Origin of the sequence: Aquimarina amphilecti (assembly GCF_900109375.1) — a bacterium.
Taxonomy (GTDB): domain Bacteria; phylum Bacteroidota; class Bacteroidia; order Flavobacteriales; family Flavobacteriaceae; genus Aquimarina; species Aquimarina amphilecti.
In genome coordinates, this window is the sequence record NZ_FOAB01000002.1 from 346,029 (window position 1) to 461,371 (window position 115,343).

The 115,343-nt window shown below is 32.1% G+C and carries 98 protein-coding genes and 1 tRNA gene (2 of these 99 cut by a window edge); 72 read left to right on the forward strand and 27 right to left on the reverse strand.

The annotated features are described in order from the left end of the window. From BMY33_RS05845 to BMY33_RS05970, 26 genes are all read left to right on the forward strand, one after another. A protein-coding gene (locus BMY33_RS05845; protein ID WP_091406586.1) for a VPS10 domain-containing protein crosses the window boundary here: on the forward strand, positions 1 to 1,733 show its 3' portion. Its footprint begins 1,120 nt before the window's first position; the window shows 1,733 of its 2,853 coding nt (coding positions 1,121-2,853); its start codon lies beyond the left edge, outside the window; its stop codon occupies positions 1,731 to 1,733. A gap of 98 nt (positions 1,734 to 1,831) precedes the next feature. Next, on the forward strand, positions 1,832 to 2,941 hold the full coding sequence (locus BMY33_RS05850) for a helix-turn-helix domain-containing protein (protein ID WP_091406588.1): 1,110 nt from the start codon (positions 1,832 to 1,834) through the stop codon (positions 2,939 to 2,941). Positions 2,942 to 3,072: 131 nt separating this feature from the next. Beyond that, positions 3,073 to 6,951, forward strand: coding sequence for a hybrid sensor histidine kinase/response regulator transcription factor (locus tag BMY33_RS05855; RefSeq protein ID WP_091406589.1), 3,879 nt, complete (start codon positions 3,073 to 3,075; stop codon positions 6,949 to 6,951). A gap of 202 nt (positions 6,952 to 7,153) precedes the next feature. Further along, positions 7,154 to 8,404 carry a helix-turn-helix domain-containing protein gene (locus tag BMY33_RS05860; protein WP_091406591.1) on the forward strand — a complete coding sequence of 417 codons (1,251 nt, stop codon included), beginning with the start codon at positions 7,154 to 7,156 and terminating at the stop codon, positions 8,402 to 8,404. Positions 8,405 to 8,539: 135 nt separating this feature from the next. Beyond that, on the forward strand, positions 8,540 to 10,147 hold the full coding sequence (locus BMY33_RS05865) for a fibronectin type III domain-containing protein (RefSeq protein ID WP_139195597.1): 1,608 nt from the start codon (positions 8,540 to 8,542) through the stop codon (positions 10,145 to 10,147). A 121-nt stretch (positions 10,148 to 10,268) separates the two neighbouring features. After that, positions 10,269 to 11,582, forward strand: a complete 1,314-nt coding sequence (locus tag BMY33_RS05870; RefSeq protein WP_139195598.1) for a tetratricopeptide repeat protein — start codon at positions 10,269 to 10,271, stop codon at positions 11,580 to 11,582. A gap of 30 nt (positions 11,583 to 11,612) precedes the next feature. Then, the gene (locus BMY33_RS05875) at positions 11,613 to 12,116 is read left to right on the forward strand and encodes a hypothetical protein (RefSeq protein WP_091406596.1); all 504 of its coding nucleotides are present in this window, start codon (positions 11,613 to 11,615) and stop codon (positions 12,114 to 12,116) included. 121 nt (positions 12,117 to 12,237) lie between these two features. Beyond that, positions 12,238 to 12,735 carry a hypothetical protein gene (locus BMY33_RS05880; protein WP_091406598.1) on the forward strand — a complete coding sequence of 166 codons (498 nt, stop codon included), beginning with the start codon at positions 12,238 to 12,240 and terminating at the stop codon, positions 12,733 to 12,735. A gap of 173 nt (positions 12,736 to 12,908) precedes the next feature. Beyond that, positions 12,909 to 13,934, forward strand: coding sequence for a Kelch repeat-containing protein (locus tag BMY33_RS05885; RefSeq protein WP_091406601.1), 1,026 nt, complete (start codon positions 12,909 to 12,911; stop codon positions 13,932 to 13,934). After that, positions 13,919 to 14,500 carry a peptidoglycan DD-metalloendopeptidase family protein gene (locus BMY33_RS05890; protein ID WP_091406603.1) on the forward strand — a complete coding sequence of 194 codons (582 nt, stop codon included), beginning with the start codon at positions 13,919 to 13,921 and terminating at the stop codon, positions 14,498 to 14,500. Before BMY33_RS05885 ends, BMY33_RS05890 begins: the two co-directional genes overlap by 16 nt. A 64-nt stretch (positions 14,501 to 14,564) precedes the next feature. Next, positions 14,565 to 15,215, forward strand: a complete 651-nt coding sequence (locus BMY33_RS05895; RefSeq protein WP_091406606.1) for a hypothetical protein — start codon at positions 14,565 to 14,567, stop codon at positions 15,213 to 15,215. Between the two features lie 69 nt (positions 15,216 to 15,284). Then, a complete protein-coding gene (locus BMY33_RS05900) occupies positions 15,285 to 15,896 on the forward strand; it encodes an SIMPL domain-containing protein (protein ID WP_091406607.1) in 612 nt (203 codons plus the stop codon). A 20-nt stretch (positions 15,897 to 15,916) separates the two neighbouring features. After that, positions 15,917 to 16,531 carry a hypothetical protein gene (locus BMY33_RS05905; protein ID WP_139195599.1) on the forward strand — a complete coding sequence of 205 codons (615 nt, stop codon included), beginning with the start codon at positions 15,917 to 15,919 and terminating at the stop codon, positions 16,529 to 16,531. Positions 16,532 to 16,543: 12 nt separating this feature from the next. Then, positions 16,544 to 17,557, forward strand: coding sequence for an RNA ligase family protein (locus tag BMY33_RS05910; RefSeq protein ID WP_091406611.1), 1,014 nt, complete (start codon positions 16,544 to 16,546; stop codon positions 17,555 to 17,557). An 86-nt stretch (positions 17,558 to 17,643) separates the two neighbouring features. Beyond that, the gene (locus tag BMY33_RS05915; RefSeq protein WP_091406613.1) at positions 17,644 to 18,180 is read left to right on the forward strand and encodes a hypothetical protein; all 537 of its coding nucleotides are present in this window, start codon (positions 17,644 to 17,646) and stop codon (positions 18,178 to 18,180) included. Next, positions 18,177 to 18,650, forward strand: a complete 474-nt coding sequence (locus tag BMY33_RS05920) for a hypothetical protein (RefSeq protein ID WP_091406615.1) — start codon at positions 18,177 to 18,179, stop codon at positions 18,648 to 18,650. Before BMY33_RS05915 ends, BMY33_RS05920 begins: the two co-directional genes overlap by 4 nt. Positions 18,651 to 18,902: 252 nt before the next feature. Further along, a complete protein-coding gene (locus tag BMY33_RS23670; protein ID WP_139195600.1) occupies positions 18,903 to 19,481 on the forward strand; it encodes a hypothetical protein in 579 nt (192 codons plus the stop codon). 103 nt (positions 19,482 to 19,584) lie between these two features. After that, the gene (locus BMY33_RS05930) at positions 19,585 to 19,905 is read left to right on the forward strand and encodes a hypothetical protein (protein WP_091406620.1); all 321 of its coding nucleotides are present in this window, start codon (positions 19,585 to 19,587) and stop codon (positions 19,903 to 19,905) included. Between the two features lie 66 nt (positions 19,906 to 19,971). Then, the gene (locus BMY33_RS05935; RefSeq protein WP_091406622.1) at positions 19,972 to 20,307 is read left to right on the forward strand and encodes a zinc-ribbon domain-containing protein; all 336 of its coding nucleotides are present in this window, start codon (positions 19,972 to 19,974) and stop codon (positions 20,305 to 20,307) included. Between the two features lie 134 nt (positions 20,308 to 20,441). Then, the gene (locus BMY33_RS05940) at positions 20,442 to 20,996 is read left to right on the forward strand and encodes a hypothetical protein (RefSeq protein ID WP_091406624.1); all 555 of its coding nucleotides are present in this window, start codon (positions 20,442 to 20,444) and stop codon (positions 20,994 to 20,996) included. A gap of 61 nt (positions 20,997 to 21,057) precedes the next feature. Then, a complete protein-coding gene (locus BMY33_RS05945) occupies positions 21,058 to 21,798 on the forward strand; it encodes a hypothetical protein (protein WP_091406626.1) in 741 nt (246 codons plus the stop codon). A 131-nt stretch (positions 21,799 to 21,929) separates the two neighbouring features. Beyond that, entirely contained in the window at positions 21,930 to 22,640 is a 711-nt protein-coding gene (locus BMY33_RS05950) for a hypothetical protein (RefSeq protein WP_091406628.1), read from the forward strand. Then, a complete protein-coding gene (locus tag BMY33_RS05955) occupies positions 22,640 to 24,565 on the forward strand; it encodes a T9SS type A sorting domain-containing protein (RefSeq protein WP_091406630.1) in 1,926 nt (641 codons plus the stop codon). Before BMY33_RS05950 ends, BMY33_RS05955 begins: the two co-directional genes overlap by 1 nt. 29 nt (positions 24,566 to 24,594) lie before the next feature. Beyond that, positions 24,595 to 24,990 (forward strand): DUF2721 domain-containing protein, encoded by a 396-nt coding sequence (locus tag BMY33_RS05960; protein WP_091406632.1) that lies wholly within the window; start codon positions 24,595 to 24,597, stop codon positions 24,988 to 24,990. A gap of 44 nt (positions 24,991 to 25,034) precedes the next feature. Then, entirely contained in the window at positions 25,035 to 26,486 is a 1,452-nt protein-coding gene (locus BMY33_RS05965; RefSeq protein ID WP_091406633.1) for an ATP-binding protein, read from the forward strand. A gap of 20 nt (positions 26,487 to 26,506) precedes the next feature. Further along, complete coding sequence (locus BMY33_RS05970; RefSeq protein ID WP_091406634.1) at positions 26,507 to 26,914, forward strand: response regulator; 408 nt, start codon at positions 26,507 to 26,509, stop codon at positions 26,912 to 26,914. Between the two features lie 59 nt (positions 26,915 to 26,973). On the opposite strand, the gene pyk is transcribed toward BMY33_RS05970, so the two are convergent. From pyk to BMY33_RS05995, 5 genes are all read right to left on the reverse strand, one after another. Further along, on the reverse strand, positions 26,974 to 28,401 hold the full coding sequence (pyk, locus tag BMY33_RS05975; RefSeq protein ID WP_091406636.1) for a pyruvate kinase: 1,428 nt from the start codon (positions 28,399 to 28,401) through the stop codon (positions 26,974 to 26,976). Further along, the gene (locus BMY33_RS05980; RefSeq protein ID WP_091406638.1) at positions 28,401 to 28,895 is read right to left on the reverse strand and encodes an IPExxxVDY family protein; all 495 of its coding nucleotides are present in this window, start codon (positions 28,893 to 28,895) and stop codon (positions 28,401 to 28,403) included. The genes pyk and BMY33_RS05980 overlap by 1 nt, the downstream gene beginning before the upstream one ends. A gap of 198 nt (positions 28,896 to 29,093) precedes the next feature. Then, positions 29,094 to 29,831, reverse strand: coding sequence for a ribonuclease III (rnc, locus tag BMY33_RS05985; protein WP_091406639.1), 738 nt, complete (start codon positions 29,829 to 29,831; stop codon positions 29,094 to 29,096). A gap of 2 nt (positions 29,832 to 29,833) precedes the next feature. Beyond that, positions 29,834 to 31,087 carry a beta-ketoacyl-ACP synthase II gene (gene fabF / locus BMY33_RS05990; RefSeq protein WP_091406641.1) on the reverse strand — a complete coding sequence of 418 codons (1,254 nt, stop codon included), beginning with the start codon at positions 31,085 to 31,087 and terminating at the stop codon, positions 29,834 to 29,836. 17 nt (positions 31,088 to 31,104) lie between these two features. After that, the gene (locus tag BMY33_RS05995) at positions 31,105 to 31,338 is read right to left on the reverse strand and encodes an acyl carrier protein (protein WP_027394586.1); all 234 of its coding nucleotides are present in this window, start codon (positions 31,336 to 31,338) and stop codon (positions 31,105 to 31,107) included. Between the two features lie 178 nt (positions 31,339 to 31,516). Here BMY33_RS05995 and purN point away from each other — a divergent pair, with 178 nt between their 5' ends. Continuing rightward, positions 31,517 to 32,095: a phosphoribosylglycinamide formyltransferase gene (gene purN, locus BMY33_RS06000; RefSeq protein ID WP_091406643.1), complete on the forward strand. Its 579-nt coding sequence runs from the start codon at positions 31,517 to 31,519 to the stop codon at positions 32,093 to 32,095. 2 nt (positions 32,096 to 32,097) lie between these two features. Further along, a complete protein-coding gene (locus tag BMY33_RS06005) occupies positions 32,098 to 32,733 on the forward strand; it encodes a ribonuclease H1 domain-containing protein (RefSeq protein WP_091406645.1) in 636 nt (211 codons plus the stop codon). Between the two features lie 97 nt (positions 32,734 to 32,830). On the opposite strand, the gene BMY33_RS06010 is transcribed toward BMY33_RS06005, so the two are convergent. Further along, entirely contained in the window at positions 32,831 to 33,901 is a 1,071-nt protein-coding gene (locus BMY33_RS06010) for a matrixin family metalloprotease (protein WP_091406647.1), read from the reverse strand. A gap of 241 nt (positions 33,902 to 34,142) precedes the next feature. Beyond that, the gene (locus BMY33_RS06015; protein ID WP_091406649.1) at positions 34,143 to 35,219 is read right to left on the reverse strand and encodes a carbohydrate-binding protein; all 1,077 of its coding nucleotides are present in this window, start codon (positions 35,217 to 35,219) and stop codon (positions 34,143 to 34,145) included. Positions 35,220 to 35,502: 283 nt separating this feature from the next. On the opposite strand from BMY33_RS06015, the gene BMY33_RS06020 reads away from it, so the two are divergent. Together BMY33_RS06020 and BMY33_RS06025 are read left to right on the forward strand one after the other, a co-directional pair. Continuing rightward, positions 35,503 to 36,432, forward strand: a complete 930-nt coding sequence (locus tag BMY33_RS06020) for a PfkB family carbohydrate kinase (RefSeq protein ID WP_091406651.1) — start codon at positions 35,503 to 35,505, stop codon at positions 36,430 to 36,432. Positions 36,433 to 36,537: 105 nt separating this feature from the next. After that, positions 36,538 to 38,436, forward strand: a complete 1,899-nt coding sequence (locus BMY33_RS06025) for an amidophosphoribosyltransferase (RefSeq protein ID WP_091406653.1) — start codon at positions 36,538 to 36,540, stop codon at positions 38,434 to 38,436. Between the two features lie 267 nt (positions 38,437 to 38,703). Here BMY33_RS06025 and BMY33_RS06030 read toward each other — a convergent pair whose 3' ends face one another. Then, on the reverse strand, positions 38,704 to 39,312 hold the full coding sequence (locus BMY33_RS06030) for a superoxide dismutase (RefSeq protein ID WP_091406654.1): 609 nt from the start codon (positions 39,310 to 39,312) through the stop codon (positions 38,704 to 38,706). A 201-nt stretch (positions 39,313 to 39,513) separates the two neighbouring features. Between BMY33_RS06030 and BMY33_RS06035 the strand changes: the two genes are divergently transcribed. The 14 genes from BMY33_RS06035 to BMY33_RS06100 all read left to right on the forward strand — a co-directional run bounded on the left by BMY33_RS06035 (position 39,514) and on the right by BMY33_RS06100 (position 59,928). After that, a complete protein-coding gene (locus BMY33_RS06035; RefSeq protein ID WP_091406656.1) occupies positions 39,514 to 42,666 on the forward strand; it encodes a UvrD-helicase domain-containing protein in 3,153 nt (1,050 codons plus the stop codon). A 284-nt stretch (positions 42,667 to 42,950) separates the two neighbouring features. Further along, complete coding sequence (locus BMY33_RS06040) at positions 42,951 to 44,345, forward strand: OmpA family protein (RefSeq protein WP_091406669.1); 1,395 nt, start codon at positions 42,951 to 42,953, stop codon at positions 44,343 to 44,345. A gap of 73 nt (positions 44,346 to 44,418) precedes the next feature. Next, complete coding sequence (locus tag BMY33_RS06045) at positions 44,419 to 47,154, forward strand: PD-(D/E)XK nuclease family protein (RefSeq protein ID WP_091406671.1); 2,736 nt, start codon at positions 44,419 to 44,421, stop codon at positions 47,152 to 47,154. 2 nt (positions 47,155 to 47,156) lie between these two features. Beyond that, on the forward strand, positions 47,157 to 48,005 hold the full coding sequence (locus tag BMY33_RS06050; RefSeq protein WP_342028415.1) for an alpha/beta hydrolase family protein: 849 nt from the start codon (positions 47,157 to 47,159) through the stop codon (positions 48,003 to 48,005). Between the two features lie 57 nt (positions 48,006 to 48,062). Continuing rightward, positions 48,063 to 48,350, forward strand: a complete 288-nt coding sequence (locus BMY33_RS06055) for a hypothetical protein (protein ID WP_091406674.1) — start codon at positions 48,063 to 48,065, stop codon at positions 48,348 to 48,350. Between the two features lie 74 nt (positions 48,351 to 48,424). Next, a complete protein-coding gene (locus tag BMY33_RS06060; RefSeq protein ID WP_091406676.1) occupies positions 48,425 to 50,818 on the forward strand; it encodes a TonB-dependent receptor in 2,394 nt (797 codons plus the stop codon). An 11-nt stretch (positions 50,819 to 50,829) separates the two neighbouring features. Continuing rightward, positions 50,830 to 51,402: a type 1 periplasmic binding fold superfamily protein gene (locus BMY33_RS06065; protein ID WP_091406678.1), complete on the forward strand. Its 573-nt coding sequence runs from the start codon at positions 50,830 to 50,832 to the stop codon at positions 51,400 to 51,402. A gap of 836 nt (positions 51,403 to 52,238) precedes the next feature. Beyond that, positions 52,239 to 53,852 carry a helix-turn-helix domain-containing protein gene (locus BMY33_RS06070; protein ID WP_170837017.1) on the forward strand — a complete coding sequence of 538 codons (1,614 nt, stop codon included), beginning with the start codon at positions 52,239 to 52,241 and terminating at the stop codon, positions 53,850 to 53,852. A gap of 177 nt (positions 53,853 to 54,029) precedes the next feature. Beyond that, positions 54,030 to 54,761, forward strand: coding sequence for a hypothetical protein (locus tag BMY33_RS06075; RefSeq protein WP_091406682.1), 732 nt, complete (start codon positions 54,030 to 54,032; stop codon positions 54,759 to 54,761). Positions 54,762 to 54,800: 39 nt separating this feature from the next. Continuing rightward, positions 54,801 to 55,076 (forward strand): hypothetical protein, encoded by a 276-nt coding sequence (locus BMY33_RS06080; protein WP_091406683.1) that lies wholly within the window; start codon positions 54,801 to 54,803, stop codon positions 55,074 to 55,076. A gap of 159 nt (positions 55,077 to 55,235) precedes the next feature. Next, entirely contained in the window at positions 55,236 to 55,793 is a 558-nt protein-coding gene (locus BMY33_RS06085; RefSeq protein ID WP_091406685.1) for a DUF6985 domain-containing protein, read from the forward strand. 239 nt (positions 55,794 to 56,032) lie between these two features. Next, positions 56,033 to 57,526, forward strand: coding sequence for a xylulokinase (locus BMY33_RS06090; protein ID WP_091406687.1), 1,494 nt, complete (start codon positions 56,033 to 56,035; stop codon positions 57,524 to 57,526). Further along, entirely contained in the window at positions 57,523 to 58,848 is a 1,326-nt protein-coding gene (xylA, locus tag BMY33_RS06095) for a xylose isomerase (RefSeq protein WP_091406689.1), read from the forward strand. The genes BMY33_RS06090 and xylA overlap by 4 nt, the downstream gene beginning before the upstream one ends. 51 nt (positions 58,849 to 58,899) lie before the next feature. Next, the gene (locus BMY33_RS06100) at positions 58,900 to 59,928 is read left to right on the forward strand and encodes an aldose epimerase family protein (protein ID WP_091406691.1); all 1,029 of its coding nucleotides are present in this window, start codon (positions 58,900 to 58,902) and stop codon (positions 59,926 to 59,928) included. 24 nt (positions 59,929 to 59,952) lie between these two features. On the opposite strand, the gene BMY33_RS06105 is transcribed toward BMY33_RS06100, so the two are convergent. Beyond that, on the reverse strand, positions 59,953 to 60,981 hold the full coding sequence (locus BMY33_RS06105) for a LacI family DNA-binding transcriptional regulator (protein WP_091406693.1): 1,029 nt from the start codon (positions 60,979 to 60,981) through the stop codon (positions 59,953 to 59,955). A gap of 515 nt (positions 60,982 to 61,496) precedes the next feature. Between BMY33_RS06105 and BMY33_RS06110 the strand changes: the two genes are divergently transcribed. The 10 genes from BMY33_RS06110 (at position 61,497) to BMY33_RS06155 (ending at position 83,607) form a co-directional block, all read left to right on the forward strand. Next, entirely contained in the window at positions 61,497 to 62,219 is a 723-nt protein-coding gene (locus BMY33_RS06110; RefSeq protein WP_091406694.1) for a glycoside hydrolase family 11 protein, read from the forward strand. Between the two features lie 109 nt (positions 62,220 to 62,328). Further along, positions 62,329 to 63,174 (forward strand): formylglycine-generating enzyme family protein, encoded by an 846-nt coding sequence (locus BMY33_RS06115; RefSeq protein ID WP_280139526.1) that lies wholly within the window; start codon positions 62,329 to 62,331, stop codon positions 63,172 to 63,174. A gap of 355 nt (positions 63,175 to 63,529) precedes the next feature. Then, entirely contained in the window at positions 63,530 to 65,146 is a 1,617-nt protein-coding gene (locus tag BMY33_RS06120) for a sodium:solute symporter (RefSeq protein WP_091406696.1), read from the forward strand. A gap of 104 nt (positions 65,147 to 65,250) precedes the next feature. Beyond that, positions 65,251 to 69,405, forward strand: coding sequence for a hybrid sensor histidine kinase/response regulator transcription factor (locus BMY33_RS06125; protein ID WP_244542987.1), 4,155 nt, complete (start codon positions 65,251 to 65,253; stop codon positions 69,403 to 69,405). A 567-nt stretch (positions 69,406 to 69,972) separates the two neighbouring features. Then, positions 69,973 to 72,642 (forward strand): glycoside hydrolase family 3 protein, encoded by a 2,670-nt coding sequence (locus tag BMY33_RS06130; protein WP_091406699.1) that lies wholly within the window; start codon positions 69,973 to 69,975, stop codon positions 72,640 to 72,642. A gap of 133 nt (positions 72,643 to 72,775) precedes the next feature. Beyond that, a complete protein-coding gene (locus BMY33_RS06135) occupies positions 72,776 to 75,925 on the forward strand; it encodes a SusC/RagA family TonB-linked outer membrane protein (RefSeq protein WP_091406701.1) in 3,150 nt (1,049 codons plus the stop codon). 27 nt (positions 75,926 to 75,952) lie between these two features. Beyond that, positions 75,953 to 77,503 carry a RagB/SusD family nutrient uptake outer membrane protein gene (locus BMY33_RS06140; protein WP_170837018.1) on the forward strand — a complete coding sequence of 517 codons (1,551 nt, stop codon included), beginning with the start codon at positions 75,953 to 75,955 and terminating at the stop codon, positions 77,501 to 77,503. A gap of 13 nt (positions 77,504 to 77,516) precedes the next feature. Further along, positions 77,517 to 78,719, forward strand: a complete 1,203-nt coding sequence (locus BMY33_RS06145; protein ID WP_091406705.1) for a hypothetical protein — start codon at positions 77,517 to 77,519, stop codon at positions 78,717 to 78,719. 99 nt (positions 78,720 to 78,818) lie between these two features. Further along, a complete protein-coding gene (locus BMY33_RS06150; RefSeq protein ID WP_091406707.1) occupies positions 78,819 to 80,198 on the forward strand; it encodes an endo-1,4-beta-xylanase in 1,380 nt (459 codons plus the stop codon). Positions 80,199 to 80,541: 343 nt separating this feature from the next. Next, positions 80,542 to 83,607 carry a glycosyl hydrolase family 8 gene (locus BMY33_RS06155; protein ID WP_091406710.1) on the forward strand — a complete coding sequence of 1,022 codons (3,066 nt, stop codon included), beginning with the start codon at positions 80,542 to 80,544 and terminating at the stop codon, positions 83,605 to 83,607. A 111-nt stretch (positions 83,608 to 83,718) separates the two neighbouring features. Here the strand turns inward: BMY33_RS06155 and BMY33_RS06160 are convergent. Continuing rightward, positions 83,719 to 83,792 (reverse strand) — tRNA-Ala (locus BMY33_RS06160). A 60-nt stretch (positions 83,793 to 83,852) separates the two neighbouring features. Continuing rightward, entirely contained in the window at positions 83,853 to 84,656 is an 804-nt protein-coding gene (locus BMY33_RS06165) for a universal stress protein (RefSeq protein WP_091406712.1), read from the reverse strand. A 187-nt stretch (positions 84,657 to 84,843) separates the two neighbouring features. On the opposite strand from BMY33_RS06165, the gene BMY33_RS06170 reads away from it, so the two are divergent. From BMY33_RS06170 to BMY33_RS06180, 3 genes are all read left to right on the forward strand, one after another. Then, the gene (locus tag BMY33_RS06170; protein ID WP_091406714.1) at positions 84,844 to 85,347 is read left to right on the forward strand and encodes a GNAT family N-acetyltransferase; all 504 of its coding nucleotides are present in this window, start codon (positions 84,844 to 84,846) and stop codon (positions 85,345 to 85,347) included. Next, positions 85,344 to 86,675: an MATE family efflux transporter gene (locus BMY33_RS06175; RefSeq protein WP_091406716.1), complete on the forward strand. Its 1,332-nt coding sequence runs from the start codon at positions 85,344 to 85,346 to the stop codon at positions 86,673 to 86,675. The genes BMY33_RS06170 and BMY33_RS06175 overlap by 4 nt, the downstream gene beginning before the upstream one ends. A gap of 214 nt (positions 86,676 to 86,889) precedes the next feature. Then, the gene (locus tag BMY33_RS06180; protein ID WP_091406717.1) at positions 86,890 to 87,657 is read left to right on the forward strand and encodes an enoyl-CoA hydratase/isomerase family protein; all 768 of its coding nucleotides are present in this window, start codon (positions 86,890 to 86,892) and stop codon (positions 87,655 to 87,657) included. A 142-nt stretch (positions 87,658 to 87,799) separates the two neighbouring features. Here the strand turns inward: BMY33_RS06180 and BMY33_RS06185 are convergent, their stop codons facing one another. Then, a complete protein-coding gene (locus tag BMY33_RS06185; RefSeq protein WP_091406719.1) occupies positions 87,800 to 88,648 on the reverse strand; it encodes an NmrA family NAD(P)-binding protein in 849 nt (282 codons plus the stop codon). A gap of 124 nt (positions 88,649 to 88,772) precedes the next feature. On the opposite strand from BMY33_RS06185, the gene BMY33_RS06190 reads away from it, so the two are divergent. The 3 genes from BMY33_RS06190 to BMY33_RS06200 all read left to right on the forward strand — a co-directional run bounded on the left by BMY33_RS06190 (position 88,773) and on the right by BMY33_RS06200 (position 90,470). Beyond that, positions 88,773 to 89,120: a winged helix-turn-helix transcriptional regulator gene (locus BMY33_RS06190; RefSeq protein WP_091406721.1), complete on the forward strand. Its 348-nt coding sequence runs from the start codon at positions 88,773 to 88,775 to the stop codon at positions 89,118 to 89,120. Positions 89,121 to 89,198: 78 nt separating this feature from the next. After that, the gene (locus BMY33_RS06195) at positions 89,199 to 89,651 is read left to right on the forward strand and encodes a 6-pyruvoyl trahydropterin synthase family protein (protein WP_091406724.1); all 453 of its coding nucleotides are present in this window, start codon (positions 89,199 to 89,201) and stop codon (positions 89,649 to 89,651) included. A gap of 42 nt (positions 89,652 to 89,693) precedes the next feature. Next, a complete protein-coding gene (locus BMY33_RS06200; protein ID WP_425284220.1) occupies positions 89,694 to 90,470 on the forward strand; it encodes a UDP-2,3-diacylglucosamine diphosphatase in 777 nt (258 codons plus the stop codon). A 56-nt stretch (positions 90,471 to 90,526) separates the two neighbouring features. Here BMY33_RS06200 and BMY33_RS06205 read toward each other — a convergent pair whose 3' ends face one another. From BMY33_RS06205 to BMY33_RS06220, 4 genes are all read right to left on the reverse strand, one after another. Beyond that, positions 90,527 to 92,068 (reverse strand): Ig-like domain-containing protein, encoded by a 1,542-nt coding sequence (locus tag BMY33_RS06205; protein ID WP_091406726.1) that lies wholly within the window; start codon positions 92,066 to 92,068, stop codon positions 90,527 to 90,529. Between the two features lie 210 nt (positions 92,069 to 92,278). Then, positions 92,279 to 93,253, reverse strand: coding sequence for an ABC transporter ATP-binding protein (locus BMY33_RS06210; protein ID WP_091406728.1), 975 nt, complete (start codon positions 93,251 to 93,253; stop codon positions 92,279 to 92,281). A gap of 79 nt (positions 93,254 to 93,332) precedes the next feature. Then, positions 93,333 to 95,501, reverse strand: a complete 2,169-nt coding sequence (locus BMY33_RS06215) for a prolyl oligopeptidase family serine peptidase (protein ID WP_091406730.1) — start codon at positions 95,499 to 95,501, stop codon at positions 93,333 to 93,335. Positions 95,502 to 95,798: 297 nt separating this feature from the next. Then, positions 95,799 to 96,170 (reverse strand): DoxX family membrane protein, encoded by a 372-nt coding sequence (locus BMY33_RS06220; RefSeq protein WP_091406732.1) that lies wholly within the window; start codon positions 96,168 to 96,170, stop codon positions 95,799 to 95,801. Between the two features lie 143 nt (positions 96,171 to 96,313). Between BMY33_RS06220 and BMY33_RS06225 the strand changes: the two genes are divergently transcribed. Next, the gene (locus tag BMY33_RS06225) at positions 96,314 to 98,860 is read left to right on the forward strand and encodes a M14 metallopeptidase family protein (protein ID WP_091406734.1); all 2,547 of its coding nucleotides are present in this window, start codon (positions 96,314 to 96,316) and stop codon (positions 98,858 to 98,860) included. A gap of 74 nt (positions 98,861 to 98,934) precedes the next feature. Here the strand turns inward: BMY33_RS06225 and BMY33_RS06230 are convergent, their stop codons facing one another. The 4 genes from BMY33_RS06230 to BMY33_RS06245 form a co-directional block, all read right to left on the reverse strand. Further along, positions 98,935 to 99,927, reverse strand: coding sequence for an aspartate-semialdehyde dehydrogenase (locus tag BMY33_RS06230; protein WP_091406736.1), 993 nt, complete (start codon positions 99,925 to 99,927; stop codon positions 98,935 to 98,937). Between the two features lie 238 nt (positions 99,928 to 100,165). After that, entirely contained in the window at positions 100,166 to 100,573 is a 408-nt protein-coding gene (gene mscL / locus BMY33_RS06235; RefSeq protein WP_091406738.1) for a large conductance mechanosensitive channel protein MscL, read from the reverse strand. A 102-nt stretch (positions 100,574 to 100,675) separates the two neighbouring features. Further along, the gene (gene alr / locus BMY33_RS06240) at positions 100,676 to 101,788 is read right to left on the reverse strand and encodes an alanine racemase (RefSeq protein WP_091406740.1); all 1,113 of its coding nucleotides are present in this window, start codon (positions 101,786 to 101,788) and stop codon (positions 100,676 to 100,678) included. Next, positions 101,781 to 102,428 (reverse strand): thymidine kinase, encoded by a 648-nt coding sequence (locus BMY33_RS06245; RefSeq protein WP_027394669.1) that lies wholly within the window; start codon positions 102,426 to 102,428, stop codon positions 101,781 to 101,783. The genes alr and BMY33_RS06245 overlap by 8 nt, the downstream gene beginning before the upstream one ends. A gap of 173 nt (positions 102,429 to 102,601) precedes the next feature. Between BMY33_RS06245 and BMY33_RS06250 the strand changes: the two genes are divergently transcribed. The 4 genes from BMY33_RS06250 to BMY33_RS06265 are packed head-to-tail and all read left to right on the forward strand — an operon-like array spanning position 102,602 to position 104,835. Continuing rightward, on the forward strand, positions 102,602 to 103,405 hold the full coding sequence (locus tag BMY33_RS06250; protein ID WP_091406742.1) for a hypothetical protein: 804 nt from the start codon (positions 102,602 to 102,604) through the stop codon (positions 103,403 to 103,405). Positions 103,406 to 103,461: 56 nt separating this feature from the next. Next, complete coding sequence (locus BMY33_RS06255; protein ID WP_091406744.1) at positions 103,462 to 103,809, forward strand: DoxX family protein; 348 nt, start codon at positions 103,462 to 103,464, stop codon at positions 103,807 to 103,809. Between the two features lie 3 nt (positions 103,810 to 103,812). Beyond that, positions 103,813 to 104,484 carry a 16S rRNA (cytidine(1402)-2'-O)-methyltransferase gene (rsmI, locus tag BMY33_RS06260; RefSeq protein WP_091406747.1) on the forward strand — a complete coding sequence of 224 codons (672 nt, stop codon included), beginning with the start codon at positions 103,813 to 103,815 and terminating at the stop codon, positions 104,482 to 104,484. A gap of 3 nt (positions 104,485 to 104,487) precedes the next feature. After that, positions 104,488 to 104,835, forward strand: a complete 348-nt coding sequence (locus BMY33_RS06265; RefSeq protein WP_091406749.1) for a HopJ type III effector protein — start codon at positions 104,488 to 104,490, stop codon at positions 104,833 to 104,835. A gap of 6 nt (positions 104,836 to 104,841) precedes the next feature. On the opposite strand, the gene BMY33_RS06270 is transcribed toward BMY33_RS06265, so the two are convergent. Next, on the reverse strand, positions 104,842 to 105,159 hold the full coding sequence (locus tag BMY33_RS06270; RefSeq protein WP_091406752.1) for a hypothetical protein: 318 nt from the start codon (positions 105,157 to 105,159) through the stop codon (positions 104,842 to 104,844). A gap of 112 nt (positions 105,160 to 105,271) precedes the next feature. Here BMY33_RS06270 and BMY33_RS06275 point away from each other — a divergent pair, with 112 nt between their 5' ends. Beyond that, positions 105,272 to 105,937, forward strand: a complete 666-nt coding sequence (locus BMY33_RS06275) for a M50 family metallopeptidase (protein WP_244542988.1) — start codon at positions 105,272 to 105,274, stop codon at positions 105,935 to 105,937. 75 nt (positions 105,938 to 106,012) lie between these two features. On the opposite strand, the gene BMY33_RS06280 is transcribed toward BMY33_RS06275, so the two are convergent. Then, positions 106,013 to 106,345 (reverse strand): hypothetical protein, encoded by a 333-nt coding sequence (locus BMY33_RS06280; protein ID WP_091406755.1) that lies wholly within the window; start codon positions 106,343 to 106,345, stop codon positions 106,013 to 106,015. Positions 106,346 to 106,699: 354 nt separating this feature from the next. On the opposite strand from BMY33_RS06280, the gene BMY33_RS06285 reads away from it, so the two are divergent. From BMY33_RS06285 to BMY33_RS06300, 4 genes are read left to right on the forward strand one after another with little or no spacing between them, the layout of a single operon-like run. Beyond that, positions 106,700 to 107,497: a hypothetical protein gene (locus tag BMY33_RS06285; RefSeq protein WP_091406758.1), complete on the forward strand. Its 798-nt coding sequence runs from the start codon at positions 106,700 to 106,702 to the stop codon at positions 107,495 to 107,497. Positions 107,498 to 107,517: 20 nt separating this feature from the next. Continuing rightward, positions 107,518 to 108,168, forward strand: a complete 651-nt coding sequence (locus BMY33_RS06290; protein WP_091406760.1) for a hypothetical protein — start codon at positions 107,518 to 107,520, stop codon at positions 108,166 to 108,168. Next, on the forward strand, positions 108,144 to 108,923 hold the full coding sequence (locus BMY33_RS06295; protein WP_091406762.1) for a sensor histidine kinase: 780 nt from the start codon (positions 108,144 to 108,146) through the stop codon (positions 108,921 to 108,923). Before BMY33_RS06290 ends, BMY33_RS06295 begins: the two co-directional genes overlap by 25 nt. Positions 108,924 to 108,956: 33 nt before the next feature. Then, positions 108,957 to 109,610, forward strand: coding sequence for a response regulator transcription factor (locus tag BMY33_RS06300; protein WP_091406764.1), 654 nt, complete (start codon positions 108,957 to 108,959; stop codon positions 109,608 to 109,610). Positions 109,611 to 109,686: 76 nt separating this feature from the next. On the opposite strand, the gene BMY33_RS06305 is transcribed toward BMY33_RS06300, so the two are convergent. After that, complete coding sequence (locus BMY33_RS06305) at positions 109,687 to 110,277, reverse strand: carboxymuconolactone decarboxylase family protein (RefSeq protein WP_091406766.1); 591 nt, start codon at positions 110,275 to 110,277, stop codon at positions 109,687 to 109,689. 128 nt (positions 110,278 to 110,405) lie between these two features. Here BMY33_RS06305 and recJ point away from each other — a divergent pair, with 128 nt between their 5' ends. Then, positions 110,406 to 112,091: a single-stranded-DNA-specific exonuclease RecJ gene (gene recJ, locus BMY33_RS06310; RefSeq protein WP_091407210.1), complete on the forward strand. Its 1,686-nt coding sequence runs from the start codon at positions 110,406 to 110,408 to the stop codon at positions 112,089 to 112,091. Positions 112,092 to 112,151: 60 nt separating this feature from the next. Beyond that, positions 112,152 to 112,499: a hypothetical protein gene (locus BMY33_RS06315; protein WP_091406768.1), complete on the forward strand. Its 348-nt coding sequence runs from the start codon at positions 112,152 to 112,154 to the stop codon at positions 112,497 to 112,499. A gap of 10 nt (positions 112,500 to 112,509) precedes the next feature. Here the strand turns inward: BMY33_RS06315 and BMY33_RS06320 are convergent, their stop codons facing one another. The 4 genes from BMY33_RS06320 to BMY33_RS06335 form a co-directional block, all read right to left on the reverse strand. Next, positions 112,510 to 113,442, reverse strand: a complete 933-nt coding sequence (locus BMY33_RS06320; protein WP_170837019.1) for an alpha/beta fold hydrolase — start codon at positions 113,440 to 113,442, stop codon at positions 112,510 to 112,512. 114 nt (positions 113,443 to 113,556) lie between these two features. Then, the gene (locus BMY33_RS06325; RefSeq protein ID WP_091406770.1) at positions 113,557 to 114,195 is read right to left on the reverse strand and encodes a hypothetical protein; all 639 of its coding nucleotides are present in this window, start codon (positions 114,193 to 114,195) and stop codon (positions 113,557 to 113,559) included. Positions 114,196 to 114,243: 48 nt separating this feature from the next. Next, entirely contained in the window at positions 114,244 to 114,696 is a 453-nt protein-coding gene (locus BMY33_RS06330; RefSeq protein WP_244542989.1) for a 3-oxoacyl-ACP synthase, read from the reverse strand. Positions 114,697 to 114,821: 125 nt separating this feature from the next. Then, positions 114,822 to 115,343 carry the 3' portion of a dioxygenase family protein gene (locus tag BMY33_RS06335; protein WP_170837020.1) on the reverse strand. It continues 51 nt past the right edge of the window, so only the last 522 of its 573 coding nucleotides appear in the window; its start codon lies off the right edge, out of view; it ends in the stop codon at positions 114,822 to 114,824.

Here is a 115,343-nt window from a genome sequence, read left to right on the forward strand (position 1 = left end):
CGCCAGTGATTGGCGCAGAAGTTTATAGAAGTAATGATGGAGGAAAAACATGGAAAAAAACACATAAAGAATATCTAGATGATATTTTTTATAGTTATGGATATTATTTTGCTCAAATACAGGTTAACCCAACTAATAAAGATCATATTTATATCTCTGGAGTACCGATTTTAAAATCTAAGGATGGAGGAAAAACATATAAAAGTATTAGTGCAGCGAATGTTCATGCGGATCATCATTCGCTTTGGATAAATCCTAAGAACCCAAACCACCTTATTAATGGAAATGATGGAGGTGTTAACATTACGTATGATGATGGAGAGAATTGGATTAAAGCTAATCAACCAAGTGTAGGGCAGTTTTATGCTATTAATGTAGATAATGAGAAACCTTATAATGTATATGGAGGATTACAGGATAATGGAGTTTGGGTAGGTTCCGTTAATGCAAAAGAAAACGTTTCTTGGCATCAAAGCGGACATTATCCTTGGGAAAGTATTATGGGAGGCGATGGAATGCAAGTCCAAATTGACAATCGAAATAGTAATGTTGTATATACTGGTTTTCAGTTTGGAAATTATTTTAGACTAAATCGTGCTACAGATGAACAAACGTATATTCAGCCAAAGCACGAATTAGGAGAATCGCCATATCGATTTAATTGGCAAACACCTATCTTATTATCTCCGCATAATCAGGATATTTTGTATTTAGGAGGAAATAAGTTGATGCGATCTATGAACCAAGGAGATGAGTGGTCAGCTATTTCTGGGGATTTAACTAATGGAGGTAAAAAAGGAAATGTAGCATATGGAACATTGACTTCTGTTTCTGAATCTGTATTTCAGTTTGGATTAATATATACAGGAAGTGATGATGGTCTTGTATATGTTACTAAAAATGCTGGAGGAAATTGGAATAAAATTTCTAATAGCTTTCCAGCAGATTTATGGGTATCTAGAGTTGTAGCTTCTATGCACAAAAAAGAACGTGTTTATGTAAGTTTAAATGGATATAGATCGGATAATTTCAATGCATATGTATATATGAGTGATGATTATGGTCAAAGTTGGAAGAACATAGGAAAAGAATTGCCAATATCAGCTATTAATGTGATTACAGAAGATCCTAAAAACGAAAATATTTTATATATAGGATCCGATAATGGAGCTTATGTATCATTAGATAAAGGAAAAACTTGGCAAGTCTTTTCTAAAGGAATACCTAATGTTGCTGTTCACGATATAGTTGTACAATCAGAAGCTAATGATCTTTTATTAGGAACTCATGGTAGGAGTATTTATAAAACTAATATAGAGCCATTACAAAATCTTAATTCGGAAGTCTTAGATTCTGGATTACATTTATATACAATGAACTCGATAAAAGCCTCTCCTCGCTGGGGAAGCTCGTGGAGCAAATGGTTAGAAGCTTATGAGCCTTCTACTACTGTAAAATATTACGCAAAAACTTCAGGAACAGTTACGGTTAAAATTACTACAGAAAGTGAGAAAACGCTTCAAGAATTTTCTTCTAGTTCGGATAGAGGATTAAATTATGTGGAGTATGATCTTACCATTTCTGAAAAAGGAAGAAAAGCTTTATTAAAGGAGTTTCCAGATGAAGATATATCTAAAAAGAAAAACGGGAAATATTATATTCCTGTAGGAAAATATGAGATTACTATTTCTAATGGAAAGCAAATAGAAAAAGTACCTTTTGAAGTAAAATAAAGCATAAACTTGGATTTATTACGGATAGGATTTATATTCACATGTATAAAAGCAATTAACTTTTTATTGCTTTAGATAAAAGTTTATTAACCAACGTAATGAAAATTAACCTGTATAATGCGGCAATCTTTTTTGCATGCATGGCAATCGTTGCTATCGCATTATGGAGGTTTTATGCATATTGGAAAAAGGATAATCAATCCAAGTATTTCAATAAATTTTTAAGGTCCAAAGATCTTGGTAATACTTCAAAAGCTAAAGAATCTGAAGAAGAAGCTGTTCAAAAAGCAATTCAGAATTTTAGAATGTCTGGATTAAATCATATGTTTTCTGAAGAAGAGTTAGAACTGATTCATTATGATAAGCCTTCTCAGATTACTGGAATACTAAGTTATTTTTCTACATCTTTATTCGACAAAGATAAATTAGATGATGTATTATGGGATATTGTAGAGAATTGTATTGCTTATTTACAGTTAGAAGATTGTATCATATATATATTAGATGATTCGAAAAAAGCATTGATTCAAAAAGCAGCATTTGGGAATAAAAATCAAGGAGAACGCAGGATATTAAGTCCAATAGAAATTTCTTTAGGTCAAGGAATCGTGGGGCAGGTTGCACAATCTGGAGATTATGAATGTGTTTACAATGTTACATATGACGAAAGATATGTAGTAGATGATATTAGTCGTAGTTCGGAGTTAGCGGTTCCAATTATTATTGATGATAAAGTAGTAGGAGTTTTAGATTCGGAACATTCACAAGAAGGATTTTTTAATGAACATCATATTCTATTATTTCAACTAATTGCTAAACTTACAGCTAAGAAACTAGCACAGATTAATATTAAAAACACCACGAACATAACAGACGACAATTTGTATTTTAAGGAGCTTGATTTTTTAATGAAAGAAGCTAAAATTTATAGAGATTCTAGTTTAGGATTAGAAGGAATCTCCAAAATGCTGAAAATTAGCAGCAACTATTTATCTCAAATGCTTGCTGGTCTTAGAGGATCTAATTTTTCAGATTATGTAAATAGCTTTCGAGTTGAAGATGCTAAATCTAAACTTAAGAATCCTAAATTCGCAAACTATACCACACTAGCTATTGGTTTAGAATCTGGTTTTAATTCTAAGTCAACTTTTTATAACGCTTTTAAAAAGTATACAGGTGTATCTCCAAAAGAATATAGGCAATCCTAATAGTAGATTCAATGATTTAGAAATACTTACTAAATTTTTTAAGATAAGATATTGTAAAAAAAGTTGTTCTTTTACAGAAAGGGAAAGTAATTTTATATCTCAATTACACTGTGTTATACCTATAGTAACTAATGAAATGCATTTATAAATTAATAGCGCTTAATGTTTGCTTTCTGCTATCTTGCTTTAATATTTCAGGACAAGAAGATGTTACTTATAATGTTAAATCATATAATGTTTTTAACGGGTTGTCTAATAATTGGGTTTCTGATATATTCCAAGATGAAGATGGTTTTATGTGGTTTGCGACACAATATGGACTTAATAGATTTGATGGTCAGTCATATAAAAAGTATACATATACATCCAAAAAAAACAAAGGTCTAACAGCTAATTGGGTAAGGTCAATTCTACAGCTAAGCGATGGTAAAATTTATACAGGTACTTTAGGAGGAGGAATAGATATTTTGGATCCACATAGTGGAGTATTCGAAAATCTGGAGAAATTAGAGGGTAAGAAAGACATATTAATGGTCAATAATTTGATCAAATATGGAAAAGATAATTTATGGATATCTTCTACAAGTGGTGCTTATAAGTATATTCCCAAAAGACAAACATTAAAACGGATTTATAATAAGAGGTCATCAAATATTTCAGTACTTAATGATGGAAGTTCGTTAATTGCGAGTAAAGAAGGGTTATTTGAGGTAACGGATACTATTACTAAAAAATTAGAGCTCTTTAGTGGAAGAAGTATTTCTAATATTCTTACACTATCTAATAATAAGACATTAGTATATATTGCTAATGAGTTATATAGCATAGAGAAAAAAAATGATCAATGGATAGAGGAGAGAATAAATTTTGATAGCTCTTATATAAGCAATCCATCGGATAAATCGTTTCTTTTTCAAGATAATAGAGATTGGGTTTGGCTAGCAGCGGGAAAAAATATATGGAAATTTTCTCCAGATTTTGAAACACAAATTGTACTTGATGCGCAGGATTTATTGGGATATGATTTTTCAAAACGCTTAAGATTACTTTGCATTTTTCAGGATAGGGATGATAATTTTTGGATAGGGACCAATGCGGGTGCTTTTCAACTTATAGAGAATAAACCTTTTAAACATCCAATTCTAGGAGCAATTGGAAATGTTAGAGAGATTGTAGAATGTCAAGGCAAAATGTGGTTTACATTACCTGATGGATTGTATACTTGGGATAAGGCTAAAGGAACAGGATTAAAAAAGGTTGTTGATCATAAAATGACGTCCTTGGTATGTGCATCTAATGGTTCCGTTTATGGATTATTTAAAAATGAATCTATTGGAATTTTGAAAATAAATGCCAAAACAGATAATATAGTTGAGCAATTTTTTGAATCTAAGAGCATGCCAGATAATCCTTGGAGAATAATTGAAGATGCAAATAAGCGCTTGTGGATTATTCAATGGGATCATATTATGGTTTATGATATAACCGATGGTAGTAATTTTAGATTTAAGGTTACTAATAATAATATAGCTATTGTCGATATGCTTTTAGATAAAGATGATACTATATGGTTGGCTACTATAAGTGGAGGGTTACTAAAGTTTTCTGACGCTAGTAATATAACAAAATCTTCTGACCATAATTTTAAACGTTTTTTACATAATGAAAATGATCTTAATAGTATTAGTTCTAATTTAGTTATGTCTTTACACCAAACAAATGATGGAGTATTATGGATAGGAACTGATGGTGGCTTAAATCGAATGGATATTGAAGAAGAAAAGTTTACTCGATATATGAGGGATGATCAGATGCCAGATGATAAAATACTAAATATCACTAGTGATAAGAAAGGAGTGTTGTGGTTGAGTACAATAAGTCATGGGGTTACTTCATTTGATCCTGCAACTAATGAATTTAATACATATACAGTCGAGGATGGTTTGCATGATAACTCCATGTTATTGAGTTCTATTTACCAAGATGATGACGGATATGTTTGGATGGGAAGTGAAAGAGGTATGAACTATTTTCATCCAGAGGACGTAGAGGTTACCTCAGATTATAGACCTAATTTGGTTTGGTCATCCTATACAAAGCATCGCAAAGACACAGTGATTACAAGACATTTTCCAAATAAATTAAATGATGTTATTAAGGTAGGTCCCGAAGATCAAAATGTTAGTTTTCAATTTTTAGCTTTAACTTTTAAAGAACCTAAAAATGTTAGGTATCAATTTTGGTTAGATGGATTTCATAATGACTGGTTACCATTACAAGAGAAAGGGTTAATTACACTATCGTATTTGCCCAAAGGGAAATACAAATTGTATGTTAGAGCATCTAGTTCAGAAAATAAATGGGAAGTAGTACATGAACCAATATCTATTTTAGTATTGCCTCCTTGGTATAAAACTAATTTAGCGTATATACTATATGGTTTATCTTTATTACTGTTGATTTTTTCTTTTTATAAAATCCAATTAAGAAGAAAAATAGCTGAAACAGAGAAAGAGCATGTTTCTAGTTTGGCTGAGGTTAAAACACGATGGTTTAATCAGATTGCCCATGAGTTTAGAACACCTCTTACGGTTATTTTGGGAGCTGTAGATCAGATAAGAACTAGGTCCATAAAAGAAGGCTTAACAAAAGAAGACAGGCATTTACATCAAATCCAAAACCAGGCAAATCATTTGTCGAATCAGGTACATCAAATTTTGGAAATTGCACAGATGCAAGAAGATCAATTGGAAGTTGATGAACAAGCAGGAGATTTTATTTCTTTTCAGAAATATCTTTTGTATTCATTTAAATCTCTTGCTGAGGAAAAAGAAATTTCACTTACATTTTCTAGCAATCAAGAAGAATTATTAATTTATTATGACGACGATAAGTGGAGAAAAATCACTACTAACTTAGTTTCTAATGCTATTAAATATAATAAAATTGGAGGAGAAGTTTCTTTACAAATTAAATGTATTGAAGATGAAGAAAGTTCTATGATCAATGTTATTGTAAAAGATTCTGGGATTGGGATTTCTTCTGACTTTATAAAAATTCTATATGACCCTTTTACTAGATCTCAAACAGAAAATCAAAATGGTGTAGGGCTTGGATTAACATTAACCAAAGAACTAGTAGAGTTGATGAAAGGTATTATTAAAGTAGAAAGTAAAGAAGGGTTGGGGACTGTTTTTACTATTAGTGTGCCTGTAATTAATGCTCCAGAAGTTAAGAACCCTGAGGACTCTATTATTTCTGAAGAATCATCTTTGCCAATTATATTAGTAGCAGAAGATCATAAAGAAGTACAAGAATATATTCAATTTTGTTTGGCATCAAGTTATAAAGTTATTTTGGCAAGTAATGGACAAGAAGCTTGGGATTTATGCCAAAAACATCTTCCTGACCTGGTAATCTCTGATATTATGATGCCTAAATGGGATGGGATTAAATTAGGAACGATGATTAGAGAAGATATAGCTACCAATCATATCCCGCTTATTTTTTTAACAGCTAAGGCTAATCAAAATAGTCAAATCGAAGGTTTAAAAATTGGTGCCGATGCGTATTTAGCAAAACCGTTTGATAGAGAGGAATTGTTGATTAGAGTAAATCACCTCATAGAAACGAGAAAAACACTTAGAAAAAAATACAATCAAGAAGATGTAGGGAATGTATCCGAAAACCAGGTAATAGATAATTTTATACAATCGGTTATAAACAGTATTAAAAATCATATGGATAATGATGAGTTTAGTGTACCATTATTAGCAGAAGAATTACATATGAGTAGAGTTCATTTATTTAGAAAAATTAAAAATCTTACTGGTATGTCTCCTACTAAGTTTATTCGAAAAGTTAGGTTACAACATGCTCGTGATTTATTAAGAAATAATGAGTATACGATTGCAGAGATTGCGTATCAAACAGGGTTTAAAGATCCTGCTTATTTCAGTAGAGTTTATGTAGAGGAATTTGGAAAACCACCTTCAGAATCAAGAAAGTAAACCACAAAACTTCAGTGTTTACAGTAGATAATCCATTCATGTAACTGTAGTACAAGCATTCGTAACGACAGTACAACAGAACATTTAATTCTTGTTTTACCTTGCTTTTGTAATTGAAAGCAATCAATTCCTGTTTGAATAATATAGCCACTTTTTTTGTGACTTAATTCAAGCAGTTTTGGTAAGGACAAAAAAAATCAAAATGGACATTAAGAAAAAATTAGGCAATAGTACTGCCGAAGAAATCACTCGTAAGGTTATAATAATATGTATATCATTTGTTGTAATTGCTGTTATGATATCGATATTAGATCGTAATTCAATATCACTAAGTCGTCTATATACGGAATTAAACATTTGGTGTATTCTAATCACGTCCCTTCTTTTTTTATTTTTTGAGACTAAAGAAACATCAGAATTATTATTAAACGAACCTTTTACTATTTCTTTTGATAAGAATAGTGCTTTAAATCTTCAGAAAACTAAAAAGAAAGTATATTCTAAAAAAGAAAACAAACCAACACATAAAAGTACCAGTAGATTATCAATTCCTTATCTTGATGAGGTCTTCGATGAATTTGAAGATGATTATTTACAGAATGCGCCAATTCAAACAATTGCTATCCTAAGTTATTTTGCGACATCACTTTTTGAAAAAAATAATGTAAACGATGTACTCTGGGATATTGTAGAAAACTGTATTTCTCATCTTTATCTAGAAGACTGTGTTATTTATATGTTGGACAAAGAAAAAGAGTATTTGATTCAAAAAGCAGCTTTCGGAAATAAAAATAATGGAGAGAAGAAGATTGTTAGTCCGATAAAAATTAAGATAGGAGATGGTATCGTCGGAAATGTTGCAAAAAAACAACGTTATCAACGTATTAATGATGTAAGTAAAAACAAAGCTTATATTGTTGATGATGACTCTAGAATGTCCGAATTATCAGTGCCAATATGTATCGAAGGGAACATTATAGGTGTATTAGATTCTGAACATTCAGAAAAGAATTTTTTTACTAATGAACATGTATTCTTATTCCACTTAATAGCGAAACTAACCGAAAAAAAGTTAAAGCAAATCTGTGGTAACAATACTAGCTGTCATATAACAAATGATAATACATATTATAAGGAGCTTGAATTCTTAATGAAGGAAGCAAAAATATATAGAGACTCTAATTTAGGTTTAGACAGCGTAGCAAATAAATTAAAAATTAGCAGTAACTATTTGTCTCAATTAGTTAATAAATTAACCGGAAAAAATTTCGCAGATTATATAAATACGTTTAGAGTAGAAGATGCTAAATTAAAATTGAGGAATTCCAATTTTATAAATTATACTATCGTTGGTATTGCTTTAGAGTCTGGTTTTAACTCTAAATCAACATTTTATAGTTCGTTTAAAAAAATAACCGGGATTTCCCCTAGTATTTATAGAAAAACTGGTTGAAAATGTCCGGATTCTTTGAAATTCAAACTTTCCGGATACTTCTTGTATTAAACTGATCTACATTTATTGTCCAGAGTATGTTATAGTTCATTCTGATAAAGATGCTTTAAACACTTTTGGACAATAATTATGGATATGATGAGAAAAAATAACTTTTTACACCTATTTGTGGTAATCGCTTTAATAATCATTAGTTGTAAAAGCGATGATGAAACAATCATTTCACCGCAAAATCAAAACCCAGGTAATTTTTCAATAGAGGTTAGCCAAGTTGCCACAAATAGTTGGTTATTAAATTGGGATGATGCGATTGACCCAGATGGTGATACAGTTTCATATGCAATAACACTAAACGGAACTGAAATAAGCTCTGCAATTACGGATACTGAGTATTTATTAGAAGAACTTTCTCCTAGCACCAATTATAATGGAACTGTTATAGCTTCGGATGGCAATAATGGTACTACTCAAAACACTTTTACATTTACAACAACTGAAACAATAGGGACTATGGTAGGAATTGCCTGGGAGAAATCCTTTGGAGGTTCTGAAATTGATATTGCATATTCAATAGCACTTACCACTGATGGAGGATATGCAATAGCAGGAGGATCCAATTCTGATGATGGTGATGTAGGAGGGAATAATGATGCAGACGGTTTTTTAGGAGGGGATTTTTGGGTAATTAAATTAAATGGTTCAGGAGATTTATTATGGGAAACTAATATTGGAGGCTCTGCGAATGATGATGTTTATAGTATACAACAAACATCAGATGGAGGATATATTGCAACAGGATCTAGTAATTCTCAAACAAGTATTGATGGAAGTCCTTCTTTTTTCGATTTTTGGGTTATAAAATTAGATGCATCCGGAAACGTGATTTGGGAAAATAATTATGGAGGAAGTGGAAATGAGGGTGCGAACTCTATTAACGAAACATCAGATGGAGGATATATCGTTGCTGGTTTCGCTGGTTCATCAGATGGAAATGTAAGTGGTAATAATGGAATGGTAGATTTTTGGATCATAAAAATAGATAGTTTAGGAATTTTAGAATGGGAAAAAAACTTTGGGGGTAGTGAGTTTGATATCGCGAATTCAATAGAGCAAACTAACGATGGCGGATATATAGTAGGAGGATATACGGAATCTTTTGATGGTGATGTAAGTAATCATTATGGTGACAGAGATTACTGGATTATAAAATTAGATGCTTCTGGAAACCTTGTCTGGGAAAAATCTCTTGGAGGTACATTAGAGGATTTTGCTAATGATGTTCGTCAAACTATGGATAACGGGTATATCGTAGCAGGATTTTCTGAATCTTCTGATTTTGATGTAAGCAATAACAACGGAAAAAAAGATATGTGGATTGTTAAGTTAAATAGCTCAGGAGAAATAGTTTGGGAAACCAGTTTAGGAAGTTCAGAGAGTGATAGCGGTCAATCTATTCAGCAAACTACGGATCAAGGATATGTTGTCGCAGGTTACTCTGGAGCAAGTGATGGAGATGTAAGTACTAATAACGGTGGGTATCGAGACTATTGGATTGTTAAACTAAGTGATTTAGGAGAACTATCTTGGGAAATTAGTGTTGGAGGTCCAGAACCAGATTATGCCAACGCAATTCAGCAAACCAATGATGGTTATATTGTAACAGGACATGTTCAAGGGCCTGGAGGTGATATTAGTGGTTCTGGTAAAGGTAAATGGGATTATTGGGTAGTAAAGTTAGAATAAACAGTTAGACAAAATTATGTGATGATAGAGTTTTTTTGTCCAATTTGCTTTTCATTACTTGTGGGTCCTCATTATCTAACCTAACCGCAGTGATGAGGATCCTTTTTTTTAAATTTATGATATGAAACGATTTACATTATTTTTAGTATGTACCTTTTCTATGTGTTTTTTTGGATACTCTTGTTTTTGGGATTATGACACTATAGAAATGGAAAGAATGCAGTTTCCAGATGTAATTGAGTTAATAACAGGAAAATTTTTAAGACATTCACCTGAGTTTTATCAATGGCGAATACAAGATAGAGAAGAAAAACTACAAAAAACTCCCGATAACTTAGAACTATATGATGATCTTGCCGTTGCGTATTCAAAAATTAGTGATGATTCTAAAGCGATTCAGATTATTCTGAAAAAAGATAGTATTGCTCCTAATAACTATAAAACATATGCCAACCTCGGAACTTTCTACATTCATAATAATCAATTAGAAAAAGGAATAGAATATATTGACAAAGCAATTGAAATAAATCCAGATGCTCATTTCGGAAGAGAAATCTATCAACGACATCTAGTAGAATATGTACTAAGTAAAAGGAAAAATGGAAAAGTCGTTCTTCCATTATCATTTGGGTTTGATAATACTCGTGGAGGTTTTCCTATAAAGACATTTGATAATTTTTATACTTTTTTAAGTGATAAATACTATAGTAAGAAAGAAGATACTATAGAAAAGAAATCATTGCCAAAAGAAGAACTTCATAAAGCACTAAAAGGTGTCATGGGAATGATGAAGTTTGGTAATTATGACTCACCAATTTTATTAGAAGCCCTAGGGGATTTATTAATGGCAAATGGTTGGAAAAGTGGGGCAAGACAATTAGCTGCAAGAGCCTATTTTAAGGCTTCTTACCACAGCAAAGAAAAAGCTACAAAGGAGTTGTATGATCAGAAGATTGCGCTTACGCTCTATTACCAATATACAAAAAGAAGAGGTGATCGATTTACAATTGATGAGCTAGAAAAATCATTAAAAGAGGAAATTACAGAAGGAACAGCGTATTTTGAAAAAATACGTAAAGACGAGATTAGATGGATAGAACTTGGCAAAGATCCGGAGATTGAGTTTTCAAAAAAATATTATAAAAAACCTTCCACTGGAGTAAGATTACAGAAAACGAATACTGAAATTGACAAAGTTGAAAATCATTATGCTAAGTATAGAAAAGGCAAGTCTAGTGAATTAGAAAATTCACCAAAAGATACTGTTGTTTTAAAGGATACTTTGCAAAGCAAAACAGATATAACTCCAGTAAAAGAACAGGAGACAACAGATAAAAATCAAACGAATATACCTACCATAGTTTTCTTCATAATTCCTATTTCTATTATCATTCTTGTCTATATAATTAAAGTTCGGAGAATAAAGTTTTGTTAAAACTCTTTTGCAAAAGAAATCATATTTAAAATGAGGTATATAGTATTTTTTATTGCGTTAGTTAGTATTTCCGCATCTTATGCGCAACATTGCCCTTGGGATTTGTCGTCAATTGTAATAGTTGATGTTCGTGAATTTAAAATAGGGAAAACAATCAATGGTTTGAAAATTATTGTAACAGATTCTAAAGGAAATCCGTATGAAAATGAATCTTATGGAGAAAACGGAACAAATGAATTGGTGTTTACTCAAAATATAGACAAGATTATACAGAAACGCTCTAGTTTTAATCAATTCCCATTATGTAATGGTTGCTATATACTAATAGTCTCGGGAAAAGGGAAATTGTATGAGAAATTTATAATGATAAAAGATACCACGATCAAAAAAAAGCAACATTTTGAAACCAAAATTGTAAAAATTAAGCCGAAAAATACTCAAAGTCTTTGTAGAGAAAGTCCCATTTGGAGTAACAATGATTTTTTAAACAAAATGAAGATTAACGTACGATTAAAAAAGAAGAGTCTTCCATAATAAATATGACATCTTTAAAAGTCCTAATAATATCCGGATTCTTTGAAATTCAATTTTATAGGACATTCAAAAGTAGTGTTGTCAATAATTTTGTTCCCATAAATCTAAAATCATATTACACATGAAAAAACAAATCAAAAAATTAGCCGTATTAGTTTTTATGGGATTAATAGCATCTTGTACACAACCAGAACTCCAAATTACTGAAGAAAACGTATCAGAATCAAAAATTGAAATTATTCAGGATGGTAAAATGTGGGGATTTCTAGGAGATGGTGAATGGGGAAACCCAACACAGTTCGGTGTTTTTGGTCCCTCAAATGTGGATGCCTTAGTAAAAGCAACCTACAATTATGTAGCAGACCCAGTTGCATTAAAGCAGATACCGCCAGATCAAAGGGGGTTTAGGATAAGAATTTTAAGACAAGATGCTGTTTCTCCTACTGGTTGGGAAACTGCGTTAAATTTGCAAGAACTCTCCTCTAGCGTTGTTACATTAAAGTTCCCTTCTTATGGAGAATTGTCTACTACAAAATGGAAAATAGGAATATCAATGTATAACAAATCCAATAACACTTCTTTCCTTCGAGAGAAAGAGGTAACAGTAAACAATAAGTAGTTGTAAATAAGCTGCTTAAAATCACATAGTATTTGCCTGTAAATAAAATTTACAGGCATTTTTTGTTATTCGTAACTAAGAGTTGTCCTAATTCTTTGAAATTCAAACTTCTCGGACATTTAGAAAAATACCGCTGTTTACTTTTGATTTGGAAATAGTAAAAGAAGAATGATATGAAAAATAGATTTAGAATTGGATACATCTATAGATTATTAGTGGTTTTTTTGATTGTTTGTAGTTGTGAATTAAAAGAAGAAGATATACATGAGGAGGCTTCTCAGGTTTCTTCAGAAAAAATGCTCCCAGTAGGTGGAATTACGCTTCCAAATACTGTAGTAAATGAAGAAACTCCATATGGAGGAAGAGCAGCTCATACATCAACTGTATTTGATGATAAAATGTGGGTGATTGCGGGCATCCGAAACCAATTTACGTATAACGATGTTTGGAGTAGCAAAGATGGCAAAAACTGGGAAGAAATAAATCCTGATGCAGGGTTTAAAGCAAGATATGGACACGCTATGACAGTTGCTGAAAATAGCATGTGGATTGTTGGAGGTACTCAAGGAAACCAGTACTTTAATGATGTTTGGCGCAGTACTAATGGAAAGGATTGGATACAGACTGCAAAAAATGCTCCTTTTTCTGCACGTAGATGGCACACGCTGGCAAGCATAGAAAACAGAATGTTTTTGATTGGTGGGTTAAGTGATAATTTCGATGTAAAAGGAGATATATGGATAAGTAGTGATGGGATAAAATGGAATCTGGTGACTAATCTAGCTCCATTTGGTAGACGTTATGGGCACGCTTCGGTATTATATGATGATAAAATTTGGGTTATAGGAGGATATGATAATAATGGAAACTACCTTAATGATGTCTGGTGTTCTAAAAATGGATTTCAATGGAACTTAGTGACACCTAGCGCTCAGTTTTCCCCTAGAAGAAATCACGCAGTTACGGTTAATGAAAAAGGAATGTGGTTAACAGCTGGTATAGGACCTAAAAATGACTACTATAATGATATTTGGTTTAGTCAAGATGGAGTCACTTGGGAGCTTGTGAGTGTAAAGAAAAATTTTCCAGAAAGAGGATATCATACCTCTTTGCATTTTGATAATAGACTATGGGTTATTAATGGTTTTAGTCTTGAAAATGATGCGACTTATTTTCAAGACATATGGGGATACCAATAGTGCAGTATTCTGAAATTGTAGTTGATTCTTTCAATATGAAGTTAATTAAGGTTTTGATGATTTTTCTATTAGTTGCAAGTTGTAGTGATGATGATCTTTTGATAGATCAAACTCCACCATCTTTTACTGTTACACAAATACCAATGGATCGAGTTAGTTCATTTATAGCATTTGGTGAGTCGTTAACTCCAACTCAACAAAACCCAGCGATTGAATATTTCACCAACCAATCGGATATAGAGGTAAGAGCAGTTAGTGATGGTGTTGTAGAAGATATTAGAATGAATATAAATATTGAGGATTTCGAGGTATGGATAAAACCAAGTAATAATTCTAACTGGCTCATTATTTATGACCATGTATTGGATATAAATATTTCTGTTGGTGATCAAGTGGATGCAGGTCAGATTATTGGTGTTATTGGTATTGGAAACAGGACAGAACTTCAAGTAAATGATGATCAAAATATAGCGAGGTGTCCACTACAATTTGGAACAGAAAACTTTGTACAACAACACATTAACTTTTCTGAAGAATGGTGTACTGCAGAAACAGTTATTCCTTAGTAGGTCATCGATAAAATTTAATATGGGTTAAATAATTGATTTATAGATTGTTAATGGTGTGGGAATGAATTATAGTAAAAAATATAATTATCTTGATTTTAGAGAGTTTTTACAATATCCCTATTACCTGAGAGTAGGGCGTTTGAATAGTGCAAAAACACTACTTGAGTATCAACTTGAAATAATAGACACCTATTCAAAATATATTCCACTATATCCTTCGGTCAAATGCGAACGCTTAGAATTTTTATATCTCTGTTATAGAACTGTGCAGGCTATGGATGAAAAACTGTTTCAGGATTTTATCAATTTTAATTGGAGAGGAATAGTATGGGCTTGTTGGACAAGTTGCATAACGCCATATCCAAAATCATATATGATAGAACAGCTAGAAGAAATAGAAGATGATCTGCCTTATAATAAATGGTTAATAGAAACTGCTGTCAACATTTTATCCGGAAAAAGTAAGGATGATAAATTATATAATTACATATCTAAATTAAAATATTTCATAGGATTAATGCCAAGAGCAGAAATACCTTTACGGCCATTGCCTAGTGAAAAACAATTACGTAATCAGGAAATATTTAGAAATAGATTAAAAACAATCTATCAGACCAAAGGCACAAATGAAGCAATCATTTTTTTTCAAAAAAATAAGTCTTCAATTTATAATGTGAGCTATAAAGAATGGCTAAGAAATATATCCAAATAAAGTAAAAAAATGCTCTTTAAATTCGATTAACAAATTAATATTCATATAAATAATTTAAAAAAATACGTCATGAACTTGATAAAAAAAATACTCATAGTTTTCATACTATGTCAAGGCTTTTTAAACGCACAACAACAAAATTCGATTTCGGTTATTGGTGAAGCGAATAAAACAAATGAAATCAACACCTATATTGTAAATGTAGAATTTAGGGAAGTTATAGGTGATAATTATAGAAACATAAAAGGCAAAACAGTAAGCGAATTAGAAAAGGAATTCGCTGCTGCTTTAAGTAGAGTGAATATTGATTTTAGTCGTTTTGAAGAAGATATAATGTATCGTATTTCTTCATATGCGTATACGACTTCTTCTTTTTATTTTTATAAAACAACTTCGTTAGATGAAGTGAAAAAAATTATAAGTCATAAAATAGAAGGTGTAACCAATACAAAAGTAGATATCATTGCCAAAGAAATGACCAATGAAGAAATTGGAAAATTAAGTAAAGAAGCAGTAAATGATGCAAGAAAAACAGCTGATCAAATAGCTACTAATATCGGGAAAACAGTTGGAGACGTTATTCAAATTGAAAACCCAAATAACAAATACAAATATTATAATGTGGTGGCCTTAAAAGAGCCAACAAAATATTATGTTAAGGTTATTTTTTCACTAGAATAATTATGATTAAAATAGTTCAAATGAACTCGATAATAAAAAAGAATACCCTTGTATTAATATGCCTATTATGTTTCTTTGGTTTAAGTTGTAATAATAAATCAAAGAATTTAGAAAAGGTTTCTAGTATTGAAGCCAAAGTAAACGATACAATTACTATAGGATATACCTATTGGTGGCCACAAAATGGTCCTTTTATTGGCAATTGTGGCGAAAAATATAGTCTGGTTTTTCTAGGAACTATTGATGAAATTTATAAAAAAACCGAAAAAGAACAGTATGAATCTCAAAGGGGAATTGTAAGAATAGATGAGGTGCTTCTTTCAAAAAAACTTAAAAACAATAATTACCAAGAAGAAACATACATTTCTTCGGATTGTTTTGCTAATGTAGATGTTAAGAAAGGAGATAAAGTAATCATATTTTGTTATGAATATGAAGGTAGTAATAGTATTCCTGGTGGAAAATCAATACTAAAGATTAGCGACGGTAATGATCCAATTATAACATCAATAAAACGATATATTCAATCAGACCAAAATCCTCTGTCTATTGAAGATGATGTACACATTTGGGATGAAATAGAACTTGGATCAGAACTGAGGCAAATTATTTCTTGTAAAAAAACTATTCTCTAAAATTAAAACCCAATGATAGAAAGTTTTTCTGGATATGAAAAAATTGCTAAGAATTTAAAAGGTTTTGATGCTCATGATTTTAAATCTTTGGATAAGTTAGATTGGGTTGCGACAGAAAAAATACACGGTGCCAATTTTAGTTTTATCTATGAAAATAGAGAGCTTAAATTTGCTAAAAGAAAGGAATTACTGACCTGGAAAAGTGATTTTTTTGGTTTTCAACTAGTGGTAAAACAAATCGAAAGTAATATTCTTGAGCTTTTTGAAGAGTTAAGCTTACAATATAAAGCAACAAGATATATTATTTATGGAGAGCTTTTTGGAGGCATATATCCACATGAAAATGTTACTCCAGATAAAAGAGTACAGGCTATACAAACAGGTGTTTATTATGCCCCTTCTATAAACTTCTTCGCCTTCGACATAGCAATAATTTCCGATGCTAAGTACTATTTATCGTATAAAGAAAGTATAACATATTTTGAAAAATATAATATATCATTTGTCAAACCATTATTCGTTGGTAAATTATCAGAGGCTTTAAATTTTAATATATCAATAAATTCTAAAATACCACAAGAGTTAAACCTACCCAATATATCTGATAACTTAATCGAGGGAATAATAGTAAAACCATATGATTATACAACAAATGTAAATAAGAGACCAGTCGTTAAAATTAAGAACAATAAGTTCGAAGAAGAAAAGAAATTCCATCAAGCAAAAAAGTGGGTTTTTACTGAAAACACAAATTCTCATAGAGAAGAACTATCATTTTTAATGTCTGAAATACGGAATTATTTGACTAAAAATAGATTAGATAGTGCTATTTCTAAAATTGGGGCTATGGATCACAATAAGAAGCAAAGAATATCTGAATTAGAAAATGAATTTCTAGAAGATACTTTGCTGGATTTTAATTTGGATAATAATGGGATTTTAGAAGGTATGGATACAATAGAAAAGAAGTGGATCATAGATCGAATAAGAGCAGATATTAGGCAACTCATTTTCAGACTTTGGTAGAGAATAAAACTAATAAAAACTGAATTTATAGTTGTAGATAATATAGTATTCTAAACAAACTTTTCATCCTACATATGAGTAAAACAATGAGATTAATAACGTTATTATTATTTCATATAGCGAGTATACCTCTTCTTTTTGGACAACAAGATCATAATCTTTATGTAGAGAAAAGCATTAATATGAACCTTGCTGGTGGAGTGGCATATGGAATACAAGGTATAGCAATACCACCATATACTTTTAAGTTATCTGCAGGTATAGAGTATACTATTGGGAAGGGTTCAATATATGCATTACCCGGAATTTCTGCTGGAATTGCTCCAGTCATTTTTTTTCATTTCGAAACCGGAATTGGATATCGATTTATGACCATTGATTATAGCACGAATTCTTATGAGACTAAAGATGATGAGGTGATACGAAGATTTAGTAATGGAAATATTAATTTAGGAATTCGATTTAAATTAAACAGAAAGAAACAGCGTAATTTATTCTTATGGGTAAAAGCGGGTAAAAGTACTTCTGAAAAAGGATATGATGATGAGTTTCCACCAATATGGAATGGGTATAATGTAGAAGTAAGGATTGTATATAAAATTTTTAGATTATTTAAAAAATGATGAACGGGAGCAAGTTTTTAATTTCTATTCTGGTTTTGCTTTGTCAGCATCTTTGCTTTTCACAAAAAGAAAAAGGATTTGCAAATCGAGAAGAAATAAAAGCGGAATGTCAGCAAATAATGGATGATTTTTCACAAAATAATGTTGTCGACGGTCTTATAAAAACAGGTATGATGTGGGTTTTCATACGAGATGAATATAAATATATACAGCAGAGAGCAATGGACCACTTTCAAACATTTGAAGTCGAATATGGTGTTTCAATTGGGAATAAGTTGGTGAAGGAAGATGTAATCGAAGATTTGATGTATATGATAACGTATGTCTTAAAATATGAAAGGAGTGGTGTACTAATAAAGTTTACATTTTATAAAGGAAAAAATGATAAATGGTATCTGAATGACTTTAAGTGGGATAATGACATACTAAGTTTGTTTAAAGAAAGCAGGAAAGAATTCACAGAATATTGAGGAATTTTATGAACTAAGCGCAAGTACTAGACACTATCCATTCTGAATCAAAGTTTTTATATCCCCTAATTCTTCAAATCTAAAACCATAACTAATGGAGTGATAGATATGTTAGGCATCTTTCCTTAGAGACGGTATTAGTTATCTAAATACGTCCGAATTTATTGAAATTCAAACTTTTCGGATAGTGAAAAAACCACCCTTATTTAAGTTTGCTTCATTAACATTAAAAACTTTTATAAAATGAAAGCAATGAAAAATTTAATTGGATGTGTAATGGTGGCATTACTATCTATAGGTATTGTCTCTTGCGAAGGAGAAGATGGTGCGGTAGGACCGCAAGGTGAACAAGGTATTGAGGGAGATCAAGGTCCGCAAGGAGATCAGGGAGATCAAGGGGATCAGGGTGATACAGGAACAGCGAATGTTATTTCTTCTGAATGGTTCCCTGTAAACTTTTTAGTTCCTTCTGCTGCGGAGAATAACCTTATGGGAATAGAAGTATTTAATGCTTCAGAACTTAACCCTGAAACAGATGTTGTTTTAGTTTACGGGCGAAGAGACATTGAAAGTGATTTGGATGGAATTTATCAATTACCATACCTTTTTTCTTCACAAGATGAATATTATACATTTGGATTATTTGATGTTACAGGAGGAACAGGTTTACAAATAAGAGTTAACACTACTGATGGAGGGACAAATAATTTTACTTTCTTCCAAGATTTTCGATACGTAATAATCCCTAGAGGAGTAGCTGCAGGAAAATCAGCAGCAGATTATAAAAACCTGTCTTATAAAGAAGTTTCCGAACTTTTTAATATCCAATAATTATCCTAGAATAATAATTTAAAATTCCCCCGAGTCTTTATCTCGGGGTTTTTATAAATTTTTATGAGTATTAGAGATTCAGTTTAATGAGAAATAGTATTGTATGAGTGAACAAGTATCCTGGAGTAGAAATTCATTTTTCATTACCGAAGAAAAGAAATATAAATATTTGGGAGGGTATTTAACCATAGATGATTTTAAAATAAGAATACCATCCATAGGTTTAAAAAGAAAGTTCACTACTATAACGCTATTGAGCATATTTGAAATCAATGAAGTTTATATCAATGATAGTTATTTATTAATTCTTCATTTCGAAGGTGGAAAAAGAAATATTAGTAGCAACCTAATGTCTAAAAAGGATGAATATTTAGAAGTTAAAAAATTGATTTTGATTAAATCAAACAACAATAATATAAGTTAAAATTACCCTGAAAACAAGGAAGATTATAGGTGTAGTTTTAAGGAAAATTATAAAAATTAAAACACTATGATAATTTTTGGCAGCAGATCAGTTTATGTAACATCTAAACAATCTACTGGATCTATTTGTCCAAGTTGTGGTACTAAAGGTTCATTAAGGCTAATTGTGTTTAGAAGACATGTTCATGTTTTCTGGATTCCAATATTTCCTATAGGTAAAAAAGGAATGTCTCAGTGTCAACATTGCAAGCATGTTCTTAATATAAAGGAGATGCCGGAACCTATAAAACAAGAGTGTATTACTTTAAAAAATAAAACTAAAGGACCGATTTGGCAATTTGCAGGATTGGGAATACTTATAGTTATGATCCTTTGGGCTGCACTAATGACGAATATGAAATAAATAAAAGGCTTATTTATTATAAGGAATTTTTATCCACCCAAATACGTCCGGATTCTTTGAATATCAAATATATCGGACATGTAAAAAACAAGTAACATTTATGTTTGTCGTATAATTTTAAAATAATAAAAGCGATGAAAAATTTAGTAAAATGTTTGATAATAGTTACAATATCACTGTTCATATTTTCTTGTTCTGATGGAGAAGATGGTGCTGTTGGTCTTGCTGGTCAAGATGGGATTGATGGAGTTGATGGGGTCGATGGAGATACCGGAACGGCAAATGTTATTTATTCTGATTGGATTCCTAATGGTTTTTCTGATAGTAGTACCCTTAATAGTCAAAGTTTCCAAATTGCAACTGCTGATGAAATTACAAACATGGGAATAGATTTAAATACTAGTCATATTCAGGTTTTTGCTCGGGGACAAGTCATTCCTGATACTTCAGTTGAAGTGGTCGCTTTGCCATTTGAATATCGATTTGAAGAGCAGTTATACACATACGGAATCTCAAATAATTCTCTACGGGTTTTTGGATTAGTAAGAAATGATAACAGTACTGATTTTGACTTTTTTGAAGAGTATAGATACATTATAATTCCTGGAGGTGTAGCTGCAGGAAGATCAGCTGCTGATTATAAAAACATGTCTTACGAGGAAATAGTAGATCTCTTTAATATTAAATGATGACTCTTAAGAAATTGAAGATTTACTGCTTTATGTATAAATTACTAAAACTAAATAACAGATGAAAATAATTAAGTATATAGGAATATTACTGTTTTTGGTAATTATAAATGCTTGCACCAGTGATGATGATTCTAATAGTATAAGTATTGAGTATGAAGAAAATTTGATTGAGACTAGTTTTTTGGAAGAAGGAGAAACGATCCCTCCAACAATAAATATGTTAGAAGAAAATGGAACATTCTCTGCTACAACATTACCGTCATCAGAAGAAGTTGATCTGGTAGGAAATTCCATTTTTATTAATTCCGAAACCGGAGTACTTAGTTGGAATAATTCTTTGCCTCTTGGTGAAATTAATGTATTTGTTACAGCATCGAATGAATTTGGAACCGGCTCTGTAACGATAACAATTAATAATGTATTTACTGGGCGAAATAAGTTTATGACTGGAGGCTTCAATAATGATACTTCAGATAATCCCTTCTCATCTATTATTGAAGATAATCTCCTTTTACAATTACGAGATGATGGTGTGGTAACATTACTTTCTGAGTTCGATTCAACTGTAGTTGGTAGCGGAAATTGGAAAGCTGAAGGAAATATTATAAAGGTTTCATATACGCATATCGATTATCCAGGAGAAAATTTAGTAATGAAAGGTGTTTTATCTACAATATTACCCGATGATCCTGCAATTGATTCTGAAATAGTATTTTCTGGATTATGGGGAAAAGGACTGGATGATAATGATAATATCGAAGAGTTAATGGGAGCATTTAGTTTTAAAGATGATTTTTAAAAATTAAAGATTGTTTTATTCTATAATACATATTTGTGTAAGTCAGCCCTCACCCCTATTTAAAAGAACAGTAAGCTTTAAAATTTAGAAGCTTACTGTTCTATAATTATAACGCTTTAATTAAAGAACAGATGAAGAAAATAAAGTATATAGGAGCATTATTATTTTTTATTATTATAAATGCTTGTAATAATGATGATGACAACAATGGATTAAGAGTTGTATATGAAGAAAGTTTCATTGAGACCAGTTTTTTAGAAGCTGGAGAAACGTTACCACCAGCAGTGAATTGGTCAGAAGAGAGAGGAACATTTTCTGCTACAACATTGCCGAACACAGCACCGGATGATTTATTTTCAAGAGATAATTTGTCTATTGATGAAGAAACAGGTGTACTTTCCTGGGATAGATCCATCCCGTTGGGTGAGACAGAGGTTTTTATAACAGCATCCAATTCGATAGAAAGTACAACCGTAACAGTTACTATTAAAAACACCTTTATTGAAGGTTTGTTTTATGGGGGATTTAATAACGACGTAAATGATGATTTAAACGAGTCTTTTGGCTCCGGTAATTCTATAAACTTTACAAAAGAAGGAACAGCTGGATTATTAGGTATTAGTGATGGTGATATATTTTCTATGGAAGGAACTTGGACTATAGATGGATCAATTATGACAGTCAATTTTGATAATAACAATCGTTTATTGAAAGGTATTGTGAATGGTAGAAGAGGTGAACCAGCAGCTACGTTTAACGGAGAATGGGGAGAAGGGTTGGATCAAAATAATAATATCGAAAACATCAATGGGGCATTTAGGTTTTCACTAGAAGGAGAGTGATGAGAAATTTTCTCTACCTTTTATTATTTAGTAACTTTTCTGCAATTGGTCAAGTAACACTACAAATAGAAACAAGTCGAATTACAGGAGTAGCTCCATTATATGTCTTTTTTGATGCAACACAGTCTGCAGGTTTAGATGGAACTAATGATTTGACAAATTCTGATTTCTCTTGGAATTTTGACACTACCAATACAGATCCTGATGGTACTTGGGACATTTCTAAAGGAATGGTAGCGGGACATGTTTTTGAACAACCAGGAATATATACTGTACAATCCACGGTAACAGATCCTCAAGGGAATGTAGACGTGCAAACTATTACCATAACAGTAACTTCTTTTACAGGAATAACATATTACGTATCAGAAGATGGAAACAATGACTTCGATGGAACAAGTGTGGCGTTTCCTTGGAGAACTGCAGAGCATGCCTTACAACAATTGAATAGTAATGAGCAAATATTGTTTAGAAGAGGAGATACTTTTGATACTAATGGGGAAAATATCGAAGAACTACAAAATGGACCTATTATTATTGGCGCATATGGATCAGGAAACTCTCCAGTTTTAACTTCTAATACAGAAGAAGTTTTACAATTAATAAATTCTTCTGATATAAGGATTATGGATCTTCATTTAATACCGCAAGGTACTGGTCCATTTGGAGCAGGAGCAATTACAGTTTTAAACAACTCCGAGAATATTGTAGCACTTCGTTTGGAGATAGAACAAGCTACAGGAAGAGCAATTTACCAAGATGAATCGAATCTTTTTGGAGTTTTTGATTCTCAATTACATGATTTTGGAGTTATAGGTGTATTCTCTGGTGATAGTAATCGTTTTTCTTTTGTGGGAAATACAATAGATCAATTAATAGGTACCGCGCAACCCGAACATGGTATTAGGATTCAAGGAGGGGAAAAGCAGTTTTTAGCACATAATACATTAACAAACTTGGTAGATACCAAAACGGCTATCACTGTTAGAGGTGATGGACAAAGGCATGTTATGATTTATAGAAATAATATGGATAGAATATTAGGTGTCAATCCTCAAAATGCCCAAACTGTTGCTGCTATTTCTGATGTAACGATTGAAGGTAATTATATAGGTCAGAATTCGGATTATATGGGTCAATCCTTTGGACCAACGATAAATGGAATTAATATAGAAGCGACTAATGTCACTATCAGAAATAATGTTATTGATGGATATCGTAATGCGGTTTTTGTAGGTAATGATGGAAATGGTGTTTTATCTGGTGAAGTAGATGTATTTCATAATACAGTAAATTGGAGACCTGTAACTCCAGAAAGCGGAATATCTGGAAGAATTGTAAGAGTTAGAGATGCTTTTGAAGTAACTATCCAGAATAATGTCATTTCTGTTCCCACAGAAATAGAAGGAGAAGTTTTAAATCAAGATATTCTCAGCACGAATATCTTTACCAGTAATAATTTGGTTACGGAAAATCCAGATTATATTTCAGGAACTTTGCCTGAATCAGCTGCGGATCAAAACAATATTTCTAATTATATGTCAACCGAATATAGCCCAATGGTTGATCAAGGAAGTAACAGTACACCAGTTTATTTTGACATAATTAATAATCAAAGACCTTTTAATTCTAATAAAGACCTTGGAGCTTTTGAAGTTATCGATATTAGTTTATCAATAGAAGAAAATAAACAAAAAAAGATTTTTATCTACCCAAACCCAACAAATCATTATATACACGTATATAATAATGAAATATATGATGTTGTTATTACTGATATGAATGGAAAATTAGTGTTGAAGAAAAACAAATGTCAATTTCCGATAGATATAAGTAATCTCTTAGAAGGTTTTTATTTTTTATCGCTTGAGAATGAAAAAACTAGATTAACTTATAAAGTAATAAAACAAGCTATTCCAAATTAAACTAACTTAGTGTCATAAATATTGTGATTATGACACTTACTATGAGTATTCCAGCGTTGCTTTTTCCTGCAATTTCTCTTACAATGTTGGCATATAATGCTAGATATTTGGCTATAGCAGGATTGATAAGACAGTTGCATAAAGAATATCAAGCTTCTCCATCAAAAAACACAGTACTACAAATTAAAAACCTCAGAAAGCGGTTGTGGTTGATAAGAAATATGCAAGCGATAGCCATTATTAGCTTCCTTACCAGTGTAATTACTATGTTCTTATTATATGTAGAAAACAACAGCTTAGCGAACTTAATATTTGGGATAAGCTTATTTGCTTTGATGATTTCACTTTTTTTATCATTTATAGAGGTTCAGATTTCTACTAAAGCATTGTCTATTAGGTTGGATAGAATTGAAGAAAATAACTAGAAATTCTTATATTGTTAGAATCTTTATGTTTTAACCAACTTTAAATGCTCCAGAATGAACTTTTTAATAATGTAATGCAAGACTTCAATACGGGTTATTGGGAGCTGCATAGCGATCCGTATAGGGAAAATTGGTCAGAAAGATTTTATGAAATTCTTGGATATTCTAAAGATACTATTCAATCAAATTTTGATTACTTTTTAGAGCATCTTATTCACAAAGAAGATGTAGATGTATTCAGGGATAATTTCTTAAACTATCGTATTAATACGGTAAATTTTAAACAACACATTAAAATATTAAATGCTCAAGGGAATTATCAATTATTTCGATGTGTAACTAACGATGCTTTACCAGTAAATATTAAGGCAGAAACTAGTTTTGTTTTTTTCTTTGAAATAAAGTTAGAGTCAGACAAGACTATCAAAAAAGATAATTTCTATTATAAAGAAACTGCTCAGATGACTTCTACTGGCAGTTGGTATGTAGATTTTCATAAAAAAGAAAGCTCTTGGGATTTTGAGACATATAGGATATTAGAATATCCTGAAGACTATAGTCCTTCATTAAAAGACTCGGCGAACTATTACTCTGAAGAACATAGACAATTGGCAGCAGATTGCTTTTTTAATTGCGCCATGATGGGAACTCCATTTAATACTGAAATAAAAATGGTAACCGCTAACAAAAGAGAATTTTGGGCGAGAGCTATCGGAAAGCCAATGTATAATAAAAGTAAAGAAATAATAGGCATCCGGGGAGTTTTTCAAGACATTGATGATATAAAAAGAAAGGAAATCAGTTTGCAGAAATCTGTAGATATTATTGCAGGTCAGAATTCTAGGCTATTTAATTTTGCACATATCGTTTCTCACAATCTTAGATCACATACAAGCAATTTGTCCTTGTTAGTTCAGCTTATAGAAGATATTGATGACCCTAAAGAAAAAGAAGGGTTAATTAAAGAAGTGAAGACAATTTCTACAAATCTAAATACTACAATAGAGCATTTAAATGAGATTGTTACAATACAGACCAATAATAAACAAGAAAGAGTACCTGTAAAATTTAAAGATGCCTTAAAATTGGTAATAAATGGAATCAGTCATATGATAAGCAATAGCAAAACTCAAATACGATCTGATTTTAATGAAGTAGAAAAGATTGACTATATACCTGCTTATCTAGAAAGTATTTTACTCAATTTAATAACCAATGCAATAAAATATAAACATCCAGATAGAGACCCTATCATTTCAATAAAAACATATATGAATGATGGAAATAAGTTCCTAAAAGTTTCTGATAACGGAGTGGGAATTGATTTGAAACTTTTTAAAGAGAAAGTCTTTGGGATGTATAAAACTTTCCATTACAATAAAGATGCTGTTGGAATCGGATTATTTTTAACAAAAAATCAAGTAGAGTCAATGGATGGAACAATAAGAGTAGAAAGTGAAGTAGATAAAGGGACTATTTTTACTGTTGAATTTTAAACACACATAAATCTTATATAATGGGCGATAAAATAGGATTGGCATGCATTATCGATGACGATAGTGTTTATGTTAATTTAGTGAAACGAATAATCGAAGCAAAACAGCTTTGTAAAAATTTATTGGTTTTTGAAAATGGAAAAGAAGCTTTGAGTTATTTTGAAGCTATTTTAACTAACGTAAGTGAAGAGAATATTCCTGAAATAATTTTTTTAGACCTTAACATGCCAGTTATGGATGGATGGGAGTTTTTAGAAAAATTCATTAGTATTAAAAATAATTTCGGGAAAGTAATTACACTATATATTGTAAGTTCCTCCATTAATCCACTTGATATTACTAAGGCAAAAAACATGAAAGGTGTAAAGGACTATTTAATAAAACCAGTAACGATTGAGGATTTGGAATCAATCTTTAGTATAGTTTGAAAACAAAAGGCTTCTAATTAAGAAGCCTTTTGTTTTAATAATAATATAGTATCAGATAATTACATTTGAGATACTCTTAATGTATTTACCATTCCTTTTTGTGCTACAGGCATAGCGGCAAGATTAATTAACATATCATTCTTTTGAACAAAACCACGTTCTAAAGCTAAATTGTTAACATCTTGTACTGTTTCATCCGTACTTACATATTTATCATAATAAAATGCCTTTACTCCCCATAGAAGACTAAGCTGAGAAAGTATTCTTCTATTGCTGGTAAAAACTAGAATATGAGCTCCTGGTCTCCATGCAGAAATTTGGAAAGCAGTATATCCACTATTAGTTAAAGTACAGATTGCCTTAGCTTCAATATCATTTGCCATGTGTGCTGCGTGGTAACAAATAGATTTAGTAATAAATCTATTTGTTCTGATATGAGGTGGGCTTTGAGGAACCTGAATTAGGTCAGAGTTTTCAACGCTATTAATTATTTTGGTCATGGTCTCAATAACCTGCACTGGATATTTACCAACAGATGTTTCACCTGATAACATAACTGCATCGGCACCATCCATCACAGAATTAGCGACATCATTAACTTCTGCGCGGGTTGGTGTTAAGCTGTCGATCATGGTTTCCATCATCTGAGTAGCAATAATCACAGGTATTCTAGCAGTTTTAGCCTTTAAAACTAATTTTTTCTGGATTAGAGGAACTTCTTGAGCAGGAATTTCTACTCCAAGATCACCTCTTGCTACCATAAGACCATCGCAATAAGCGACAATCTTATCAATATTTTCTACACCTTCAGGTTTTTCAATTTTTGCAACAATAGGGATTTTATGCTCAGTATGTTTCTTTATAAGGTCTTGTAATTCTATAAGATCCTGGGCATGACGTACAAAAGATAATGCCAACCAATCAACTTGAAGACTACAAGCAAAAATAGCATCCTTAATATCTTTTTCTGTAAGAGCAGGTAAGGAAATACTAGTGTTTGGTAGGTTAACTCCTTTTTTAGATCTAAGAGGTCCTCCTTGAATCACTTTAGTTTTTACAGTATCCTTATTATTAGATGAAACTACTTCGAAAATTAATTTTCCATCATCTAGTAAAATTCTTTCACCAGATTTTACATCCTTAGGAAAACTTTCGTAGTTCATATAAACACTTTCTGAGGTGCCTTCAAAAGGTTTTCCTGTAACAAAATTAATAAGATCACCATCATTTACAATGACATCGCCTTTCATGACACCAACTCGTAGCTTAGGCCCTTGTAAGTCCGCTAAAATAGCTGCATTATAGCCATGTTTAGAACTTAAATCACGTATCATTTTAACACGTTCTTTTACATCTTCATAGTCAGCATGAGAAAAGTTAATTCTAAAAACATTTACACCTGCATCTAGCATTTTTTTCAATACATCTTTGGTACTGGTAGCAGGTCCAAGTGTTGCCACTATTTTAGTTTTTTTAGTTTTTGGCATTATTCAAATATTAAGTTGTTCTTTGATTTTAGTTGAGTATAATCTACTACATAAGCTGTAATAATTTGTGGTATAGTAAGTAGATTAGTAGTTAATGATTTACTTGAGAATAGAGAAGTTTCAGCTTCTATTTTCAAAAAGTAATCCACGTTCTTTAATTCAGGAATTAGATGTTTAGTAGTATAACGTTCTTCTACAGCATCAGCAAATAATCCTTCTGCTGGCGATGTGTCTGATTTAATTTTGATTCTAAACTTATTTCCCAAAAGACTATAAGTATTATATTGAAAATGATCATGATATTGAAACAACGGAAAACTTGCTGCTTGTGTATCATATTCAAATTTTATATCTTGATTTTTTCTGAAAAGTCTAAGATCCATATACTTATTTAACGCAAAAGCCAATCGATACGAAGCAAGCGAACTATGGATGGCAATTAGATCATAATCATCATCCTCTATGGTATCTAAAATTAACCTTTGGATTGCCATGAAAATTTATATTTTTCCAGAATTATCGAGAAATATACAAATAAAATCTCCTTAGAAGTTTAATATAAGATAAAGATATTGTACGAAAACGATTGAGTTAGTATCTTTTAGGTAAGCACAAGTAAAACAGAGGGTAAAATGACAATTTTATAATCTATTAACACCTTTTTAGAACAGAAATAAAAGAAAGCTTAAATTTTATGGGAAATTAATTTTAGACTGAAATGCAAAATAGGCTCTTTTAGATGCTTTTTCTTCGGCCTTTTTCTTAGAAGTTGCTCTTGCTTTAGCAACTACCTTTTCATCTATCCATAGTTTTACTGCAAAATGTTTCATTTCATCTTTTCCGGTATCCTCATAGATTTCATAGTTAAAATTCTTTTTAACCTTTTGACACCATTCTATCAGTAAACTTTTGTAGCTAATAATTTGTCCTTCTAGACTTTCTATATCTACATAAGGATTAATTACTGATTCGTGTATAAAACGTTCGCAATAAACAAATCCTCGATCTAGATAAATTGCACCAATTAATGCTTCAAATAGATTACCATGAATATTTATACCAAATTGAGATTTTGGAATATTGGTTCTAACTAGTTCAATTAATTTAAGATCTTTTCCTAGTTCGTTTAGGTGCTTTCTACTTACTACCTTAGCTCTCATCTTAGTAAGATAGCCTTCATTACCTTCAGGAACTTCTTTAAATAAATGAGCGGCAATAACACTACTAAGCATAGCGTCTCCAAGAAACTCTAGTCTTTCGTAATTAACGGCATTTCCTTTTTTATCCTTGAGGTTTAGAGATCGATGCGTAAAAGCTTTTTCGTAAGGACCAATACTTTTTGGTTTAAAGCCTACTATATTTTGAATTTTAGAAAAAAAATTCCCGTTCTTATCAGAGCGGGAATTTAATATGTTGCGAATAACACTCATTATTATTCGTCTAGTTTTTTAAATAATACACAAGCATTATGACCTCCGAAGCCAAATGTGTTACTCATAGCATAAGTAATCTCACGCTTTTGAGCTTTGTTTAAGGTTAAATTCAATCTGTTATCTATGTTCTCATCTACCGTTGTGTGGTTGATTGTTGGAGGAACTATACTGTGTTGCATAGCAAGTATAGAAGCAATTGATTCTATAGCTCCAGCTGCACCAAGTAAGTGTCCAGTCATAGACTTTGTTGAATTTATGTTCATGTTAGGTGCGTGATCACCAAAAACTTTAGTAATTGCTTTCAATTCTGCAACATCTCCTAAAGGAGTAGATGTTCCATGAGTGTTTATAGCGTCTACTTGTTCTGGTTTTACACCTGCATCTCTTAAACAATTAAGCATTACACGCTCTACTCCGATCCCATCTGGATGAGGGGCAGTCATGTGATAAGCATCACTAGACATTCCGCCACCAACAACCTCTGCATAGATTTTTGCACCGCGCGCTTTTGCATGTTCATACTCTTCAAGGATAAGAGCTCCACCACCTTCTCCTAATACAAAACCATCTCTGGTAGCATCAAAAGGTCTTGAGGCAGTTTCTGGACTCTCATTTCTTGTAGATAATGCATGCATAGCATTAAATCCTCCCATACCAGCAATAGTAACTGCTGCTTCACTTCCTCCTGTAACAATGATATCACAATGCCCTAAACGAATATAGTTTAAAGCATCAATCATTGAATTGGCAGAAGATGCACAAGCCGAAACTGTGGTATAATTAGGTCCCATAAAACCATTTCTAATAGAAATATGTCCTGGAGCGATATCGGCAATCATTTTTGGAATGAAGAAAGGATTGAAACGAGGTGTTCCATTTCCATTGGCATAACCAATTACTTCTTCCTGAAAAGTTTCTAATCCACCAATACCAGCGCCCCAGATAACACCAACTCTAAATTTATCAACCTTCTCAAGGTCAATAGCAGCATCTTTTATTGCTTCTTCTGAAGAAACAATAGCGTACTGCGCGAACTTATCAAGTTTACGTGCTTCTTTTCTTTCGAAATAATCTGTGGGATTATAATTTTTGACTTCGCAAGCAAATTTAGTCTTGAAATGTTCGGTATCGAAATATGTAATAGGTGCGCAACCGCTTTTGCCATTTACTAATCCATCCCAATATTCTTCAATATTGTTACCGATAGGCGTTAATGCCCCTAGTCCTGTGACTACAACTCGCTTAAGATTCATATTGTGTTGTGAAGTTATTACTTTGCGTCTTCAATATAAGATATTGCTTGACCAACTGTTGCAATGTTTTCAGCTTGATCATCTGGAATCTGAATATCGAATTCTTTTTCGAATTCCATAATCAATTCTACAGTGTCTAACGAATCAGCGCCTAGGTCATTTGTGAAGCTAGCTTCAGTTACAACCTCATTTTCGTCTACTCCTAATTTGTCAACGATTATCGCTTTTACTCTTGATGCAATGTCTGACATAATGTTTAATTTTAATTTTTTAATTAGGTGGCAAAAATAAAAAACTTTATTTTAAAACCCCACAATCCGCTAAAAATGTATTTGTATTTTATCAAATATATGGAAGTATTGGCTTTTTGCTACCTAAAAATGGATAATAATTATTTTTTTTGTGCTCTCTAATTTAACAACTCTATTTATGAAGCGTATCATAATTTTTGCTTCCGGTTCCGGCACCAATGCCGAAAATATAATTAAATACTTTCAAGAACGTAAAAACGTAGAGGTTACACATGTATTCTCTAACAACCTGCGTGCCAAAGTATTGAAACGTGCTCATGACCTGAAGGTAAAGGCGTTGCATTTTGACAAAGAGTCATTTTATGATTCTAATGATGTTCTAAATATATTAAAGGACGCAAAACCTGACATTATTGTATTAGCAGGGTTTTTATGGATTTTTCCTAAAAAAATTATAGATGTTTTTACTAATAAGGTAATTAATATCCACCCAGCATTACTTCCAAAGTATGGAGGAAAAGGTATGTATGGGAATCATGTACATGAAGCAGTAGTAAGAAATAAGGAAAAAGAAACGGGTATTACCATTCATTATGTAAATGAACATTATGATGAAGGTGGAATTATTTTTCAAGCAAAAACTCCTGTAGAAGAAGATTTCTGTGCTGAAGACGTAGCTAAGGCGATTCATCAATTAGAATATAAACACTTTCCCGTCGTTATAGAAGAACTTTTATTTTCTGAAGAAGATAAATAATTATGGCAAAAAAGGAAAAGTTTTATGTGGTCTGGGAAGGACACAAACCCGGAATCTATACCAAATGGGATGATTGTAAAGCAGCCGTAAAAGGATACGCTAGTGCAAAATTCAAGTCATTTGAATCTTTTGATTTAGCAAAAAAAGCGTACAATGGAGATTATGAAGATTATAAAGGAAAAAGTAAACCTAAATCTTCCCTTACTAAGGAACAATTAGCAAAGATAGGAGAACCAAACTTATATTCTATTGCAGTAGATGCCGCGTCAAGCGGAAATCCGGGCAAGATGGAATATAGGGGTGTGGATACACAAACAGAAAAACAACTCTTTCATCAAGGCCCTTTTCCTCAAGGGACAAATAATATAGGTGAGTTTTTGGCTTTAGTTCATGGGCTAGCCTATCTAAAGAAAAAAGGAAGTGATCGAATTTTATATACGGATTCTAGGATTGCTATGGGTTGGGTACAAAAGAAAACATGTAAGACAAAATTACCAAGTAATTCAAAGAATAAAGAAATGTTTGATCTTGTAGATCGTGCGATTACTTGGCTTAAAGAAAATAAATACAAGACTAAAATTGTAAAATGGGAGACCAAAGCGTGGGGAGAAATTCCAGCTGATTTTGGTAGGAAATAAAATTCCGAATAGTATCTAATTACTATTGTTAAAAAAAAATGCCCTGAAGTTTTTTTCAGGGCATTTTTTAATATTTTACTTGTTTTGTGAATGATTTTTATCCACCACAAGGTCCTAAATTACTCCATCCTGAAGCAGTTCTTTGGTATAAATCTCCGTTATAAGTTACTTGATCTCCAGTAGAATACGAAGTACTACCATTATATGGAGCTACTCCATCACATGGATCAGTACTAACAGCACCGCAGGCTCCAAGATTCGACCATCCAGTAGAAGTTCTTTGGTATAAATCTCCGTTATAAGTTACTTGATCTCCAGTAGAGTATGAAGTGCTACCATTATATGGAGCTACGCCATCACAGGGATCACCACCTGTAGCAGGAAATGGATAGATGGTACCAATAAAAGATTTGTCGGTTGCTGATAAATTATTATTTGAACCTACACCAACTCCATCTAATGTATGCTCCGCAGGAATAGGGTAATGCATAATAGATAGTGGATCATATGTACTATAATTAGTGATGCTAGCTTCATAACGTCTAAAAAGATTGTTGTCAACCTGAGCTCTAGACCAATTATTTGGTGGTCCAGCATAGTATGCGTAAACAGTTTCTTTATCCCAATTAATTCCTGCAACAGGATTTTGGTGCTCATGGATTAATCCCAGCGCGTGTCCAAATTCATGAATTGTTGTTCTTCTAAATTCTGCGTCAGTTGTATTATTATTAAACCATCCAAAATGCATACTATGTGCAAAGTCGTTAGAATCAGTTCCTAAATATGACCATGAGCCTGCTTCATTTGCATATTCACCTTCTCTAAAAGCAATTTTGATATTTGCACTACTGTTTGAAGAAACCCATTCAAACTTAAGATTCGCATGATCTTCCCATTGCACAGCATATTGTCTAACCTTTGATTGAACAAAGCTGCTTCCATTTAAAAATTTTACTCGAATAGTTTGGCCTGTTTCCCATTGTTTATCCTTAACACTTGTAGCTTTTGCACCATAAGGAGAATCCCACTTAGCAATACATACATGTGCACTTTTAGCATAATCAATTTGATCCGTTTCAAAAACGTCTTCTGTATCTTTATCACAATTTGAAAGAGAAAATGAGACAAGTGCAGCCAGAGCTAGTCTGGCGAAGTTATTTGTTTTCATAATGTAGTTGAGTTTGTTAAATATTTCATAAAATTAACACAATTTTAGTAAGAAAACAAGTTTTTTTGAAAGAAAATGCAATTTAACAGTAAAATTATTACGGTAAAATTATAAAATTATTGATTTATGTTAATGTTGTTACAATAGTTAAAATTGAATGAAAATACCCCGAAGTATAAAACAACAGGGTATTTTTTATCACTTGTAATATTGGTGTTTAAGCAATAAGTTTTGGTCTCTATTAGCTACCGCATGCCCCAAGGTTGTTCCACCCATTTGCAGTTCTTTGATATAGATTACCTTGATAAGTTACTTTATCTCCAACGGAATAAGATGTACTGCCATTATATGCCGATACACCATCGCATATGTCAGTACTAGGAACACTATCACATGCTCCAAGATTATTCCATCCATTTGCAGTTCTTTGATATAGATTTCCTTGGTACGTTACTTTATCTCCAACAGAATAAGAAGTACTATTATTATATGCCGCAACACCATCACAGTTGCCTCCACCAGTAGTAGTACCCGGATAAATAGAGGCTATAAAAGACTTGTCTGTGGCGGATAGCTGGGTGTTACTTCCTACAGCAACACCATCTGTAGTATGTTCTGCAGGAATAGGATAATGCATAATAGATTTTGGATCATATACACTGTAGTTCGAAATATTGGCATCATAACGTCTAAAAAGATTGTTATCAACTTGATCTCTACTCCAGTTGTTAGGTGGTCCTGCATAGTATGCGTATACAGCTTCTTTATCCCAGTTTATACCAGCTACAGGATTTTGATGCTCGTGAATTAGACCAAGTGCATGTCCGAATTCGTGAATGGTAGTTCTTCTAAACTCTGTATCGGAAGTGTTATTATTAAACCACCCAAAATGCATACTGTGCGCTTGATTATTCGAATCGGTTCCTAGATATGACCAAGATCCTCCGTCATTTGCAAATTGGCCTTCTCTGAAGCCAATTTTAATATTAGCGCTACTATTAGAACCGACCCATTCTAATTTAATGTTTGCGTGATTTTCCCATTCTACTGCATATTGCCTTACCTTAGATTGAACAAAGTTATTTCCATTTAAAAACTTTACTCGGATAGTTTGACCAGTTTGCCATTGTTTGGCTTTTAGACTAGCAGCTTTAGAATTGTTGTCGCCTGTGTTCCATTTTTCGATACATACGTGAGCTGATTTTGCAGCTGCATTTTGATTCGATTCAAAAACATCTTCAGAATTTTTTTCACAATTAAATAAAGAAAATGAAATCAAAGTTGTTAAAACTAGTTTAGTTAATTTGGTTTTTTTCATAATAATATAAAGTTTGTGTATTAGTTATATAGAAAACAGTTGAGAGCATAAAGACCCTACATTTTTCAATTTTTGAATACTTCTACGAAAGATTATATTTATGTACTTATTGTGTATTGTAATAAGTAAATTTTTGGAAGGCGTTTGGGTTATGAAAAGCCAATACCAAAGAACATGAGACTCTTTTGGACACATAAAGATTGTTCAAGTAATCAAGTTTATTACAATCATATAATTACTTAAAAGTAAAGCGTATATTTGCAAAAAAATTATAAGCTATTTTATGAGCAAATTATTGATAGTAGGTTCTGTTGCTTTTGATGCAATAGAGACCCCTTTTGGCAAAACAGATAAAATTTTAGGTGGGGCAGCGCCTTATATCGCACTTTCTGCTTCTAACTTTAATATTCCATCTGCGATTGTTTCTGTTGTCGGAGAAGATTTTCCTAAAGACTATTTTAAAACATTAGAAGAAAAGAATATTGATACTTCTGCCATAAAAGTTGTAGAAGGTGGAAAAACTTTTTTCTGGAGAGGTAAGTATCATAATGATTTAAATTCTAGAGATACCTTAGAAACACAACTAAATGTACTTGCAGATTTTCAACCAGTCGTTCCAGATAATTATAAAGATGCTGAGATTGTAGTATTAGGCAATTTAAACCCTTTAGTTCAGCTTAGTGTTCTTGAACAGTTTAATGAAAAGCCTAAGTTAGCGATATTAGATACTATGAACTTTTGGATGGAGGATGCGTTTATTAATGATTTACATAAAGTAATTGCAAAAGTAGATGTTATTACTATCAATGATGAAGAAGCAAGACAATTAAGTGGTGAATATTCGCTGGTTAAGGCGGCAAGAGTAATAGAAAAAATGGGACCCAAATATGTTGTAATTAAAAAAGGAGAACATGGTGCACTGTTATTTCATAATGGTCAAATTTTCTTTGCTCCCGCATTACCATTAGAGGAAGTTTTTGATCCTACTGGAGCTGGAGACACATTTGCAGGAGGTTTTGCAGGGTATTTGACTAAAACGGGAGATCTTTCTTTTGAGAGTATGAAGAAAGCGATTATTCATGCTTCTAATTTAGCTTCTTTCTGTGTAGAGAAATTTGGAACGGAAAGAATGGAAAATCTAAAGCGGGAAGAAGTTCAGAAACGACTTCAACAATTTAAGGAACTAACGCAATTTGAAATAGAATTGTCTTAATGATAAATAATTAGCCCTGCTCGTTTCGTGTAAGGGCTTTTTTAATTGGCTATTAATAGTAGACCTACGATAAAACAAACACAACAATAGAATTTTTGGAATACAATGAGTGATGCCTTAAAACATGAATGCGGAATAGCATTTATTAGACTACTAAAACCATTAGAGTATTATAAGGAGAAATACGGAAGTGCATTTTATGGAGTTAATAAAATGTACTTGATGATGGAAAAGCAACATAATCGTGGACAAGATGGAGCTGGGTTTTCAAGTATCAAATTAGATACAGCTCCAGGTGAAAGATACATAAGTAGGGTTCGTTCTAGCGAGTCTCAACCAATCCAGGATATATTTTCTCAGATTAATGATAGAATTAATAAGGAACTTGTTGAACATCCAGAGTATGCGGATGATGTTGATTTACAGAAAAAAAACATTCCATATATAGGAGAGGTTCTTTTAGGTCATGTTCGCTATGGTACTTTTGGAAAAAACAGCGTAGAAAGCGTCCATCCGTTTTTGAGACAAAATAATTGGATGCATCGTAATCTTATCGTGGCGGGTAACTTTAATATGACTAATAATAATGTGCTATTTGATAATTTGGTGCGATTAGGTCAGCATCCGAAAGATCACGTGGATACCGTTACTGTGATGGAGAAAATAGGACATTTTTTAGATTCTGAAGTAGCTAAGTTGTATAAGAAACTTAAAAAAGAAGGGTTTAGCAAAGTAGATGCATCTCCACAAATTGTAGAAAGATTAAACGTTGCCAAAATACTTAAAAAATCTTCGAGAGATTGGGATGGAGGATATGCAATGGCCGGAATGTTAGGACATGGTGATGCCTTTGTACTTAGAGATCCTGCCGGAATAAGACCTGCTTATTATTATCAAGATGATGAGGTTGTTGTGGTTGCTTCAGAAAGACCAGTGATCCAAACTGTATTTAATGTTCCTTTTGATAAAGTGATAGAATTAGATCCTGGAAAAGCTATTATTGTAAAAAAGGATGGGAAAACATCTATAAGTAAAATTATAGATCCCTTAGAAAGAAAAGCATGTTCTTTTGAGCGTATTTATTTTTCTAGAGGAAGTGATGCTGAGATTTACGAAGAAAGAAAAAAACTTGGTAAACTTATAATGCCACAGGTGCTAAAGGAAATTAATCACGATACAGTCAATACGGTGTTTTCTTTTATCCCTAATACTGCAGAAACATCTTTTTATGGTATGGTCGAGGCAGCACAGGATGAATTAAATAAACAAAAAAATGAAACAATACTTTCTGAGAAGGATTCATTAACAGATGATCGGTTGTCAGAAATACTTTCTGCTAGGCTTCGAACAGAAAAATTAGCAATTAAAGATGCTAAACTGAGAACATTTATAACTGAAGATAGTAGCAGGGATGATTTAGTAGCTCACGTATACGATGTTACGTATGGGGTGGTAAAATCAGAAGATAACTTGGTAATTATAGATGATAGTATTGTAAGAGGTACTACTCTGAAAAAGAGTATTATCAAAATGCTTGATAGATTGAAGCCCAAAAAGATTATCGTAGTATCTTCTGCCCCGCAGATTCGCTATCCTGATTGTTATGGAATTGATATGGCTAGATTAGAAGGGCTTATTGCTTTTAAGGCTTCGTTAGCTTTATTAAAAGAAAATGGTAATTACGATTTAGTAGAACAGGTATATGAAAAATGTAAGGCGCAAGAAAATCTAGCTGATGAAGATGTTCAGAATTTTGTGAAGGAAATATATGAAGGTTTTACGGATCAGGAAATAAGTGATAAAATAGCTGAGTTGCTTTCTGATGAAACTGTTAATGCAGAAATAAAGATCATTTACCAAACAGTAGATAACCTTCATGTAGCTTGTCCTAAAAATCTAGGTGATTGGTATTTTACAGGTGATTATCCTACTGCGGGAGGGAATAGAGTTGTAAATAAGGCTTTTATAAACTTCTTTGAAGGTAAAAACGAGCGTGCATATTAAAAAAACAAAAAATGCTGTTGTTAAAATCAGTTAATTTGTGTAGTTCAACAAATATTTCGACCTTTCATCTAAAACATTTTTGCGCAACGAAATAACGCTATATATTAGCAGAGCCATAGCATAAGTAGGTTAAGTTCATGGTAGATTTGGGGCAAAAAAAGGTGGATTTTCCACCTTTTTTTATTTTAGAATATTTTGTAAAATAATTATATAAAAAAAGAGTCATATAAATTATATGACTCTTTTTCTTTTTATGTGCTTAAAATACTATTTTCCTTTAGCATATCTAGTAGAAACTTCGTCCCAGTTAATTACATTAAAGAAAGCATTAATATAATCAGGTCTGCGATTTTGATAATTTAAGTAATATGCATGCTCCCAAACATCTAATCCTAAGATAGGGCTTCCTCCACAGCCAGTACCTGGCATTAATGGATTATCTTGATTAGGAGTAGAACAAACTTCTACTTTACCACCTTCTTGAACACAAAGCCAAGCCCATCCAGAACCAAATTGTGTTGCTGCTGCTTTGGAAAAAGCATCTTTAAATGCTTCAAAAGAACCAAAAGCATCATTTATTGCTTCACCTAGTTCGCCAGATGGAACTCCACCTCCGTTAGGAGACATTATTTCCCAAAATAAGCTGTGATTATAAAAACCACCACCATTATTTCTAACAGCTCCATTAGACATATCTAGATTTATCAGGATATTTTCTATAGTCTTACCGTCTAAATCTGTACCAGTAATAGCCGCATTTAATTTACTTGTATATCCAGCATGGTGCTTATCATGATGAATTTCCATTGTACGAGCGTCTATATTAGGTTCTAATGCATCAAAAGCATAGTTTAATTTTGGTAATTCGAATGACATAATCTATTTTTTAGTTAATAAGAAAAAATGAAACCAAATTTAGGAATAAGAGTGATAATTAAAAATTAATATTTGTTATAAATTAATTAAATTGAATTTTTTTCAAATGCCTTCTTAATATCTTATTGCGCTAAACTTATTTTTAATAGATATTCGTGTTTAAAAATTACACTTTTTTGATACTTTAGTAAAAAAACAGACTTGAAATCTCCATATCCTTTTACAATTTATAATGCAGCAGCAGGTGCAGGAAAAACCTATACGTTAGTCAAGTCATATTTGATTGCCCTTTTTACTGGCGAGTATAAAGAAACCTATAAGAATATCTTAGCTATTACTTTTACTAATAAAGCTGTTAGTGAAATGAAAACTAGAGTTTTAGAAAATCTGGTTGGACTTAGTGATCAGGAACCGTCACTCAAGTATCGATCTTTATTAAATGATATTGTCAAAGAAACAGGATTGGATGAACTGACAATAAGGAAAAAAGCTAATAGAATTCTTAAAAGCATACTGCACAATTATGCAGCTTTTGATATTGTAACAATAGATACATTTACGCATCGAGTGATTCGAACATTTGCTAGGGATTTAGGTATTCCTATGAATTTTGAAATTGAAATGGATACGGAATCACTAATAGAAGAATCAGTAGACGCTATAATAGCTAAAGTGGGAGATGACAAAGCGCTCACAAAAACTATTATCGATTTTGCATTAAGTAAATTAGAGGAAGATAAGAATTGGGATATTACGGTAGAGTTGAATAAAATAGCACGTCTTTTATTTAGCGAAAATGACCGGATGCACTTAGATAACCTTTCTGGTAAAACAGCAGAAGATTTTAAGAGTTTAAGAACGACCTTAGCTAAAAAGATTTCCGAATCTAAAAAGAGTATTATTTCAGATTCTAAAGAAGTTCTTGATCAGATGAATGCGAAAGAGATAGCGGATAAAGATTTTACTCGTGGATCAATTCCAGCTCATTTTAAAAAACTAGAAAAAGGGGATACTAATATTGATTTTAAAGCATCTTGGAAACAGAATATTCAAACAGCTTCGTTCTATGGTGTCAAGTTGGAGAATGATAAAAAAGAATCTATAGATAGTTTACGTCCTTTGATCGAACAAGCTTTTTTGGACACAAAACAAAAGATATTGATAATAAATCTATATGAAAATATCATTAAAAATCTAACTCCACTTTCGGTACTTAATTTAATTAATAAGGAACTACAAAATATTAAAAGAGAGCGAAGTATTTTACTAATATCGGAATTTAATAAAATTATAAGCGAAGCAATTCAAGACCAACCAGCACCTTTTATATATGAACGATTAGGAGAACGTTATCGGGATTATTTTATAGATGAGTTTCAAGATACTTCAGAGTTACAATGGAATAATATTATACCTTTAATTGATAATGCCATATCGTCAGAAACATTAAGTGGTAAAAGAGGACAATTGACAATAGTAGGCGATGCTAAGCAGGCAATTTATCGATGGAGAGGAGGAAAAGCAGAACAGTTTATTGATCTTTCTTTAGATCAGAATCCATTTTCTATTGAAGAAAAACAGGTGCTAAATTTACCTAGAAATTATCGTAGTCATCAAGAGATTATTAAGTTTAATAATGATCTTTTTACTTTTTTGTCAAATGATTTTAGCAGTGAATTACATAAGAAATTATATCTATTGGGTAATAACCAGGAGTATAATGATAAGAAAGAAGGGTATGTAAAACTTTCTTTTATAGAAGCTAAGAACGTAACAGAAGAAAATGAAATTTATCCAGAAAAAGTATATGAATCAGTTTTGGAGCTTAAGGAAAAAGGGTATTTGTTAAACGAAATATGTATCCTAACTAGAAAACAAAAAGAAGGAGCTTTAATTGCTGACTTTTTAACAGAAAGAGGGCTTTCTATTATTTCTTCAGAAACTCTGTTACTTAAAAATGATCCTAAAGTATGTTTTGTTATAGATATGCTTACTTGGTTTATCTATCCAGATGAACTGCTAGCTAAAACAAAAATTTTAAATTTTATAACAGAACAGTTTTCTATTGAAGACCAACATCGTTTCTTAAAGAAATTAGTGTTTACAAACAAAAAGGATTTCTGTAGTCAACTTAAATTGTTGGGAATAGATTTTGATTTTCATCGGTTAGATGTAAAACCTTTTTATGAAGCTGTAGAATATATAGTACATAGTTTTAGGCTTACGGAGGAATCACCAGCATATGTACAATTCCTTTTAGATGTGATTTTTGCGTACACTCAAAAAAATGCAGAAGGTGTTGTAGGTTTCTTATCTTATTGGGAACATAAAAAGGAAAAGTTAAGTATCATTGCTCCAGAAGGTGAAGAGGCAATTCAGATAATGACTATTCATAAGTCTAAAGGATTAGAATTTCCTTGTGTAATTTACCCTTACGCAAATATTGATATTTACAGGGAGATAGAGCCAAAAACATGGTTGCCAGTTTCTAAAAATGATTTTGATGGTTTTGAAGAAGTGTTTGTTAATTATAATAAGCAGTTATCAGAATATGGCTCAATAGCAGAAAAAATTGTGCAAGAACACCAGTCTCAACTAGAGTTGGATACTTTTAATTTATTATATGTTGCCTTAACAAGAGCAGAAGAACAATTGTACGTTATTTCTAAATCAGAAATTAATAGTAAAGGAGAAACGAACTCAAACAAGTTCTCGGGAAAACTTATTAATTATTTAAAACATATTGGTCGATGGAATAGTGAACAACTGGTATATGATTTTGGTAATCTTAAAAAGCCAAATAAAGATACTATTGCTACTGATTCTAAAACAAAAAATATAACACTCCGAAGATTAGAGAATTCTCAAAAAAAATATAAAGTACATGTAGTTACAAATTCAGGAAAACTTTGGGACACATTACAGGAATCTGCTATAGAGAAGGGAAATGTAATTCATGAGTTAATGGCATCAATATATACTCATGAAGATTTAGATAGTGTTGTAGAAAATGCATTAGAAACAGGATTGATAAGCCATTTAGATAAAGAATCACTTTATAAGGAGTTGAAAATGGTGTTAGAGCACCCAAAACTCTTTAAATATTTTTCAGCCCATAATATAGTGTTAAATGAAAGAGATATTATTTCAAATGGACGGATATATCGACCTGATAGAGTTGTAATTGACACCAATGGGATTGCATCTATAATTGACTATAAAACAGGGGAATACAGCTCTTCTCATGCGAAGCAACTTGAAGAATATAGTATGCTTCTTCAAAAAATAGGATATAAGTTAAATGAAAAAATACTAGTATATTTTAATACGGAAATCACTTTAAAATATATATAAATAACAATTATTTTCGTAATTACTAGTAGAAATTTACTGATAAAAAATATTTTTACCTTATAATTGTACCGTAATTATAGAAATTATAATCATAAATTTCAGCTTAATACGTCAATTTTTTCACATTTGTGAAGGGCTTAAAGACTTAAAATAAGACTTCAAAAACTTCGCAAAGGTCGATATCCACTGGCCTATTAAGAAAAATTTATTAGTTTTGTCTTTGACAGTAATTTTTAACATATTACATTTGCTCTAATTAACACTTAAAAATTAAATTATTGAATATGAAACATCTTAGCAGATTTTTAGTGGCTTCGTTATTAGTACTTGGGTTTAGTACTGCGAATGCACAGGATGAAAACAACCCTTGGGCAGTATCGATTGGCGTTAATGCTGTTGATATTTTTCCTACCGGAGGAGATTTACCTATACAAGGAGAAATCTTTGACGAGTTTTTTAACGCTACGGACCACTGGAACATTCTTCCATCTGTATCTAAACTATCGGTTGGTAGATATATAGGAGACGGATTTACTTTTACTGTTGCTGGTACAGTTAACAAAATTGATAAATTAGGAGAAACGGCTGATGGAACTCAAGTTAGCGCTAATGACTTATCTTATTATGCAGCAGATGCAAGAATAAGCTATAGTCTTAAAAATGTTTTAAAAACTAAGTGGTTTGATCCTTACCTAGGAGTAGGTGGTGGTTACACTTGGCTTGATGAAATTGGTGCAGGAACTTTAAATGGTTCTTTAGGTGTTAATTTTTGGTTAACTGAAAATTTAGCTTTCAATTTACAAAGTACTTACAAGCACGTATTCGAAGATTATGAGGTTAGTAACTATCCTCCAACTCACTTCCAACACTCAGCTGGAATTACTTTTGCTTTCGGAGGAAAAGATACTGACGGTGACGGTGTATTTGATAAAGACGATGAGTGTATTGACGTTCCTGGTTTAGCTGAATTTAATGGATGTCCTGATACTGACGGTGATGGAATCACTGACGCTAAAGATGACTGTCCTGATGTTGCAGGTACTGCAGAATTCAACGGATGTGCTGATACTGACGGTGATGGAATCGCTGATCCTAAAGATGAGTGTCCTACAGTTGCTGGTTTAGCTAACTTAAATGGATGTCCTGATGCAGATGGTGATGGAATCACTGACGCTAAAGACGGTTGTCCTAATGAAGCAGGTCCTGCTGCTAACAACGGATGTCCTTACCAAGATAAAGATGGTGACGGAGTATTAGATAAGGATGATAACTGTCCTGATGTTGCTGGTACTGTTGCTAACAATGGTTGTCCTGAAGTAACTGAAGAAATTCAGAAAACTTTAAATGAGTATGCTGCTCAAGTATTATTTGACTCAGGTAAGTCAACTATCAAAGAACAGTCTACTAAAGTATTAAACGATATCATTAAGATTCTTAAGGAGTACCCTACAGCTAAGTTTACTGTAGAAGGACATACTGATAGTCAAGGTGCAGCTAAAGCTAACCAAAGACTTTCTGATTCTAGAGCTAACGCTGTTAAGAACTTCTTAACTGAAAACGGTATCGATCAGTTTAGATTATCTGCTATTGGATTTGGAGAAGATAGACCAATCGCTTCTAACAAAACAAGAGCTGGTAGAGCACAAAACAGACGTGTAGAGATCAACTTAGTGAAGTAATTATTTTTCACTAAATAACATAATACATAGATAAAACGTCCCGATTATTCGGGACGTTTTTTATTTTTAATAGGTGGATAGTTTTTTAAAAGAAGTCATATCAGAATTACAAAGCAAAAATCACGATATAAGTGAGCTTGTTTTTGTTCTTCCTAGTAAAAGAGCAGGACTTTTTCTTAAAAGGGAATTGCTTAATATATATAGTGATAAAACCTTTTTTGCTCCTGTGATATATAGCATAGAAGAATTTATTACGGAATTATCAGGATTGCGTCAGATTGATACGATCCAAACATTATTCGACTTTTATGAAACATATTTAAATACACATGCACATTTAGAAAAAGAAAGTTTAGAAGTGTTCAGTAGTTGGGCGCAGACTTTGGTGCAAGATTTTAATGAAATTGATCGATACTGTATTGACAATGATAGTTTTTTTTCATACCTCTCAGGAATTCAGGATCTGAACCATTGGTATCTTCAAAAGGAAAAAACGGAACTGATACAGAAATATATAAGTTTCTGGAATAATTTATCGGAGTATTACACCAACTTTAAAAATAAGCTGCTAGAAAAAAAGGTTGGTTATCAAGGTTTATTATATCGAAAAGCTTCAGAGAATATTTCTAGTTATATTAAGAAAAATACTCATAAGCATATTTTAGTGGGATTTAATGCACTAAATAATGCAGAGCAAATAATTTTTAAGTCGTTATTAGAAGCTAAAATTGCTGAGGTATATTGGGATGCTGATACATTTTTTTTAGAAAACAAATATCATGAAGCTTCTTTATTCATAAGAGATTATAAAAATAACTGGGAGTATTATAAAGAAAATCCGTTTAAATGGATTAGAGATAATTTTTCTTCTTCCAAAGATATTAAGCTAATAGGTGTTCCTAAAAATATTGGTCAGGCTAAGTTAGCGGGACAAATACTAAAATCTATTCCATCAGTAGATTTGGAACGAACGGCGTTGGTGTTGGCGGATGAATCTTTATTGTTACCTGTTCTTAATTCATTACCAGATTCGATCGAGTCATTGAATATAACAATGGGGTTACCGCTTAAAGAAGTTCCAATTTCTTCTTTTTTTGAATTGTTGTTTTCATTACATAAAGTAACCCATCATAAAGGGTTGTATTATAAATCGGTTATAGAGATTTTAAATAGTCAACCTGCTCAATGGTTGTTAGGTTTTTTAGCTAACGAGTTAATTAGTAAGATTTCAAAAGAAAACTTGGTTTACGTAACTGTAGAAAAACTACAAAGTGAAACTAATGATGCCAAAAGTAGAGTACTTGAGCTTCTATTCACTCCTTGGGAAAATGCATTAAAAGCAATAGAACAATGTAGAAAAATTATTCAATTACTTAAGAATGGGCTGGATAAAGAAAAAACTCCTTTGGAGTTAGAGTATATATATCATTTTCATGTTGTTTTTAATAGATTATTGGCGTTATGTAATACCTATCAATATGTTGTAACAATATCATCTTTATATTATTTGTATAGAGATATTATCAATTCGGAAACGTTAGATTTTAGAGGAGAACCTTTTAGGGGATTACAATTGATGGGGATGTTAGAGTCTCGTTGTTTGGATTTTGATACCGTTATCATTACTTCAGTTAATGAAGGTGTTCTTCCCGCAGGAAAGAGTATGAATTCTTTTATTCCGTATGATTTAAAGAGAGCATATAATCTACCAACATATAAAGAAAAAGATGCGATATACACATATCACTTTTATCGTTTAATCCAAAGAGCTAAAACAGTATATCTTATCTATAATACCGAAGATGATGGAGTCGGAGGTGGAGAAAAAAGTAGATTCTTATATCAATTAGAAATAGATAAAGTTCAGAAACACGAATTATCCAAATATATAGCTTCCTCAGAAATACCTAAATTAAGTCATGAACCTTTAGTTATTCCAAAAGAGATATCGATCATTGAGAGGGTCAAAGAATTAGCTTTAAATGGATTATCTCCTTCGGCATTAACAGCCTATATTAGAAATCCAATTGATTTTTATTATAAATATATATTGGGAATCAAAGAGAGTGATCAAGTAGAAGAAACCATAGCTGCTAATACACTAGGAACGGTTATCCATAATACATTAGAGGATTTATACAAGCCTTTAGAAAATAAATACGTATCTGTTGCGGATGTAGAGAAAATGATTGCTCGAATTGATGAAGAAATCAAGTATCATTTTCGGAAAGAGTATTCTAAATTAGATATTACTCAAGGTAAGAATTTACTCATTTTTGAAGTTGCCAAAAGGTACATTTATAATTTTTTAAAATCAGAAGAGAAACTTTTAAAATCAGGATCACAGTTAAAAATTTTGGCTATAGAAAGTAATTTAAAAACTGAGTTAGAGATACCTGAACTCGATTTTCCTGTATTCATAAAAGGAAAAGTTGATCGAATTGATGAGTTAGATGGAGTATTAAGGATTATTGATTACAAAACAGGTAAAGTTAACAAAAGTGATGTTGTTTTAATGGATTGGGAGGTGATCACCGATGACTATAAGTATAGTAAAATCGTACAGGTATTAGCATATGCTTATATGCAACATAATGAACAACCACTCTCATCATCTTTTCAAGCAGGAATTATTTCTTTTAAGAATCTAAAAGAAGGATTTCTAAAATTTGGAACTAAGACATCAGTAAGAGGAAAAGTTGATTATGAAGTTACATCTGATGTGTTTGAGGAGTATTTATTACAACTTAAAAAGTTAATTATGGAGATTTCTACTTTAGAAATTCCTTTTACAGAAAAAGAAGTTTAGTTATGATTACGGTTGAAAAGAATATATTACTTAAGGGAAAACATAACAAACCTATTTTAACGGATGTTTTTTATAATGATAAAAAAGATAAACAGCCGATCGTTATCTTTTGTCATGGGTATAAAGGATTTAAAGATTGGGGCGCATGGGATTTAGTAGCCAATGCATTCGCAGAAGCTGGCTTTTTCTTTATTAAGTTTAACTTTTCCCATAATGGCGGTACTGTAGAACAGCCAATTGATTTTCCAGATTTAGAGGCGTTTAGTGCCAATAATTACTTGATAGAATTAGACGATTTAGAATCTGTTTTGGATTGGGTTACTTCCAAAGATTTTGAATATCAAAAGTATATAAAATTAAATAATATTATTACTATTGGACATTCTCGCGCAGGCGGAATTACAACGATAAAAGCTTCGGAAGATTCGAGAATTTCAAAGCTTATTACCTGGGCAGGTGTGTCGGATTATGAAAGTAGATTTCCTAAAGGAATAGAGTTTCAAGAATGGAAGAACGACGGAGTATTTTACATAGAAAATGGCAGAACAAAGCAAAAAATGCCACACTTGTTTCAATTTTATACCACGTTTGTAGAAAACAAAGAAAGACTCACAATTTCTAAAGCTACTAGGAATATAAAAATTCCTTACTTAATTATTCATGGTACAGAAGATCCAACGGTTAATTTAGCAGAAGCTGAAGATTTACATCGTTGGAATCCTAATAGTGAACTGTATTTAGTATCTGGAGCGGATCACGTTTTTAGCGCAAAACATCCTTGGATAAAAGAGTACATGCCTAATGATTTATCAGTAATTATTGATAAATCCGTAGAATTTGCAATACTTTAACACACTTTAGTTGCTGAGTTTATAAGGGTTTTGATTTTTTTTTGTTTATTTGCGATTATGAAGTCTAGCAAAAGACATATCATTTCTACTGCATTACTGATATTATTCAGTTTTATACAGTTATCAGATTTACATATTGTAGGTCATGATGATAATGATGTTGATTGTGAGATGTGTCAATTAGCTCCAGAAAATCTGGATGATAATTTCATACCTATAGATTCGATAGAAACGCCTAAAGTAGTTTCTATTCCATTAGATCAGATTCAGATCAATAGTTTTGATATCTATTTTGATAGAGAAACATATTACTCCTTTCTTAATAAGGCACCACCTGTAGTTTAAATACTAATCCATCAGGTGTTAGCACCAATTTACTATTGCGCAAATTGCAATAGAGATCCTTTTTTATTTTTAGAATGAAACGAAACGCATTATATATTGTGTTTTTTCTGGTAGTTAATTCTGTATTCGCTCAGGATTGTACTAAAACACTTTCCGGTCGTGTAATTGATTTTCACGATGGAGTTTCCCTAGAAGGAGCAACAATTACTTTTAATAGTACAACAATTAAAACTGATAGTAACGGGATGTATAAAATCTCAGGGCTTTGCGCCACATCTTACGCTTTTACGATATCTCATGAGGATTGTAATTCTCAGGTGGTTACTATTGATGTGAATGAGGTTTCGAATAAAGACTTTTATTTAGAGCACCATTTAAACGAATTGTTAGAAGTGAAGGTTTCTGGCAATAATAGAACTAAAACATCCTCTTCGCAAGAAGAGACTATTAATAAAAATGTTATTGAAAGATATAGTAGTGCGGCTTTGGGAGATGCACTTAGAGAGATTACTGGTGTTTCTTCTCTCAATACGGGCTCTACAATTGTAAAACCAATTATTCAAGGTTTAAGTGGAAGTAGAGTATTAATTATGAACAACGGTGTACGTATGCAGGATATGGAGTGGGGAGATGAACATGCACCTAATGTAGATATTAATACTGCTGGTAGTGTAACTGTTGTTAAAGGAGCAGCAGCATTGCGTTATGGAGGAGATGCTATTGGAGGAGTCATTGTTATGGAACCTAATAAAGTTCCTGCAAAAGATACATTGTTTGGAAAAACTGTTGTTACAGGCGCTTCCAATGGTAGAGGAGGAACGATTTCTTCTGAGATAATAAAAGGATATGAATCTGGTTGGTTTTGGAAAGCCCAAGGAACCTTAAAAAGATTTGGTGATGTAGAAGCACCTGATTATATCTTATCTAATACTGGTATTTTCGAAAGAGGAGGATCTTTGTCCTTTGGAAATAATAAATTTACACAAGGTTGGGACGTTTATTATTCATACTACCAAAATGAAATAGGAGTTCTAGCTGCATCCCATATTGGAAATGCAGATGACCTTATTGAATCTATTAATAGTGGAGAACCATCTGTTATAGAAAATTTCACATATACTATCGATAATCCAAAACAAGATGTTACACATCATCTAGGTAGATTACGTTACTTTAAGAGATTCGAGAAATTAGGTAAATGGACTACTCAATACGATTTCCAACATAACCAACGTTTTGAATTTGATATTAGACAAACAGAAGAGTTAAGAAAAATTCCAAGTTTAGATTTGGAACTTACAACACATACACTGACTTCAGATTTTGTTCTAGATGCTAAATTTGATTATAATTTAGATTTTGGAATAGTAATGCGCTATCAGGATAATTTTGCTGACCCTAGTACAAGAGCAAGAAGATTGATTCCAGATTATGATAAATATGATGCGGGATTATTTATTTCTGGTAAATATGATATCAACGATAATGTAACAATTGATGCGGGTGTTCGATATGATTATAACCAAATTGATGCAAAGAAGTTTTATATAAAAACTAGATGGGAAGAACGAGGGTATGATCAAGAATTTAATGATCTTATTATCGCGGATGAAGGTACACAATGGCTTACAAACCCGAAATTTGATTATCATAGTATTTCGGCGACTACAGGATTTAATTATGTTTTCGGAGATAGTTATGAATTAAGAGGTAATTATGCATTAGCGCAGAGAGCACCAAACCCTTCAGAATTGTTCAGTGATGGCTTGCACCATTCCGCATCTCGAATCGAACTTGGAGATTTAAGAATTGATCAAGAAACATCTCATAAATTTTCATTTTCTTTTCAGAGAAATAATGAGAATTTGAGTTGGGAAATTGCTCCTTATGCTAATTTTATTAATGATTATATTTTATTAGAACCTACCGATGTCGAACTCTCCATAAGAGGAGCGTTTCCAGTTTGGGAATATCGTCAAACTAATGCAAGATTATTAGGTATTGATGCTAAATTAACCAAGCAATGGCTTCCTAGTTGGCAAACGAATCATCGGTTTTCTCTGGTAAAAGGTAAAGACACTGAAACAGAAATACCTCTTATTAACATTCCTGCAGCTAATTTGAGCAATAGTATTGTTTTTCAAAAAGAGGATTGGATGAGTTTAGTGATGAGTCTTGAAAGTGATTATACATTTAGACAAAATGAATTCCCTGATAATATTATTGTTTTTTCGCCTCAAGAACAAGAAGATGTTCTTTTAGATATTAATACACCACCTGGGGATTATCATCTTTTGCATATGAATGCAGATATTACGGCTCCTTTTTTTAAAGATAATGAGTTGAATATCGGGATAACTATAAATAATATTACAAATAAGAAATATAGAAATTATCTGAACCGTCAACGCTATTTTGCAGATGAAGTGGGACGAAACTTTTTATTGAGATTAACTTTTAACTATTAAATTTTAAAATGATGAACACACGTAAATTTTTATCAATGTTAGCAATCGCAAGTGTATTAATGTATTCTTGTTCTGACGATGATGACAACCCTGTAGTAGTAAATGAAGAAGAAGTTATAACTACTATGACTGTTACTTTAACTAATGGAACAGATGTAGTTACTTTAGTATCTCGCGACTTGGATGGACCTGATGGACCTAATGCACCTGTAATAGATATTTCTGGACCATTGTCTGCTAATACAATGTATACTGGAGAGGTGGAATTACTTAATGAGACTGAAACACCAGCAGAAAATGTTAATGAAGAAATTGAAGGAGAAGCGGATGAACACCAATTCTTTTATGAAGTAGCGGGTACTTTAAATGCGACAACAGCATATACAGATACAGAAGCAGATTACCCACCAAATACAGGAACTAATCCGGTTGGAATTACTTTTAGTCTTACTACAACGGATGCTAGTACAGGTAGTTTTTCAGTTACTCTACGTCACGAACCTAAAAAACCAAATGATGGAACATTAGCGGATGCTGGTGGAGACACTGATATTGCACAATCATTTGATGTAACAATACAATAAGAAATATATAAGAAGTATAACAGTAAGTTGAGTTTGTTTTTATAAAACAAACGTTTTTTCAAGACAAGGCTCTTGAGAAGTAGTTAGCTCGAGAGCCCTGTATTTTGATTACCAACAAGAAATACATTATAGTATAACATAAAACATATCATAATTGAAGCAGCCATAAATCATTGTATAATAATAAGTTGAGTTTGTGTATTTTATTATTAGTACAGATTTGTTTCAATTTAGACCCTTGGAATTTAAATTCCAAGGGTTATTTTTTTACATCAAAAATTTAATTATAAAATCTAAAGTTCGGTACGAACTTTGATTAATTTTTACCAAATAATTACCACTTTATTGGTTCTTGGAGTAAAAACAGCTAATAATATGGTAACAAATTCGTGAGAAAAGATACTAATATATAGTAAAGGTTGATTTTTAGTGGTTTAATCTCAAAGATTTTAATGAGATATTATGACATCGTTAAATGTGTATTACCACTAAAAATTCCTGATGAAATTTAAAGATTAGAGCTTATATTCGCGGCGTAAAAACCTAACCAAAAAAACAGCAAAATTGAAACAATCATAATTATGTATAAGTTGAGTTTGTGTTAAATATTATAATTTAGTTTCAATTCAGACCCTCAGGAAGTAGTTAGCCTGAGGGTTGTTTTTTTTAATAAGGTTCCAAATTAATAAGTTTTGATTTGATTGACAGTTAGAAAGAAGTCGTACTACATCAAATTATTTTCTAAAAAGATATATTCACCCTACATTTGTTTTGAGCCTCAGTTATCACCGATTGATCCTTAATAAATGCGCACTCTTTTTTATATACCCTTTTTTTTGGCATCATTTTCTTTAATTGCCCAAAACGAACTAGATACAATTGCGATTGTTAAGCAAGCTAAATTCAGTTTATCTGTAGATAGTATTTCTAAATATCAACAGTTGTCCGTCAAAGCTCATAAGAAAGGAGATTTTGAAACTTTTAGAGAATATTGTGAAGCTATCTTAGAGATTTCTAATAAGCACAAGTTAGATGATTTAAGGAATCAAGCCTTAGTCAATTTAGGAATTTATTATAGTAATGTTGAGCAATTAGATAAAGCCATTGAAAAATACCTTGAGGTTTTAGAGAACCTAAGTAAACTTCCGCAGAATAAGAGAGCAGAGCTTACAGTTTTGGTGAATTTGGGTAATTTGTATAATAAGATAAATGAATATGATAAGACGATAGAGACGATGAATCAAGTGATTGCTCTTGCATCAACAATCGATCAACCTGATATTTATTTGATGTCTGCTTATAATGCTTTAGGAAATGCTACCTCTATTAAAAAAGAATATTGTCAATCAGTAGAATATAGCTTAAGGGCTAAAGATCTAGCCGTAAAATTAAACCGTAAAAGTTCAATTATAAGTATTCTTTTAAATCTAAGCGATAATTTTTTAGCGCTAGAAGAATATGATCAAGTAGTTTTTTACTGTAAAGAGGTATTGGCAGCTATTACCGAGGAAGACTCTAAAAAGCAACAAGCTAATGCTCTAATACTAATAGGTGATGCTTTGGTTCGTAATGATGAACCATTAGAAGCCTTTTCATATTTAATAAAAGCAAGGGACCTTTCTATAGCTGGAAATTTTTTTAAAATACGAAGGGACAGCCATAAATTACTTGCTAAAGTATATGAAGTTAAAGGAGATTTTAAAAAATCTTTAGAAGAACAGAAACATTATACAGAAGCTAATGAAGAATATCTGAATACGCTTTCTAGAGCTCAGAAAAAACAATTAGAACTAGAATCAGAAGAAAAGACGGAACTATTAACAGAACAGACAGAAGAACTAGAATTTCTTGCTAAAGAAAAACAACTGTATCTGTTTTTAGGATCTTTATTAGTTATTCTTTTAATAAGTTCTTTTCTTATATATAAAAAAAGGAGAAAGAAACTTATTTCAGAATCTCTAAGGCTAAAGGGAGATAAAGAACTTTTAACGAATGAGAAAGAAGCACTCCAAGTTAAATTGAAAAGGATTGCTAAAAACACTAAGAAAGAAAAAGACAGCAATACTGTGTCTTATCAGAATTCATCACTTAACCTGGAAGATCGAAAATTATATATGCAGCAAATTTTGGATTATATGGATGATAAAAAACCATATTTAAATCACGAAATTAAGCAATCGGATATAGCAAGTGATTTATCTATGAGTGTTCATCTTTTTTCAGAAGTATTGAATGTTTGTTTTCATCGAAACTTTAATAGCTTTATTAATCTATATAGAGTAAGTGAGGCCAAGTCATTAATGAAAAACCCTAAATACAAACAGTATAAAATTTTGTCTATTGGTTACGAGGCTGGTTTCTCGAGTAAGACTTCATTTAATAGGGTATTTAAAAATCTTGTTGGTTCTACACCTTCGGAGTATCAAAAACAACACCTTATATTAGATTAAGCACTAGCTTGGCACCAAATCATTTTCTTCTTATTTATGGATGTTTTTATAGCATTTACATGGTTCAAATTATAACATGGAACCGTTTTCACAGTATTTCTTTTTAACATTGAAATTATATAATAATACGTTCGAAATTAGGCCTTTTTGATATGGCTAAAAAAGAAGAATACACCAATGCTAAGAAGAAAAGAGTATATAGAGCTTTATAAAAGTTTTGAAATCAAATTTGTATCTCCGTATGGAGATACAAGAGAGTTTATAAAAGTACAGCTATATAAACAGATAGTATCTTCTAGAATATCAGAAAATATAAAAAGAAAACCTCTGATAGTTTTCTACTTCGCATCTAATGGGATCGATATTCCTAAAGAAGATTGGACCTATGAAATGAAGGAAAGCGCAAGAGAGTATTCCTTAGATTATCCAGTTCCGGGTGCGGGAAAGAGATATTCTAATTTTGGAAATACCATACGATTCCTAACAAGTATAATAACCATATTGACTTGTACAATTATTTTTTATTTATATAATCAAAAAACAATTCAACTTAAAAGCGATTTAGATGAATTTACGAGTTTCCCAAAAACAGGAGATAAATATTATGGTTCTATGACTCAACCTATTTCTAATTCAGATATACCCGAAAAAAGTTATGGTTGGATTAAAATAATATATGTGAATCCTAATGATAGCATTGTTAGTTATAGAACAAGTTTTGATTTAGGAGCTGTTTCTTTTAATACCTTAGAGACTGATTATACTAATTTTGAGTTCATAATTTTTGAAGGTAAGTTTAAAGTCACAGGAGATCGTGAAATCAAGATTATATCACCGAGCAAGAAAATGAGATTTAAATCTCAAGTGATTGATGATAATATAAGAAATTATAAAATTTCAGCTAATTAATCATAAGGTATTAACTTGTAAAGTGAAATCAATAAATTTATGAAAGTACCATTTTATGTTTTTTTGAGCTTTACTATTATAGTATTAGGCTTATTTATCTACAATGCATTTTTTGCTTATCATGGAGCAGATGGTCTAAGTGGTTTTTTTGAAGGGATTGTACTTGGGGGAGGTTGTATAATTTGTATGATTATTACGATATCGTTTGGGAGTATTGTTTTTCTTCCTAAAGCCTCAGTATTAAGACGTTTAGGTATTGTAACCTGTCTTTCTGTTATTGGGATTACGATTTTTTTATTAGCATTCTTAGTGTAAACACAAGATCTAACATGTATCGAGTAATCATTATAGATACTAATAGTGGATTATATTCTTGTGTATATTACTTCTCAGAATAAGTAAAAAAGGATCAGTAGAAAAATAGAAGATTGTTTTGATTTTGAAGGAAATAAGAGGTAATAATTTTAAGTAATAATGAAATTAAAAACACTAGGAGTATTAAAGCAAGATATTGGAAACTTGCCCTTGGAAAAGGATTGGATAACTGCAAAACCAATAGCAACTCCTTTTTTTGATCACAAGGAGATATCATATCGATTGGATTGTACGGAGGTTTCAGGGATGGATCCAATTAGAGTGGATCAAGTACTTTCTGATTTTATGAACATTAATGAATCTGTTAAAATAGAAGCTGCTAAAAGAGCTTTTGAAAATTGGATAACATTTAATGATGCCGTTGGTTATCTAGAGACTATAGAAACCTATCAAACAGCTTCCAATAAGCCAGCATGGATGGTTAGTGCTCTGGAACAAATGTTACCTCTATTAAACCTTACAGAATCTAAGAAAGTTTGGGAATACATAACACCAATTGAAATTGTTATTACTAAAGATAGACATCAGAGAGATGAAGATATTTACATTCAAATTTTATGTAATTGTTTATGGCAAGAAGAACACGGATTACAATTTATATTAAAAGAAGGTAACGAATTGATTAGAGTTAGTGATCAAGACGGAAACTTATTTTAAGAGCTACAAATAATAGAATGCGTTTTCAGATTTAATTCCGAAGAAATAAAAGATACTTTTCTTATGATTTCTTTGATAAGGATATCTCAATTAAATTATTTTTTTGAAAAGGTTATAATGGATTTTTCTATTTGTTGTTTTTACGAAAATTTAACTGTGAGTTTTCGTTCAAATCCATAATTTATCGATTCTAATCAATATAGATTTTAGATTTTTATATCCAATAACGAAAATGCTACATGTATTATATAGGATTTGACATAGGAAGTTCATCTGTTAAAGCAGCTCTGATCGATTCGGACAACGGCAAAAGTATAGCTTCAATAAATGAACCAAAAGATGAGATGGATATAATCTCAGTAAATAGCGATTGGGCAGAGCAAAACCCAAGTTTTTGGTGGGAGAATGTTTGTAACGCTAGTAAACGATTATTAAAGGAAAATGCAGTTGCTTCGGAATTAGTTCTGGGCATAGGGATATCTTATCAGATGCATGGACTCGTTTTGGTAGATAAGGATGGAGAACTTTTGCGAAATTCAATTATTTGGTGTGATAGTAGAGCAGTTGAAATCGGAAATAAAGCTTTTGAGAAATTAGGAGAGGAAAAATGTAAAGATAATCTTCTTAATTCTCCTGCAAATTTTACAGCATCTAAACTAAAATGGGTACGAGATAATGAACCAGATGTTTATAAAAGAGTATATAAATTTATGCTTCCGGGAGATTATATAGCATATAAGTTCACAAATAATATTAATACAACAAAATCAGGACTCTCAGAAGGAATTTTGTGGGATTACAAAAAACAAGAACCTGCAAAATGGTTGTTAGAATATTATGATATTGATTCGAGCCTTATTCCTGATATTGTTGAAACGTTTTCAAATCAAGGAGAGCTTAGTACCAAAGGTGCAGAAGAAAGTGGTTTAAAAGTAGGAATTCCTATTTTTTATCGTGCGGGAGATCAGCCCAATAATGCATTATCCCTTAATGTTTTTAACCCTGGAGAAGTTGCACTTACCGGAGGTACTTCAGGAGTGATTTATGCTGTAACTGATAAATTATCAGGAAAAGAACCTGTAAAGTATAATAATTTTGCACACGTTAATTACAGTGAACAAAAACCAGTTATTGGTAAACTTCTATGTATTAATGGAGCAGGAATTCAATATAGATGGTTAAAAAATAACCTTAACCTAGAGACAAGCTCATATCAAACAATGAATTCACTTGCTTCAAAAATACCCGTTGGATCAGATAATCTACAACTAATACCTTTTGGTAATGGAGCTGAGAGAATGTTTGATAATAAAACAATTGGAACTCAGATTTGTAATATCAATTTAAATAAACATACTAGATCACATATCTGCAGAGCAGCTTTAGAAGGAATAGCATTTTCTTTTGTATATGGTATGGAGATTTTAAGGAAGGATGGGGCAAATATAAAAGTAATACGAGCAGGAAACGATAACTTGTTTAGATCAGAAATATTTTCTAATACAGTTTCTACTTTAATTGATCAAGAAATAGAAATTTATAATACAACAGGTGCGGTAGGAGCGGCAAGAGCAGCAGGTTGGGCGAAAGGAACATTTGAAGATATTGGAGGTATGATAACTAAAAATGATAAGGTAATGACCTATCATCCTCTACAGAATAAAGATGATTACCAATTAGCATATCAGAATTGGAAAAAAGAACTTAATAGAATTTTAATAGATAAAAAATGATTGTACTAGGAAACGAAGAACACTTTAAAGGGATTGATAAAATTAAATTTGAAGGAAAAGAATCTGACAATCCTTTGGCATTTAAATACTATGATCCAGAAAGAATTGTAGCAGGAAAAACATTAAGAGAACATTTTAAATTTGCTATTGCGTATTGGCATACCTTCTGTGGTCAAGGTGCCGATCCATTTGGTTGGGGAACTCAGAACTTTTCTTGGGATAAGTCTTCAGACCCTATTCAGGCTGCTATAGATAAAGCTGATGCAGCATTTGAGTTTATTAGCAAAATGGGGTTTGATTACTTTTGTTTTCACGATTTTGATCTAGTACAAGAAGCTCCCACACTAGGAGAGTCAGAGAAAAGACTAACTACGATTGTAGAGTATATAAAAAAAAAGAAGAAAGAATCAGGTATTAAATTATTGTGGGGAACCGCTAACTGTTTTTCGAATCCAAGATATATGAATGGTGCCGCTACAAACCCTGATTTCAATGTACTTGCTAGAGCCGGTGCTCAGGTTAAATTGGCCTTGGATGCAACTATTGCACTAGATGGAGAAAATTATGTTTTCTGGGGAGGTAGAGAAGGTTATATGTCTTTGCTTAATACAGATATGAAGAGAGAATTAGATCACTTGGCTCAGTTTTTAACAATATCAAGAGATTATGCTAGAGCCCAGGGCTTTAAAGGAACATTTTTTATAGAACCAAAACCTATGGAGCCAACAAAACATCAATATGATTTTGATACGGCAACATCAATTGGGTTCTTAAAAGAACATGGACTGGATAAAGACTTTAAGATTAATATAGAAGTAAATCACGCAACCTTAGCACAGCATACATTTCAGCATGAATTAGATGTAGCGGCAAGTGCAGGAATGCTAGGAAGCATAGATGCCAACAGAGGTGATTATCAAAACGGTTGGGATACGGATCAGTTTCCAAATAACATTTTAGAAGTGACAGAAGCAATGTTGGTTTTCCTAAAAGCAGAAGGATTAAAAGGTGGAGGTGTTAACTTTGATGCAAAAATAAGAAGAAATTCTACAGATATAGAAGATGTGTTTTTAGCGCATATCGGAGGAGCTGATGTTTTTGCTAGAGCCCTAATTACTGCGGATAAAATAATCACTTCATCTTCGTATAAAAAATTGAGAGAGCAGAGATATAGCTCATTTGATATAGGAAAAGGCAAAGAGTTCGAAAGTGGAGTTTTAAAATTAAATGATTTATATGAAATTGCGTCAGATACTGGCGAACTTGCTTTACAAAGCGGAAAGCAAGAATTATTTGAGAATATTATTAATCAATACATTTAGTAAATTACCAGCTTTTTTTAATAGTACGTTTAAAACATATTTCTAGGATAAATGATTCAGGATACCTTATATAGCAATAATGAAACGTATACTTCTATAACACTTAGAAATAATAGAGGATCCAAGCTAACATTAACTAATTATGGAGCTTCAATTATTAGCTTAGAGATTCCAAATAAAAGAGAAGAATTGGTTAATGTAGTGGTAGGTCTAGATTCTGTTAATGACTATAAAGAAGTTTCATATCACCCAAGTGCTAAATTTTTAGGAGCCTCAATAGGAAGATATGCTGGTAGGATAAGTAATGGAGATTTTAGTATTAGTAACAAAGTATATAGCTTATATCATAAAGATGGAGTTCATTTACATGGTGGATCCGAAGGTTTCGATAAAAAGGTCTGGGATGTCGACTTCATAGATTATGGTACAAATACTGTTGGTTTTTCATACTACAGTAGACATTTAGAAGAAGGATACCCTGGTAACTTAGAGGTTAAAGCTATTTATCAATTATCAGAAGACAATGATCTAAAGATTACTTATAAAGCTATTTCTGATCTAGATACTGTTGTAAATCTAACTAATCATGCTTATTTTAATCTAAATGGGTCAGGAAGTATTTTGGATCATATTTTGTTGTTGGATTGCTTCAAATATTTAGAAGTTAACCCTAAACAATTGCCTACAGGAAAAGAGAAATCTGTAACTGCAACAAAATATGATTTTTTAAAGCCCAAAAGCTTACAATGTTTAGCCGATTTTGGACTTATTGATGATACTTTAATTTATAGTTCTAAAAAAGGAAACTCAATAAATGGTAAAAAAGCTAGACTAATTGCTCCTAATACCGGTATTAGTATGGAAATAGATACAAATCAGCCAGCAGTGGTTATTTATACTCCGGAAAACTTACCAAAGTGGAACTTTAAAAATCAATCAGTTTATAATCGTTTTCCAGCTATTTGTTTTGAAAATCAAAACTATCCTGATGCACCTAATCATAGTCATTTTCCTTCTTCTTTAATTAAAGCTGGAGAAACTTACGAAAGTAAAAGTGTTTTTAAATTTTTAGTTATTTAAAAAATGAACCCTCTACCCTACTGGTTACAGCCGTTTTGTAGAATCTCTTTCTATAAGATTTGTTTTTATTACCTTGGTAGTATACGACGTTTCGATATTTTCATTTTCTATTTTGTCTATAAGTATTTTTGCTGCTGCTTCTCCTAGATAAGTGCTATGCTGACTTACCGTAGTTATAGCCGGAGTGACATGACGTGGAAGAACACCATTAGTAAACCCAATAATAGAAATATCCTCAGGCACTTTATATCCTTTATATAAAACCATCTTAAGAGTACTAATTGCAGAATCTTCCTCCAGACATAATATGGCATCTACTTTTTTCGAATCAAGTAATATTTTTAATAAGGTATCGATATCATTGAACTCATCGACTTTAAGGATTAAGTTGTCATCAATTGGAAAATTTGCCTCTACGAGTGCTCTTTTATATCCTTCGAGTCTAAGTTTTCCAACACTAAGCAGGTGGATGTTAGAAACGATGGCAATATTTTGGCAGCCAGTTTTAATGAAATAATTAGCGGCATTAAATGCACCTTCTTCATCATTTACAATTACCTTATCACATTCTATTTCGTTGGTAACTCTATCAATCATTATAATTGGTACTCCTTGATTTATAGTGTTTTGAAAATGTGTGAAATCTTTTTTGACTTGGGTCTCTTCTGCCATTGAGAGTATAACACCATCCAAATTAGAATTTTTTAAAAGTTCCATAGCAGTAACTTCTTTATCACGAGATTCATTAGAGATACAAGTGATAAGATTGTATCCTTTTTCTGTAACGATCTTTTCAATACCAACAAAAACTTTAGTAAAGAAGTGATTCAGCATATTAGGTATGATTACTCCAATGGTTTTAGTGTTTTTTTGTTTTTCATAGGTAAATGGACTTTGATTTGATTTATATTGTAGCTCTTTAGCATATTCCTGAATCATAGATTTGGTTCTATTACTAATTTCATAACTATCATTAAGAGCTTTTGAAACTGTAGCAATAGAAACATTGAATTCTTTGGCAATATCTTTTAATGTAATTCTCTTTTTTTTCATATTAGTTTTAAAGACTGTTTTTTAGCTAAAAAATGGCTGACGGCTGTATACTTTGAGATATCAAAATCTTTTGTGGGGTTTTGATAAGTTATCCGTAAAAACTATGCAAATCGACCTTCTTTGTAAAGTAATCTTATTAATTTAATTTACCATAGCGTGCAATTCTAATTGCAACAAAATTTGTAAAGATTGCTTCAAATATTTTAGAATTATCTTTTTTTGATTGGCTAGTAGTATTTGAGTATTACATTTTTCTTAGAATGAGTTTATGGAATATTCATTTTAAAATAAATAAAACTGGCATCTACTAAAATGAATTTATTATAAATTTGATAATCAAGTATTTAGGTGTTAACGAAAAGTTTTCGTAGAATTTGATTTAAAACGAATTAAATTATCAATAGTTTGATTAATGAGTTATAATTTTGAGTAGTAACTAAATTTTTAACACAAATTCACTCGTATTCTCAAGTAATATGAGTTTTAGAACTATTCTAATTTAAACGTATTTATTTATGAAAACATTTTTAAGCATTTCAGCATTTTGTTTGTTATTCTTTACTAGTTGTTCCAACGACTTAGAGTCTGATAATTTATTAGAAGAATTAGAAAACGAGCAGAAATCAATTGACAGTAATGGTTATATCAGTGACAATCGTACTGATGGGTATAATCAAGGTTATTTTTGGACTATTTATAAAGAAGGTGGTTGGGGTAGATTAAGATTTCCTTATGCTAATCAATATGGCGGGAATTTTGAAATCGAATATAAAAATAACCAAGATATCGTTGGAGGAAAAGGATGGTCTACAGGTAATGGTAGAAGAATAAATTATAATATTGGATTGTTACAGGGTTCATATAATTTTGTTGGAGTCTATGGTTGGACACGAACTCCATTGATAGAATATTATGTGGTAGAAAAAGGAAGTATTACGGGTCAAAATCAAAATAAGAATTATACCGTAAATGGTAAGAATTATAAATTCAAGAAACAATTAAGATCTAATGCTCCATCAATTTTAGGAACTAAAACGTTTTACCAATATATTAGTGAACATGGTAATGCATCTACTGGCTCTAATCAGCAGGTTCATATGCAAGCGCATATTAATCATTGGAACAGCCATGGTGGTCACAAGCCTCAATGGGGTAATCTAAGAGATTTCGATTATCAGGTTTTTGGTATAGAGTCGTACACCGGAGGCTGGGGAAAAATCAATGCTAGCATATGGTAATATAGATGAAACAATTGAAAGCATAAGATCAAAGCGGGCTGTGATCTTATGCTTTCTTATTTAGAAACGTAGTACTTCGTTAAAAACATTACTCATTAATTTTGATATTTTGATTCAAAGAATTTTATTTTATTTTACTCTTCTATTACTATTTTATACATGTGCTCCAAAGGATACTAAAAAGAATATTCGGGATAATTTAATTTTAGTAAAAGGAGGAATTTTTGTGAATAAAAAATCAAATCTATATGGTAAGAATGCTATGGTAAATGATTTTTTTATTGGCAAAAGTGAGGTTACACAAAAAGAATGGGTAGATATTATGGTTAATAATCCATCTAGATTTAGAGGAGATAGTTTACCTGTAGAAATGGTAAGTTGGTATGATTGCGTAGAGTTTTGCATCAAAAAAAGTATAAAAGAAGGTCTATTGCCTTATTATAAAATTTATAAGGATTCTACTGATAAATTTAATAAATCTGAGTTTGATAGTATAAAGTGGTTAGTTAAGAAAAACCCGAAAGCAAATGGATATCGTCTTCCTACAGAAATAGAATGGGAATATGCGGCGGGAGGAGGTCAATTAAGTAAAAATTATTCATATAGTGGTAGTGATCGTATTGATGAAATAGCTTGGTATTGGAGGAATAGTGGTGATACTATTTTAATAGAAAAATGGGAATACCGTCTTTTAGAACAAAATCAATGTAGAACTCATGCAGTAACTACCAAAAAGCCGAACGAACTTGGTTTGTATGATCTAACAGGAAATGTTAGAGAATGGTGTGATGATTGGTATGAAGATGATGGAATACCACGTGGAAATTTTCGTTCGCAAAGAGGAGGAGGTTGGATCGGTCTCGAAATATATTCCAAAAATGATAACAGGGACTATTTCGAAGCTAGTGGTATTGGTCCAGATCAGGGTTTTCGTATTTGTCGAAACAAAAATTAATCTTCAGAAAATAAAATAACCTTTCTTTGATAGAAGAAATAATGGTTTTAAAATTACGTATTTCATTAATCTTTTAGAGTTGATTTATATATCATAAAAACGAAATTAAGGATGTAATTTAGAATGCATCATAATTTATAGTATTCGCTTCAAATCTTCCATTTAATTGATGAGCCTCATAATAGTTTTGGTTTTTACTTAAAATTTTAAGTAAAAATTAAATGATTTGTTAAACGATGTTTTTGAAAATTGCTAATCGTTCATAGGTTTGCAAATGTTTTCTATAGTAACATAGTAGATCAGACAATCATTTAAAATTGAATAATACAAATAATAAAATTAACCAAAAGGATTTATGGAATCAGTCTTAGAACAATTAGATTGGGTAGTATTAGGTGTCTATTTTTTAGCGCTTATTGGGGTAGCTGTCTGGGTGATATTACAAAGAAATAAGGATACTGCAGATTATTTTTTAGCAGGTCGTAATGTCGGTTGGTTTGTTATTGGAGCGTCAATATTTGCTTCTAATATAGGATCAGAACATGTGGTAGGCTTAGCCGGCACGGGAGCAGAATCAGGAATGCCAATGGCTCATTATGAATTACATGCCTGGATTGTTTTATTATTAGGTTGGTTGTTCTTACCATTTTATATGAGAAGTAAAGTGTTTACGATGCCTGAATTTTTAGAAAAAAGATTTGACAGTAGATCACGATGGTTTTTATCTATTTTTTCACTAGTAGGGTATGTAATTACTAAGGTTTCGGTAACAATATATGCTGGAGGGATAGTAGTTTCGGAATTATTAGGAATACCTTTTTGGTATGGAGCTATTGGAATAGTAGTTTTTACTGGAGCATATACTATAGTGGGAGGTATGAAAGCAGTAATTTATACAGAGACTTTGCAAACAGTAGTGTTAATTGCGGGTTCATTAATTATTACTTATTTAGGATTACAAGAAGTAGGTGGTTGGGAAAACCTTAAAACTACAGTAGGTTCTGACCATTTTAACATGTGGAGACCAATGTCTGATCCAGATTTTCCTTGGACAGGTTTGCTGTTTGGAGGAACAATCGTAGGTATCTGGTATTGGTGTACAGATCAATATATAGTTCAGCGAACCTTAGCAGCAAATAATATAAAAATAGGTAGACGTGGAGCTATTTTTGGAGCATATCTTAAGATATTACCAATTTTTATATTTCTGATTCCTGGAATTATTGCTTTTGCCTTAGCAAAACAAGGCGTTTTAACGTATGATAAAGCAGATGAAGTATTCCCGGTTCTAGTTAAAACTCTTTTGCCAACGGGGCTTAAAGGTTTAGTTGCTGGAGGATTAATGGCTGCATTAATGAGTTCTTTAGCATCAGTATTTAATTCCTGTTCTACTATATTCACGATAGATATTTATAAAAAATTGAAACCTACTACACCAGAAAAAAAGTTGCTAAATATAGGAAGGGTAGCAACTGCATTAGTAGTAGTTTTAGGAATAATCTGGATTCCAATTATGAATAAAATAGGTGGAGGTGTTTTATACCAATATTTACAGAGTGTACAATCATATATAGCACCACCAATTACGGCCGTATTTATATTAGGAATAATTTGGAAAAGAGTGAACTCTAAAGCTGCAATTGTTACATTGTTTTCTGGTCTTTTAATAGCAGCCTTAAGAATTACTGCAGAAATTGTAAAAGAAGATTTATCTGGTTTTGCATACGAGTTTGCAACTATCAATTTTGCGCATATGGCTATTTTCATGTTTATCTTCTCGGTAATAGTTTGTATAGTTACTAGTTTAGTTACAACCGCTCCAGATTATACTACTATTAAAGGCCTGGCATTTGGAACATTGTCTGTAGAACAAAAAGAAGCTACTAAAAATAGTTATACACCTACCGATATTGTTTTATCTGTATTATTGGTAGTAGTAGTAGTTTCTATATTAACTTATTTTACAGGTTGATAGTGGTTTGATAAAATCTTGTTCTTTAACCTTAACTAGATTAAAAATTGATTAAGTATGATAAAACATACTATATTTATTCCTAAGTACTGGGATATAAAATGATGAATAGTAAAAGTTTTATAGCGTGTTTATTGTTTTATTGCTGTTGTCTGAACTGCCTTTGGACACAGCAAAAATCGAATGATTTCAATTTTGTTAATATTGGGGATGGTATTTCAAAAATAGCAGTACCTGTAATTGCTCAGGATCATAATGGCTTTATTTGGATTGGTACAAGTGGTGCCGGTTTACATAGATATGATGGAATTGATTATGTTTCGTATAAGCATAAATTAAAAGACACCACTTCGTTAAGTAGCAATTTTATTTATTCCTCGTTTGTTGATAAAAAGAATCGTTTTTGGGTCGGCACAGAAAATGGTTTAGATCTTTATGATCGAGAAATGGATCAATTTAGGAGAATTGATATTGTATCTCAAATAAAGGATTTTAATCAAATCAATATTGCCGTTGGTAGTATAATTGAGGACTCATTAGGTAATATTATTGTGGGTACTTTTGAGCGAGGATTACTTACATTAAATCCGGAAACGGGTATAATAAAACAGATAGTTAATCTCGATATTGATGATAAAAAAAATCTGTTAGACATAAATGATCTCAAAAAAGATCAACAAGGAACTATATACGCAGCAACCAATTATGGTTTGAGAGTATATAATCCTAATACAAATACATTAAGTCTTTCAGTTTTTAACACCAAAAAAGGGAATCAATCTGCGGAGATTCCTATCAAGTCTCTATTAATAGATAAGCGCAATAATATATGGTTAGGGACTATTTCTGATGGTATCTATAGGATAAAGAAATCCTCTGATATTATTTATGAGATTAAAAATTTCCCCTTTACTACAAAACGAATATTATCAATGATTTCTAATGCTGATGGATCAGTAATATTTGGAACTGAAAATGATGGACTATTTCATATAGAAGCTGATGGTGATTTAATAAAGAATTATCTTTTTGATAAAAATAATAAAAACAGTATTCGGTCTAATTCTATATGGTCTTTATTCCTAGATAGTAATGAGAGAATATGGATGGGGTATTATAATAAAGGCATAGCGGTATATGATAAGTTATACGATAAATTTAAAAACATAGAAAGTCTTGCTAGTAATCCTAATTCTTTAGAAGCAGGATCTGTTACTGGTATTGTTCAAGATAGTTCAGGATTATTATGGATTAGCATGGATGGAGGCGGAATAGATGTTTACAATAGGGAGGATGAAAAGTTTATTCATATCAATAAAAATAGTAATAAGGAATTTTCGAATCTCACTGCTTACGATATTCAAACTATATTTATAGATAGTAAAGAAAATGTCTGGGCGGGTAGTTGGAATGGTGGTATCTTTTTTCTTAAAAGAGGAACAAAACAGTTCATTAATTATACAATAGAAAATACAAATGGAGCATTAGCTTCTAATAGTATATTAAGTTTTGCGGAAGATGCTAATGGTATTATTTGGATAGGTACTTTTTTTAGTGGTGTAATTTCGTACAATCCATCTAGCAAAGGTTTTGTGCATCATAATTCAGAAGAGTTTTCTAAATATGGTATCCACACTAGTGATATTCGAAAAATACTAATAGATTCTAGTAATAATTTATGGATAGGAGCTGCCAATGGATTGTATAAAGTAAAACAAAATAATAATGGTCAATTCTCTGTTGAGTTTCTAAGAGATAAGATGAATAGTAAATTTCAAAATGAATCAAATACCAATCATATACTATCATTATACGAAGGTACAGACGGATCTATCTGGATCGGGACTAGAGGATCAGGTTTGTGTAGATATGATCCCAATAAGAATAGTTTTGTTTGGTATAACGAGTTGTATGAATTAAAAGATGAAAATGTTTCTGCAATAATTGAAGATGAAGATCATAATATTTGGATGAGTGGTAATGTAGGAATCCATAAGTTAGATCTTAAAAAGGGAGATATTACTGATTATAATTTTAACGATGGATTATTATCAAATGATTTTAACTTTAATGCTACATTTCTTGATAATCAAGGAAATATATATTTCGGAAATTATGAAGGTATAGATTATTTCAATCCTAAAAACATTAAAACGAATAGTAGCTCTACTAATTTGTATTTAACAGATTTTAAAGTTTTTAATAAAAAGATATACCCGAATCAAGAAGGTTCTCCTTTGCATAAGGTAATTTCTGAAACGGATAGTATTTCTTTAAGTAATGAACAATCTGTTTTTACTATTGACTACACAGGTATTAATTATACACGATCAGAAAAGAATCAATATGCTTATTATCTAGAAGGATTAGAAGATTCTTGGAATTACGTAGAAAATACAAGAAGCGCTACATACACTAATCTAGATCCAGGAAACTATACTTTTAAATTAAAAGTAGCTAATAATGATGGTAAATGGAATGAAACACCATTGTATTTGCAGATAGAGGTGTTACCGCCTTGGTGGAAGACAAACTGGGCATTGGTATCTTATGTTTTATTACTCCTATTTGGGATATATCTTTTGAATAAATTAACTCAAAATAGGATTAAGGAGAAACAATTGATAAAATACGAAAGGGAAAAAAGAATTAAAGAAGAAGAGTTACACAATAAAAAACTACAGTTCTTTACGAATATATCTCATGAATTTAGAACACCATTAACTCTTATAATTAACCCATTAGAAGATATACTTAAAAATGAAGGGTTGAATCTTCCTAAGGAAGTAAATGAAAAACATCTTATAATTCATAAAAACACGGATAGGTTATATAGATTAATTAACGAATTAATGGATTATAGAAAACTCGAGCTTAATAAATTAAGTATAAAGGCTAGAGAACTTGATATTATCAATTTTGTTCAGGATGTTGTAAGTTATTTTGTTGTCGAAGCTTCAAATAAAAAGATAGACCTAAACATAACGCATGACATTTCGGAATTAAAAGTATGGGTAGATATAGGCATGTTGGAGAAAATAATTTTTAATTTATTATCAAATGCTTTTAAAGTTACACCAGAAGGAGGAACAATTACGATTAATGTTTTTGTAAAAGAACCAGAGGAAATACATCAAGGTGCGTTGTCAGAAGCATTCCAAATAAGCATATCGGACACAGGTCCTGGTTTAAAAAAGGAACAATTAGAAAAAATATTTGAACGGTTTTATCAAGTAGATAATCTAAATAAATCATATTATGGCGGCACTGGAATAGGCTTAGAGGTGGTAAGAAGTTTTGTAGAACTTCATCAAGGAAAAGTAACGGTTGACAGTGTGGTAAATGAAGGAACTACGTTTTCAGTGGTTTTGCCATTGGGGAAGGAACATTTCAGTGAAGACGAAATTATCATTAGTGATAAAGCTTCTGATATTTTATTAAAAACAAAATTTATTGGTGGTGTACATAATAAAAATTTAGAAAGTCAAATTGAAGAAGAACAAAACACTAATAGATTATTAATAGTTGAAGATAATACGGAATTGCGAAACTATTTGAAAAGAGAATTAAGTAGTAATTATAAAGTTTTTGATGCTAAAAATGGTACCGAAGGTCTTGAAGTAGCTAAAAAAGAAGTGCCTGATATAATTATTACGGATGTAATCATGCCAGAAATGGATGGTTTTGAGTTTTGCTCAAATATTAAGAAAGATATAAAGACAAGTCATATTCCTATTTTAATGCTTACTGCAAAAACAATGGCGGATGATCGATTAAAAGGAATTGAATCTGGAGCAGATGTGTATTTGAATAAACCTTTTGATATGAGAGTGTTAAAATCGTATTTAACCCAGATGCTTACAATAAGACAGATAGTTTTTAATAAGTATTTTAGTGATGTTAGTGATGCTCAAATCAATGAGAATAATACATCTTTAGATAAAGAGTTTATACAAAAAGTGTTGAATCATATTTATGATAACTTAAGTGACCCTAATTTAAGTGTAGAATCATTATCCTCAGAACTGCATCTCAGTAGAAGTCAGTTTTATAGAAAAATAAAAACACTTACTGGACAAACAGCTAATCAGTTTTTGAGAAATATCAGACTTCAGAAAGCAAAACAGATTTTAGAAAGTGGTTCTACTAATGTTAGTGAAGTTTGTTATAAGGTAGGATTTTCTTCTCCATCTTATTTTACAAAATGTTTTAAAACCCAGTTCGGAATCCTACCTACAGAAGTGTCAATAAAGGAATAGTTTCGATTATGTGTTTAAAGGCATAACAATTTACTTAGTTAAATATAATTTACACCTTTATTTTTCGAAGCTAATTATATCCAATGGATGAGTAGATTAAACGACTTGTATAATTGGAATATCTTATGAAGACATAATCGAAAGTATCATTTAAAGAAGCACTTCTTTAACCTTATCTAGTAGTAGATTTTTATGTCTTATCAGTGTAATACCATATTTATTATTGATCTATTAATAAATAGAATTAAAAATTACATTGCTCGTAATTCGATAGGTTTCTAACAGCTTACTCTGTTATTCTTGTTGCTCTCACTGGCTAAATTGTTGCAATTCACCCTTCTTGATACTCTAATGCAACAAATGTTTTATCATATGCTTTATCTGTGGCATCCTTTTTTTAATCTCATACATAAATTGTTAAAAAATTGTGAATTAGTTAAATAGAATGAACAAGAAATATTCAAATATTAAAATTTTGGGCGAGATATTTTTAATCATCGTAGTGCTCGGATTGTTTGTTTTTATACTTGACACGATTGCATAAAAAACCAGCTTTAAAATATAACAATGATAAGAAGAGAATCTAAAAATAGATTAAAAAAACCTTTCAGAATTAGTAGTTTAATTATCATCTCTATTATTCTTCAATTGAATATAGGATGTGAATCAAAAAAAGAAACAACGTATAAATTTAAAGATCCTAAATTATCCATTAATGAAAGAGTAACTGATTTAATAGGTCATATGACTCTTTCAGAAAAAGTATCTCAAATGAGATATGATGCACCTGCTATCGAACGGTTAGGAGTTCCAGCTTATAATTGGTGGAATGAGTGTTTACACGGTGTAGCAAGAGCAGGTGAAGCCACTGTATTTCCTCAAGCAATTGGTATGGGAGCTACTTGGAATGCGCCATTATTATTTGAGGTGGGTACTGTTATTTCTGATGAAGCGAGAGCAAAACATCATCGTTTTATCAAAGAGGATAAAAGAGGGATATACCAAGGATTAACTTTTTGGACTCCTAATATTAATATTTTTAGAGACCCTAGATGGGGAAGAGGTCAGGAGACTTATGGAGAAGATCCATATTTAACTGGTAGAATGGGAGTCAATTTTATAAAAGGACTACAAGGTGATGACTCTAAATATCTTAAAGTAGTAGCTACTGCTAAACATTTTGCCGTACATAGTGGGCCAGAAAAATCAAGACACGAGGATAATTACCATACATCAGATAAAGATTTAAAAGAAACATATTTACCAGCTTTTGAAGCAGCAATTAAAGAAGCTAATGTACAATCTGTAATGTGTGCATATAATAGGTATAGAGATGAAGCTTGTTGCGGAAGTAATTTATTGTTAAATGACATACTTCGAAAAGAGTGGGGGTTTGATGGTTATGTGGTTTCAGATTGTTGGGCAATCAATGATTTTTGGGAACCAAATAAGCATGAATTAGTCGAAACCCCTGCCGAGGCTTCAGCATTAGCAGTAAGTAGAGGAACAGATTTAAATTGTGGAGATGTATATGATCCTAACTTAGGAGATGCAGTCCTTAAAGGGTTAGTAGATGAAGATAAGGTTGATCGTGCATTATCCAGATTGATGGAAGCAAGGTTTAAACTGGGTATGTTTGATCCTGAAGAAATGGTGTCTTGGTCTAAAATACCATATGATGTAGTATGTAGTGATGCACATTATAAATTATCTGAGAAAACAGCTAGAGAATCAATGGTCTTATTAAAAAATGAAGGTAAACTACTTCCATTAAAAAAAGATCTAAAATCTATCGCTGTAATAGGACCAAACGCTAATGCTAAACAAGTCTTGCTAGGAAATTATCACGGTACTCCATTTAATAATATCACTCCTCTAAAAGCGATAACAGAAAAATTACCAAATACAACGGTTCATTATGCAAAAGGAAGTCATATAGCGAAAGGATGGCCCCTATTACAACCCATACCATCTTCTGTATTGCGAAATGGAGAGAATGTTGGATTAAAAGGAGAATATTTTGATAATGAAACATGGGAAGGAGAACCTAAATTAACTAGAAGCGATAGTATAGTTGACTTTATATGGGTTTCAAAAAAACCTATTGAAATTAATACGTCTGATAGTTTTTCTGTTAGATGGACAGGAAAAATTGTGCCAGAAGAAAGTGGTTCATACCGCATAGGATTAAGAGCAAGTAGCGCAGGTAAGTTATATGTAGATGATTCTTTGAGGGTAGACTTTGAGGATGATCACGAGCCAAAAATGAAGTATTTAGATATGAGGCTCGAAGCTGGTAAATCTTATGATATTAAAATAAAATATTATAATTATCATACGGATCCACAAGCCCAATTACTTTGGTCTAAATTAGATGAAGATTTGTTATCTCCGGCATTAGAAGCAGTTAAGAAATCAGAAGTCGTGGTGCTTTGTTTAGGGTTATCTCCGGATATAGAAGGAGAAGAAATGCCAGTTGTTTTGGAAGGTTTCGATAAAGGAGATAGATCAGAAATTTCTTTACCACAATCACAACTTACTTTACTAAAAGAAGTACAAGCTCTAGGCAAACCAACAATATTGGTATTGATGAACGGAAGCGCACTCGCCATAAATTGGGCAGATGAGAACATTCCTGCAATTTTAGAAGCTTGGTATCCTGGAGAATTTGGAGGACGAGCAATTGCCGATGTTCTTTTTGGAGATTATAATCCAGCTGGTAGATTGCCTGTTACTTTCTACAAATCTGTTGATGATCTTCCTGATTTCAAGTCCTATGATATGACAAATCGAACGTATAAATACTTTAAAGGAGATCCTTTATATGAATTTGGACACGGACTATCATATACCTCTTTTGAATATTCAAAATTAGAAGTACCTGATACAATAAAAGAAGATGAAAATATTCCAGTAGCAGTTCAAATAACTAATACTGGTGATATGAAGGGTGATGAGGTTGTTCAGCTTTATGTATCCCATGATAAAAAGCAATATAAAGACGGACCAAAACACTCTTTAATCGGGTTTAAAAGAATCAACTTAGAAGTTGGAGAGACAAAAAAAGTAAGCTTTACAGTTACTCCAAAGCAATATGCTATAATTAATTCGGCAGGAAGAGAACAAAAGGTATCAGGAGCAGTTCAAATTTATGTAGGAGGAAAACAACCTGACGAAAATGATGATTCAGATACTGCAACTACCAAACATTTGAATAAAATAATCACACTTAATTAATGAACATATAAAATGAAACTTTGATTAATTGGTATATCTAAAACAAGTTGTAAGGGACAAGGAATACTAATATAAAGGGCAACAAAAGTAGCTATCACGCACTTTAAACTTAACTACATAAAAACAATGTCATATGATAAGACTTAAACTAGCAATTATTGCATTTATTTTAATTGGAACACAGCACGTTTTTTCGCAAGAAGATAATGTCAGTGGAACAGTTACGGATAAATCTAATTTGCCATTACCAGGCGTTACTGTTTTGGTAAAAGGCACTACCAATGGTGCTTTAACCGATTTTGACGGTAATTATGAATTACAAGGGGTATCCAAAGGAGATATTATAGTTTTTTCCTATGTTGGAATGCAAACGACACAAAAAATTATTGTTGATTCTCGACAAATTAATGTCGTAATGATCCCTGAGGCCACAGATTTAGAACAGGTGGTAGTTATAGGATATGGACAAAGTAGAAAAAAGGATCTTACATCCGCCATATCTACTATTAGTGGAGATGTTTTAGAAAAACAAGTTGTTACTAATATTGATCAGGGGATTCAAGGATTAGTATCTGGGGTTACTGTGACTCGAAGCACAGGTAGACCAGGAGGAGCAGTTTCTGTAAGAATACGTGGAACTACATCAGTAACAGGATCTAATGAGCCATTATATATTATTGATGGAGTAAACGTTCAGAATTCAGAGAGTGATTCTTTTAACTTTTCACGTTTTGGAGGAACTGGTGGACAAACTGCAATAAGCCCTCTTTCTGCATTGAACCCTAACGATATCGAATCAATAACAGTTTTAAAAGATGCTTCTGCTGCAGCTATATATGGTGCGCAATCATCTAATGGAGTGGTTCTGATTACTACAAAAAGAGGAAAAGCCGGAAAAGCTAAGATAAGCTATGAGACATATGCAGGTATTCAGACAGTTCCTAAGTTATTAGATATGATGAACCTAAGAGAATTTGCAGCATATTCAAATGAGGTTAGACAGAGTCCTTCAACTAATTTACCATCAGCTCCCCAGTTTGAGAATCCAAATATTTTAGGAGACGGAACAAACTGGCAAAGAGAAATTTTTAGAGCTGCTCCAATAACGAATCATCAATTATCAATTTCTGGAGGAAAAGAGAAAACAAAATTCTATGCTTCAGCTAATTATTTTGATCAGGAAGGTATTGTAATCAATTCTGGTCTTAGAAGATTTGGATTACGATTAAATTTAGATTACAAGTATAATGATTGGATCAAATTTGGACACAACATAAACCTAAGTAGTTCATTAGAGCAAATAGGATTAAATGATTCTCGAAATGGGACCATTATCAATGCATTAAGACAGACTCCTAATGTACCTGTTAGAAATCCTGATGGAACCTTTGGTTCTCCAGAAAACGGTTTAGGTAATACAGGAGCATTAAATCCAATAGCCGCTTCAGAAATAAGAAACAGTACGCTAGAAAGGTTTAAAATGAATGGAAATATTTATCTGGATCTTAAATTAGCGAATAATCTTAAGTTTAGAACAGATTTAGGGTATGACTATAATACAGCTAAAACGCAAAGTTTCTTCCCTACTTATGATTTTGGATCACTTTCTAATCGCTTAAATTCCTCTTTTAGAGCAGCCAATGAAGGGTTATATTACCTATTCAAAAATTATTTAACCTATACTCCTAGTTTTGGAAATCATAATTTTGATATTTTACTAGGGACAGAAGCTCAGAAAACAGAATTTCAAGGATTGTCTGGACAAAGATCTAATTTTCCTAGTAATGATGTTCCTGGTTTAAATACAGGAGATGCTGAGACATCTTTATCCGAATCATTTGAAGGTGCAGCTTCTCTCTTATCATATTTTGGTAGAATTAATTATGATTATAATTCAAAATATTTATTTTCAGCATCCTTACGATATGATGGTTCTTCAAAATTTGGACCTAATAATAGATGGGGGTTATTCCCATCAGTATCTGCAGCATGGGTAGTAAGTGATGAACCTTTTATGGAGAGTATTTCTAGTGCTTGGAGTTATTTTAAAATTCGAGCTGGATATGGAACCAGTGGAAACCAGGATATAAATAATTTTCTGTATCTAAGTTTTCTTAGAAACCAAAACACCGCACTTGGAAGTGGATTTAGCTTAGCTAATTTTAATAACCCTAATGTTGCTTGGGAATCCTTAATCTCTCCAAACCTAGGAGTAGAACTTGGCTTCTTGGATAACAATATTAGATTGGATGTAGATGTATATAGAAAAACATCCAAAGATTTCTTAGCTACCAGACCTATACCAGGTTTCTTAGGTAGTTTGAATACTTTATCTTTTATAGGAGTTAATGCACCTGTAGAAAATTTTGGTGAAATGATCAATGATGGTATTGATGTTACCTTAAATACAAAGAACATTACGAATGAAAAATTCAGTTGGGATACCAATATTGTATTTAGTTTATATCGTAATGAGATTACTGAATTATCAGGTGATAATGATGCTATCATTGGAACATTACAAGATGAGGAAATTATTGCGAATCTAACAAGGTCAGAAGTAGGACAACCTATCGGAATGTTCTATGGTTTTGTAACGGATGGGCTATTTAGAGATATTGATGAATTGACAGGTACTGAACCTGCTGCTATTCCTGCAGAAAGCTCTGTAGATGAAGCTACAGGAACTTGGTTAGGTGATGTTAGATTTAAAGATTTAAATGGAGATGGTGTAATTGATGACAACGATAGAACATTTATTGGAAATCCACATCCAGATTTCACTTTTAGTATGACCAATAATTTCCGATATGGAATGTTTGATTTATCAGTGTTCTTACAAGGAACTTATGGAAATGACATTTATAATTACACCCGTACCTATATTGAAGGAGTTAACCGATTTAATGCAAATCAAGCTACTTCTGTAATTGATAGATATAGTGCTACGAATACTGATGGAAGTTTACCAAGATACTCTGATGGAGATAAAAACGGAAATATTAGAGTATCCGATAGATTTATAGAAGATGGTTCTTACCTAAGAATTCAGAGTGTTACTTTGGGATGTACATTACCTAAAGGCACTTTTGGAGAAAAAATTAAGTTTTTTGATCAGATAAGAGTGTATACAACAATACAAAATTTATACACATTTACGAACTACTCAGGATATGATCCTGAAGTAGGATCACTTAATCAAAGTGCTTTATTTAAAGGTATAGATTTTGGAAGATATCCTGTCCCAAGAACAATGACACTTGGACTTAATGTACAATTTTAACTTGAAAAAGAAAATAATATGTTTAGTATGAAAAGTATAAAGAGAATTTTTACATATGCTATTGTATTGACCTTTCTCTCATCTTGTGGTGAAGATTTTTTAGAAATAGAGGTTGTTGATTCTATTACTGAAGATAATTTTTATCAAACGGATGAACAATTATTGGCTGGAGCTAATTCCTTGTATGGGCAATCCTTTTTTACAACGAATGATAAGTTTATGTATTCATTGGATATGTTAGCGGGTAACTCTATTGGTTTTGAATCAGATGCTCCTTGGAGATTGTTTTCCGTTGGAGTAAATAATGGAGTATTACTAGAAGGTTGGGAAGGTTTTTATAAAGGAATTGCGGATGCAAATCAATTATTAAAAGTGGTTAGTCAACCATTAAATGATGAAATTTCTGAAGATGTAAGAAATCAAGTAGAAGGTGAAGCTCGATTTGTGCGTGCTTTTTCCTATTTTTATTTAGTACGCCTTTGGGGAGAAATTCCAGTAATCGATGAGGTAACTTCAGATACTTCAACCCTATATCCGCTAAATACAGTTTCTAGTATTTATGATTTTATAGAAAGTGATTTACAAAAAGCTGCAGAGTTATTGCCTGATGGAACGGCAGGTGGCATACGAGTTGGAAAAACAGCCGCTTGGTCGTACCTAGCAGAAATGTATTTAACACGTAAAGAATATGATAAGGCTAGAGATTATGCCCAGTTGGTAATAGATAGTGGGATACATAGTTTACAAGCTAATTATCAAGATCAGTTTATAAATCCCTCAGAAAGTGTGAATGGTGAAGGTATCTATCGATGGGTTTGGACATCAATTAATGGATTATGGGGTATTCAGAATACCAACCAAGCATACCTTATTGCTAGTGATGATGTGATTGGCAATGATGGTTCATTTGGTTCTGTATCTCCAAGTATTGATTTATTTCTCTCCTTTGATAATGTTACTGATGCAGGAGAAGAAGATTTACGTAGACAATGGATTATTTGTGAACCTGGAAGATTCTATCCTGAGTTGTTAACTAGTGAAGGCGGATGGACGTTCCCAGAAAATGGAGATGATTCTTCAACCAGATTAAGATATAGAAAATATGTAGTAGGATCATTGGAGGAACATCCAAATGTGTTCTTTATGAGAACAGATATGAGTACCCAATTAATGAGATATGCAGATGTACTATTGATCTATGCCGAGGCAATAATGGGTGATGCCGATTCCACTGGAGATGCAACAGCAGTAGATGCATTTAATCAAATAAGAAGAAGAGCAGGGTTATCCGAAAAAGGAATGATCACAAGGCAGTCTCTTACAGATGAAAGGAGAATAGAATTTGCTTTTGAAGCAGGTAAATTCTGGTTGGATTTAGTAAGAATGGATAGGGAGACCGCAAAATCTATTATTAGAGGTCAGGATAGAGGAACGGTAAATACATTAGTTCCGTTTAATGTAGAATCGTTTTTTATAGAAAATATTGATGATAATGACTTTTTGTTGCCAATACCATCTACAGAGTTATCATTTATAGATACAGCTAGTCCTGCGGTAGATTATGTAATTAATGACTAATAAATAAGTAATGATGAAAAAAAATAAAGAAATGATGTATATCAAGAAGTTGCTTGTTTTGTGCTCAGTAATTAGCTTATTGGTATGTATATCATCTTGTAATGATGATAACGAAAATGGACTTCAGTTTGGAGATCCAGAAATAGTAAATATAGTATCACTTGGTGATGAACCTGCTATTAATGAGGGGTTTCCTGAAGAATTAGTTAGAGTAGAAGGTACAGGTCTTAATGATATGAAAGAAATTATTTTTGATGGAACTGTAAACACCTTTTTTAATTCCACATTAAATTCTAATGTAGCATTATTTTTTAATGTTCCATTTGATGTGGATCAAGGAAGTCGTTTTGGAAATCAAACGGTAACCTTTACGAACCTATATGGAGAATCTGTTTCTACAGAATTTACGATTAAGCAACCAGGTCCTACCTTAACAGTAGCAGATACATTTTCTCCATCAAAAGGAGAAGGAGGTATCGAGATGAGAGCATTCGGCAACTGGTTTTTTAATGTAGAAGATGTACTTGTTGATGGAGAATCAGTAGGAGATTTTACTGTAGTTTCTCCACGGGAAATTCTGTTTACTTTTCCTGAAGGAAAGACCGAAACCACGATTTTTACTGTAGTTACGGCTGGAGGAATGGTTTCTAAAGATCTACCTATCGTTGGAGGTATTGTTCAGATTTTATTTAGTGATTTTGATGGAAATGGAATACCAAATATTAATAATGATTATAACGCAGACTGGTTTTCTTACGGAGATAATATCTTTCAAGTTAGTAACGGTCTTGGTGTAGATGGGAGTGGTGGAGCAGAAATTGTTTGGGATGATACAGGTACAGATGGTTTTACAGGAAGTGGTCATCAAGAAGTAGCTCCTGTTACTACTTCAACTGATTCGGAGAATGCATTTATTCTTCTTGATATTAATGGAGATGATTATCCAGGGACCGTTATGGAGTTTATCTTAAAAGATGCAACTACAGATAACTGGATTTTTAAAGTTCCTTTAACAGGATCAGGATGGCAAACATTAAGATTAAAACTATCCGATTTTGGATTTGGCTTTGATGTTAACAACCAAAGTATGGGTGACCCAAATCCTGCTACACTCGTAGCGGTAAGAATGCAAATAAGTCACGAAGGTGATACCGGAGTAGTACCATCAGGTTATAGATATGATAATCTGAAACTAGAGGTGTTAGAGCTTGACTAAAACCCTTTTCAAAAAATAATAATAACGCATATCCAGAGGAATTTCATCTAATTCGATTGGTTTTACTTCTCTGGATACGTGTTCTATAAAATAATTACAATGAAAATAGAAAAAGTATATAGTAAGGTCATTTACGCCTTGTTTTTTATTACGTTGATGAACCTTATAGCTTGTTCTGATGATGATAATACAGTAAGTTTTTCAGCAATCCCACCGGTTGCACAAGATGCGTCTGAAATTAATTTTACGAGTTTTACTGCTAATTGGAGCAATGTGTTTTTGGCAAGTGGATATGAGTTAGATGTAGCTACCGATCCTAATTTTGGATCCTTTGTACAAGGATATGAAAGTTTAGCAGTAAATCAGTTATTTCAAGATATATCAGGTTTATCCTTAAATACGCAATATTACTATAGAGTAAGGGCTATAGTAAATGGTGTTGTTTCCGAAAACTCAAATACTATCAGTGTAGAAACCAATGAGGAATTTCCGGATGATATAACCTTAAAATCTGCTACAGAGAATAATTTCTTTGTTGGAGTTGCAGTATCTGAAGCTAGAACTAATATAACTGCCTATGATGACCTGTATACAAGAGAATTTAGCAGTATTACTGCCGAAAATGATATGAAAATGGCTTCTATTTTTACAGGTATAGATGGTTCGGGAAATATTATTTATGATTGGAGTAAAATAGATGCACTAGTTGCTTACGCAGAAGCGAATAGTCTAAATGTGCACGGACATACCTTAATATGGCATAGAAGTATTCCGGAAGCTTTAGAGAATTTTAGCGGTACGGATCAGGAATTCGAAGATTTAATAGAACAATATATTACTGATGTGTTTACAAGATATCAAGGTAAAATAAATTCTTGGGATGTTGTAAATGAAGCTATAGATGATGATGCAGGTACTCAATGGAGAAATACTTTATTCTTACAGCGAATGGGAGATGATTATGTAGAAAAATGTTTTGCTTTTGCCAGAGCTGCTGACTCCAATGTAAAATTGTTTTATAACGATTATAACATGACCTTTGACGGTACAAAAAGAGGAAAAGTACTAGTGTTGGTAGATGACTTGTTAGCAAATAATCTTATTGATGGTGTGGGTTATCAGATGCATATAGATTATAATTTCCCTAGTAGAGAGCAGATACAAGAAGCTACGGATGAATTAGTGGCAAAGGATGTATTGGTTCATTTTGCAGAATTGGATGTAAAGGTTAATGCCGCAAATGATTTAACAGAATTGACGGAAGAAAGATCTCAGGCACAAAGACAAAGAGTGCGAGAAGTAGTTGAGATTTTTAATGCAATTCCGCAGAACAAAAAATATGCAATAACAGTTTGGGGTTTAAAAGATGATGATACTTGGCTAATTCCCGAAAACAATGGTCGACCGGAGTGGCCTTTACTATTTGATGCTTCCTTTGATAAAAAATCTGCATACCAAGGATTTTTAGAAGGATTATAATAAATTTATTTCCATAATCAATCGTCATAATTAGTCCCTGTAAATGTATTTTACGGGGATTTTTATTTCTAAGCATATGAATTAGTTGCCCATTTTACTTTTTTTGATATGGTTTTTTACGAAAACGTTTTCGTAAAAAATATAAAAATTACACAATTCAAAAATGAATATAAATATTTGATTATAAGTGATTTGATTGCTTTTTGGTGATTGTTTTTGTCTAAAACAAAGTTGTTAATTAGTTGCCTTTTCTAAAGAATTTTTATGTGTTGCATTGTTTGCTAATTGTTTTTATATAAATGTCATAGTTTAGATTAACCAAATTTCTAAACACACACTTCTTATGAAAACAATTAAAACTATTTTTTTAAAATTATTTTTACTCTGTGGAGTAATCGTTTCTGGACAAACTACTGTTCAGATTGAAGATTTAAACATTAGCGGTCCGTATGTAGGAGCAATTGATTCACCATTTAACGGTATTGGTTTTTATGGTAATGGTGATAAAGCCGAAGGATCAATTAATCTTTCAACATTACCAGGTCTATATAAAGTAGAAATAATAGGAGCATCCTCCAATGATACTGAGGCTAAGATTAATTTAAATATAGGCGATAATGTTAGTTCGTTTAATTTTTCTGGAGCTTCTACTTCTAATAGTTCTAGAGAGATTACCATTATAGGCAGTAGTCCTCTTAATTTTTCTTTAGAATTAATAACAGATAATGGATCAAATGATACATTTTTAGATCGAATTACTTTTACCTTTTTGGGATCTCCACCACCACCAAGACAAGCTCCGGTTATTCCGGCAGTACCTTCATTCGAATCTGGGATATATAGAAACATGTTTGTAGAATCTGGAAAAACAGAAACCGAAGTGCAACAAAAGATGAACGCTATTTGGGATCAATATTTTGTAACTGGTAACACTAATAATGAAAGGCTTTACTATGAAGTAGGTAGTGATATGGCTTATATTTTGGATACAGGAAATAATGATATAAGATCTGAAGGTATGTCCTATGGAATGATGATCTGCGTTCAATTAGGAAAGAAAAGTCAATTTGATAAATTATGGCGTTTTGCAGAGACATATAGTCAACACCCTGCAGGTAGTGATAGAGAAGGGTTATTCTCTTGGCAATTAAATAGATCTAACTTTTCTATGATCGATGAGAATTCTGCACCTGATGGAGAAGAGTACTTTGTAACAGCTTTGTTCTTTGCTGATGCACTTTGGGGTAGTAGTGGTTCTATAAATTATAGAGCAGAGGCAAATTATATTCTTGATAGTATGCTTAACAAACCAGCTCCCAGTTCAGGTTCTTGCCCTACAGGATTGGTAGATCAAGACGAAAAACAAATAGTCTTTGGAATTTGTGGGAACTCTGCAAGTTTTACGGATCCATCCTATCATCTTCCTGCTTTTTATGAAATATGGGCGATAGAAGCTGCTAGTAACAATCAATTATGGACGGATATGGCAACAATAAGTCGTACCTATTTACTTCCTAGGGCGGCACATCCCCAGACTGGATTAATGCCAGATTATTCAGAGTTTGATGGCAGACCTGTTAATCAAGGGAATCATGGGAATTTTGAATTTGATGCTTGGCGAAACATTATGAACATGGGATTCGATTTTGCTTGGTTTCAGAAAAGTAAAAATGATATACAGCCATTAATAGACAAGCAGATCAATTTTTTTAAAGATAAACCGGGATACAGTACTCTATGGACATTGGATGGTTCGTTTAGTAGAAATAATGACCATTCTCCTGGTTTAGTAGCTTGTAATGCAGTTGGAGCTTTGGCTCTAGAAGATGCAAAAGTATGGCCGTTTGTAGATGAGTTTTTTGATACTCCAATACCTTCAGGTCAATTTAGATATTATGATGGGTTGTTATATATGATGAGTTTTATGCATTTGTCAGGAAATTTTAAAGCAATTACGGATAACGTAGATACTTCTGATTGTAATGGTACACCTTTCCCAACAGCTACAGTAACTGGAACTGATGAAACTACAGTAGGAGCTAATGATGGAAAAATTACTTTTGCTTTTTCTGATGTTTCTGGTAGAAGTGCTATAGAGTTTAGTAATGATGGAGGTTCAACATATCCTATAAATGTGAATGATAATTCAGGCTCTGCTACATTTAATAATGTTGCTCCTGGAACTTATAGTGTATGGGTACGTTGGGGGAATAATGATTGTCCTACTAGTTTAGGTAATGTGGTAATAGGAGAAGGAGATACTGTAGATCCTGCACAATCACCATTTGTAAGTCATACTATTCCAGGGACAATACAAGCAGAAGATTATGATAATGGGGGACAAGGAATTGCTTATATTGATTCTGACTCGGGTAATAATGGTGGACAAGGAAGAACAAATGAAGGTGTTGATTTACAAAATACAACCGATAATGGTGGTGGCACTAATGTAGGGTGGACAGCTAATGGAGAATGGTTAGAGTATACGATAGAAGATGTTACTCAGGGAACTTATGATATAATAATAAGAGTGGCAAGTACTCAAAATAATTCCAAATCGATGTCTCTTAAGTTGGGAACATCAGAATTAGCTTCAGTAGCTATTCCTAATACCAATGGATGGCAGTCTTGGCAGAATGTTCGAATAGAAAATGTTGAAATTACAAGTGGGAGTATGAATCAAGTTCTTAGGTTAGATATTTCTGGAGGTCTTTATAATATTAATTGGATAAGATTTGAAGAATCTGATAGTAATACAGGAGACTCTAATTGTGAAAAAATTGAAGCAGAAAATAATACAGATAATTTTTATCAATTGAATAATGCAAATGGGATAGTAACTAATATTAGTTATTCTCATTGGTTGAAGTTTGACAATGTGGATATATCAGGAGGTAAATTTACATTTAGATACTCTAAAGGAAATAACCAAAATGGTTATATGAAGCTAAGAATTGATAACAATGAGGATAGTAATAATATTGCTGAAATATATCCAGAAAATACGGGAGGATGGAATAACTATGTAGAGAAAACTGTTAATATATCTGGTTCGGGGAATCATGTAGTTTACCTCTATTTCCATGATGCAAGTAGAAATATTCAGTTAGATTGGATAAGTTTTGAATCTGACTGTGAACAGCGAGTATTTGAAGAAGATTTACTTAAAGAAGAAACAGAAAATATTCAGGTGTTTCCTAATCCAAGTAATGGAACGGTTAATATTCTATTGTCGGAATATAATGACACTAACAAGATTACTTTATTTGATCTTTCTGGAAGAGCGGTAAGAAGTATCGATACTATTAGACAAAAAGATCATACGATACATGGTCTTAGCAAAGGAGTTTATCTTCTAAAAGTATATAAAACCAAAAAGGCAATAGTTAAGAAGTTAGTTATTAATTGATGTTTTTTTGAGTACTATTCAATATCAAAAATTGGAAGTGTTCAATACTTTTGAAATAGTAATATATTGACAAACAGTTATGAAAAAAAATCATAACTGTTTGTTTATCTGTGGAGAAGATGGGACTCGAACCCACGACCTCTTGACTGCCAGTCAAGCACTCTAGCCAGCTGAGCTACATCCCCATATTTATTTTTACAATGTTATTTGTTTTGATGAGGAAGAAATTATACCCCTAATTCTATTTAGTAAGTAGCCCCTTTAAGCACTAATAATGGGATTCTACTTTCGAAATCTTTTTTTAGCACTTTATTATCTTCCCAAAGTTTCCCAAAAAATCCTCTATTACGTCTTAAGACACACAATAAATCAGGGTTATTTTCATTAAGATGTTCTAAAACCCCTTGAAATAGTGTTGCATTTTCAGAAGATTTGTAGGAACTAATTAATGTTGCTAAATCTTTTTTAAACTCCATATCTTCGGGCAAGAAATCTGATGTTTTTACTTGAAGAAGTTTCATCTCAGGACTAAACGTATTTAAAATTTCTATAATAGGAGATAATGTGTTTTGTTTTTTAATAATTCCAGATTTTATAGCCATTAAAACTTTCGCTATCGGTTTAAACACATAATTCTCAGGAATTATTAATACAGGGATTTCAGTTTTTTTTAATAAGCTTCCAGAAGTTTCACCAAGGAAATAGGGATTTTTAATATCATCACTTTCTGCACCCAATACAATTAAATCAATAGAATGTTTCAGGTTAAATTCTGGAATAGCTTCTAACAAATCGTTCTCTAAAGGTAATGGAATAACATCAACACCTTTTTTATCAACTACGGTAAGCTTCTCTTCTATAGTATTTGCAGAGATACCTTTAAGGGTTTTATTTACAGATGGAAGACTACCAGACCTTGGTAACTGTTTAAAAACCTCTACAGCATATACTGTTCCGCCAAGTTCTTTTGCAAAATCAATTACATATTGAAGTCGAGCTATACTAACAGAGTTTTCAGACAGACCTAAAGGAACAAGAATATTTTTCATTTCTAAGCTTGATTTGTGTTTTAGGATGCAAAATTACAATTTTTGACCAGCAAATCTTTGTTTTTAGAACCCGAAGATAGACTAGCTATGATTTCTTTTCTTAAAGTTTATATAAAATGATGTTTAGTCATACTTCAAATCTCTTCTGAGAAGGAATAGTTTGTATTTTTGGGATTTGTAAAAAAGTATGATCCGTAAAGCTATACCTTCCGATTTAAACGCTATTCATAAGTTAACCCAATCTTGTGCAAAGGCAATGATAGTAAAAGAAATTTATCAGTGGAATGAACACTACCCTACTCGATCTCGTTTTGAGAAAGATGTCGAATTACAGGAGTTATATGTTCTAGAGGAAGAAGACCTGATAAAAGGAATTATTGTAATTACCGAATTGATGGATGACGAATACATTCCAATTGAATGGATAACTACAGAAAATAAAAACAATCTTTATATACATAGATTGGCAGTACATCCAGATTATTGGGGCGAAGGATATGCTCGACAATTAATGAATTGGGCAGAGACTTATGCAAAAAGCAATGAATATATATCTATTCGTCTGGATACGTTTAGCCAGAATAAAAGGAATCAACAGTTTTATGAAACCAGAGGATATAAAAAGTTAGGGGATATTTTCTTTCCTAAACAAAGTGAATACCCTTTTCATTGTTATGAATTAGTATTGTGAGTAGTGTTATAAGTTTTAAAAATATAAACCGACTGGCAATTCCTGCTATTATTGCTGGAATTGCAGAACCAGTGCTATCAGCTACTGATACTGCTATTGTAGGGAACATCCCTGTAACAGGGACAGAATCTTTAGCAGCCGTGGGGATTGTGGGAACTTTTTTATCTGCATTAATTTGGATATTAGCACAAACCCGAGCCGTTATATCTGCTATCATATCTCAATATTTAGGTGCTGGAAAGATTGAAGAAGTACAAACACTTCCTGCCCAAGTTATTCTTTTTAATATTGGGTTAAGTATTCTGATTCTAATAGCTACTGTTCCTTTTATTAAAGAAATATTTGTTTTGTTAAAGGCAGAGGGTCAGGTACTAGATTATTGTATATCATATTACCGTATTAGAGTTTGGGGCTTTCCATTATCACTTTTTGTATTTGCCATTTTTGGGATATTTAGAGGATTACAAAATACGTTTTGGCCAATGATCATAGCACTTATAGGTGTTGCGGCTAATATTATTTTAGATTTTGTTTTGGTCTATGGAATAGATGGATTAGTAGAACCCATGCACTTAGAAGGTGCAGCCTGGGCAAGTTTATGTTCTCAGTTTTTAATGGCCATATTGTCCTTTATTCTATTGATCAAAAAAACAAATGTTTCTCTTAAATTGGTGATGCCAATTCATCCAGAAATGAAGCGTTTTTTGATTATGAGTATGAATTTATTCATTCGATCTATTGCATTGAACACGACAATAGTACTTGCTGCTCGAGAAGCTACTAGTTTAGGAACTAATTTCATTGCAGCGCATAGTATTGCAATACAGTTATGGCTGTTCTTTGCGTTTTTTATTGATGGATATGGAGGAGCTGGTAATATTTTAGGAGGAAGATTACTAGGAGCAAAAGATTATAAAAACCTCGTTGCGATGTCTAAAAAAGTGAATATATACGGGATTATAGTAGGGTGTATTCTTGGAGGGCTTTCTTTATTAATACCAGAGCGATTAGGTTTGATTTTTACAAAAGATCCAGAAGTATTAACTGTATTTACTGGTTTTTTCTATTTAGTAGTGATTGCATTGCCTATCAATGCATTGGCTTTTGTTGGTGATGGGATATTCAAAGGGCTTGGAGAAACTGGATTTTTGCGAAATGTATTAGTAGGATCTACTTTTTTGGGATTTATCCCAATGTTACTAATCGCTAGATATTTTGATTGGAAACTTTATGGTGTATGGATTGCAATTACAGTTTGGATGCTAATTAGAGGATTAGCCTTAGTTGTTAAGTTTAGAAATAAGTATTATCCATTAGCAAATACTTAAAATGCAAATTTTAAAATTGCCATCACTATAATTACGTATAAACAGATTAGAATTGCTACTAATCTAAATTTTTCCAAATATTTTTTTTCCATGAATTAAATTTAATTTATTGAATAGGAAATATAAATACGTGTTAATACGGGTTTTATTTTATGGTATAGTACTTAGTACACGAATCTAAAATATTAGCTATTTTTATCAAAAATCTAGGACAATGACTACTACAAGAACTAATGGAAGTTTATATACTCATTCGGATAATCATATTGCAACTATCGAGTTTGGGCACCCGTCAAGTAATTCTTTTCCATCCGAATTACTCGATAGGTTAACTGAGGCTTTCAATAGGTTGTCAGAAGATTCTTCAATTCATGTTATTATCTTAAAATCAGAGGGAGAAAAAGCATTTTGTGCTGGAGCTTCTTTTGATGAATTGGTTTCGATTACAAATCTTGAGGAAGGAAAAAAATTCTTTTCGGGATTTGCTAATGTGATTAATGCAATGCGAAAATGCAAACAACCAATTATTGGAAGGATACAAGGGAAAACTGTTGGTGGAGGTGTTGGTTTGGCTTCTGCTTGTGATTATTGTATGGCTACAGAAGCAGCTTCTATTAAATTAAGCGAATTGACAATTGGCATTGGACCATTTGTAATTGAGCCTGCCGTATCAAGAAAAGTAGGATTAGCAGCCTTTGAAGCCTTGGCGTGGGATGCGTCTCAATGGAAAAATGCTTATTGGGCAAAAGATAATGGATTATTTACTAGGGTTTTTGAAACGATAACAGAGTTGGATAAAGAAATACAATTGTTTGCAGAAAAATTAGCTAGTTATAATCCAAAAGCTATTCAACAAATGAAAGAAGTAAATTGGAAAGGAACAGATCATTGGAATGAATTATTAATTGAAAGAGCTGCAGTTTCCGGAGAATTAGTGCTTTCAGAATTTACAAAAGAAGCATTAAAAAAATTTAAAAAATAAAAAATATGGACATACTCAATTTTTTAGGAGGTAATGGTTTGTTCCTAATCTTAGGAATTATATTAGTGGTGGTTTACTTTTATAATAAAAGAAAGAGGAGATAATAATGTCAGGGTATTCAATACCCTGACATTTCAAAGGTTTATTTAAAATCTCTGATCAATACATCTTCCAAAGATTCGGGATCTGAACCAGTAAGATCTTTTATGCTAGTTGTTATATTTTCAACACTACCATTTTTAATCATACCATATACTGGTATCATATATTCAGCTATAAAATCAGGAGCACCAGAATCTTTTAGAACTTTTTTGTAAGTTTCCTCATCTGGATTGGCATAAGTTATTTTTTTCTCTAAAATATCGCTTAATATGGCCGCAACATCATAATGAGTATATGATTTTGAACCAGTTAAGACATGTGTTTCTTTGTTTTTATTCTTATCTAATAATAATGCACTAATAGAAGTTCCTATATCGCGTGAAGAAACAAAAGAAGATTTTCCTTCTCCAGCCGGAGAAAAAAGGATAGCTCTATCCAGTATGTTTTCACGTTCGTAGTTGGCAAAATTTTGCATGAAAAAACTTGGTCGAACAACATTCCAATTTAATGTTGAGTTTTTAAATTTTTCTTCCATTTTTTTATGGAATGGTAATGATTCTAGATTTTCCATACCATTTCCAGATAGATATACTATTTTGCCTTCATAATTATTGTCCTGTAGATAATTTATAAAAGGTTCTAATAATTCATAAAGCTCTAGATTTAAAGGTGGTCCAAGGACAAAAATTCCATCAGAATTTAAGGCGGAATTATACGTTTTTTCATTTTCATAATCAAAATGAACCGCGGTTACTGAATTATTAAAGAGATCCTTTGTCTTTTCGGGAGTACGTGAAGCCGCAATGATTTTCTCCCCTTTTGCTGTTAAGGAATGTATTACTTCGCTACCAATAGTGCCTGCTGCACCTGTTATAAAATATGTTGACATAATTATTCTATTTTATGAAGCAAGTTATTATCTTTAGTATCTATTGGCAAGTAGGTACCTAAAAGTAAGATACTATTTTAAAATATACTATTGTTGATAATCAGTTATTTAAAAATAAAAATTTATGAATTCTTTAGGAAATGACAAATGTAACTATCTAACTGAGTGCCCAGTAATGACTACATTAAATGTTATTGGAGGTAAATGGAAACCAGGAATATTATGGGAATTACAGAACAATGAAATACTTCGTTTTGGTCAGTTAAAAAAGAAATTAGAAAAGATTACACAAAAAATGTTAACTCAACAATTACGTGAGTTAGAAGCGGATAATATTATCATAAGAAAAGTTTATCCAGAAGTTCCACCTCGAGTAGAGTATAGACTATCTTCTTATGGGAAAAGTTTGTATCCCCTTCTTAATGAAATGGCTAATTGGGGATTTAAACATATGGCAGCGACTCAAAGTTAATCTTCTTTATTTTAAAAAATTGAATGAAAAAGAGAGCATAATGTTCATTAACTTTGCAGAAAGGTTATAAAGCAACAGATGAGTAAGATTAGAATTACTAAACAATTTTCTTTCGAAACAGGTCACGCATTATATGGATATGATGGTAAGTGTAAAAATGTTCATGGCCATAGTTATAAGTTAAGCGTCACCGTCATAGGAAGTCCTATTACAGATACATCTCACGTAAAATTGGGAATGGTGATTGATTTTGGAGATTTAAAGAAAATTGTAAAAGAAGATATAGAGGATGTCTTTGATCACGCTACCGTTTTTAATAAAAATACTCCGCATGTTGAACTAGCTGAAGAATTACAAAAAAGAGGTCACAATGTTATTTTAGTAGATTATCAACCTACTAGTGAAAATATGGTAATTGATTTTGCAAAGAAAATTAAAGCTAGACTTCCTGAGAATATTTTACTCCATTCTCTAAGGCTTAAGGAAACCGAAACTTCTTACGCAGAATGGTATGCATCGGATAATGATTAATAATGAATGTTTTTTCACTTTTTTAGTATTTAATAACCGAAAATGAAACGTATAAATTTATCTGAAGGTAAAAAAGTATATTTTGCATCTGATAATCATTTAGGAGCTCCAACATCAGAAAAGAGTTTTCCTAGGGAACAAAAATTTGTACGATGGTTAGATGAAGTTAAAAAAGATGCTGCCGCAATATTTTTATTGGGAGATCTTTTTGATTTTTGGTTTGAATATAAAACGGTAATCCCAAAGGGTTTTACAAGAACTTTAGGGAAATTGGCGGAAATTACTGATTCGGGAATTCCTGTATATTATTTCGTAGGAAACCACGATCTATGGATGAATGGATATTTCGAAGAAGAATTAAATATTCCGGTATTTCACAAACCGCAAGAGTTTATATTTAATGATAAAACTACATTTCTTATAGGACATGGAGATGGATTAGGTCCTGGTGATAAGGGATATAAACGAATGAAAAAAGTGTTTACTAACCCTGTTGCAAAATGGTTTTTTAGATGGTTACATCCAGACTTAGGGGTGAAGTTAGCTCAATACCTTTCGGTAAAAAATAAATTGATCTCTGGTGACGAAGATGTTACTTTTCTAGGAGAAGATAATGAATGGCTGGTACAATATTGTAAACGAAAGTTAGAGATAAAGTATACAGATCATTTTGTTTTTGGTCATAGACATCTTCCTATGGAAATTGATTTAAACAATACTTCTAAATATACCAATCTTGGAGATTGGATTGTTCACTATACGTACGCTGTTTTTGACGGTAATGAAATGAAGATGAAGCGGTATACCGAAGAAAAATAAAAAAGCGAACAATCATTACGATCATCCGCTTTCAAAAATCTAAGGACTGATATTTATTACTTTGCTATTTTTTTAGTAATCACGGTATCATCCAATCGTATTTTTATAATATAAAGTCCACTAGAACGCATATTTTGTTTCATTTCATTTAATGAAATAGATTTTGTACCAGATTCCATTGGACCCATATTCTTTCTAGCGATACTATTTCCTTTTAGATCTATAATTTCTACCGAAGAATAGGTTACTTTTTTAGGTAATGAAATCGTCATGTTTATATTATCAAATGTCAGAGGAACTGGATAGATACTAACTGAGTATGGCGCAGTATCTCCTTTAATTACTTCATTTAACCTGTTTGCATCTAAACCTTTGATTATAAATTTTTCCCAAGCACCAATCGCGTCTCTATTACAATTGATAGCTTTGTTACCATCTTCGTGACTTACATATTTACCATTATTCCCTTTAATTGCGTAAAGGTCACCTCCAAGAGATTCTAAGGTAAACTTTTCCCAAGATCCAACAGCATTTCTATTACAGTTCATGGGTTTACTTCCATTTTCAGAAGCTACGTATTTACCATTACTACCTTTAAAACTTACAGTTCCGTTACCCGCAGATTCAACTATGAATTTTTCGTCTGCGCCTGCGGTATTTCGATCAGCTCGCATGGTTCTTGTACCACCTTCAGAACTGACATATTTGTTAATGCTTTGTCCTAGTATTGTAACAAAACCATCTGTTCCATTATCGCCATTACCAACTGTAAATGAAATAGTTTTAGTCGTTTTAGCTCCTTTATTATCTGTGGCTTCAGCTTTTAGGGTGTAACTTCCCTCTGGTAGATTTTTTAGCGCATTATCCTGATTATTATTATTCCAAGTATAAGGACTAACGTTTTCTTGTCTAATAAAAGAGTCATTAAGATATAAGCGTACACTACTTACACCATCATTATCTGTAGCAGTAACTATTGCTTCTATAGTTGCAGGGGCTGAAAAAGTAGCATTGTTTGATGGAGTTGTAAATGAAGTGTTAGGGCCATTATTTTCTCCGTTTCCATCGCCATCGCCGCCAAATCTAGGTCTGGAACTTAACCAGTCCATATCGAATTTAGGTCCTTTACATTGACAGCCTTTACTACCTTGATCTACACGACCAGGACATACTTTTTCATCTTTAATTAGCTTACCTTGTATGTTAATTGCATCTTCATGTCCAGGTTCGTTACCACATTGTATCGTATTGTACCTGGGATCTCCGTTTGCTAGATCCCTGTAACTAGGATGTTTTTTAAGCTCATCACAGATATCTTTGATATTTCTCCCTTGTCCATTAATATCGATTTTAAAATTACCAACACCATGATCAAAAGAAGATTTACAAAAACAAAAGCCATTTGCCTGATAGCTGTCTTTCCATGAATTCGCATTAGGAACAATTCTTACACCTTGGTCAAAAGTGTCTTGACCAGTGCAACCTGTATCAGCGACGTTGACTTTAGAATTATCCGTTGGACTTGGTTGTTGGGCAATTGCAATGTTAGCAAAACATAAGAATGCTAAGGTTTTTAAGATTAATAATTTACGTTTCATGGTTTGTTGGTTTTAAGAGTAAATATTTAATAAGATAATAATTTGGTTATGGCAGTTTTATAGTATCTACCAACTATAAAGGTAAGGTAATAAGGTGAATTCGAAGAAGGAGAAATAGAATCCGTAGAGGACTAATTAGTCTGCGTCATATCTGGTTAACCAAAAAATTAAGGATGTTTCCACATTTAGAAAATGAGTCATCCAAAACAATCATTTTTTTGCTCTAGATGTAAGTATTTCTTGAGAAACCTGTATTCCTATTTCTTTAGAATTTTCTATTCTATATGGATGTTCAATAAAAATAACTTTATTGTTAAAAACGGCTTCGATCAGATAATGATTTCCGTTAAAATAAGATTTTTTTACGCTAGCTTTTAGATCAGAATTTTCGACAATTTGTAATTCATGAGGGTATAATAGAATTGTATGATCATTTTCAAAACCTGATAAAAAGGCAGCGGTTGGTAATTGGTTTACTTCTCCAAAAAGAGAAGCGATATAGTAATTTTCTGGATTGTTATAGATTGTATGCGTATCATTTTTGTCAATAATCTCACCATTATGAATTACAATAGTTTCTTCTGCGAAAGAAAGTATATCTGTTTTGTCATGAGTCGCAGTGATACTAGTAATTTTATTTCTTTTTAGGTAGGCAAAAAGATTTCTTCTTAGTGAACTCCTTCTAAAGTTATCAATATTGCCAAAAGGTTCATCTAATAACAATAGTTCTGGTCTTTTAGCAAGCACTTTTGCTAGTGCTACTCGTTGTTTTTGACCACCACTCAAATTTTCAACTTTAATGTCCTTAAATGGTAGCATTTCTACTATTTCCAAAAGTTCGTTTACACGACCAATTTTTAGTTCAGGTTCAAAGTTAGATAGATATTGGCCTATATTTTCAGCAACTGTTCTATAGGGTTGTAATTCAAATCCTTGAGACAGATATTTCATATTCTCTTGACCAGGAACTAAATTGTAAGCTGGACCTAATATTTTTTGATTATCCCAAAATAGAGTTCCTTGATTCGTGTCTAAAAGCCCGTAAATAATTTTTAACAAAGTACTTTTGCCACAACCACTTGCTCCAATAAGAGCTATATGCTTCCCTTTTTCAATAGTAAAATTGATGTTTTTTAAAACAGGGACGGTATTATAAGCAAAGGAAACATTTTTAAGTGTAAGCATATTTCAAATATAAATAACTTCAATAAAAAAATCCGTTTCTTTTTAGAAAACGGATCTTTTATTTTTATTATATAAAAATTTATCCTTTTACTTTATCACTTACCTGTTCTGGTAACACTTCATATCCCATATTGTATAGGGTAAAACCAAATATATCAGCATATTGCTCAATTGTTTTAGCAACCGGTGTACCAGCTCCATGACCAGCATTAGTTTCAATTCTTATCAAAGTGGGATTACTGCCTTGCTGTTTTGATTGTAATTCTGCAGCAAATTTAAATGAGTGTGCGGGTACTACTCGATCATCGTGATCTCCCGTAGTTACTAATGTTGCTGGATATGACACTCCTTCCTTTACATTGTGCACTGGAGAATATCCTTTTAGATATTCAAACATTTGTTTGTCGTCTTCAGCGGTTCCATAATCATATGCCCATCCCGCACCAGCAGTAAAAGTATGATATCGAAGCATATCCAATACACCAACTGCAGGTAGAGCTACTTTCATCAAATCAGGACGTTGTGTCATTGTTGCACCTACTAACAATCCTCCGTTAGAACCACCTCTAATGGCTAGATATTCACTAGAAGTATATTTGTTTTCAATTAGATATTCAGCTGCAGCAATAAAATCATCAAATACATTTTGCTTTTGCATTTTTGTTCCTGCATCATGCCATTTTTTACCATATTCTCCGCCACCTCTTAGGTTAGGAACAGCATAAATTCCACCTTGTTCCATCCATACTGCATTAGCTATACTAAAAGAAGGTGTAAGACTAATATTAAACCCTCCATAAGCATATAATATTGTTGGGTTTTTACCTGTAAGTTCAATTCCTTTTTTATGAGTAATAATCATTGGAACCTTAGTACCATCCTTAGAATTATAAAAAACTTGCTTGCTTTCATAATCTTCTGGATTAAAATCAATTTTAGGTTTACGATACAATTCAGAAGTGCCTTCAGCAATATTGTATTTGTAAATACTTCCTGGAGTTTTATAATTAGTAAATGAATAGTATAATTCCTTATCTTCTTTTTTAGCTCCGAAACCACCGATACTTCCAACTCCTGGTAGTTCTACATCACGAACTAATGTTCCTTCATAATCGTATTGTAATACCTTGGATACTGCATCTACCATATATTCTGCAAAAAAGTAGCCTCCACCTGTATTCGGACTTAATACATTTTCTGTTTCAGGAATAAAGTCTTGCCAGTTTTTTGGTATTGGATTAGATGCATCTACTGTTACAATTTTTTGGTTTGGAGCATTTAGATTTGTAACCAGATATAATTTAGAGCCAACATTTTCTATTACATAAGTGTCACTCTCTGTAGTATCTAAAATAGTAATTAATTTATCACTATTGCTAGTTAAGTTTTTAATGAACAGTTTATTCCCTGAAGTAGAAGTACTAGCAGAGATAATTAAATATTTATCATCTTCGGTTACACGACCACCTACATATCTATGTTTTTCTTCTGGAGTACCTCCAAAAATTAGTTTATCTTCTTTTTGAGCAGTACCAAGTTTATGATAATATACTTTATGCTGATCTGTTTTGGCAGAAAGTTCACTTCCTTTTGGTTTGTCGTAGCTGGAATAATAGAAACCTTCATTTCCTCGCCAAGACATGCCGGAAAATTTAATATCTACAAGGGTATCTTCTATAATTTCTTTGGTTTCTGCATTTTTAACAATGACTTTTCTCCAGTCACTACCACCTTCAGAAATAGAGTAGGCTAATAGTTTTCCATTTTTTGAAAAACTAACTCCTCCAAGTGAAGTTGTACCATCTTTACTAAAAGTATTAGGGTCTAAAAATATCTCAGGCTCATCTCCTTCATTTTTAAATCTGTAAATTACATATTGATTCTGTAGCCCATCATTTTTATAAAAATATGTATAATCACCTTCTTTAAAGGGTGATCCAACTTTTTCATAATTCCATAATCCTGATAAACGTTTTTTTAACTGATCTCTAAAAGGGATACTATCTAGATACCCAAAAGTTACTTTGTTCTGTTCAGCAACCCAGCTTTCAGTTTCTTTACTACGGTCATCTTCTAACCAACGGTAAGGATCTTTAATCTTAGTATCAAAATAAGTGTCAACAGTATCTACTTTTTTAGTTTCTGGATAATTCAAGGGAATGATAGTTTTAGCAGTTTCTATTTTAGTTTCGTTTTTGCATCCTATAATAGAAGCCAACAAAAATAATGTTAAAAGTGTTTTTTTCATGATGAATTAAATTTTACATAATAAATAATTAAATATTAATTATTCGTTTTTATTTGATATAGCTAATAAGGCTGAGTAGGGTAGTTGACAAAATTATCAAAACTTATAACTGTAAGTGCTAAATAAAGCATAAAAAAAGACTGCTCTAGCAATGATCATATAGTTATTACACATTTAAAGCGTTGCTTTGGGGTTTAGCAACTCTGTTGATCATTTTAGTAGAGCAGTCGGAATTTTCCGTCCTCTAAGAAACGAAAAATTTTACTTTTATACCAGTAATATTATAGAAGTAGCTTGTTAAAATAAACTTTTGAAAGTGTTCCAATTTGTATAAATCAAGAACGCGTTTATAAGAAAAACAAATGCTCCAGGTCCTATATTTGCTGGATCAAGGGTTGCGTGAAATAGAATAATGTTAACAGAAATAGGTGCCATTAATACCAAAGCAAATGGTACAGCTTTGTTGCTAACTAATAACAATCCAACTATTATTTCTATAAGACCAACTGTTTTAAGAATGTAACTACTGGCAAGAGCTCCAAAAAGGACTCCAGCATCTGGATTTGCAAATTCAAAATCAGGTAAAAAACCTAAGAATTTATTGCTTCCGAAAACTATTAATAAGATTCCTAATAGGATTCTTAAGGCTAAAATTATTTTAGTATTCATTGTTTGTTTTTTTATGATTAAGTGATGTATTAGAAGGTTAAATGTTAAAAACCTTACAAAAGTTGCTAATAACTGAAGCTAAAAAAATACCTTACGTCTTCTGAAAACGAACTAATTGACCTAATTTTTTAATCTTATAACTAATGAAGACCACACAACTTCTCACATTCTCTTTTTTACTCTTTTTATTCTCGATATCATCTATCTTAGGACAGGATTATTTTTTTAAGGATAAAGCTCCTTTTATTTCTGAAATCCCAACACCAGAAGAATTTCTTGGATATCCAATAGGTGAGCAACACACGAGACACGATCAAATTGTAGCGTACTTAACTAAGCTAGCCGAAATATCAGATAGAGCTTCTATAGATAGTTATGGAAAAAGTCATGAAAATAGAAAATTGACAATACTTACAGTTTCTAATCCTGAAAATTTAAACAATCTACCAAACTTAAAAGAACAACATCTTGCGTTTACCAAAGCCTCAATTAATCCGACAAATTATGATGATGTACCTATTTTTGTTCAATTAGGTTATAATGTTCATGGTAATGAACCTTCTAGTTCGGAAGCAGCTATGTTAACTGCTTATACATTAGTTGCTTCTAATAGTTCTGAAGTAAAAGCATATTTAGAAAATGCTGTTGTATTTATTGATCCTACGATTAATCCAGATGGTCGAGATAGACATACGCAATGGGCAAATCAGTTTAAAGGTAATCCATTGGTTAGTGATCAGTATGATGCAGAACATAATGAAGGATGGCCTCGTGGTAGAACCAATCATTATTGGTTTGACCTTAATAGAGATTGGTTATTAGCCATAAACCCTGAGAGTCGTGGAAAATTAAAATGGTATCATGAATGGTATCCTAATGTGGTTACCGATTTTCACGAAATGGGTACCAATAGCACATACTTTTTTGAACCTATGAAACCTATTGGATCTTTTGATCCAATCATGCCTAAAGAAAATTATGAAGATTTAAATAACTTATTTGCTCCTTATTTTTCAAAAGCATTAGATAATATAGGGTCTTTTTATTTTACTAAAGAAGCTTTTGATGGGACATATCCTGGTTATGGATCATCATACCCAGATTTACAAGGAGCATTGGCACTATTGTTCGAGCAAGCTAGTTCCAGAGGACATTTGCAAAACACTGATTATGGAACAATCTCGTTTCCATTTACAATTCGCAATCAATATGTTTCTAGTATAGCTACAATCAAAGCTGCAGTAGAAAATAAAGCTAGATTGAGAAAGTATCAGCAAGGTTTCTTTAAAACGGCTGAGGCTGACGTTTCTAAAAATAGTTTTGTTGGATATGAGTTTGGAGATGCTTATGATAATAATAGAAATAAAGCTTTTATTGACAAACTATTACTTCATAAAATAAAGGTTTATAAAAAGGGAAATCGATATGTAGTTCCTGTAAAACAAGCTCAAAAAAGAATGGTTCAAACAGTTTTTGAGACATACAATAAATATAGAGATAGCGTTTTTTATGATGCTTCTGCCTGGAGTGTTGCCAATTTTTATAACATGAAGTATAAAGGGTTAAAATCTATTAGCTTAGGAGAAGAGGTTACTTCTATAGAGCGTATTGTAAATATTTCAAAGGTTTCAAAATCAGAGTATGCCTATATCATGGACTGGGATGATTACAATGCACCAGCTGCACTTTATTATATGCAATCAAAAGGATTATTGGTGGCCTCCGCATTTAAACCATTTAGTATTACTACTTCGATAGGAAATAAAAGTTTTAATTATGGAAGTGTTTTAGTTCCAGTAAGTAAACAGAAAAAAAATATTGATGAAGTATTTGCTATCATAAAAAAAGCGCAAGAAAAATTTAGTGTACCTATTTTTAGTACCAATACAGGGTTTAGTTCATCTGGAATTGATTTAGGAAGTGGTAATTTTAGAAAATTAGAAACACCTAAGGCTTTATTGTTAATCGGAGAAGGAGTAAATTCTTATGAAGCTGGAGAAGTATGGCATTTATTGGATACTAGAGTCCATATGCCAATAACTAAATTAAGAATGAGCAGATTTAATACTGTTCCGTTAAAAGATTATAACACGTTAGTTATGGTATCTGGTAGATATTATCAATTAGATTCTCTTCAGCGAAAAAAAATAAAAGAATGGGTTGCTCACGGAAATACGCTAGTTACTATTGCAAATGCTTCTAAATGGGCCATTGATAAAAAAGTGGTTAAAGAGCAACTAACCAAAAAAGAAAAAGATACATCGAATACTAAAATTGTAAATCGACTACCATATGTTGATGCCGGCGAAAATATTGGAAGAGAACAAGTGGGAGGTGCTATTTTTGAAGTAGATCTTGATATCACTCATCCTTTAGGTTTTGGATATAGGGATAGTTCACTTCCTGTATATAAAAATAATGAAGTGTTTATTTCTCCAAGTAAGAATCCTTATGCTACTGTGGCGAAGTATACCGATAAAGCGCATATTGATGGGTATATATCTATTGATAATTATGAGCATTATCTAAAACCATCAGCCTCACTCGTTGTAAGTAGTATAGGAAGTGGTCGTGTTATTCTATTTGCCGACAATCCTAATTTTAGGGGTTCATGGTATGGTACCAATCGTTTATTTATGAATGCTTTATTTTTAGGGAAACATGTATATGTTCCTAGAGTAAGAGAATAATTCCTTCTTATAAAAAAGATAAAGCCCTTGTTATTTTCATGTAACAAGGGCTTTTATACTACTATAGTAGTTGACTATCCTACTAAATTATTTTCTACTAGGTATTCCCCTATTTGTACAGCATTAGTAGCGGCTCCTTTTCTTAAGTTATCTGCTACAATCCACATGTTTAATGCATTTTCTCTTGAATGATCTCTTCTAATTCTACCTACAAAAACATCATTTTTTCCCTCAGCATATATAGGCATTGGATAGGTATTAGTATCTGGATTATCCTGTACAGTAACTCCAGAGGTGTTATTTAAAATCTGTCGGATTTCATTTTCCTGAAACTCACTTTCAAACTCTAGATTTACACTTTCACTATGCCCTCCTACAACAGGAATACGAATTGCAGTAGCAGTAACGGCTATAGTACGATCATCGAGAATTTTTTGAGTTTCGTTGACCAGTTTCATTTCTTCTTTAGTGTATCCATTTTCTTGGAATACATCACAATGAGGAATAGCATTACGATGGATTGGATAAGGATAAGCCATTTCACCTTTGTCTCCAGCGTATTCATTTTCTAATTGCTGAACTGCTTTTACTCCAGTTCCGGTGATGGATTGGTATGTAGAAATAACAGCACGTTTGATTTTGTAAGATGAATGTAATGGACCTAGTGCCATTACTAATTGTATGGTTGAACAATTAGGATTTGCTATGATCTTATCTTCTTTGGTTAATTCTTTAGCATTGATTTCTGGTACTACCAATTTCTTGGTTGGATCCATTCTCCAGGCAGAGGAATTATCAATTACGGTAATTCCAGCATCTGCAAATTTAGGAGCCCACTCTAGAGAAGTGCTTCCACCAGCAGAAAATAATGCTATGTCAGGCTTCATTTCTATGGCAGTAGCTAAACCAACTACAGAAAATTCTTGATTTTTGTATGATATTTTTTTTCCAATAGATCTTTGTGAGGCAACAGGAATTAATTCTGTTACTGGAAAATTACGTTCTTCTAATACTTTTAACATTACTGTACCTACTAATCCAGTGGCACCTACAACAGCTACTTTCATCTGCTTAATTTATTAATGACTTTTATAGACACAAAAATCGGTCTTTTTTTTAGATTCCAGCAAATGTGCTGATTATTTATAATAGTTTTATATTTTTTAATAAAATAATATCAATTTAAACATTTTGTTATATATGAAACAAAATGTAAAAAAGAACCACCCAATTTCTTGAGTGGTTTAGTTAGAATATGTAGTATAGCGGTAGCTATAGATAATTCATTTCGTACTAAGTTAGATTTTATTTTTTAAGTAAATCTCTTATTTCTGCTAGTAACTCTTCTTGAGTTGGTCCAGCTGGCTCAGCAGGAGCTTCTTCAACTGGCTTTTTAGTTTTATTGTATGCTTTAACAATAAGAAACATTACGAACCCAACAATGATTAAATTAATAATGGTATTAATCCAAGCTCCATAAGTTATTGCATTTTCAGCGGTGGTTATGGCACCTGTAGCATCTACAACTGCTTCTTGAAGAATGATTTTTTTACTGTTAAAGTCCATTCCTCCTGAGAAATAACCTACAACAGGCATTACAATATTGGATACAAAACCTTTGACAACGCCACCAATTGCAGTTGCCATAATAACAGCGACAGCAAATTCAACGACATTACCTGTCATTATAAATTCCTTAAATTCTTTAAGCATGATTATTTTATTTTAGTTAGTATTATTGATAACAAAATACGTAAAAAATAAATCAATATTTAAAAAAGTGTTAAAAAAAATAGGTTGTAAATTCGATCAAAATCAATTATTGTCGATAATAACACGTTTTACTCTCGGAGAAATAGCTGTAAGGAGCTCATAGGAAATTGTTCCTGCACTTTCAGCAATTATAGAGGCAGAAGAAATGTTGTCGAATATAATTACTTCATCTCCTTCTTTACAATCAATGTCCGTGATATCCACCATTACCATGTCCATGCAGACATTACCAATGATATAGGCCTTATTTCCATTTATTGTAAAAAACCCTTTCCTATTTCCATATTGTCTTCCGATTCCATCCGCGTGACCGATTGGTATGGTTGCCGTTTTGGTATAACCATTAGAAACAAAAGCTCTGTTGTATCCTAAAGTTTCACCAGGCTCTAGTGTATGAATCTGTGAGATAATCGACTTAAGGGATGCTATAGGTTTTAAATGAGTATCGTAATCTGCATCATTCCCATAACCATATAATCCTATTCCGGCACGAACCATATCAAAATGCGCTTCGGGATAATTCAATATTCCCGAAGTATTACATTGATGAAGTATAGGTGTATAACCTAATTTATTAATAATATCTGAGGTTATTTTCTTAAATGAGTTGACTTGACTCATTGTAAACTTTTTTTCATTATGGTCCTCACTTGCTGCAAGGTGAGAGAATAGAGATTTTACTTTAATAGCATTGGTTTGATGTAGACAGCTTATTATATAATCGACATCGTTCTCCCAAAACCCCAATCGATTTAAACCCGTATTAAACTTAACATGTACAGGATAATCTTTTTGATTTTCCGCTTCAGCAACCTTTATGAATTCTCGTATAATTCTGGGACTATATATACTAGGTTCTAAATTATATTCAATTAGTGCCGAAAAATTTACGGGTTGTGGGTGTAGTACTAATATGGGTGTTTTTACTCCTGCTTTTCGTAAAGTAATTCCTTCTGAAACATAAGCAACAGCAAAATAATCAGCTCCTATTTTTTCTAAATGCTTTGCTATTGTTATAGCATCACTACCATATCCGGCTGCTTTTACTACAGCTAATAACTTAACTTTTGAATCAAGCTTACTTTTTAAGTATGTGTAATTATGAGTAAGATGAGTCAGATTAATTTCAAGAACTGTTTCTTTTACTTTACTCATCAGATTTTTTAGAATTTTCAGATAATTCTTTGGGATCGGTAACTTCTATTTGTTTTACTTTTTCTTTTAAAGAAGCTTTATAGTAAGCTGCACGACTTAAAGGTTCGTATTCATCCGTTTCACCAAGTAGTACTAAATCATCTTTTTTAGATTTTCGATAACTAAATTGAGCAAGATTACCAGTTCTTGTACAAACTGCGTGGACTTTGGTTACGTATTCTGCTGTAGCCATAAGTGCTGGCATAGGTCCAAAAGGATTTCCTTTAAAATCCATATCCAAACCTGCAACGATAACCCGAATACCTTTATTCGCTAAGTCATTACAAACACTTACTATTTCATCGTCAAAAAATTGTGCTTCATCAATACCTACGACATCACAAGTATCCGCAAGGATTCTAATATTTGCTGCTGCAGGAACAGGAGTAGAACGAATTTCATTGGCATCATGAGAAACAACCATCTCGTCATCATATCTGACGTCGATAGCTGGTTTAAAAATTTCAACTTTTTGTTTAGCAAATTGTGCGCGTTTTAATCTACGGATCAATTCTTCGGTCTTTCCCGAAAACATCGAACCACAGATAACTTCTATCCAGCCAAATTGCTCTTTATGATTTACTGTATTTTCGAGAAACATTTTGTATTTTTCAGCATCAATTAAAAGAAACCCTACTCTTTAATAATACCAATTGAATTTTGAGATGATAATGGAAATAATCCTTCATTTCATTTTTACTTTTTGGTATTGCTTTAAAGATGAGGTAAATTTATTAAAAAACAAAAAGCATAGCCCAAACGAATAAGAAAGTTATGAAGAAGAAATTGGAAGCAGAATTGATAAGTATTGCACACAGGATACTGCAACTTAAAGATAGATCTACCTTACCGCAATTGCAGGAAGAGGCAAGGTTGTTATATGAAAAATTAAGTGTTTTGAATTTTGCAGAATCTCATTTTGCAGATATTCAACCTACAATAGGGATTATTAAGGAGGCTTTAGAAGTAACAGATACATCGGATACTCATACAGAAGATATTTCAGATGAGATTAAACCTAAACCAATTGTTAGTTTAGATCAAGAAATAGAAGCAAAGGAAGTTGCGGAGACTATGTTTAGTCTGGAAGATAAAGTTACTGAACCAATACCTGAAGTAGTTGAGGAACAAAAGCCAGAAATCGTAATCGAAAAGATTAATGAGAAAGTTACAGAAGATCTTTTTGTCCCTGCTCCTAAGTTTACAGAAGAGAATGTTTCTTTATCCGAACCTGTTTATGAAAAAAATGATATGGAAGAAATAGGATCAGTACCTCAAAGTATGCCTATTTTAGAAAAGATGAATGATATAGAAGAAAAACCAAAATCACTAAATGATCAATTAAAAAGAGGAATCAATATTGGATTAAATGATAGATTGGCTTTTATAAAACATTTGTTTGATGGAAGTTCTACAGATTATAATCGTGTACTTTCACAATTAAATACACTTAATAGTAAAAGTGGAGCGAGACAATTTATTATAAATATGGTAAAGCCTGATTATAACAATTGGCAAGGAAAAGAAGAGTATGAAGAACGTTTTATGGAGATCGTAACAAATAAGTATGAATTCTAGGTAAGGATTCACATTCTTTTGTTACTAATAACCTTAATAAAAATAAAACTATTTATATGAAAATTATCTACTGGATTGCCACGGTAGCGATGTGCGGAATTATGTTGTTTTCTGCGCAGATGTACTTTAGAAATACAGAAATGGTAAGAGGCTTTTTTGAAAGCCTAGACTATCCAACATACTTAGTTATTCCTCTAGCAATAGCAAAAATAGTAGGTATTATAGTGATTCTTACTAATAAAGTAAAATGGTTAAAGGAATGGGCGTATGCTGGATTCTTTTTTGATATGGTACTTGCTTTTACCGCACATTATATGAAAGATGATGGGCAAGGATTATTCGCAACTTTAGGATTAATATTCCTTATTATATCATATACAATAGGAAAAAAAGTAAGACCTTAACGTATGTCCAAATTATTTATCGTTCCCACCCCAATTGGTAATTTAGAAGATATGACTTTTAGGGCTATTAAAGTGCTAAAAGAAGTGGATTTAATTCTGGCCGAAGATACTCGTACTAGTGGTAAATTGTTAAAGCATTTTGAAATCACCACACATATGCAAAGCCATCATATGCATAATGAACATAAAACTACAGATAGTATTATTAGAAAATTGCAAAGTGGAGAAAATATAGCGCTAATAAGTGATGCGGGAACACCTGCAATTAGCGATCCTGGATTTTTATTGACGAGGGCATGTGTAGAAAATAGTATTGATGTAGAATGTTTACCTGGAGCTACGGCATTTGTTCCTGCTTTGGTTAATAGTGGTTTGCCAAATGATAAATTTGTTTTTGAAGGGTTTCTTCCAGTAAAAAAGGGTAGACAAACTCGATTGAAAATATTAGCAGAAGAAACAAGAACCATGATATTTTATGAATCTCCTCATAAACTCATTAAGACTTTAGGTAATTTTGTAGAATATTTTGGAATTGATAGGATGGTTTCTGTATCCAGAGAGTTAAGTAAACTACACGAAGAAACGGTTCGTGGGACTACACAAGAAGTATTGTCTCATTTTGAAAATAAACCTCCTAAAGGCGAAATAGTTATTGTTGTTGGAGGAAAAAAATAATATATGAATATATCTGATTTTATTAAGAGACTTAGAAAAGATCCTGAAGGAATTACATTTCAGAATACACTAGATGTAATTGAAGCTCATTACGATTTTAAACCTGCTTCGTTTGTTAATGGAAGTATAACTAATGATGTTGGGCAAAATTCAGGTTCCTGTAAGTTGTTCTCCTTTGCAAAAATTCAAGGCTTAGAAGAAGAAGATACATTAACGTGTTTTGGAGAGTATTATAGAAACGTGGTACAATATCCAGATGGAACTGATCACCAAAATATTCGTAATTTTATGAAAACAGGATGGAGTGGAATCTCTTTTAAAGATCAGGCGCTTACTAAAAGACTTGCGTGATTTGATTTAATTGTTTCTTAAATTTTCTTTGATGTCTTCCAAGGTTTTTAAATTAACCTTCGCTAAGGAATTCTTAGATTTAAATTCTAAAGATAGATAAGGCTTATATATTGGCATTATAGGATCAGTATCATTAATGAGCGTGTTTTTTATTTGTTCATCTAACTTGTAATTTGGTTTGTATACGGGCATAGTGGATTTTTCTGACGGAGATTTCTTGTTTGAAAAAAACGCTTCTTCTGTAACTTTTTCCTGACCATACATACCAATAGTTAGGAAGCAAACTAGAATAGAAAGTAGATATTTGTTTTTTGGAGAGTTCATAAGAATGATTTTTGTGAATTTGAAGTTACAAATTTTGCCTTTATACTATAAACTGTAAAATAATTTAAAAATTACAAGTATCTCTAAACGTTTCGATTATACTATAATTATCGTGGCTATTGTTGTAGTAATATTATGGCAATTACCATATTTTGGGTGGTTTCAATATCCATTTAGATTATTGGGGACTTGGTTCCACGAAATGGGTCACGGTCTTATGGCGGTATTACTAGGAGGTAGTTTTGAGCATTTAGAAATTTATGAGAATGGAGGTGGTGTTGCTTACTACCATTTAGGAGGAAGCTATGTCTCTCCTTTTATAGGTAATGCCTTAGTAGCGGCAGGAGGATTATTAGGACCAGCTGTGATTGGAGCTTTATTAATAATGTCTGCAAAATCGCACAGAAATTCTATGATAGCACTTAGAGTATTAATAGGAGTTATGATACTTTCGTTGTTGTTATGGATTAGATCTTTTTGGGGAGTATCTGTAATGAGTGGTTTTGCAATCTTTTTATTTGTTATTACCTTATTTAAGAGTAGAAAACTCGAAGTAGTTGTTATCTTGTTTTTAGGTTTACAATCTGTATTAAGTACATATCTTCAGCTGGATTACTTATTTACAAAACAGTTCGAAAGAGATGGAGCAATTCAGATATCGGATACACAAGCTATTGCAGAAAATACTTTTGGTACTTATTGGATGTGGGCTATTCTGATTATACTTATGAGTGCTTATTTACTTTGGAAAAGTTTTCGATATTATTTTAAAAAATAACAACCTAAATCCAGTGATAAAGGTTGTTATATGGTTATAGAAGTGTAAGATGATTTTTTTAAATCGTTAATAAAACTAACAAGAGATTTTTGCGTATTTAGGATCTAAGGTAGTACCATACACCTTATAGCATTCTGTTACGGGCTTATCGTAGCTCTTTGTAAAAATAGTTGACCATCCAAATGCCCAGTTTTCTTCCACTTTTAAGTAAATAGAAGTAGCACCTTCTGGAATAGTTTCGGATTTATTTACTCCTAAGGATATATCACCAGAGTGTTTGCTGAATTCCTTACCATTTAATTTATAAGATAACGTAAAACGGGCTACGTACCCACCTTCACACCTTATCAGAATAGAGCCTGTTTGTTTTGCATCTAAATGAGTTAATACTGCTTCTTTTAATTCCATGATTTATGTTATTAATCCTCTACTCTGTTTAAAATTTGGCTTTTCGAATCCGCCGATGTAATCAAAAAAGTAGCTACCCTTTAATGTGTTTTTTAATTACGCTCAAAAGTATTGTAACTGATTGTTTTTCAATAGCGTATAAGTATCTGTTTTTATATTTAAGTATTTACTGCAATTATGCCGTAGAATTACCTGTTTGTAAAAAGTTAATGGTAGGGTTAACGAAATAAACACGTGGTAAATACGTGTTTTTTAATGGTTATTACCTGTTAATACATTCATTATTAGTTCCAAAGGTGTTTTTTGTTTAGTTTTAAAGGAATAAACCAATTTAACGTATAAATTTTCACACAAATGGAACAGGCAATCCAACCAAAACAATTAATGACCTTAGAACAAGCACAGAAAATTGAACGATGGCAACAGGAAGAAGTTTTGCTGTTAGCAAGACATTTTCAACGTCTAAATGAAACGAAAGGCAGGCCTTTTAGTGGATTTTATACCAGAGCTAATTATTTTCAAATGGATGCTGAAGATGTTGCTATACTGAATAACCTTAAAGATGATGGAAAAACTATTCAAAGAATTAAAACTCATATGGCATTAGAAATAGAAGACAAAAAGAATTTCACTTTTGTGCCAATTATAGAAGTAGACCTAGAGGATACAATCAACAATTTGTTTTTTACTTTGATTCCAAAATATAAGGAACCGGTAGAGCCAATTCAGAATGGAACAATAGGAGATTTGGATACTGGAGGAGTATTGGTACCAGGGATTTTTAAAGAGATGATTTTAACCAATTGGAACAATCTTGAAGATAATTTGATAGATGATCTTTTTGTGGCAGTCGATACGAAAGCAAGACAAAGAGAGCGAGTAAATTATTACTTAATTGATAACATTGATATAATCGATCTTATTAATGATTCTTTATTGGGAGAAATTGAGGAGTTTATTCTCTATCCCGGAGTTGATATGAATAAGTTTCATAAAAGAGATATGATTTCGTTTACTCCAGTCATAGGAATCACACCTGTAGGTGAAGTCATTACTGAAATTTTATCAAGACATGCGTTGTTAGAATTTACGGATGAAGAGATTTTTATAGAATATTCTAGTCCTTGTCCACCCACGTGTCCCGAAGCATAAGGGACAAAAATTCAATTCGAATGAGTAAAGAACTTTTTGATAGTTTACGTCTGATTTCATCTTTTATAGTGGTTATACCTTTAATATTATCAATATTTAAATTCAAATCATTATCCGCAATCAAACTAAAACTATTTTATTTGCTCATAATCGTTTTTGTAGTTGAATTCATTGCTAATATATTATGGTATCAAAAGATTAATAATCTCCCTCTTTATCATTTTTATGCAGTGATTGAGTTTCTATTAATCATTAATATCTATAGAACCGTACTATCGAAAATTTTTCCAAAACAGTTTTTTATTATTCTGGGGGTTACATTTACTGTTTTTGCCATAACGAATACACTATTTTTTCAAAATTTAAACACATTTAATTCTAATGTAACGACACTTTTAGGTATCATAGTAATATTTCTTTCACTTAGTTATTTTTATGCTTTATTAAAGGAAGTAAAATACAATGCACTGGAAAACAACCCTATGTTTTGGATCAATGCTGGTTTTTTAATTTATTTTTCTAGTAACTTAATCCTGTTTTTTATTAATAATAATATGTTTCAAGGGTCTACAGAAGCTAGTTATCTCGTTTGGGGACTCCATGCTATTGTAAACATTGTATTGACAATTTTTTATACCATCGCTTTATGGGTGAATCCGAAGAAGCCATAACATTAAAGATTATTATCATTGGTATGGTAGTGATTTTTTTATTATCACTATCAGTGATTGTATTTTTTATTATTTATCAGCGAAGACTATTAGAACAACAAAAAAGGCATCAAAAAGCAGAGTCAGATTATCAAAAGGAGTTACTAAAAACGGCTATCCAAAGTCAAGAAGTAGAACGCAGCAGAATCGCAAAGGAATTACATGACGATGTTGGAGCTATGTTAACAACCACTAAATTATATATTGGTCAGATAACGCCAGAATTAAACCCAGAAGAATTAACAACGATTGCAGACAAAATAAGCGGTTTTTTTGATGATATGATACAGAGTGTACGCAGTATTTCTAAAGATTTAAGACCTGTAGTATTAGAAAAATTGGGATTTATGGAGGCCATAGATAGTTTAGTGCAAACCATACGAGACACTGGTAAAATCAATATTTCTTTTATAAATAACACCACATATTCTGTATCTAAAACAAAAGAGCTAAATCTTTATAGAATTATTCAGGAGTTAATTACCAATACACTTAAACACGCAGAAGCTACAGAAATAAAAATCGAAATGAAAAATGAGAGGGAGATATTAATCATTGTTTATGAGGATGATGGAAAAGGTTTAAATCAAAAACAGCTTCAATATAGAAAAGGATTAGGACTAAAAAACATAGAAAGCAGATTGTCTATTTTGTCAGGAACCATTAGCTTTTTAGAAGAAAAATCTGGAATGAAAGTATTACTCAAAATACCATAATAAACGCACTCTTAACAACCTAAATAAATACCCATGGAAATTATAAAACTAGGATTAGTAGATGATCATAATTTGTTTCGAGAAGGGATTAAATCACTTTTGGATAAAATGGACAATATAGAACTGGTTTTAGAAGCTGTAAGCGGTAAAGATCTATTAGCTAAATTAAATAAACTTGTTCCAGATGTGATTCTATTAGATTTAGAAATGGAAGAAATGAATGGAGTAGACGCTACGCTAAAAATAAAGGAATCATATCCTAATATGAAAGTAATCATTCTTACTATGCATAAAGAAGAACGAATGATATCTTATTTGATGGAAGTTGGCGCTAATGGATACTTGCTTAAAGATACCAATCCACAAGAATTAGAGGATGCAATACGATCTGTATGTGATAAAGGTTTTTATTTTAATCCTTTTGTTTCTCAGGCGTTACTAAAAGGATTAAAGAATAAGTCCAACAAGCCTCCTGTAATTGGAAAAGATTATCATCTTACTACTAGAGAGTTAGAAGTGTTGGAGTTGGTGACCAAAGAATTTACGACGGCAGAAATTGCAGAAGAATTATTTTTGAGTGTTCGAACCATAGAAGGCCATCGGAAAAATTTAATGATGAAATTAGAGGTAAAAAACACTGCGGGATTGATTATTAAAGCAGTACGAGAGAAGATTATTTCTGTCTAAAAACAATCATAAAAAGACCTGTCAGGTTTTTAAAACCTGACAGGTCTGATTTAATATTCTAATTGTCTAAGAATCTCTAAACGTGTTTTCCTTTTTCCCAACCGTGTTTTCCGAGATATTGTTCGCCAGATTCAATAGCGCCTTCTTCTACGGTAGTTCCCATAGAATCATTCCAACGATTTAGATATCCAAATAAAGAAATCACACCAAGCATTTCTACGATTTCACCTTCATCCCAATATTTATAAAGTTCTGTTTTGATAGCCTCATCAACATTGTTAGGTACCAAAGAAGCAGCAAGTGAAAAATCTAGTGCAGCACGTTCCGCATCACTAAAAGCTGGGTGTGTTTTATATTCCCAAATATTATCTAACTGTTCCTGTTCTGCACCATAACGTTCTGCAGCACGTATAGCGTGCGCTTGACAATATCTGCATCCTGTAGCATTACTACTTACCCAAGCAATCATACGTTTTAGAGCAGAGGTTACACGACCTTCATTTGCCATAACCGCTTTGTTAAGATTAATAAAGGCTTTAGAAATGGCTGGTCTTCGCTGCATGGTCAATACAGAATTTGGACAGAAACCTAAGGTTTCGTTAAAGAATTCCGCCAATTCTTTGGTTTCTATATCATGATCTGCGGATAGAGGTGTAACTAATGGCATGTGTATGTATATTTTTTTGAGTTAATTTAATTTTAGCAAACCAAAATACAAAACTAATGTCAAACCGGAACGAGTAGCGATGTTTTTTGTACTTTGGTTTTTTAAATAATTTCGGAAGGATAATGCCAATGAGATGGACGCTTAGACCAAAACCAAATAATACTGCAATTACCAACCTGTCAAAAGCACTTAATGTAGATGAAATCATTGCTTCTTTACTAGTTCAAAGAGGAGTAGATACATTCGATCAAGCTAAACAGTTTTTTAGACCTTCCTTAAAAGATTTACATGATCCTTTTTTGATGAAAGATATGGATATTGCTGTTTCTAGAGTAGAAAAAGCAATATCAGATGAAGAGAATATTATGGTCTATGGTGACTATGATGTGGATGGAACTACTTCTGTAGCATTAATGTCTTCATACTTAGAAACGATTACACCTCAGGTAGCAACATACATTCCAGATCGATATGCAGAAGGGTATGGGGTTTCTTATAAAGGGATTGATTATGCCAGTGATAACGATATTTCGTTGATTATAGCATTGGATTGTGGTATCAAAGCGATAGAAAAGGTGGCTTATGCAAAATCCAAGGGAATTGATTTTATTATCTGTGATCATCATAGACCTGGAGATACAATACCAGATGCAGCTGCCGTATTGGATCCTAAAAGAGAAGATTGTGATTATCCTTATAAAGAATTATGTGGATGTGGGGTGGGTTTTAAATTGATACAAGCTATTGCTTCTAAAAGAGGCGAATCTGTAGACGATGTACTAATATATCTAGATCTTGTTGCCACTGCTATCGGAGCAGATATTGTTCCCATAACTGGAGAGAATAGAGTACTTGCTTATTTTGGCCTAAAAGTAATTAATCAACATCCAAGGACAGGTTTTAAGGCGATGCTTTCGCAAGTAAAAAGGAACACTCTAACAATTACCGATTTGGTATTTATGCTAGCTCCTAGAATTAATGCAGCAGGAAGAATGAAGCATGGATTACACGCGGTAAACTTATTGAAAGAAGAGAATATAGAGCTTGCTTTGCAATATGCTTCTGAGATAGAAACATACAATAGCGACCGAAAAGATGCGGATAAAAGTATTACTGAAGAAGCTTTAGAGCAAATAATCCAAAATTCTGAAGAAGATAGATTCACAACAGTAGTTTATGATGAGAATTGGCATAAAGGGGTAATTGGAATTGTAGCATCTAGACTCACAGAAACATATTATCGACCAACCTTAGTTTTTACTAAAAGTGGCTCGAAGTTAGCTGCTTCTGCTAGATCGGTTAAAGGATTTGATGTGTACAATGCGTTGAATGAGTGTTCAGAATATATAGAACAATTTGGAGGTCATAAATACGCAGCAGGATTAACATTGAAAGAAGAACAGTATGAGCCGTTTAAGAAAAAATTTGAAGAAGTAGTATCGCGTACTATCGATAAAAGACTATTGACCCCAGAAATAATGATAGATACAAAGTTAGAATTGGATCAGATTACTCCGAAGTTTTTTAGAATTTTAAAACAATTTGCACCATTTGGTCCTGGGAATATGGCGCCTGTGTTTATGACAGAAAATGTAAAAGATACTGGATTTGGAAAATGTGTAGGAGTTGATGAGAAACATTTAAAATGTAAGATGCAGAAAGGTGGATTAGCTATTGGTGCAATAGGTTTTAATCTAGGGTCGAAATTTAATTTGATTTCTGAAAATCAAAATGTAAAGGTAGCATACAACATTGATGAAAATGAATGGAACGGAACAGTTTCTCTACAATTGAAGTTAAAAGATATAATTTAACCTATTTTTATTTAGATTAATTATAAATAATTAATATTTTTGAATCAAATATGATTCAGAATGAGTGCTATAGATAGAATATACAGTAATAAAGTTGGGATATCTTTTTTTTGGAAGAAACAACAATTCAATAGTTCGCCCAAAGTTCAGTTAGTATTTAGGGATATTGGATTTTTACTTACCTTAAATGAACTTAAGGATTTTTCAGATTCTTGTAGGCTTACCAAGCAATCTCAATGTTGTGATCAATGTAGTCATAATTGTAGATCACTATTACTTAGAACACCATCTGATAAAATTGATTTAGCAATAAGTAAAGATGAACTAGAACAAGTACATGAGTTAATCAACGGTACTATTTTTAGAGTAGAATTACAAAAATGGATAACTAGTACTGGACGAAACTAATAGTATTTTTCTATCGAAGAAAATCCAAAATTTTATAAGATATTTCTTCTGCTTTAGTTTCCTGTATAAAATGTTTTTCATCTATAAAATGAATATCTGCCTCATCAATTTTCAGGGCATTCGTTACTTTAGTTTGTTGAGGAGTCCATTGTAACATGGTGTCATGAATTCCCCAAATGACTGCGACAGGAATTTCGATGTTTTCAAAAACTAAAGAATAATCAGGAAAATAATTACAAGTTCTTGTAAAGAAATAATACATTCCATCAGTTTTGCCTTCTAGTAAAGGAGTTTTGTAACCCTCTACATCAATTTCGTTTAATGTATTTTCTTTAAGTCCCTCTTTAAATAATGATTTTAGAAGTGTATTTGTTGTAACACCATTACGATAGGACCACATTGCAGCTTTAGCAGCTGGACCAGGACTAAATCGTATTGGCGGATAAAAACCTTCCTCATACAATAATGTATTTAGTATAATAAGTTCTTCAATTCGTTTAGGAGCTTGATTAAAGAGTTCCCAGGTCCATACGCCGCCTACATCATGCATTACATGTGACCAATATTCAATACCTAATCCATCCATTAAGTCGATAAGCCTTTGTGCGTGTTCTTTTTCACTATAAATTTTATATCCTTCTGGAGAATCACTAGAACCATACCCTAACATATCAGGAACAATAACACGATAACCTCCAGCGACAAGGGGGTCAATCATTTTACGATATAACCATCCAGAAGTAGGAACTCCATGAAGAAGTACAATTGCAGGACCACTTCCCTTATCTATATATTTAATAACGCCATCTTTACTTGGAAATGATCGTTGTTGGGTTCTGAATTCTTCATAGGTCATTTGACCTTTTCTGATTTTAGTATTCTGATATGGTTTGCACCCAAAAACAATTACTACGGTTAGAAGTAATAAAGAAAGCTTCTTCATTTAGATTGACAATTTGTGAGGTAGCAATTTACTTAAAATCATTTTTTTATACTATTACATTTAACAAATATCTGACACCTCTATTTATATACTATATTGACCGGGGTGTTTGATCTATTCTGTTATAACAATACCATTTAATAATTCTTCGGCAACTGGCTTATATTCTTCTAAAAGGTTTTGAGATGTATATGCTAAAAATTGAACAGATCCTTCTTCATTCGAAAAATAGTATCCGTAATAAGAAATCTTTATTCCTTGCATAGTGCCGTCCATTTGCATCAATAACATTTTCAATCCGTTAACCATTCTATATTCTTCCTTAACAACTCGTATATCTGGAGCAATTTCTCTTCCATTTTCAAGTGCTAATTCTTTAAACGATTCCAGAGGAATTTCTACCTTTTCAGTAATAATTATAGCATATAAGTCTTCTCCGCGTAGTTGAAGTTCGTACTCAGCATCATCATTGTTAACCCCTTTTTTAAAAGACCATTTTTTTGGATTTAACCAAAATCCTAATTTAGTACTGTTACTTTTTAATAAGAAAGTGGATTTTTTACTTTTTTCAAATTTCGCAGGATTTGTAGTAATTTCTGTTTCAATTACTTTATCTTGATTTAGGTATTTCCATGTACCATCGGTATATAGGATTACTTCTTCGCCAGTTTCCGTTACGGCATTTGTTTGAGCTTGTAGCGAACTACTGATCAAAAGAATAATTATAGAAAGTAATAAGTAGTAGTTTTTCATTTTTACAGACCTTTATTTTATGCAAATCTATTAGATTTTATCTTATAACTAAACCAAATTTTTTATTTGTATTTCATTTCCGTTAAAGTTAAAATAATCTCCTATGGTTTTTCCTAATAGTAATTTTCCGATAGGAGTATTAGTAGCTATTGCAAAATAAGTTTTATTATTTACAATGAGTTTTCCTGATGAAATACTTAAAAAATAATTCCCCAAAGAAGTCTCTACAATATTTCCTAATCGTATTACTTTAGAAGGTGAGTGTATGTCAATCTTAGCTAAAGTTTCCTGAAGTTTTTGAACCTCTGCCAACTGTACTCCTGCTTTTTCTCTTTCTAGTTGTAACATTGCTCTCCCGGTTTCATGTTTGTCACCAGCTGTACTTTTTGTTTCAGAATTAAGAGATTCCTGAATATTAGCAATCCTATTTTGAATACGGTTCATACGATCCTGTACAAATCGCTCGCAATGATCGTATAGCTCTTCTTTAATATTTTTCAAAAAAATAGATTTAAATTCCAATATAGAATAAGTTCGATGATTGCACAAATAAGAGTGCTAACTTAGACTGAGGGGTTATATACTATTGATTGGATTATTTTTTACTTAAATAGTAATTGTTGGAATTAAATTTTGGGTAAGAAAACGTCTACGATACCTTCTAGATTGCCCATATTACTATATCTAAAATCAATTATCCTGCAGTTTTCCGCAACTAATGCAATTTCGTCAATTAGGATTCTCGGATCGTCTTTAAAATAAATCTGTGTTTCTAATGAGTGATGCCCTTTTGCAGAAATTTTATAATGAAAATGCCTTGCCCTATATCCATAAATACCGGGGCGTATTGTTTTTATTTTATAAGTTCCGGATGCATCAGTAAAAATACATCCTGACAACGTTGTTTGCGAAGGGAAGTAAAAATTACCTTCATTATTATATGCACCTACATCATCTGCGTGCCAGATTTCGATTTTTGCATTTGGAACTATTTGTTTGTCTTTTGTGTAAATTCTTCCAGATATTATGGTAGGGATTCCAGGGAGATTTTTGGCATTTAGGTTTACAAATTTAAGGGGTTTAGAATAGTTTAGCGACTGATTTTTAGTTTGATTTGCTGAGTAATAGGGAGTTAATAAGTTGTTTTC

Coding starts and splice junctions, on each gene's coding strand:
- BMY33_RS05850 (WP_091406588.1), top strand. CDS start 1,832: ATGAAAATTAACCTGTATAATGCGGCAATCTTTTTTGCATGCATGGCA.
- BMY33_RS05855 (WP_091406589.1), top strand. CDS start 3,073: ATGAAATGCATTTATAAATTAATAGCGCTTAATGTTTGCTTTCTGCTA.
- BMY33_RS05860 (WP_091406591.1), top strand. CDS start 7,154: ATGGACATTAAGAAAAAATTAGGCAATAGTACTGCCGAAGAAATCACT.
- BMY33_RS05865 (WP_139195597.1), top strand. CDS start 8,540: ATGATGAGAAAAAATAACTTTTTACACCTATTTGTGGTAATCGCTTTA.
- BMY33_RS05870 (WP_139195598.1), top strand. CDS start 10,269: ATGAAACGATTTACATTATTTTTAGTATGTACCTTTTCTATGTGTTTT.
- BMY33_RS05875 (WP_091406596.1), top strand. CDS start 11,613: ATGAGGTATATAGTATTTTTTATTGCGTTAGTTAGTATTTCCGCATCT.
- BMY33_RS05880 (WP_091406598.1), top strand. CDS start 12,238: ATGAAAAAACAAATCAAAAAATTAGCCGTATTAGTTTTTATGGGATTA.
- BMY33_RS05885 (WP_091406601.1), top strand. CDS start 12,909: ATGAAAAATAGATTTAGAATTGGATACATCTATAGATTATTAGTGGTT.
- BMY33_RS05890 (WP_091406603.1), top strand. CDS start 13,919: ATGGGGATACCAATAGTGCAGTATTCTGAAATTGTAGTTGATTCTTTC.
- BMY33_RS05895 (WP_091406606.1), top strand. CDS start 14,565: ATGAATTATAGTAAAAAATATAATTATCTTGATTTTAGAGAGTTTTTA.
- BMY33_RS05900 (WP_091406607.1), top strand. CDS start 15,285: ATGAACTTGATAAAAAAAATACTCATAGTTTTCATACTATGTCAAGGC.
- BMY33_RS05905 (WP_139195599.1), top strand. CDS start 15,917: ATGAACTCGATAATAAAAAAGAATACCCTTGTATTAATATGCCTATTA.
- BMY33_RS05910 (WP_091406611.1), top strand. CDS start 16,544: ATGATAGAAAGTTTTTCTGGATATGAAAAAATTGCTAAGAATTTAAAA.
- BMY33_RS05915 (WP_091406613.1), top strand. CDS start 17,644: ATGAGATTAATAACGTTATTATTATTTCATATAGCGAGTATACCTCTT.
- BMY33_RS05920 (WP_091406615.1), top strand. CDS start 18,177: ATGATGAACGGGAGCAAGTTTTTAATTTCTATTCTGGTTTTGCTTTGT.
- BMY33_RS23670 (WP_139195600.1), top strand. CDS start 18,903: ATGAAAAATTTAATTGGATGTGTAATGGTGGCATTACTATCTATAGGT.
- BMY33_RS05930 (WP_091406620.1), top strand. CDS start 19,585: ATGAGTGAACAAGTATCCTGGAGTAGAAATTCATTTTTCATTACCGAA.
- BMY33_RS05935 (WP_091406622.1), top strand. CDS start 19,972: ATGATAATTTTTGGCAGCAGATCAGTTTATGTAACATCTAAACAATCT.
- BMY33_RS05940 (WP_091406624.1), top strand. CDS start 20,442: ATGAAAAATTTAGTAAAATGTTTGATAATAGTTACAATATCACTGTTC.
- BMY33_RS05945 (WP_091406626.1), top strand. CDS start 21,058: ATGAAAATAATTAAGTATATAGGAATATTACTGTTTTTGGTAATTATA.
- BMY33_RS05950 (WP_091406628.1), top strand. CDS start 21,930: ATGAAGAAAATAAAGTATATAGGAGCATTATTATTTTTTATTATTATA.
- BMY33_RS05955 (WP_091406630.1), top strand. CDS start 22,640: ATGAGAAATTTTCTCTACCTTTTATTATTTAGTAACTTTTCTGCAATT.
- BMY33_RS05960 (WP_091406632.1), top strand. CDS start 24,595: ATGACACTTACTATGAGTATTCCAGCGTTGCTTTTTCCTGCAATTTCT.
- BMY33_RS05965 (WP_091406633.1), top strand. CDS start 25,035: ATGCTCCAGAATGAACTTTTTAATAATGTAATGCAAGACTTCAATACG.
- BMY33_RS05970 (WP_091406634.1), top strand. CDS start 26,507: ATGGGCGATAAAATAGGATTGGCATGCATTATCGATGACGATAGTGTT.
- pyk (WP_091406636.1), bottom strand. CDS start 28,401: ATGCCAAAAACTAAAAAAACTAAAATAGTGGCAACACTTGGACCTGCT.
- BMY33_RS05980 (WP_091406638.1), bottom strand. CDS start 28,895: ATGGCAATCCAAAGGTTAATTTTAGATACCATAGAGGATGATGATTAT.
- rnc (WP_091406639.1), bottom strand. CDS start 29,831: ATGAGTGTTATTCGCAACATATTAAATTCCCGCTCTGATAAGAACGGG.
- fabF (WP_091406641.1), bottom strand. CDS start 31,087: ATGAATCTTAAGCGAGTTGTAGTCACAGGACTAGGGGCATTAACGCCT.
- BMY33_RS05995 (WP_027394586.1), bottom strand. CDS start 31,338: ATGTCAGACATTGCATCAAGAGTAAAAGCGATAATCGTTGACAAATTA.
- purN (WP_091406643.1), top strand. CDS start 31,517: ATGAAGCGTATCATAATTTTTGCTTCCGGTTCCGGCACCAATGCCGAA.
- BMY33_RS06005 (WP_091406645.1), top strand. CDS start 32,098: ATGGCAAAAAAGGAAAAGTTTTATGTGGTCTGGGAAGGACACAAACCC.
- BMY33_RS06010 (WP_091406647.1), bottom strand. CDS start 33,901: ATGAAAACAAATAACTTCGCCAGACTAGCTCTGGCTGCACTTGTCTCA.
- BMY33_RS06015 (WP_091406649.1), bottom strand. CDS start 35,219: ATGAAAAAAACCAAATTAACTAAACTAGTTTTAACAACTTTGATTTCA.
- BMY33_RS06020 (WP_091406651.1), top strand. CDS start 35,503: ATGAGCAAATTATTGATAGTAGGTTCTGTTGCTTTTGATGCAATAGAG.
- BMY33_RS06025 (WP_091406653.1), top strand. CDS start 36,538: ATGAGTGATGCCTTAAAACATGAATGCGGAATAGCATTTATTAGACTA.
- BMY33_RS06030 (WP_091406654.1), bottom strand. CDS start 39,312: ATGTCATTCGAATTACCAAAATTAAACTATGCTTTTGATGCATTAGAA.
- BMY33_RS06040 (WP_091406669.1), top strand. CDS start 42,951: ATGAAACATCTTAGCAGATTTTTAGTGGCTTCGTTATTAGTACTTGGG.
- BMY33_RS06050 (WP_342028415.1), top strand. CDS start 47,157: ATGATTACGGTTGAAAAGAATATATTACTTAAGGGAAAACATAACAAA.
- BMY33_RS06055 (WP_091406674.1), top strand. CDS start 48,063: ATGAAGTCTAGCAAAAGACATATCATTTCTACTGCATTACTGATATTA.
- BMY33_RS06060 (WP_091406676.1), top strand. CDS start 48,425: ATGAAACGAAACGCATTATATATTGTGTTTTTTCTGGTAGTTAATTCT.
- BMY33_RS06065 (WP_091406678.1), top strand. CDS start 50,830: ATGAACACACGTAAATTTTTATCAATGTTAGCAATCGCAAGTGTATTA.
- BMY33_RS06075 (WP_091406682.1), top strand. CDS start 54,030: ATGCTAAGAAGAAAAGAGTATATAGAGCTTTATAAAAGTTTTGAAATC.
- BMY33_RS06080 (WP_091406683.1), top strand. CDS start 54,801: ATGAAAGTACCATTTTATGTTTTTTTGAGCTTTACTATTATAGTATTA.
- BMY33_RS06085 (WP_091406685.1), top strand. CDS start 55,236: ATGAAATTAAAAACACTAGGAGTATTAAAGCAAGATATTGGAAACTTG.
- BMY33_RS06090 (WP_091406687.1), top strand. CDS start 56,033: ATGTATTATATAGGATTTGACATAGGAAGTTCATCTGTTAAAGCAGCT.
- xylA (WP_091406689.1), top strand. CDS start 57,523: ATGATTGTACTAGGAAACGAAGAACACTTTAAAGGGATTGATAAAATT.
- BMY33_RS06100 (WP_091406691.1), top strand. CDS start 58,900: ATGATTCAGGATACCTTATATAGCAATAATGAAACGTATACTTCTATA.
- BMY33_RS06105 (WP_091406693.1), bottom strand. CDS start 60,981: ATGAAAAAAAAGAGAATTACATTAAAAGATATTGCCAAAGAATTCAAT.
- BMY33_RS06110 (WP_091406694.1), top strand. CDS start 61,497: ATGAAAACATTTTTAAGCATTTCAGCATTTTGTTTGTTATTCTTTACT.
- BMY33_RS06120 (WP_091406696.1), top strand. CDS start 63,530: ATGGAATCAGTCTTAGAACAATTAGATTGGGTAGTATTAGGTGTCTAT.
- BMY33_RS06125 (WP_244542987.1), top strand. CDS start 65,251: ATGAATAGTAAAAGTTTTATAGCGTGTTTATTGTTTTATTGCTGTTGT.
- BMY33_RS06130 (WP_091406699.1), top strand. CDS start 69,973: ATGATAAGAAGAGAATCTAAAAATAGATTAAAAAAACCTTTCAGAATT.
- BMY33_RS06135 (WP_091406701.1), top strand. CDS start 72,776: ATGATAAGACTTAAACTAGCAATTATTGCATTTATTTTAATTGGAACA.
- BMY33_RS06140 (WP_170837018.1), top strand. CDS start 75,953: ATGAAAAGTATAAAGAGAATTTTTACATATGCTATTGTATTGACCTTT.
- BMY33_RS06145 (WP_091406705.1), top strand. CDS start 77,517: ATGAAAAAAAATAAAGAAATGATGTATATCAAGAAGTTGCTTGTTTTG.
- BMY33_RS06150 (WP_091406707.1), top strand. CDS start 78,819: ATGAAAATAGAAAAAGTATATAGTAAGGTCATTTACGCCTTGTTTTTT.
- BMY33_RS06155 (WP_091406710.1), top strand. CDS start 80,542: ATGAAAACAATTAAAACTATTTTTTTAAAATTATTTTTACTCTGTGGA.
- BMY33_RS06165 (WP_091406712.1), bottom strand. CDS start 84,656: ATGAAAAATATTCTTGTTCCTTTAGGTCTGTCTGAAAACTCTGTTAGT.
- BMY33_RS06170 (WP_091406714.1), top strand. CDS start 84,844: ATGATCCGTAAAGCTATACCTTCCGATTTAAACGCTATTCATAAGTTA.
- BMY33_RS06180 (WP_091406717.1), top strand. CDS start 86,890: ATGACTACTACAAGAACTAATGGAAGTTTATATACTCATTCGGATAAT.
- BMY33_RS06185 (WP_091406719.1), bottom strand. CDS start 88,648: ATGTCAACATATTTTATAACAGGTGCAGCAGGCACTATTGGTAGCGAA.
- BMY33_RS06190 (WP_091406721.1), top strand. CDS start 88,773: ATGAATTCTTTAGGAAATGACAAATGTAACTATCTAACTGAGTGCCCA.
- BMY33_RS06195 (WP_091406724.1), top strand. CDS start 89,199: ATGAGTAAGATTAGAATTACTAAACAATTTTCTTTCGAAACAGGTCAC.
- BMY33_RS06200 (WP_425284220.1), top strand. CDS start 89,694: ATGAAACGTATAAATTTATCTGAAGGTAAAAAAGTATATTTTGCATCT.
- BMY33_RS06205 (WP_091406726.1), bottom strand. CDS start 92,068: ATGAAACGTAAATTATTAATCTTAAAAACCTTAGCATTCTTATGTTTT.
- BMY33_RS06210 (WP_091406728.1), bottom strand. CDS start 93,253: ATGCTTACACTTAAAAATGTTTCCTTTGCTTATAATACCGTCCCTGTT.
- BMY33_RS06215 (WP_091406730.1), bottom strand. CDS start 95,501: ATGAAAAAAACACTTTTAACATTATTTTTGTTGGCTTCTATTATAGGA.
- BMY33_RS06220 (WP_091406732.1), bottom strand. CDS start 96,170: ATGAATACTAAAATAATTTTAGCCTTAAGAATCCTATTAGGAATCTTA.
- BMY33_RS06225 (WP_091406734.1), top strand. CDS start 96,314: ATGAAGACCACACAACTTCTCACATTCTCTTTTTTACTCTTTTTATTC.
- BMY33_RS06230 (WP_091406736.1), bottom strand. CDS start 99,927: ATGAAAGTAGCTGTTGTAGGTGCCACTGGATTAGTAGGTACAGTAATG.
- mscL (WP_091406738.1), bottom strand. CDS start 100,573: ATGCTTAAAGAATTTAAGGAATTTATAATGACAGGTAATGTCGTTGAA.
- alr (WP_091406740.1), bottom strand. CDS start 101,788: ATGAGTAAAGTAAAAGAAACAGTTCTTGAAATTAATCTGACTCATCTT.
- BMY33_RS06245 (WP_027394669.1), bottom strand. CDS start 102,428: ATGTTTCTCGAAAATACAGTAAATCATAAAGAGCAATTTGGCTGGATA.
- BMY33_RS06250 (WP_091406742.1), top strand. CDS start 102,602: ATGAAGAAGAAATTGGAAGCAGAATTGATAAGTATTGCACACAGGATA.
- BMY33_RS06255 (WP_091406744.1), top strand. CDS start 103,462: ATGAAAATTATCTACTGGATTGCCACGGTAGCGATGTGCGGAATTATG.
- rsmI (WP_091406747.1), top strand. CDS start 103,813: ATGTCCAAATTATTTATCGTTCCCACCCCAATTGGTAATTTAGAAGAT.
- BMY33_RS06265 (WP_091406749.1), top strand. CDS start 104,488: ATGAATATATCTGATTTTATTAAGAGACTTAGAAAAGATCCTGAAGGA.
- BMY33_RS06270 (WP_091406752.1), bottom strand. CDS start 105,159: ATGAACTCTCCAAAAAACAAATATCTACTTTCTATTCTAGTTTGCTTC.
- BMY33_RS06280 (WP_091406755.1), bottom strand. CDS start 106,345: ATGGAATTAAAAGAAGCAGTATTAACTCATTTAGATGCAAAACAAACA.
- BMY33_RS06285 (WP_091406758.1), top strand. CDS start 106,700: ATGGAACAGGCAATCCAACCAAAACAATTAATGACCTTAGAACAAGCA.
- BMY33_RS06290 (WP_091406760.1), top strand. CDS start 107,518: ATGAGTAAAGAACTTTTTGATAGTTTACGTCTGATTTCATCTTTTATA.
- BMY33_RS06295 (WP_091406762.1), top strand. CDS start 108,144: ATGGGTGAATCCGAAGAAGCCATAACATTAAAGATTATTATCATTGGT.
- BMY33_RS06300 (WP_091406764.1), top strand. CDS start 108,957: ATGGAAATTATAAAACTAGGATTAGTAGATGATCATAATTTGTTTCGA.
- BMY33_RS06305 (WP_091406766.1), bottom strand. CDS start 110,277: ATGCCATTAGTTACACCTCTATCCGCAGATCATGATATAGAAACCAAA.
- recJ (WP_091407210.1), top strand. CDS start 110,406: ATGAGATGGACGCTTAGACCAAAACCAAATAATACTGCAATTACCAAC.
- BMY33_RS06315 (WP_091406768.1), top strand. CDS start 112,152: ATGAGTGCTATAGATAGAATATACAGTAATAAAGTTGGGATATCTTTT.
- BMY33_RS06320 (WP_170837019.1), bottom strand. CDS start 113,442: ATGAAGAAGCTTTCTTTATTACTTCTAACCGTAGTAATTGTTTTTGGG.
- BMY33_RS06325 (WP_091406770.1), bottom strand. CDS start 114,195: ATGAAAAACTACTACTTATTACTTTCTATAATTATTCTTTTGATCAGT.